General features: G+C 46.3%; 117 protein-coding genes, 1 other RNA gene and 4 pseudogenes (2 of these 122 only partly in view). 62 read left to right on the top strand and 60 right to left on the bottom strand.

Features of this window, described 5'->3' with window-relative positions:
* Together QEO93_RS02465 and QEO93_RS02460 are read left to right on the top strand one after the other, a co-directional pair.
* Positions 1 to 1,640 carry the 3' portion of a TonB-dependent receptor domain-containing protein gene (locus QEO93_RS02465; RefSeq protein ID WP_032137673.1) on the top strand. Its footprint begins 400 nt before the window's first position, so only the last 1,640 of its 2,040 coding nucleotides appear in the window; its start codon lies beyond the left edge, outside the window; the stop codon is at positions 1,638 to 1,640.
* 111 nt (positions 1,641 to 1,751) lie between these two features.
* Complete coding sequence (locus QEO93_RS02460; RefSeq protein ID WP_085815509.1) at positions 1,752 to 2,765, top strand: siderophore ABC transporter substrate-binding protein; 1,014 nt, start codon at positions 1,752 to 1,754, stop codon at positions 2,763 to 2,765.
* Between the two features lie 15 nt (positions 2,766 to 2,780).
* On the opposite strand, the gene QEO93_RS02455 is transcribed toward QEO93_RS02460, so the two are convergent.
* Positions 2,781 to 2,927 (bottom strand): hypothetical protein, encoded by a 147-nt coding sequence (locus tag QEO93_RS02455; RefSeq protein ID WP_157686345.1) that lies wholly within the window; start codon positions 2,925 to 2,927, stop codon positions 2,781 to 2,783.
* A gap of 46 nt (positions 2,928 to 2,973) precedes the next feature.
* Between QEO93_RS02455 and QEO93_RS02450 the strand changes: the two genes are divergently transcribed.
* From QEO93_RS02450 to QEO93_RS02425, 6 genes are all read left to right on the top strand, one after another.
* Positions 2,974 to 3,939 (top strand): ABC transporter permease, encoded by a 966-nt coding sequence (locus QEO93_RS02450; RefSeq protein ID WP_032137675.1) that lies wholly within the window; start codon positions 2,974 to 2,976, stop codon positions 3,937 to 3,939.
* A gap of 4 nt (positions 3,940 to 3,943) precedes the next feature.
* Complete coding sequence (locus QEO93_RS02445; protein WP_032137676.1) at positions 3,944 to 4,300, top strand: hypothetical protein; 357 nt, start codon at positions 3,944 to 3,946, stop codon at positions 4,298 to 4,300.
* A gap of 70 nt (positions 4,301 to 4,370) precedes the next feature.
* On the top strand, positions 4,371 to 6,380 hold the full coding sequence (locus QEO93_RS02440) for a DNA cytosine methyltransferase (protein ID WP_209434864.1): 2,010 nt from the start codon (positions 4,371 to 4,373) through the stop codon (positions 6,378 to 6,380).
* 30 nt (positions 6,381 to 6,410) lie between these two features.
* Positions 6,411 to 7,361, top strand: coding sequence for an iron chelate uptake ABC transporter family permease subunit (locus QEO93_RS02435; RefSeq protein WP_032137682.1), 951 nt, complete (start codon positions 6,411 to 6,413; stop codon positions 7,359 to 7,361).
* Between the two features lie 12 nt (positions 7,362 to 7,373).
* Complete coding sequence (locus QEO93_RS02430; RefSeq protein ID WP_085815522.1) at positions 7,374 to 8,132, top strand: iron ABC transporter ATP-binding protein; 759 nt, start codon at positions 7,374 to 7,376, stop codon at positions 8,130 to 8,132.
* 142 nt (positions 8,133 to 8,274) lie between these two features.
* Positions 8,275 to 9,075, top strand: a complete 801-nt coding sequence (locus tag QEO93_RS02425; protein ID WP_085815508.1) for a substrate-binding periplasmic protein — start codon at positions 8,275 to 8,277, stop codon at positions 9,073 to 9,075.
* A 41-nt stretch (positions 9,076 to 9,116) separates the two neighbouring features.
* Here QEO93_RS02425 and fdx read toward each other — a convergent pair whose 3' ends face one another.
* Entirely contained in the window at positions 9,117 to 9,455 is a 339-nt protein-coding gene (fdx, locus tag QEO93_RS02420; protein WP_032137515.1) for an ISC system 2Fe-2S type ferredoxin, read from the bottom strand.
* Between the two features lie 145 nt (positions 9,456 to 9,600).
* Between fdx and QEO93_RS02415 the strand changes: the two genes are divergently transcribed.
* Positions 9,601 to 10,404, top strand: coding sequence for a substrate-binding periplasmic protein (locus QEO93_RS02415; RefSeq protein WP_085815507.1), 804 nt, complete (start codon positions 9,601 to 9,603; stop codon positions 10,402 to 10,404).
* Positions 10,405 to 10,610: 206 nt separating this feature from the next.
* Complete coding sequence (locus tag QEO93_RS02410) at positions 10,611 to 11,027, top strand: DUF2147 domain-containing protein (RefSeq protein WP_032137366.1); 417 nt, start codon at positions 10,611 to 10,613, stop codon at positions 11,025 to 11,027.
* Positions 11,028 to 11,075: 48 nt separating this feature from the next.
* Here QEO93_RS02410 and QEO93_RS02405 read toward each other — a convergent pair whose 3' ends face one another.
* The 4 genes from QEO93_RS02405 to upp form a co-directional block, all read right to left on the bottom strand.
* Positions 11,076 to 11,870 (bottom strand): thymidylate synthase, encoded by a 795-nt coding sequence (locus QEO93_RS02405; protein ID WP_085815506.1) that lies wholly within the window; start codon positions 11,868 to 11,870, stop codon positions 11,076 to 11,078.
* Positions 11,871 to 11,935: 65 nt separating this feature from the next.
* The gene (gshB, locus tag QEO93_RS02400; protein WP_032137364.1) at positions 11,936 to 12,883 is read right to left on the bottom strand and encodes a glutathione synthase; all 948 of its coding nucleotides are present in this window, start codon (positions 12,881 to 12,883) and stop codon (positions 11,936 to 11,938) included.
* Between the two features lie 36 nt (positions 12,884 to 12,919).
* Positions 12,920 to 13,237: a DUF2322 family protein gene (locus QEO93_RS02395; RefSeq protein WP_032137363.1), complete on the bottom strand. Its 318-nt coding sequence runs from the start codon at positions 13,235 to 13,237 to the stop codon at positions 12,920 to 12,922.
* Between the two features lie 64 nt (positions 13,238 to 13,301).
* Complete coding sequence (gene upp, locus QEO93_RS02390) at positions 13,302 to 13,934, bottom strand: uracil phosphoribosyltransferase (RefSeq protein ID WP_032137362.1); 633 nt, start codon at positions 13,932 to 13,934, stop codon at positions 13,302 to 13,304.
* Between the two features lie 206 nt (positions 13,935 to 14,140).
* Between upp and QEO93_RS02385 the strand changes: the two genes are divergently transcribed.
* Together QEO93_RS02385 and QEO93_RS02380 are read left to right on the top strand one after the other, a co-directional pair.
* The gene (locus QEO93_RS02385; RefSeq protein WP_032137361.1) at positions 14,141 to 14,521 is read left to right on the top strand and encodes a hypothetical protein; all 381 of its coding nucleotides are present in this window, start codon (positions 14,141 to 14,143) and stop codon (positions 14,519 to 14,521) included.
* Positions 14,518 to 15,474, top strand: a complete 957-nt coding sequence (locus QEO93_RS02380) for an asparaginase (protein ID WP_032137360.1) — start codon at positions 14,518 to 14,520, stop codon at positions 15,472 to 15,474. Before QEO93_RS02385 ends, QEO93_RS02380 begins: the two co-directional genes overlap by 4 nt.
* Positions 15,475 to 15,688: 214 nt before the next feature.
* Here QEO93_RS02380 and QEO93_RS02375 read toward each other — a convergent pair whose 3' ends face one another.
* The 5 genes from QEO93_RS02375 to grxD all read right to left on the bottom strand — a co-directional run bounded on the left by QEO93_RS02375 (position 15,689) and on the right by grxD (position 21,471).
* Positions 15,689 to 16,426, bottom strand: coding sequence for a class I SAM-dependent methyltransferase (locus QEO93_RS02375; protein WP_032137359.1), 738 nt, complete (start codon positions 16,424 to 16,426; stop codon positions 15,689 to 15,691).
* Positions 16,427 to 16,489: 63 nt separating this feature from the next.
* On the bottom strand, positions 16,490 to 18,151 hold the full coding sequence (locus QEO93_RS02370) for an electron transfer flavoprotein-ubiquinone oxidoreductase (RefSeq protein WP_032137358.1): 1,662 nt from the start codon (positions 18,149 to 18,151) through the stop codon (positions 16,490 to 16,492).
* A gap of 126 nt (positions 18,152 to 18,277) precedes the next feature.
* Complete coding sequence (locus QEO93_RS02365; protein WP_085815505.1) at positions 18,278 to 19,729, bottom strand: aminoacyl-histidine dipeptidase; 1,452 nt, start codon at positions 19,727 to 19,729, stop codon at positions 18,278 to 18,280.
* Positions 19,730 to 19,972: 243 nt separating this feature from the next.
* Entirely contained in the window at positions 19,973 to 21,106 is a 1,134-nt protein-coding gene (gene nrdB, locus QEO93_RS02360; RefSeq protein ID WP_089152868.1) for a class Ia ribonucleoside-diphosphate reductase subunit beta, read from the bottom strand.
* Between the two features lie 104 nt (positions 21,107 to 21,210).
* Positions 21,211 to 21,471, bottom strand: coding sequence for a Grx4 family monothiol glutaredoxin (gene grxD, locus QEO93_RS02355; RefSeq protein ID WP_245190653.1), 261 nt, complete (start codon positions 21,469 to 21,471; stop codon positions 21,211 to 21,213).
* A gap of 193 nt (positions 21,472 to 21,664) precedes the next feature.
* Between grxD and trpS the strand changes: the two genes are divergently transcribed.
* Positions 21,665 to 22,672, top strand: coding sequence for a tryptophan--tRNA ligase (gene trpS / locus QEO93_RS02350; RefSeq protein ID WP_032137354.1), 1,008 nt, complete (start codon positions 21,665 to 21,667; stop codon positions 22,670 to 22,672).
* Positions 22,673 to 22,725: 53 nt separating this feature from the next.
* Here the strand turns inward: trpS and QEO93_RS02345 are convergent, their stop codons facing one another.
* The 12 genes from QEO93_RS02345 to QEO93_RS02290 all read right to left on the bottom strand — a co-directional run bounded on the left by QEO93_RS02345 (position 22,726) and on the right by QEO93_RS02290 (position 35,083).
* The gene (locus QEO93_RS02345) at positions 22,726 to 23,076 is read right to left on the bottom strand and encodes a hypothetical protein (protein ID WP_032137353.1); all 351 of its coding nucleotides are present in this window, start codon (positions 23,074 to 23,076) and stop codon (positions 22,726 to 22,728) included.
* A 108-nt stretch (positions 23,077 to 23,184) separates the two neighbouring features.
* The gene (locus tag QEO93_RS02340; protein WP_032137352.1) at positions 23,185 to 24,849 is read right to left on the bottom strand and encodes an AMP-binding protein; all 1,665 of its coding nucleotides are present in this window, start codon (positions 24,847 to 24,849) and stop codon (positions 23,185 to 23,187) included.
* Positions 24,850 to 24,951: 102 nt separating this feature from the next.
* Positions 24,952 to 26,046, bottom strand: a complete 1,095-nt coding sequence (mnmA, locus tag QEO93_RS02335) for a tRNA 2-thiouridine(34) synthase MnmA (RefSeq protein WP_032137351.1) — start codon at positions 26,044 to 26,046, stop codon at positions 24,952 to 24,954.
* A 116-nt stretch (positions 26,047 to 26,162) separates the two neighbouring features.
* Entirely contained in the window at positions 26,163 to 26,462 is a 300-nt protein-coding gene (locus tag QEO93_RS02330; protein ID WP_245190652.1) for a putative quinol monooxygenase, read from the bottom strand.
* Entirely contained in the window at positions 26,462 to 26,908 is a 447-nt protein-coding gene (locus tag QEO93_RS02325; protein ID WP_044250232.1) for a DUF6636 domain-containing protein, read from the bottom strand. The genes QEO93_RS02330 and QEO93_RS02325 overlap by 1 nt, the downstream gene beginning before the upstream one ends.
* Positions 26,909 to 26,938: 30 nt before the next feature.
* Positions 26,939 to 27,493, bottom strand: coding sequence for a hypothetical protein (locus QEO93_RS02320; RefSeq protein WP_032137349.1), 555 nt, complete (start codon positions 27,491 to 27,493; stop codon positions 26,939 to 26,941).
* Between the two features lie 15 nt (positions 27,494 to 27,508).
* On the bottom strand, positions 27,509 to 29,431 hold the full coding sequence (locus tag QEO93_RS02315) for an ATP-binding cassette domain-containing protein (RefSeq protein ID WP_032137348.1): 1,923 nt from the start codon (positions 29,429 to 29,431) through the stop codon (positions 27,509 to 27,511).
* A 197-nt stretch (positions 29,432 to 29,628) separates the two neighbouring features.
* Positions 29,629 to 29,778: a hypothetical protein gene (locus tag QEO93_RS02310; protein WP_157686321.1), complete on the bottom strand. Its 150-nt coding sequence runs from the start codon at positions 29,776 to 29,778 to the stop codon at positions 29,629 to 29,631.
* A gap of 29 nt (positions 29,779 to 29,807) precedes the next feature.
* Positions 29,808 to 30,479 carry a beta/alpha barrel domain-containing protein gene (locus QEO93_RS02305; protein WP_032137346.1) on the bottom strand — a complete coding sequence of 224 codons (672 nt, stop codon included), beginning with the start codon at positions 30,477 to 30,479 and terminating at the stop codon, positions 29,808 to 29,810.
* 64 nt (positions 30,480 to 30,543) lie between these two features.
* Positions 30,544 to 32,355 carry a translational GTPase TypA gene (typA, locus tag QEO93_RS02300; RefSeq protein ID WP_032137345.1) on the bottom strand — a complete coding sequence of 604 codons (1,812 nt, stop codon included), beginning with the start codon at positions 32,353 to 32,355 and terminating at the stop codon, positions 30,544 to 30,546.
* A gap of 161 nt (positions 32,356 to 32,516) precedes the next feature.
* Positions 32,517 to 33,542 carry an anthranilate phosphoribosyltransferase gene (gene trpD / locus QEO93_RS02295; RefSeq protein ID WP_085815504.1) on the bottom strand — a complete coding sequence of 342 codons (1,026 nt, stop codon included), beginning with the start codon at positions 33,540 to 33,542 and terminating at the stop codon, positions 32,517 to 32,519.
* A 137-nt stretch (positions 33,543 to 33,679) separates the two neighbouring features.
* Positions 33,680 to 35,083: a DEAD/DEAH box helicase gene (locus tag QEO93_RS02290; protein WP_032137343.1), complete on the bottom strand. Its 1,404-nt coding sequence runs from the start codon at positions 35,081 to 35,083 to the stop codon at positions 33,680 to 33,682.
* A gap of 267 nt (positions 35,084 to 35,350) precedes the next feature.
* Between QEO93_RS02290 and QEO93_RS02285 the strand changes: the two genes are divergently transcribed.
* On the top strand, positions 35,351 to 35,527 hold the full coding sequence (locus tag QEO93_RS02285) for a hypothetical protein (RefSeq protein ID WP_218775918.1): 177 nt from the start codon (positions 35,351 to 35,353) through the stop codon (positions 35,525 to 35,527).
* Between the two features lie 5 nt (positions 35,528 to 35,532).
* On the opposite strand, the gene QEO93_RS02280 is transcribed toward QEO93_RS02285, so the two are convergent.
* Complete coding sequence (locus QEO93_RS02280) at positions 35,533 to 36,525, bottom strand: acetyl-CoA carboxylase carboxyltransferase subunit alpha (protein WP_032137341.1); 993 nt, start codon at positions 36,523 to 36,525, stop codon at positions 35,533 to 35,535.
* A gap of 177 nt (positions 36,526 to 36,702) precedes the next feature.
* Here QEO93_RS02280 and murI point away from each other — a divergent pair, with 177 nt between their 5' ends.
* The 13 genes from murI (at position 36,703) to QEO93_RS02215 (ending at position 52,363) form a co-directional block, all read left to right on the top strand.
* Positions 36,703 to 37,509: a glutamate racemase gene (gene murI / locus QEO93_RS02275; RefSeq protein ID WP_032137340.1), complete on the top strand. Its 807-nt coding sequence runs from the start codon at positions 36,703 to 36,705 to the stop codon at positions 37,507 to 37,509.
* 53 nt (positions 37,510 to 37,562) lie between these two features.
* A complete protein-coding gene (locus tag QEO93_RS02270; RefSeq protein ID WP_052368761.1) occupies positions 37,563 to 38,126 on the top strand; it encodes a hypothetical protein in 564 nt (187 codons plus the stop codon).
* A 9-nt stretch (positions 38,127 to 38,135) separates the two neighbouring features.
* Positions 38,136 to 38,513: a SirB2 family protein gene (locus QEO93_RS02265; protein WP_032137339.1), complete on the top strand. Its 378-nt coding sequence runs from the start codon at positions 38,136 to 38,138 to the stop codon at positions 38,511 to 38,513.
* 188 nt (positions 38,514 to 38,701) lie between these two features.
* A complete protein-coding gene (gene fmt, locus QEO93_RS02260; RefSeq protein ID WP_085815503.1) occupies positions 38,702 to 39,631 on the top strand; it encodes a methionyl-tRNA formyltransferase in 930 nt (309 codons plus the stop codon).
* A 184-nt stretch (positions 39,632 to 39,815) separates the two neighbouring features.
* Complete coding sequence (locus tag QEO93_RS02255) at positions 39,816 to 42,590, top strand: class I SAM-dependent DNA methyltransferase (protein WP_085815502.1); 2,775 nt, start codon at positions 39,816 to 39,818, stop codon at positions 42,588 to 42,590.
* A 204-nt stretch (positions 42,591 to 42,794) separates the two neighbouring features.
* The gene (gene rsmB / locus QEO93_RS02250; RefSeq protein WP_085815501.1) at positions 42,795 to 44,051 is read left to right on the top strand and encodes a 16S rRNA (cytosine(967)-C(5))-methyltransferase RsmB; all 1,257 of its coding nucleotides are present in this window, start codon (positions 42,795 to 42,797) and stop codon (positions 44,049 to 44,051) included.
* On the top strand, positions 44,029 to 44,625 hold the full coding sequence (locus QEO93_RS02245; protein WP_044250230.1) for a DUF4390 domain-containing protein: 597 nt from the start codon (positions 44,029 to 44,031) through the stop codon (positions 44,623 to 44,625). The genes rsmB and QEO93_RS02245 overlap by 23 nt, the downstream gene beginning before the upstream one ends.
* Positions 44,626 to 44,852: 227 nt before the next feature.
* Positions 44,853 to 46,949 (top strand): sensor histidine kinase, encoded by a 2,097-nt coding sequence (locus QEO93_RS02240; RefSeq protein WP_085815500.1) that lies wholly within the window; start codon positions 44,853 to 44,855, stop codon positions 46,947 to 46,949.
* 21 nt (positions 46,950 to 46,970) lie between these two features.
* The gene (locus QEO93_RS02235) at positions 46,971 to 48,263 is read left to right on the top strand and encodes a sigma-54-dependent transcriptional regulator (protein ID WP_032137334.1); all 1,293 of its coding nucleotides are present in this window, start codon (positions 46,971 to 46,973) and stop codon (positions 48,261 to 48,263) included.
* Positions 48,264 to 48,448: 185 nt separating this feature from the next.
* Complete coding sequence (gene gltS / locus QEO93_RS02230; RefSeq protein ID WP_032137374.1) at positions 48,449 to 49,684, top strand: sodium/glutamate symporter; 1,236 nt, start codon at positions 48,449 to 48,451, stop codon at positions 49,682 to 49,684.
* A 105-nt stretch (positions 49,685 to 49,789) separates the two neighbouring features.
* The gene (locus tag QEO93_RS02225) at positions 49,790 to 50,923 is read left to right on the top strand and encodes a lysozyme inhibitor LprI family protein (RefSeq protein WP_032137333.1); all 1,134 of its coding nucleotides are present in this window, start codon (positions 49,790 to 49,792) and stop codon (positions 50,921 to 50,923) included.
* Between the two features lie 54 nt (positions 50,924 to 50,977).
* Positions 50,978 to 51,451, top strand: coding sequence for a hypothetical protein (locus QEO93_RS02220; protein WP_032137332.1), 474 nt, complete (start codon positions 50,978 to 50,980; stop codon positions 51,449 to 51,451).
* A gap of 39 nt (positions 51,452 to 51,490) precedes the next feature.
* Positions 51,491 to 52,363: a lipid A biosynthesis lauroyl acyltransferase gene (locus QEO93_RS02215; RefSeq protein ID WP_032137331.1), complete on the top strand. Its 873-nt coding sequence runs from the start codon at positions 51,491 to 51,493 to the stop codon at positions 52,361 to 52,363.
* A gap of 80 nt (positions 52,364 to 52,443) precedes the next feature.
* Here the strand turns inward: QEO93_RS02215 and bfr (QEO93_RS02210) are convergent, their stop codons facing one another.
* Positions 52,444 to 52,908: a bacterioferritin gene (bfr, locus tag QEO93_RS02210; RefSeq protein WP_032137330.1), complete on the bottom strand. Its 465-nt coding sequence runs from the start codon at positions 52,906 to 52,908 to the stop codon at positions 52,444 to 52,446.
* A gap of 9 nt (positions 52,909 to 52,917) precedes the next feature.
* A complete protein-coding gene (gene bfr, locus QEO93_RS02205; protein WP_032137329.1) occupies positions 52,918 to 53,382 on the bottom strand; it encodes a bacterioferritin in 465 nt (154 codons plus the stop codon).
* Between the two features lie 449 nt (positions 53,383 to 53,831).
* On the opposite strand from bfr (QEO93_RS02205), the gene dapA reads away from it, so the two are divergent.
* The 3 genes from dapA to QEO93_RS02190 all read left to right on the top strand — a co-directional run bounded on the left by dapA (position 53,832) and on the right by QEO93_RS02190 (position 56,976).
* Positions 53,832 to 54,707: a 4-hydroxy-tetrahydrodipicolinate synthase gene (gene dapA / locus QEO93_RS02200; protein WP_032137328.1), complete on the top strand. Its 876-nt coding sequence runs from the start codon at positions 53,832 to 53,834 to the stop codon at positions 54,705 to 54,707.
* Between the two features lie 21 nt (positions 54,708 to 54,728).
* Positions 54,729 to 55,874, top strand: a complete 1,146-nt coding sequence (locus QEO93_RS02195; RefSeq protein WP_032137327.1) for an NlpB/DapX family lipoprotein — start codon at positions 54,729 to 54,731, stop codon at positions 55,872 to 55,874.
* Positions 55,875 to 56,115: 241 nt separating this feature from the next.
* Positions 56,116 to 56,976, top strand: a complete 861-nt coding sequence (locus QEO93_RS02190) for a DMT family transporter (RefSeq protein WP_085815499.1) — start codon at positions 56,116 to 56,118, stop codon at positions 56,974 to 56,976.
* Positions 56,977 to 57,010: 34 nt separating this feature from the next.
* On the opposite strand, the gene yfaE is transcribed toward QEO93_RS02190, so the two are convergent.
* The 3 genes from yfaE to deoC form a co-directional block, all read right to left on the bottom strand.
* Positions 57,011 to 57,262 carry a class I ribonucleotide reductase maintenance protein YfaE gene (gene yfaE, locus QEO93_RS02185; protein WP_044250225.1) on the bottom strand — a complete coding sequence of 84 codons (252 nt, stop codon included), beginning with the start codon at positions 57,260 to 57,262 and terminating at the stop codon, positions 57,011 to 57,013.
* 208 nt (positions 57,263 to 57,470) lie between these two features.
* On the bottom strand, positions 57,471 to 58,913 hold the full coding sequence (gene tldD / locus QEO93_RS02180; protein ID WP_032137325.1) for a metalloprotease TldD: 1,443 nt from the start codon (positions 58,911 to 58,913) through the stop codon (positions 57,471 to 57,473).
* A 125-nt stretch (positions 58,914 to 59,038) separates the two neighbouring features.
* Positions 59,039 to 59,749 (bottom strand): deoxyribose-phosphate aldolase, encoded by a 711-nt coding sequence (gene deoC / locus QEO93_RS02175; RefSeq protein WP_032137324.1) that lies wholly within the window; start codon positions 59,747 to 59,749, stop codon positions 59,039 to 59,041.
* A 123-nt stretch (positions 59,750 to 59,872) separates the two neighbouring features.
* Between deoC and xseA the strand changes: the two genes are divergently transcribed.
* A complete protein-coding gene (gene xseA / locus QEO93_RS02170) occupies positions 59,873 to 61,225 on the top strand; it encodes an exodeoxyribonuclease VII large subunit (protein WP_032137323.1) in 1,353 nt (450 codons plus the stop codon).
* Positions 61,226 to 61,273: 48 nt separating this feature from the next.
* Here the strand turns inward: xseA and rplI are convergent, their stop codons facing one another.
* The 5 genes from rplI to QEO93_RS02145 all read right to left on the bottom strand — a co-directional run bounded on the left by rplI (position 61,274) and on the right by QEO93_RS02145 (position 63,040).
* Positions 61,274 to 61,726, bottom strand: a complete 453-nt coding sequence (gene rplI / locus QEO93_RS02165; protein ID WP_032137322.1) for a 50S ribosomal protein L9 — start codon at positions 61,724 to 61,726, stop codon at positions 61,274 to 61,276.
* A 16-nt stretch (positions 61,727 to 61,742) separates the two neighbouring features.
* Positions 61,743 to 61,973 carry a 30S ribosomal protein S18 gene (gene rpsR, locus QEO93_RS02160; protein WP_002641495.1) on the bottom strand — a complete coding sequence of 77 codons (231 nt, stop codon included), beginning with the start codon at positions 61,971 to 61,973 and terminating at the stop codon, positions 61,743 to 61,745.
* Positions 61,974 to 61,978: 5 nt separating this feature from the next.
* The gene (gene priB, locus QEO93_RS02155) at positions 61,979 to 62,275 is read right to left on the bottom strand and encodes a primosomal replication protein N (protein ID WP_032137321.1); all 297 of its coding nucleotides are present in this window, start codon (positions 62,273 to 62,275) and stop codon (positions 61,979 to 61,981) included.
* The gene (gene rpsF / locus QEO93_RS02150; protein WP_032137320.1) at positions 62,276 to 62,647 is read right to left on the bottom strand and encodes a 30S ribosomal protein S6; all 372 of its coding nucleotides are present in this window, start codon (positions 62,645 to 62,647) and stop codon (positions 62,276 to 62,278) included.
* Between the two features lie 159 nt (positions 62,648 to 62,806).
* Positions 62,807 to 63,040, bottom strand: a complete 234-nt coding sequence (locus tag QEO93_RS02145) for a hypothetical protein (protein ID WP_143445738.1) — start codon at positions 63,038 to 63,040, stop codon at positions 62,807 to 62,809.
* 291 nt (positions 63,041 to 63,331) lie between these two features.
* Here QEO93_RS02145 and QEO93_RS02140 point away from each other — a divergent pair, with 291 nt between their 5' ends.
* Together QEO93_RS02140 and QEO93_RS11600 are read left to right on the top strand one after the other, a co-directional pair.
* Positions 63,332 to 63,595, top strand: a complete 264-nt coding sequence (locus QEO93_RS02140; RefSeq protein ID WP_003792189.1) for a transposase — start codon at positions 63,332 to 63,334, stop codon at positions 63,593 to 63,595.
* 14 nt (positions 63,596 to 63,609) lie between these two features.
* Positions 63,610 to 64,200: pseudogene (locus QEO93_RS11600) on the top strand (transposase); the annotation flags it as partial.
* A gap of 368 nt (positions 64,201 to 64,568) precedes the next feature.
* Here the strand turns inward: QEO93_RS11600 and QEO93_RS02125 are convergent.
* Entirely contained in the window at positions 64,569 to 64,766 is a 198-nt protein-coding gene (locus tag QEO93_RS02125) for a hypothetical protein (RefSeq protein WP_032137318.1), read from the bottom strand.
* Between the two features lie 50 nt (positions 64,767 to 64,816).
* Positions 64,817 to 64,960 (bottom strand): hypothetical protein, encoded by a 144-nt coding sequence (locus tag QEO93_RS02120; protein ID WP_179184653.1) that lies wholly within the window; start codon positions 64,958 to 64,960, stop codon positions 64,817 to 64,819.
* Between the two features lie 212 nt (positions 64,961 to 65,172).
* Between QEO93_RS02120 and QEO93_RS02115 the strand changes: the two genes are divergently transcribed.
* The 8 genes from QEO93_RS02115 to QEO93_RS02080 all read left to right on the top strand — a co-directional run bounded on the left by QEO93_RS02115 (position 65,173) and on the right by QEO93_RS02080 (position 71,012).
* A complete protein-coding gene (locus QEO93_RS02115; protein WP_052368759.1) occupies positions 65,173 to 65,517 on the top strand; it encodes a helix-turn-helix domain-containing protein in 345 nt (114 codons plus the stop codon).
* A gap of 15 nt (positions 65,518 to 65,532) precedes the next feature.
* The gene (locus QEO93_RS02110) at positions 65,533 to 65,766 is read left to right on the top strand and encodes an RNA-binding S4 domain-containing protein (protein WP_032137317.1); all 234 of its coding nucleotides are present in this window, start codon (positions 65,533 to 65,535) and stop codon (positions 65,764 to 65,766) included.
* Between the two features lie 47 nt (positions 65,767 to 65,813).
* Positions 65,814 to 65,910, top strand: an RNA gene (gene ffs, locus QEO93_RS02105) — signal recognition particle sRNA small type.
* Positions 65,911 to 66,071: 161 nt separating this feature from the next.
* On the top strand, positions 66,072 to 67,400 hold the full coding sequence (locus QEO93_RS02100) for a GTPase/DUF3482 domain-containing protein (protein WP_044250235.1): 1,329 nt from the start codon (positions 66,072 to 66,074) through the stop codon (positions 67,398 to 67,400).
* Positions 67,401 to 67,654: 254 nt separating this feature from the next.
* A complete protein-coding gene (locus tag QEO93_RS02095) occupies positions 67,655 to 68,506 on the top strand; it encodes a PHP domain-containing protein (RefSeq protein ID WP_032137315.1) in 852 nt (283 codons plus the stop codon).
* A 10-nt stretch (positions 68,507 to 68,516) separates the two neighbouring features.
* A complete protein-coding gene (locus QEO93_RS02090) occupies positions 68,517 to 69,389 on the top strand; it encodes a glycosyltransferase family 8 protein (protein WP_052368753.1) in 873 nt (290 codons plus the stop codon).
* Between the two features lie 18 nt (positions 69,390 to 69,407).
* A complete protein-coding gene (dapF, locus tag QEO93_RS02085) occupies positions 69,408 to 70,256 on the top strand; it encodes a diaminopimelate epimerase (RefSeq protein WP_085815498.1) in 849 nt (282 codons plus the stop codon).
* Between the two features lie 72 nt (positions 70,257 to 70,328).
* Positions 70,329 to 71,012 (top strand): Bax inhibitor-1 family protein, encoded by a 684-nt coding sequence (locus QEO93_RS02080; RefSeq protein WP_032137313.1) that lies wholly within the window; start codon positions 70,329 to 70,331, stop codon positions 71,010 to 71,012.
* A 143-nt stretch (positions 71,013 to 71,155) separates the two neighbouring features.
* On the opposite strand, the gene QEO93_RS02075 is transcribed toward QEO93_RS02080, so the two are convergent.
* Both QEO93_RS02075 and ilvC read right to left on the bottom strand, forming a co-directional pair.
* Positions 71,156 to 72,010, bottom strand: a complete 855-nt coding sequence (locus tag QEO93_RS02075; protein WP_032137312.1) for an ATP-binding protein — start codon at positions 72,008 to 72,010, stop codon at positions 71,156 to 71,158.
* Positions 72,011 to 72,076: 66 nt separating this feature from the next.
* Positions 72,077 to 73,090 (bottom strand): ketol-acid reductoisomerase, encoded by a 1,014-nt coding sequence (gene ilvC / locus QEO93_RS02070; RefSeq protein WP_032137311.1) that lies wholly within the window; start codon positions 73,088 to 73,090, stop codon positions 72,077 to 72,079.
* Between the two features lie 375 nt (positions 73,091 to 73,465).
* Between ilvC and greB the strand changes: the two genes are divergently transcribed.
* The 6 genes and pseudogenes from greB to QEO93_RS02040 form a co-directional block, all read left to right on the top strand.
* Complete coding sequence (gene greB, locus QEO93_RS02065; protein WP_085815519.1) at positions 73,466 to 73,957, top strand: transcription elongation factor GreB; 492 nt, start codon at positions 73,466 to 73,468, stop codon at positions 73,955 to 73,957.
* A 40-nt stretch (positions 73,958 to 73,997) separates the two neighbouring features.
* Positions 73,998 to 74,903: an AAA family ATPase gene (locus QEO93_RS02060; protein ID WP_032137310.1), complete on the top strand. Its 906-nt coding sequence runs from the start codon at positions 73,998 to 74,000 to the stop codon at positions 74,901 to 74,903.
* A gap of 103 nt (positions 74,904 to 75,006) precedes the next feature.
* Positions 75,007 to 75,975, top strand: coding sequence for a DUF58 domain-containing protein (locus tag QEO93_RS02055; protein WP_032137309.1), 969 nt, complete (start codon positions 75,007 to 75,009; stop codon positions 75,973 to 75,975).
* Positions 75,976 to 76,169: 194 nt separating this feature from the next.
* A complete protein-coding gene (locus tag QEO93_RS02050; protein WP_032137368.1) occupies positions 76,170 to 77,684 on the top strand; it encodes a polyamine aminopropyltransferase in 1,515 nt (504 codons plus the stop codon).
* A 32-nt stretch (positions 77,685 to 77,716) separates the two neighbouring features.
* Entirely contained in the window at positions 77,717 to 78,274 is a 558-nt protein-coding gene (locus QEO93_RS02045) for a restriction endonuclease subunit S (RefSeq protein ID WP_245190651.1), read from the top strand.
* A gap of 79 nt (positions 78,275 to 78,353) precedes the next feature.
* Positions 78,354 to 78,713 (top strand): annotated as a pseudogene (locus QEO93_RS02040) (transposase); the annotation flags it as partial.
* Positions 78,714 to 78,823: 110 nt separating this feature from the next.
* On the opposite strand, the gene QEO93_RS02035 reads toward QEO93_RS02040, so the two are convergent.
* The gene (locus tag QEO93_RS02035) at positions 78,824 to 80,452 is read right to left on the bottom strand and encodes an ABC-F family ATPase (RefSeq protein ID WP_032138187.1); all 1,629 of its coding nucleotides are present in this window, start codon (positions 80,450 to 80,452) and stop codon (positions 78,824 to 78,826) included.
* A gap of 66 nt (positions 80,453 to 80,518) precedes the next feature.
* Here QEO93_RS02035 and QEO93_RS02030 point away from each other — a divergent pair.
* From QEO93_RS02030 to QEO93_RS02020, 3 genes and pseudogenes are all read left to right on the top strand, one after another.
* Positions 80,519 to 80,620: pseudogene (locus QEO93_RS02030) on the top strand (DUF2061 domain-containing protein); the annotation flags it as partial.
* Positions 80,621 to 80,672: 52 nt separating this feature from the next.
* A pseudogene (locus tag QEO93_RS02025) lies at positions 80,673 to 80,967 on the top strand (catalase); the annotation flags it as partial.
* Positions 80,968 to 81,104: 137 nt separating this feature from the next.
* The gene (locus tag QEO93_RS02020; protein ID WP_032138185.1) at positions 81,105 to 82,613 is read left to right on the top strand and encodes an AmpG family muropeptide MFS transporter; all 1,509 of its coding nucleotides are present in this window, start codon (positions 81,105 to 81,107) and stop codon (positions 82,611 to 82,613) included.
* 95 nt (positions 82,614 to 82,708) lie between these two features.
* Here QEO93_RS02020 and QEO93_RS02015 read toward each other — a convergent pair whose 3' ends face one another.
* Positions 82,709 to 82,987: a helix-turn-helix domain-containing protein gene (locus QEO93_RS02015; RefSeq protein ID WP_032138184.1), complete on the bottom strand. Its 279-nt coding sequence runs from the start codon at positions 82,985 to 82,987 to the stop codon at positions 82,709 to 82,711.
* A 20-nt stretch (positions 82,988 to 83,007) separates the two neighbouring features.
* On the bottom strand, positions 83,008 to 83,598 hold the full coding sequence (locus tag QEO93_RS02010) for a hypothetical protein (protein ID WP_032138194.1): 591 nt from the start codon (positions 83,596 to 83,598) through the stop codon (positions 83,008 to 83,010).
* A gap of 188 nt (positions 83,599 to 83,786) precedes the next feature.
* Here QEO93_RS02010 and QEO93_RS02005 point away from each other — a divergent pair, with 188 nt between their 5' ends.
* The gene (locus QEO93_RS02005; RefSeq protein ID WP_032138183.1) at positions 83,787 to 84,983 is read left to right on the top strand and encodes an acetate kinase; all 1,197 of its coding nucleotides are present in this window, start codon (positions 83,787 to 83,789) and stop codon (positions 84,981 to 84,983) included.
* Between the two features lie 101 nt (positions 84,984 to 85,084).
* The gene (dinG, locus tag QEO93_RS02000; RefSeq protein WP_032138193.1) at positions 85,085 to 87,220 is read left to right on the top strand and encodes an ATP-dependent DNA helicase DinG; all 2,136 of its coding nucleotides are present in this window, start codon (positions 85,085 to 85,087) and stop codon (positions 87,218 to 87,220) included.
* A 41-nt stretch (positions 87,221 to 87,261) separates the two neighbouring features.
* Here dinG and QEO93_RS01995 read toward each other — a convergent pair whose 3' ends face one another.
* The gene (locus QEO93_RS01995; RefSeq protein WP_032138182.1) at positions 87,262 to 87,579 is read right to left on the bottom strand and encodes a hypothetical protein; all 318 of its coding nucleotides are present in this window, start codon (positions 87,577 to 87,579) and stop codon (positions 87,262 to 87,264) included.
* 28 nt (positions 87,580 to 87,607) lie between these two features.
* Here QEO93_RS01995 and QEO93_RS01990 point away from each other — a divergent pair, with 28 nt between their 5' ends.
* From QEO93_RS01990 to QEO93_RS01980, 3 genes are read left to right on the top strand one after another with little or no spacing between them, the layout of a single operon-like run.
* Positions 87,608 to 87,751 carry a hypothetical protein gene (locus QEO93_RS01990; RefSeq protein ID WP_157686393.1) on the top strand — a complete coding sequence of 48 codons (144 nt, stop codon included), beginning with the start codon at positions 87,608 to 87,610 and terminating at the stop codon, positions 87,749 to 87,751.
* Between the two features lie 32 nt (positions 87,752 to 87,783).
* Positions 87,784 to 90,675 (top strand): DNA translocase FtsK, encoded by a 2,892-nt coding sequence (locus QEO93_RS01985; protein ID WP_085815497.1) that lies wholly within the window; start codon positions 87,784 to 87,786, stop codon positions 90,673 to 90,675.
* A 21-nt stretch (positions 90,676 to 90,696) separates the two neighbouring features.
* Positions 90,697 to 91,410, top strand: a complete 714-nt coding sequence (locus QEO93_RS01980; RefSeq protein WP_180676237.1) for a glycosyltransferase family 25 protein — start codon at positions 90,697 to 90,699, stop codon at positions 91,408 to 91,410.
* A 49-nt stretch (positions 91,411 to 91,459) separates the two neighbouring features.
* Here the strand turns inward: QEO93_RS01980 and pnp are convergent, their stop codons facing one another.
* Both pnp and QEO93_RS01970 read right to left on the bottom strand, forming a co-directional pair.
* Entirely contained in the window at positions 91,460 to 93,607 is a 2,148-nt protein-coding gene (gene pnp / locus QEO93_RS01975) for a polyribonucleotide nucleotidyltransferase (protein WP_032138179.1), read from the bottom strand.
* A gap of 198 nt (positions 93,608 to 93,805) precedes the next feature.
* Positions 93,806 to 95,074 (bottom strand): LysM peptidoglycan-binding domain-containing protein, encoded by a 1,269-nt coding sequence (locus QEO93_RS01970; RefSeq protein WP_032138178.1) that lies wholly within the window; start codon positions 95,072 to 95,074, stop codon positions 93,806 to 93,808.
* Positions 95,075 to 95,229: 155 nt separating this feature from the next.
* On the opposite strand from QEO93_RS01970, the gene def reads away from it, so the two are divergent.
* Positions 95,230 to 95,733 carry a peptide deformylase gene (gene def, locus QEO93_RS01965; protein ID WP_032138177.1) on the top strand — a complete coding sequence of 168 codons (504 nt, stop codon included), beginning with the start codon at positions 95,230 to 95,232 and terminating at the stop codon, positions 95,731 to 95,733.
* Positions 95,734 to 95,774: 41 nt separating this feature from the next.
* Here the strand turns inward: def and QEO93_RS01960 are convergent, their stop codons facing one another.
* Complete coding sequence (locus QEO93_RS01960) at positions 95,775 to 96,608, bottom strand: transporter substrate-binding domain-containing protein (RefSeq protein WP_032138176.1); 834 nt, start codon at positions 96,606 to 96,608, stop codon at positions 95,775 to 95,777.
* A gap of 255 nt (positions 96,609 to 96,863) precedes the next feature.
* On the opposite strand from QEO93_RS01960, the gene QEO93_RS01955 reads away from it, so the two are divergent.
* The 5 genes from QEO93_RS01955 to ftsH all read left to right on the top strand — a co-directional run bounded on the left by QEO93_RS01955 (position 96,864) and on the right by ftsH (position 101,377).
* The gene (locus QEO93_RS01955; protein WP_032138175.1) at positions 96,864 to 97,265 is read left to right on the top strand and encodes a hypothetical protein; all 402 of its coding nucleotides are present in this window, start codon (positions 96,864 to 96,866) and stop codon (positions 97,263 to 97,265) included.
* A 51-nt stretch (positions 97,266 to 97,316) separates the two neighbouring features.
* Entirely contained in the window at positions 97,317 to 97,694 is a 378-nt protein-coding gene (gene gloA2 / locus QEO93_RS01950; protein ID WP_032138174.1) for an SMU1112c/YaeR family gloxylase I-like metalloprotein, read from the top strand.
* 136 nt (positions 97,695 to 97,830) lie between these two features.
* A complete protein-coding gene (locus QEO93_RS01945) occupies positions 97,831 to 98,610 on the top strand; it encodes a ferredoxin--NADP reductase (RefSeq protein ID WP_032138173.1) in 780 nt (259 codons plus the stop codon).
* A 78-nt stretch (positions 98,611 to 98,688) separates the two neighbouring features.
* The gene (locus QEO93_RS01940; protein WP_032138172.1) at positions 98,689 to 99,309 is read left to right on the top strand and encodes an RlmE family RNA methyltransferase; all 621 of its coding nucleotides are present in this window, start codon (positions 98,689 to 98,691) and stop codon (positions 99,307 to 99,309) included.
* A gap of 118 nt (positions 99,310 to 99,427) precedes the next feature.
* Positions 99,428 to 101,377, top strand: coding sequence for an ATP-dependent zinc metalloprotease FtsH (gene ftsH / locus QEO93_RS01935; RefSeq protein WP_245190692.1), 1,950 nt, complete (start codon positions 99,428 to 99,430; stop codon positions 101,375 to 101,377).
* A 161-nt stretch (positions 101,378 to 101,538) separates the two neighbouring features.
* On the opposite strand, the gene QEO93_RS01930 is transcribed toward ftsH, so the two are convergent.
* From QEO93_RS01930 to QEO93_RS01870, 13 genes are all read right to left on the bottom strand, one after another.
* On the bottom strand, positions 101,539 to 102,702 hold the full coding sequence (locus QEO93_RS01930; RefSeq protein ID WP_032138170.1) for an NAD(P)H-dependent flavin oxidoreductase: 1,164 nt from the start codon (positions 102,700 to 102,702) through the stop codon (positions 101,539 to 101,541).
* Positions 102,703 to 103,028: 326 nt separating this feature from the next.
* Positions 103,029 to 104,234 carry an LD-carboxypeptidase gene (locus QEO93_RS01925; RefSeq protein WP_032138169.1) on the bottom strand — a complete coding sequence of 402 codons (1,206 nt, stop codon included), beginning with the start codon at positions 104,232 to 104,234 and terminating at the stop codon, positions 103,029 to 103,031.
* Between the two features lie 16 nt (positions 104,235 to 104,250).
* Entirely contained in the window at positions 104,251 to 104,652 is a 402-nt protein-coding gene (locus QEO93_RS01920) for an HIT family protein (RefSeq protein ID WP_032138168.1), read from the bottom strand.
* Between the two features lie 11 nt (positions 104,653 to 104,663).
* Positions 104,664 to 105,668, bottom strand: a complete 1,005-nt coding sequence (locus tag QEO93_RS01915) for a 2Fe-2S iron-sulfur cluster-binding protein (protein WP_032138167.1) — start codon at positions 105,666 to 105,668, stop codon at positions 104,664 to 104,666.
* 133 nt (positions 105,669 to 105,801) lie between these two features.
* A complete protein-coding gene (locus QEO93_RS01910) occupies positions 105,802 to 107,040 on the bottom strand; it encodes a sugar transporter (RefSeq protein WP_044250565.1) in 1,239 nt (412 codons plus the stop codon).
* A gap of 214 nt (positions 107,041 to 107,254) precedes the next feature.
* Positions 107,255 to 107,800, bottom strand: coding sequence for a hypothetical protein (locus tag QEO93_RS01905; RefSeq protein ID WP_032138166.1), 546 nt, complete (start codon positions 107,798 to 107,800; stop codon positions 107,255 to 107,257).
* 69 nt (positions 107,801 to 107,869) lie between these two features.
* Complete coding sequence (locus QEO93_RS01900; protein ID WP_143445736.1) at positions 107,870 to 108,193, bottom strand: hypothetical protein; 324 nt, start codon at positions 108,191 to 108,193, stop codon at positions 107,870 to 107,872.
* A gap of 26 nt (positions 108,194 to 108,219) precedes the next feature.
* Positions 108,220 to 108,546 (bottom strand): hypothetical protein, encoded by a 327-nt coding sequence (locus QEO93_RS01895; RefSeq protein WP_052368869.1) that lies wholly within the window; start codon positions 108,544 to 108,546, stop codon positions 108,220 to 108,222.
* A complete protein-coding gene (locus QEO93_RS01890) occupies positions 108,534 to 108,674 on the bottom strand; it encodes a hypothetical protein (protein WP_157686391.1) in 141 nt (46 codons plus the stop codon). The genes QEO93_RS01895 and QEO93_RS01890 overlap by 13 nt, the downstream gene beginning before the upstream one ends.
* Before the next feature lie 126 nt (positions 108,675 to 108,800).
* Entirely contained in the window at positions 108,801 to 109,901 is a 1,101-nt protein-coding gene (gene aroC / locus QEO93_RS01885; protein ID WP_085815496.1) for a chorismate synthase, read from the bottom strand.
* A 91-nt stretch (positions 109,902 to 109,992) separates the two neighbouring features.
* Positions 109,993 to 110,157, bottom strand: a complete 165-nt coding sequence (locus tag QEO93_RS01880; protein WP_157686389.1) for a hypothetical protein — start codon at positions 110,155 to 110,157, stop codon at positions 109,993 to 109,995.
* Between the two features lie 23 nt (positions 110,158 to 110,180).
* Positions 110,181 to 110,939: a hydroxyacylglutathione hydrolase gene (gene gloB, locus QEO93_RS01875; RefSeq protein WP_081907069.1), complete on the bottom strand. Its 759-nt coding sequence runs from the start codon at positions 110,937 to 110,939 to the stop codon at positions 110,181 to 110,183.
* The gene (locus QEO93_RS01870) at positions 110,939 to 111,469 is read right to left on the bottom strand and encodes an NUDIX hydrolase (protein WP_032138164.1); all 531 of its coding nucleotides are present in this window, start codon (positions 111,467 to 111,469) and stop codon (positions 110,939 to 110,941) included. Before QEO93_RS01870 ends, gloB begins: the two co-directional genes overlap by 1 nt.
* A 117-nt stretch (positions 111,470 to 111,586) precedes the next feature.
* Here QEO93_RS01870 and QEO93_RS01865 point away from each other — a divergent pair, with 117 nt between their 5' ends.
* On the top strand, positions 111,587 to 112,444 hold the full coding sequence (locus tag QEO93_RS01865; protein WP_032138163.1) for a DUF808 domain-containing protein: 858 nt from the start codon (positions 111,587 to 111,589) through the stop codon (positions 112,442 to 112,444).
* A 39-nt stretch (positions 112,445 to 112,483) separates the two neighbouring features.
* Here QEO93_RS01865 and QEO93_RS01860 read toward each other — a convergent pair whose 3' ends face one another.
* Both QEO93_RS01860 and rtcR read right to left on the bottom strand, forming a co-directional pair.
* Positions 112,484 to 113,152, bottom strand: coding sequence for a sulfite exporter TauE/SafE family protein (locus QEO93_RS01860; RefSeq protein WP_032138162.1), 669 nt, complete (start codon positions 113,150 to 113,152; stop codon positions 112,484 to 112,486).
* 32 nt (positions 113,153 to 113,184) lie between these two features.
* On the bottom strand, positions 113,185 to 114,791 hold the 3' portion of the coding sequence (gene rtcR, locus QEO93_RS01855; protein WP_032138161.1) for an RNA repair transcriptional activator RtcR. The gene runs 13 nt beyond the window's last position; only the last 1,607 of its 1,620 coding nucleotides appear in the window; the start codon falls outside the window, past its right edge — the gene reads right to left on this strand; the stop codon is at positions 113,185 to 113,187.

The raw sequence follows: 114,791 nt of genomic DNA, 5'->3' as shown, positions 1-114,791 counted from the left end.
GTATTGGTCAAACCAATGGTGCTATTGTAGCGAAAACGTTAGATGCAGCCGATTTATTGAAAAACAGCAGCAATCCAAATTTTGGCGCGAAAATTAACGCAGGTTACAGCAGCAATGATGGTCATAACTACGGCTTGGCAGTGTTTGGTCAAAGCGGTATGTTTGATTATTTGTTGGCTGGCAATATTATGAAAGAAAATGCCTACAAAGGCGGTAAAGGTTATGTAAGTCCGCTTAATGGCTCAAATAAAGTACCATACAGCGCATTGGATAAAGGCAGTTATTTAGCGAAAATTGGCGCAACTGTTGACAATCATCGTTTTGTATTAAGCCACATGCACGAGCAACACAAAGGTACTCGTTTGGTTCGTGAAGAATTTACATTCTTCCCAAGTGGTTTGACTTTGGCTCGTCAGGCTCCTGCTGAACGCAAAATGAGCGTGGATTTAACCAATTTTGAATGGACTGCAAAAGATTTAGGCTTTGCACAATCTGCCACTGCTAATATTTATCGTTTGGAACATGGTCGCTGGTCAGCAAATGACTCTGGTAATAATTATGCTGGCGGTAATCTCAATGTTGGCTCAACCAAAACCAAAGCAGAAACTATTGGTGCAAATGTGAATTTTGACTCGCAAATTACTGACAAAGTATTGTTGAAATATGGTTTGAATTATCGCAATCAAAAAATCAAACCTAATCAAATCTTTAAAGCTGGCGTGGTTAACCAACAAAAACAAGATGTGGGTGTGTATGCCGAAGCAATTACCGATGTAACAGATAAATTGACTTTGACCACTGGTTTGCGTTACGACCATTTTAGCTTTAAAGACATGAGCGGTAAAAAACGCAATGATGGTGCAATCAACCCAAGTATCAGCGCGATTTATCAAGTTACGCCCGAATTGAGTTTCAATGTCTTGCACAATTACGCAACACGCAGCCCACGCATGCACGATGCGTTGTTGTCACACGGTACGCGTGGTACGATAACGATTGCAAATAATACCAAAGCGGAACGCGCTCAAAATACGGAAATTGGTTTTGCGTATCGTGCGCAAAATTATGGTTTTGAAGGCGCATACTTCTGGCAAAACATTAAAGATGCTTTGGGTACAACCACTGCCCGTAATAATCATAGCGATAAAGACCAAGAAATCATCAATGCAGGTAAAGTTAAAAACAAAGGTTATGAATTATCAGGCTATTATCGTTGGAATAATTTAACAGCACGTTTAGGTGTGGCACATAGCAAACCTAAATTTTATGGCGAAAATTTAGCCGGCAAGCCTGAATATGCCTCTGTAATCGGTCGCACTTGGACAGCAGGTTTATCATACCGTTTTGCTAATCCAAATGTAGAAATCGGTATTCAACACCGCCAAGTTGAAAAAGTAAAAGCATCAGACAATTACTTCTTGGTAAACAATACAGTAAAACCGGCAACGACTGGTAAAGCTGGCTACGGTGTAACCGATATTACGGCAAACTGGAAACCATTCAACAATGACAAAATGAATGTGAATTTTGCAGTCAATAATATTGGTAACAAAAATTACAAACCACACTCACAACGCGACATAAGCACATTACCTGGCGCTGGTCGTGAATTCCGTGTCGGTGTAAACTACACATTCTAAAAAAGTTGCAGGCTGCTTTTTGTTGTTATAAAAAGCAGCCTGCACTTTCCAACGTAATGAATACAGCTTATTCATCTATTTTTTGATTTTTTTATAGGATTCAAAATCAACATGACACATAAAACTATTCTTGCATTATTGGTTGCAGCAGCGTTGAGCGCGTGCGGTGGTCAGCAAACTCAAAATACAGCCAGCAGCGCACCTGCGGCATCGGCATCTGCGCCACAACAAGGTGGCAAACCAGCCGACAAACCGCTTGAACCTCACACCGACATCAAAGGCGAAGTGATTACCGTGAAAACCACACGTGGCGATTTCCCTGTGCCGAAAAATCCAACCAATGTCGCGGTTTATGATTACGGTATGTTGGATACTTTGACTGCGTTGGGCGTGAACGTAGGCGCAACAATCGACAAATCAAACATTGAATATTTGAAACCTGTGGTGGAAAAAGCGGCGCACGTTGGCACGTTGTTCGAGCCGAATTATGAAGCATTGAACGCGTTTCAGCCGCAGTTGATTATTACAGGCAGCCGCGCGAATAAGGCGATTCATGAGCTGAATAAAATCGCGCCTACGATTGAAATGACAGCAGATACAAAAAATCTGTTGGCAAGCAGCAAAGAACGTATTGATGCTTTCGCGCAAATTTTCGATAAACAAGCGGAAGCGGATAAATTGAAAGCGGAAATTGACGCAGCATTTGCAGACGCAAAAGCGGCAGCGCAAGGCAAAGGCAAAGGTTTGGTGTTGATTGTAAACGCCGGTAAATTGTCTGCACAAAGTCCGAATTCTCGCTTGGGCGGTTGGTTGCACCAAGATATTGGCATTCCTGCGGTTGACGCGGACATGAAAGAAGGTTCGCATGGTATGCCTGTGTCGTTTGAGTATGTGAAAGAGAAAAATCCTGATTGGTTGTTTGTGTTAGACCGTGGCGCGGCGATTGGCGAAGAAGGTCAAGCGGCGAAAGATGTGTTGAATAATCCGTTAATTGCCGAAACGACTGCTTGGAAAAAAGGTCAAGTGGTGTATTTGGATAGCGGTACCTATTTGGCGGCTGGCGGTGCGCGTCAGTTGCAAATTGCGGCGAAACAGGCGGCTGATGCGTTTAAGGCGGCTAAGTAGTTTTGCGATAAATTTTCAGGCAGCCTGATAGGTTTCAGGCTGCCTGAAAGCATTGCGTAGGGTGTGCCATGCGCACCATTCTTCAAATGGAATCAATATTTCAGGCAGCCTGCAAGTACACGACAAAATGTAGGCTGGGTTAAAACCCAGCAAAATATTCATAAATTGCTGGGTTTGCGACCCAGCCTACTATTTCACGGAATACCCTATGTCCACAAAATCCCTTTACACCCTATCCATTTTGTTCACGATTGTTTTATTTTTCGCTAGTTTATCCATTGGCGTGGCGAATTTTTCTTGGGCAAATGTGTTTTCAGGCAGCCTGAACGATTCCACGCAAGTGATGTTAATCAGCCGTTTACCGCGTACGTTTGCGATTTTGCTGACGGGTGCGTCTATGGGCGTGGCGGGCATGATTATGCAGATTTTGCTGAAAAATCGCTTTGTTGAGCCGTCTATGGTGGGAGCGAGTCAGAGCGCGATTTTGGGGCTGTTGCTGATGTCGTTGCTGCTGCCGAGCGCGGCTTTATTGACGAAAATGTCGGTGGCGGCGGTGGCAGCGTTGTTGGGTATGTTGTTGTTTATGGCGATGATTCGCAAATTACCGCCGACCGCGCAACTGCTTGTGCCGTTGGTGGGAATTATTTTTGGTGGCGTGATTGAATCGGTTTACACGTTTATCGCCTATGAAACGGATATGTTGCAACTGATTAGCGTGTGGCAGAGTGGCGATTTTTCGGGCGTGTTGTTGGGGCGATATGAATTGCTGTGGCTGACGGGGGCGTTGGCGGTGGTGGCGTATTTGATTGCTGACCAACTGACGATTGTGGGTTTGGGCGAGTCGGTGGCGGTGAATTTGGGGATTAACCGCAATGTGATTTTGTGGGCTGGGCTGGTGATTGTGGCGTTGATTACGTCGTTGGTGGTGGTTACGGTAGGAAATATTCCGTTTATTGGGCTGGTTGTGCCGAATATTGTGAGCCGTTTGTTGGGCGATAAGCTGCGTGCAAGTTTGCCTGCGGTGGCGTTGTTGGGGGCGGTGTTGGTGTTGCTGTGTGATATCGTGGGGCGTGTGATTGTGTTTCCGTTTGAAATTCCTGTGGCGACGGTGTTTGGGGTGTTGGGGACGGTGTTGTTTTTGGGGCTGCTTTTCAGGCAGCCTGAAAGGAAATAATGGTATGTTTAAAATCATTATCCGACACGTTGGCATTACTGCTTTTGGTATTGCAATCGGTTTGTTAAATGAATGGTTACGCAATAATCGTACCCCTGTATTGCGTGAATATGCGGCAATTATCTTCATGACTATTTTTTTTAATTTATATTACTTGCCATCGCATTGGACTGCTAAACGCCAATTTACCGTTATCTTTACAATAATGTTGATTTCTGCCTGTGCCGTGTTTTGGTATTTTAACCCAATAGGCTGGGTGTATTGGTTTTTTGCCCCTGTAATGTGTGCGATGACGTTTGCAGCAGTTTTGACAGCACAATTACAACTTCAAGCGGAACAGCAACGCAAAAAACAAAAATAATTGCAAGCTGCCTGAAAATCATTGGCTTCAATGTTATGATCAATCCAATTTATAATGGCTAGAATGTACCGTGAAAAAAATCTTTAACCAATCAAATCAACAACTAAATTTATTTTTAAATGAAGAAAATTTAAATCTACAAAATCCGCCAAATTTGGCTAAACCATTGCGTTTTATTGACCTGTTTGCTGGCATTGGCGGTTTTCATTTGGCATTAAATTCTGTGGGGGCGGAATGTGTTTTTGCGTCTGAAAAAGATGAACACGCTCGCCGAACTTATCAACACAATTTTAATACAGAACATTTTGAATTAAATACAGATATTCGCAAAATTGCTCCCGAACAAATCCCTGACCACGATATTTTATGTGCAGGTTTTCCGTGTCAGCCATTTTCGCAGGCTGGCTTAAAAAAGGGTTTTACCGACGGCGAAGATTCCGAGCGTGGCAATTTGTTTTTCTGTATTTTGGATATTTTGGAAGCCAAAAAACCAAAAGCATTTATTTTGGAAAACGTGCGTGGTTTAGTTAATCACGACAACGGCAGGACTTTTACGATTATTCAAGAATTGCTAAAAAACGCAGGTTATTTAATTTATTATCAAGTTTTAAAAGCGTCTGATTACAATATTCCGCAACATCGCCCACGCATTTTTATTGTTGGGTTTAGAAATGCACCGTCTTTGCCAGCGTTTCATTTTCCACCCAAATTGCCTTTAACTTACACGATGTCGGATATTTGGGGCGGAAATTGTGAAAAAGAAATCGGTTTTACTTTGCGTGTTGGCGGTAAAGGCTCAACGATTGACGATAGACGAAATTGGGAATTTTATCGTGTAGATGGCGAAATCAAACGCATTGGCATTGATGAAAGCAAAAAAATGATGGCATTTCCTGAAAGCTATCATTTCCCCGTTTCCAAAACCCAGGCAATGAAACAACTTGGTAACAGCGTTTGCGTAGAAGTCGTGCGACAAGTGGCTCGTTCGGTCGTGAATTATTTATATCAAAATCAATCACTTTTTAATCAGGAAAACGATATGGCAATTAAACGCAACAAAGGCGAATTAAGTGAAATTTACGCTTTATGCAAAGTGATTTTTAAGCAAAAAATTGCATATGGCGATTTAAATGCACAAATAACCGCTGATAGCATTCAAGTTTTAAAATTACATACCAATCAATCAGATATTGATTTAAATAAAAGTCAAATTGTCATTACATCAAAAGACAAAACAATCACTTACGTTTTATCGGATTTGATTACACAGGCTGAATTAAATCAAATTTTAGACGATATTAAACACAGCAAAAGCACGTTTAGCAGTCAATTATTGGAACAAAAGACGGCATTATTGGGATTAGAAAAAACCAAAGGCACTTCACTAGAAAAAGGCGATTTAACTTTGACTTTTGATGAAAATGGACAAATTTTCGCCCAACAAAATGCAAGTATTAAATCGTTTTTGGGTAATGCTCCGACTTTGATTAACGCATCACAAGCAACCAATTTTATTTATCAAATTCAAGGGGTAAGTATTGATGATATGCAAACAGTAAACCAGATTGACAGCCGAGCGAAAATCAAAGACCGTTTGCAAAAAATTATGGATTTGGGTGGAAAATTGTCGTTTATTCAATGTGAAAATACGGTTTATGAAAGCACGTTGCGGAAAGTGGATAGCCGAATGCCTGAAATTTTGGCGGACGCATTATTGGCATTTTTCCGCAAAGAAATCAGCAATAAATTAGCTGATTTTCCTGAACAAAAAATAGAAAATTACGAACAAAAACAGCAAATTCATTGCCGTTTGCGTGATTTTATTAAAGCCAGTATTTTAGGAATTTTTCCCACACACGAATGGGACGGCAATTTAACCGCTAATTCGGTTTTATTGGTCAATCAAGACGGCGAATTGTTGTTCTATCACACCAATAAAGACGCTATTTTAAAAGAATTTTTCTATAAAAATACGTTTTTTGATACACCGTCATCATCTCGTCATCGCTTTGGCTTAATTTATCAAGAAAATGGGAAATTATATTTTAAATTAAATTTGCAATTACGTTTGGCAAGATAACTTAAAATGCTGCCTGAAATGGATTGGATTATGTCAAAAGATTTAAAACTAATTTGGATTTTATCGGCGGTGTTGCTGCTGTCGTGTGGGCTGTTTTTGACGTGGAACGCGCAGGGGGCGTGGGATTTTATTCTGCCGCTTCGGGCGAAAAAGTTGGGCGCGTTGCTGCTGATTGCGTATGCGGTGGGCGTGTCCACTATGTTGTTTCAGACAATTACGAATAATCCGATTCTCACGCCGTCTGTGTTGGGCTTTGATACGCTGTATATTTTTCTGCAAACGCTGCTGGTGTTTGTGCTCGGCGGTGTAGGTTATACGCAGTTGCCGCTTTTGGGAAAATTTGCGCTGGAATTGGTGGTGATGATGGGCGCGTCTTTGTTGCTGTTTCAGATGTTGTTGCGGCAGGGTGGGCGTGATTTAGCGCGGATGATTTTGATTGGTGTGATTTTTGGGGTGTTGTTTCGTAGTTTGTCTAGCCTGTTGCAGCGTGTGATTGACCCCGAAGAATTTGCGGTGGCGCAGGCGAATACGTTTGCGAGTTTTAATACGGTGAACACGAATATGCTGACGATTGGCGGCGCGATTATGCTGCTCAGCGTGGCGATGATTTGGCGCGAGCGACATCGCTTGGACGTGCATTTGTTGGGGCGCGACCAAGTGACCAATCTCGGTATCAACTATCAGAAAAATACGCTGTGGATTTTGTTATGGATTTCGGTGTTGGTGGCAACCGCAACCGCAACGGTTGGGCCTGTGAGTTTTTTTGGCTTGCTGGTGTGTGCGTTGGCGAATCATTTTTCAGGCAGCCTGAAACATTCGGTGCGCTTGCCGTTGGTGGTGTTGATTGCTGGGATTATGTTGGTGGCAGGTCAGGCGGTGTTTGAGCATTTGTTGGGCATGAAAGCGGTGTTGAGTGTGGTGGTGGAATTTGCTGGGGGGCTGGTGTTTTTGTGGTTGGTGTTGCGGAAACGAGCGGTTTGATTGGAAGAAAATATGATTGAAATTAAGAATGTATCTCACAAAATCGGCAAGCAGCAAATTTTAAATAATGTATCGCTGAACATTCCACAAAACGGTATTACCGCGTTTATTGGCGCAAACGGTGCGGGCAAATCGACGCTAATGTCGTTTATGGCACGATTGCAACCGTTGGTTTCAGGCAGCATTGCGTATAACGGACGCGATTTGGCGACCACGCCAACGGCAGAAGTGGCGAAAATTTTGGCGATTTTGACGCAAGAAAACAGCATTCACAGCCGCATTTCGGTGCGTGATTTGTTGCTGTTTGGGCGTTATCCGTATCATCAGGGGCGACCGACTGATGAAGATAAAGCGATTGTGGAACAAGCGATTACGCAGTTTCAGCTTGAACCACTTGCGCATCGTTATTTGACGGAATTGTCAGGCGGACAACGCCAACGCGCCCTCATCGCTATGGTGTTTTGCCAAAGTACGGAATATGTATTGCTGGACGAGCCGTTGAATAATTTGGATATGTATTACGCGCGAAATTTGATGCAGCTTTTGCGTGAATTGACGCATGAACACAATCGCACCACAGTAGTGGTGTTGCACGACATTAATATGGCGGCGGCGTATGCGGATTATGTGGTAGCGATGCAACAAGGAGAAGTGAAATTTTCAGGCAGCCCTGAAAAGGTGTTTACTGTTGAAAATATCAAAGCGTTATTTGATATGGACGTGGAAGTGCTTGACCATAAAGGGAAAAAACTGATTGTTCACCACATCTAAAAAATGCAGCCTGAAGATATTTTCAGGCTGCATTACGTTCATATTTATTTGTAAACTTTTTATTGGTTTTACAAAATACCGTATAATTCACATAAATTAAAATTTTATTTCGATTTTACCCACTTACAAAGAAGGAAATAACATGACACGTAAATTCTTAGCTTTATTGGTTACATCTGCATTATTAGCAGGCTGCGGCGACAACAGCGCACCAAAAACCGAAACGTCAGCCGCTTCTGCTGCTGCATCACAAACAGCTAACTTAGAAACCTTAACCGTTGGTGGCGAAGTAAGTTACGAACCTTACGCATTCAAAGACGAAAAAGGTCAAGCACAAGGCTTTGAAGTGGACGTGATGAACGCCATCGCTAAAGCGGCAGGCATGAACGCACAATTCATTGACGCGCCACGTGGAGCAGCCGTTGAAACCCTGAATAATGGCACATTTATGGCATTCTCATCAGCCATGTCTCGAGCAGCATACCGCTTAGAAACAATGGATATGGGTCAGCCATACATTGATTTCGACCGTGCGCTGTACGTTTTAGACACGCCCAAAACAGCAAATTTGAAAACATTGGCAGATTTCAAAGGCAAACGCATTGCTTCACACAAAAGCAGTAAAGGTAACGTTAAAAAAATCGAAGAAATGGGCGCAACACCTGTGTTGTCAGATTCATTCTTTTTGATGTTGAACGACGTAGCACAAGGCAAAGCAGATGCTGCAATTGGCGATAAACGTATTTTCCAATACTACCAAGTGAAATACCCAGAAACTAAATCACACATCATTTCAACAGGCGAAGAAAAACGTCAATTCTCATTCGGCGTGAAAAAAGGTAATACAGAATTGTTGAAAAAATTGGACGGCGGCTTGGAAAAAATCAAAGCTGACGGCACTTTAGACAAAATCATTGAAAAATGGTTTGGTAAACAGGACTAAAACAAAAAGCCAACGATTTCGGTCGTTGGCTTTTTTATTGGTTAACCTTCACGCGCATGATTAATCGTATATTTTGGAATTTCCACAATCAAATCCGCCTGAGCCACTTTTGCTTGGCAACTCAAACGCGATTCCGCTTCCAAACCCCATGCTTGGTCGAGCAAATCTTCTTCCAATTCGGTTGGCTCAACCAAACTATCAAAACCTTGGCGCACAATCACATGGCAAGTGGTGCAAGCGCATGATTTTTCGCAAGCATGGTCAATATCAATTCCGTTTTCCAGCAAAACATCGCAAATCGTTTCGCCGACTGTTGCCACTTCAATCGTTTTGCCTTCAGGGCAAAGCGTTTCATGCGGCAAGACTGTAATTTTTGGCATGGTTCTATTCTCTTGATGATTTAAAGGCGCGAATTATAACGCAATTTTCAGGCTGCCTGAAAACCAAATTATTCTAAAGTCTTTACACTAATAAAGTAGTTGCACTATAATTTTGTTTTAGTATATTCACTCTAAGAAAGAACACATGAAAAAATTATTTTTAGCCACCTTATTGGTTACATCTGCATTATTAGCAGGCTGCGGCGACAACAGCGCACCAGAAACCGAAACGCCAGCCGCTTCTGCTGCTGCATCACAAACAGCCAACTTAGAAACCTTAACCGTTGGTGGCGAAGTAAGTTACGAACCTTACGCATTCAAAGACGAAAAAGGTCAAGCACAAGGCTTTGAAGTGGACGTGATGAACGCCATCGCTAAAGCGGCAGGCATGAACGCACAATTCATTGACGCGCCACGTGGAGCAGCCGTTGAAACCCTGAATAATGGCACATTTATGGCATTCTCATCAGCCATGTCTCGAGCAGCATACCGCTTAGAAACAATGGATATGGGTCAGCCATACATTGATTTCGACCGTGCGCTGTACGTTTTAGACACGCCCAAAACAGCAAATTTGAAAACATTGGCAGATTTCAAAGGCAAACGCATTGCTTCACACAAAAGCAGTAAAGGTAACGTTAAAAAAATCGAAGAAATGGGCGCAACACCTGTGTTGTCAGATTCATTCTTTTTGATGTTGAACGACGTAGCACAAGGCAAAGCAGATGCTGCAATTGGCGATAAACGTATTTTCCAATACTACCAAGTGAAATACCCAGAAACTAAATCACACATCATTTCAACAGGCGAAGAAAAACGTCAATTCTCATTCGGCGTGAAAAAAGGTAATACAGAATTGTTGAAAAAATTGGACGGCGGCTTGGAAAAAATCAAAGCTGACGGCACTTTAGACAAAATCATTGAAAAATGGTTTGGTAAACAGGACTAAAACAAAAAGCCAACGATTTCGGTCGTTGGCTTTTTTATTGGTTAACCTTCACGCGCATGATTAATCGTATCTCTTGGTGATTTAAAGGCGCGAGTTATAACGCAATTTTCAGGCTGCCTGAAAACCAAATTATTCTAAAGTCTTTACACTAATAAAGTAATTGCACTATAATTTTGTTTTAGTCTATTCACTCTAAGAAAGAACACATGAAAAAATTATTTTTAGCCACCTTATTTTCTGCTTCAGCCTTCAGCGCATTTGCTTCAGGCATTGAAGGCAAATGGCGCACGATTGACGATGAAACAGGCAAACCCAAAGCCGTTGTAACCATTAGCAAAAGCGGCAGCAGCTATAACGGCACGATTACAGGCTTGGCGCAAGGCGTGAACAACGTCTGCCCAGCGTGTTCAGGCAATCGCCCATTGGTTGGCTTGACTGTAGTAACAGGTTTGAAAGCCGCTTCTGAAACCGAATTCAAAGACGGCAAAATCTACGACCCGAAATCGGGCAAAACGTATCAATCCAAAGCCACCCTATCCGCAGATGGCAACACGTTGAAAGTGCGCGGATTTATCGGCATTTCTGCCTTGGGTCGCACGCAAACTTGGACGCGCGTTCAATAATTTTACACAATCAAAAAGCAGCCTGAAAACTTTTCAGGCTGCTTTTATTTATACCGACACAACGGCTTTAATATGCGGATGTGGGTCGTAATCCACCAATTCAAAATCTTCAAACTTAAACGCGAAAATATCTTTCACATCGGGATTAATTTTCATCGTAGGCAGCTTGCGAGGCTCGCGTGTGAGCTGCAATTCGGCTTGTTCAAAGTGGTTTTTATAGATGTGCGCGTCGCCCAAAGTATGCACAAATTCGCCTGCTTGCAAGCCGCAAACTTGGGCGAGCATGAGCGTTAAAAGCGCGTAGCTGGCAATATTGAACGGCACACCTAGGAAAATATCCGCGCTACGTTGATAGAGCTGACAAGAGAGTTTGCCATCTGCCACATAAAATTGGAACAGCGCGTGGCATGGCGGCAATGCCATGTTGTCCACTTCGGCGGGATTCCATGCGGACACAATCAGGCGACGGCTATCTGGATTGTTTTTGATTTGTAGGACGAGGTTGCTGATTTGGTCAATCGTTTCGCCGTTTGCGCCGCGCCAACTGCGCCATTGTGCGCCATACACGCGCCCTAAATCGCCGTTTTCATCTGCCCATTCGTCCCAAATGCGCACGCCGTTTTCTTTGAGATAACGGATGTTGGTATTGCCTGACAAGAACCATAACAGTTCGTGGATAATGGATTTCAGGTGTAGTTTTTTGGTGGTTAACACGGGGAAGCCGTCTGCTAAATTGAAACGCATTTGGTAGCCAAACACGGAGCGTGTGCCTGTGCCTGTGCGGTCGGCTTTATCCACGCCGTTTTGCATAACGTGGTTCATTAAGTCTAAATATTGTTTCATGGTTCTCTCTATTTTTCGGTTTTCAGGCTGCCTGAAAAAGTCGGATTCAAGAATCCGACCTACGGTTATTTTGCGTTGCGTTCTACGGCGTTGATAAACATCGCGGCAACATCAAAGCCTTTTTGGTTGGTGATTTCTTGGAAACCTGTTGGGCTGGTTACATTCACTTCGGTTAAGCAATCGCCAATCACGTCCAAACCTGCGAGCAAAATGCCACGCGCTTTGAGTTGCGGCGCGAGCGTTTCAGCAATTTCTCTATCGCGTGCAGACAATTCTTGTGCGACACCGCGTCCGCCTGCTGCCAAATTGCCGCGTGTTTCGCCGTTTTGTGGGATTCGCGCGAGCGCATATGGGACAACTTCGCCGTCAATCACAAGAATGCGTTTGTCACCTTTGATGATTTCGGGAATATAGCGTTGCGCCATGATGGTGCGTGTGTCTAGACGCATGAGCGTTTCTAGAATGCTGCCGATATTAGGGTCTGTTTCGGTGAGGCGGAAAATGCCCATGCCGCCCATGCCATCTAGTGGTTTGACGATGATGTCTTTGTGTTCAGCAAGAAATTCGCGAACTTGTGCGGCGCGTGTGGTTACAAGCGTGGGCGATGTGAATTGCGAAAAATTTAAAATGGCGAGTTTTTCGTTGAAATCGCGCATGGCTTGTCCGCTGTTGTAAACGTGTGCGCCTTGTTGCTCGGCAAGTGTGAGCAGTTGCGTTGAATACAAATATTGCATGTCAAACGGTGGGTCGGTGCGCATAATCACGGCTTCAAACTCGGTTAAGGCAGCCTGAAAGGGGTCGGCAGCCTGAAACCATGCGTGGTCGTCTTTTGCGCCAAGAAATTGGAAAGGTACGGCGCGTGTGTGGACTTTACCTGCGACAACATTGAGTTCGCTGGCGAGTGTGTGATAAAGGCTGTATCCGCGTTTGGCAGCTTCGCACATCATGGCGTAGGTGGTGTCTTTGTAGGTTTTGAAGCCTGCCATGGGGTCGGCGATGAATAGGATTTTCATGTTTGTCCTTTCGTTTGTTTTCAGGCTGCCTGAAAGTTATTTTGCCAATGGTTTCAGGCTGTAAACTAGGTTTTCTTGTTGCACTTTAAACAGTAAATCAATGTTTGGGTGTTTGCCTGTGTTGGCTTGTGCGTCGGCAACGTGTTCGGCGAACCAGTCTAAACCTTGTTGTGCGGCTTGGGCGTTGAGTGTGCCGTTGAATTGTTCGGCGAGTGCGTTGTAGAGTTTCAGGCTGCCTAATTTGCCTTCAATGGCGGGAATGTTGTGAATCACTGCGCCTGTTGGGTCGCATACGTCTAAACCTGATAAGTGTGTGATTTCAGGCATTTGGGCTAGGTTTTCTTTAAAAGCCATGATTTTTCCTTATTCGCGTTTCAGGCTGCCTGAAAATGATTTGGCAGCCTGAATTGGGTGTGATTTAGTTATTGCGTGTACCGAAAATTTTGTCGCCTGCATCGCCTAAACCTGGAATGATGTAGCCGTCTTCGTTCAAGTGGCTATCCAGCGCGGCGGTGTAAATAGTTACATCTGGGTGCGCGTCTGATACGACTTTCACGCCTTCTGGTGCAGCTACCAACACCAATGCTTTGATGTTTTTGCAGCCTTTGCTTTTGAGCAAGTCAATCGTGGCAACCATTGAACCGCCTGTTGCCAACATGGGGTCAATAATCAAGGCTGGGCGTTCGTCCATGTTATCAACCAATTTTTCAAAATAAGACACGGGTTGCAGGGTTTCTTCATCGCGTTGCAAGCCAACTACGCTGATTTTTGCGCCTGGAATCAAGTCCAACACGCCGTCTAGCATGCCTAAACCTGCGCGCAAGATTGGCACGACGGTAACGGTTTTGCCTTTGATGCGTTGACCGACCATTTTGCCGCACCAACCGTCAATTTCGTAGTCTTCTACACAAAAATCGCGCGTTGCTTCATAAGTCATCAAACGCGCTAATTCTTTGGTTAATGTACGAAATTTGCCTGTGTTGCAATTTGCTTCGCGCATTAAAGTGAGTTTGTGTTTTACCAATGGGTGGTCAATTACTTGTAAAGTCATTTTGTATTACCTTGCTTTTGGGAGATGAAAACGAGTGTAATTATAGCAAAGATAGAGTGTGCAAGCAGCCTGAAAATGCGGTATATTTAAATTTTGTTTACTTTAGTGAATGAAAATAAAAATGAGACAAGGTGACAACGTCCGCTGTGTGCATAACGCCGTATCATTGCTATTTTCATTCACTAATCAATTTCACGGAAACTACTATGTTTAATAAGCCTGAAGAAATTTTAATGGCGATTCTTGCGGCGATTTGGATTGGTGCAAACTATTATCTTGCCGCGCTCGCTACGTCTGCTATGCCTAAATATACGTTTATGATTACGATTGCTGTTGTGGTGTGGACGTGTTTGACGTTTTGGCTGTGGCACAAAGAAGTTCTGTTTCGTGTTTACCCGATTATGCTAGGCTTGCTGGTCGGCTGCTGGACGTTTTGGCTGGACTGGTTTGCGCAAGGGGTAAATCCTGCGCCTTGGTATGCGACTTGGTGGTTTAAGCTGATTTTGGTTACGTTGCCGATTGTGGGCTTTTATGGCAAGGAGTGGGCGAATCGCCATAAACGCCAATTGAAGAGTGTGTTTCGATGAAACGCATTTTTGTTTTATACACGGGTGGCACGATTGGCATGGTGCAGAGTGAATTGGGTTTGCGTCCTGATACGGGGATTGTGAATTCGGCTCTTGTGCCGTTTTCAGGCTGCCTGAAATGTGATTGGTTTGTTTGTGAGCCATTGATTGATAGTTCGGCGGTGTCGCCAAAGCATTGGGCGGATTGGTTGCGGATTTTGCAAGCGCAGTTGCCGCGCTATGACGGGGCGTTGATTTTGCATGGCACGGATACGTTGGCTTACACGGCAAATGTGTTGGCGTTGGCTTTGGATACGCTGGGAAAACCTGTGGTGCTGACGGGGTCGCAAAAGCCGTTTGACCATGTGAATAGTGATGCGCCTGATAATTTGCAAACGGCGGTTGCTGCCCTGCTTCGTGATGATGTGCGTGAAGTTTTGTTGGCCTTTAATGGGAAATTGTTTCCTGCGGTGGGCTGTAGCAAAGTTAGCACGGAAACGGACGATGGTTTTGCGAATGCGCATTTTGGCGAATGGCAGCCTGAAAGTGGGGTTGCGCCGTTTTCAGGCTGCGTGAAGCGTGTGTTTAATCCTGATGTGCGTGTGGCAAATGTTTATTTAACGCCTGTTGCTGGGGTTCAGGCTGCGGCGTTTATGTTGGATAATTTTGGGGCGGCTGCGGCGATTGTGCAGTCTTTTGGGCATGGGAATGCGCCTAATGATGCGAACTGGTTGGCGGCGGTGCGGCGGTTTACGCAGCAAGGAAAGGTGTTGCTGAATATTAGCCAAGTGCCGCAAGGTTGTGCGGCGGCGGTTTATGCACAAGGGAATGCGTTGCGGCAAGCTGGCGCCATTCAGGGTGGCAAGTGCAATATTGAAACGGCGGTTGCGTTGGCGATGTTGGCAGCGGCTAATGATTGGTCGGCTGATGATGTGGCTGCGGAATTGGCGCGGTTGCGGTTGCGGTTGATTTGATTTTGGATTCACGCTCAGTTTATTGGGCGTGAATTTTTGTTTGCTCTGCCCTATTGGTTGTTGAATTGAAACTGGTGGGGTTTCAGTAATTTTTATTTTTTAATAGGTTTATATATAAGCGTTATGTTAAATAATATTATAAATAAAAATAATCGCAGCCTGAAACAATATTTTCAGGCTGCGATTATTTATGATGTGTTTACATCTACGGCATTTATTTATTTTCAGGTTGTAACGGCAAATAAATATCAAACCGAGTTGATTTTCCTTCATACTGATACGCAGGTTTCACGCCACACAAAAACTCCCCCAAACGCGGACGTTTCACCACAATTCGCTTTTTCGCCACTTCCCTCGCAGCCTGAAATAATTGCGCGTCCGCATCGCTTTCAGGCAGCCCGACTAATTCATGAAAATACGCCATTTCCTTTTTCACGGCTGCCGACTTCTGCCGCTCGGGATACATCGGGTCAAGATACACCACATCGGGCTTGCCGACTGCTGCCGCTTGTTCACGCAAAAGTTGCGCCGCGTTGCCCTGAATCAGCGTGATATTTGCCACCACTTCCGCGATTTCAGGCTGCATTTTTGCCCGTTGCAAGCCGTCCAACAACAATGCAAACACCGCAAAATTTTGCTCAAACGTCTGAACGCACAAACCTAAACTTGCTAGCACAAAACTATCACGCCCCAAGCCGCCAGTCGCGTCCCAAACGGTTGGCTTTGTGGTATGGTTTACTGCCTTGCCAATCAGTTCTCCGCCGCCTTTTGTGCGCCGATATTGCGCCGCGCCGCTCGCAAAATCCACTTGCACCACACCCTTCTCTCCTACTTTCGCGAGCGATAAACCGTGTTCATCGTATCGCAGAAATACGCCGTTTTCAGGCTGCGTTTTCGTGGGCGTATGCGCGGATAAATGCTCAGGTAAAACCAGTTGAGTAACAATATTCATGATTTTTGATTTTCTGTGAGACAAAACTTTCAGGCTGCAATCTAAGTCGCAGCCTGAAAAAACTTACATTTCCGAATAATTCGGTCCACCACTTCCCTCTGGGCAAATCCAGTTGATATTTTGTGTTGGGTCTTTGATGTCGCAGGTTTTGCAGTGAACACAATTCGCTGCATTGATTTGTAAACGCGGTGCACCGTTTTCTTCTACGATTTCGTACACGCCAGCAGGGCAATAACACGTTTCAGGGCTGGCGTATTCTTTGAAATTCACGTCAATCATCGTTTGCGCGTTTTTCAGTTGCAAATGCGATGGCTGGTCTTCTTCATGCGACACATTCGCCAAAAACACGCTGCTCAAACGGTCAAACGTGATTTTGCCATCAGGTTTTGGATAATCAATCGGCTGACAATCCGCCGCTTTTTTTAGGCTGCCTGAATCCGTGCCGTGATGTTTCAACGTCCACGCGCCGCGCCCTTTCAACACATATTGCTCCAACGCAGTGTAAATCATCGCAGGAATCAAACCCCATTTAAAAGACGGACGAATATTTCGAGCCTGATGCAATTCATCATATAACCAGCTATTTTCAAATAGTTTTTGATAATTATCTGCCGACACATTTTTTTCAGGCAACTCGCCATCGTGTTCCACCAAAACAGGGAAAATCGCTTCTGCCGCCAACATCGCCGATTTCATCGCGGTATGACAGCCTTTGATGCGCGGCACATTCAAAAAGCCCGCGCAATCGCCAATCAACACGCCGCCCGCAAATGATAATTTCGGCAAACTCTGCAAACCGCCTTCCACCAAAGCTCGCGCCCCGTAAGCGATTCGGCGACCGCCCTCCAAAAGCGGACGAATCGCAGGGTGCAATTTAAAGCGTTGAAATTCCTCAAATGGCGACAAATACGGATTTTCATAATCCAGCCCCACCACAAAACCAATCGCCACTTTATTATCGTCTAAATGATAAATAAATGAACCGCCGTAAGTGTGCGAATCCAACGGATAACCTGTTGTGTGAATGGCTAAACCTGCTTGCGATTTTTCAGGCTGCACTTCCCAAATTTCCTTAATCCCCAAACCGTAAGTTTGTGGCTGACTGAATCGGTCGAGCGAATATTGGCGAATAATCGTTTTGCTCAACGAGCCACGCGCCCCTTCGGCAAAAATGGTTTGCTGCGCGTGTAATTCCATGCCAGCTTGGAAATTCGCGGTCGGTTCGCCGTCTTTGCCCACGCCCATATTGCCTGTCGCCACGCCTTTCACGCTGCCGTCTTTGTGGTACAAAATTTCCGCGCCTGCAAAACCTGCGTAAATTTCCACGCCGAGATTTTCCGCTTGTTCCGCCAACCATTTACACAACACGCCTAAGCTGATGATGTAATTGCCATGATTTTGAAAACTTGGCGGCGTGAGTGGAATTTTGAATGATTTATTTTCGGTCAAAAATAAAACTTGGTCGTCCGTAACAGGGCGCGTGAGCGGTGCGCCCAATTCGCGCCATTTTGGCAACAATTCGTCTAGCGCAATCGGGTCAAACACCGCGCCCGATAAAATGTGTGCACCCACTTCGCTGCCTTTTTCTAATACGCAAACGCTGATTTCACGGTTTTGCTCGGCGGCGATTTGTTTCAATTTAATCGCAGCAGACAAGCCCGCCACGCCTGCGCCGACAATCACGACATCGTATTGCATGCTGTCGCGTTCAATTTCTTGGTTCATGGTTTTTGTTCCTGCGTATTTTTTGAATGGTGCGATTTTAACATTATTTACTTTCAGGCTGCGTGATTACTCTAAACGCAGCCTGAAAAAAACTGGGCTTCTTTTCAGAAACCCAGTCTTCACAAATTATTTCGCAGGAATTGCCAACAACACTTTTTTCAGCAACTCAAAATTTTTTGCCACGCTATCAATTTGCACGTGTTCGGTTGGCGAATGTGCGTTGAAAATGTTTGGACCAAACGAAACCATATCCATGTGCGGCGCTTTAGATTTCAGATAGCCGCATTCCAAACCTGCGTGAATCACTTGCACAGTTGGTTCTCTGCCAAATTCCGTCGCCATTAAAGGTTTCACCAATTCCAGCAATTTAGATTGTGGGTCTGGCAACCAACCAGGGTAATCATTGTGCGTGTGCATTTCCACACCAGCTAAACGCGATAACGCCGCCAATCTTTGTTTCAACGCTTGTTTTTGCGTTTCGCCCAGCGAGCGCATTAAGGTTTTCAGCGCAAAATCGCCCTGCTCTAGCGTTACCACACCAGCGTTGATAGACGTTTCCACAATGCCCGCAAAATCGTCGCTCATACGCAGCACACCATTTGGGAAGCTGCTGACGAAATCCAAAAAGTGTTGCGTGTCCGCTTGAGACAACACGGTTGCGGTGGTTTCTTGCGCGGTGCATTCCACTTTCAGGCTGCGTTCTACGGCATGCAACTCGGTTTGAATGATTTTGGCTTCGGCTTCAATCGCGGCAATCACGCTTTCGTCGCCCACAATAATGGCTTCTGCGCTGCGTGGAATAGCGTTAATCACTGTGCCGCCGTTGAACGCAATCAGTTGAATGGGCGCGACTTGGTTCGCAGCCTGAAGCACGCGGATTAGCACTAAATTGGCGTTGCCGCGATATTCGTGAATGTTTACACCTGAGTGTCCGCCACGCAAACCTGATACTTTCACGCTCAGTGTTTTGCCTGTGTACGCGTGGTGCGGATATTGGCGCGTGAATGTCGCGTCACAACCGCCTGCGCAACCGACAAAAATTTGTGCGTCGTCTTCGGTGTCCAAATTCAGCAAGTATGGCGCGGACAACCATTCAGGCTGCAAGACGTTCACGCCGCCCATGGACGTTTCTTCCTCTGTGGTGATGATGATGTGTAATTCTGGGTGGGCGATGTCGTCGCTGAACGCTACGGCTAATGCCATGGCTAAACCGATGCCGTTGTCTGCGCCTAATGTGGTGTGATTGGCATACACAAATTGGTCTTGAATGCGCGGCTGAATAGGGTCTTTGATGAAATCGTGGGTGGAATTATCGGCTTTTTGGGCAACCATGTCGCAATGGGCTTGCAGCGCAACGGGGGCGCGGTTTTCCATACCTTTGCTGGCGGGTTTGGTGATGTGCAGGTTGTTTTTGCTGTCGCGCTCTACGGTCATTCCGCGTGATTTGCCTTCGGTTTGCACTTGGTCGATGATGAATTGCACGAGTTCGGCTTCGTGGAAACTGGGGTGTGGAATGGCGCAGATTTTGGCGAACCATTGCCATACGGTTTGTGGGGCGAGTTGAGTGATGTCGTTCATTGTTTTAACCTTTAATGTTTTGTTAGAAAACGGGATGGATTGTACTGCGTTTGATTGCAGCCTGAAAATGATTTACGTCACAATAATCGCAGCCTGAAAACTTTATTCGCCGTAGATCGGTTCTCCGAGCCGACAATTTGTTTTAAGGCTGCAAAATGTCATGTGGGGTTTCATAAAGCAGTCAGCAGTTTTATAAAACGCAGCCTGAAAATTATCTTTTCAGGCTGCGTTCAAATAAGGGGATTACAGCTCAAATCCTTCCAAATCTTCCGTTTTCACTTCCGCGTCAATCTGACCGATTAAGTAAGACGAAATTTCCACTTCTTGCGGTGCAACTTGCACGTTGTCAGACGACAACCACGCGTTAATCCATGGGATTGGGTTTTGCGTTGATTGTGGGAATGCAATCGGCAAGCCTACGGCTGTCATGCGGTGGTTGGTGATGTATTCAACGTATTGCGCCAAAATATCTTTGTTCAAGCCAATCATTGAACCATCTTTGAACAGATAGTTTGCCCATTCTTTTTCTTGCTCGGCGGCTTTTTTGAACAATTCAAACGTTTCTTCGTGCAATTCTGCGGCGATTTCTGCCATTTCTGGGTCGTCAATGCCGCTGCGCATTAAGTTGAGCATGTGTTGGGTGCTGGTTAAATGCAGGGCTTCATCACGCGCAATCAGTTTGATGATTTTGGCGTTGCCTTCCATCAATTCGCGTTCGGCAAACGCAAATGAGCAAGCAAATGAAACGTAGAAACGAATGGCTTCCAACACGTTCACGCACATTAGGCACAAATACAGTTTTTTCTTCAGTTCGCGTAGGGAAACGGTAATGGTTTTGCCCTTTACAGTGTGTTCGCCTACTCCCAGTAAGTTGAAATATTGCGTGTATTCAATCAAATCATCGTAATAACAAGCGATGTCTTCGGCGCGGGCGATGATGTATTCGTTTTGCACGATGTCGTCAAACACGATTGACGGGTCGTTTACGATGTTGCGGATAATGTGCGTGTAGCTGCGTGAGTGAATGGTCTCGAAGAATGACCATGTTTCAATCCATGTTTCCAATTCTGGGATAGACACCAGCGGCAAGAAGCCCACATTTGGGCTGCGTCCTTGAATGGAATCGAGCAGCGTTTGATATTTCAAGTTGCTGATGAAAATGTGTTTTTCATGGTCTGGCAAATTGCCGTAGTCAATACGGTCGCGTGATAAGTCGATTTCTTCTGGTCGCCAGAAAAATGAGATTTGTTTTTCAATCAGTTTTTCAAAAATTTCGTATTTTTGTTGGTCGTAACGCGCTACGTTTACAGGCTTCCCGAAAAACATGGGTTCGAGCAAGGGGTTATTTGGCGTTTGGCTAAAGGTGCTGTATTGCATTTGAACGTGTTCGCAAGACATTTCGTTTTCCTTTGTATTTGAATAACGTGAAAAACGCTGTTTGAAATATCAAACAGCGTGATAAGGTGGCAGCCTGAAAATAATTAGGCGTTTACCGTTTTCAATAATTCTTGCAATTCGCCTGCTTCATACATTTCCATCAAAATGTCTGCGCCGCCAATAAATTCGCCGTTTACATATAATTGTGGAATGGTTGGCCAGTTGCTAAATTCTTTGATGCCTTGGCGCACTTCATCGTTTTCCAACACGTTTACAGTGGCAAATTCTTCGCAGCCAGCCGCTTGCAAGATTTGAACCGCGCGTGAAGAGAAACCGCATTGTGGGAATTGTTTTGTACCTTTCATAAACAATACGATTGGGTGTTCGGTTACGACTTGTTTGATTTGTTCTTGAATGTTCACTTGTGCTTCCTTTAAAAAATAGGGTTAGTTGAAAACGTGCGTATTATATGCGCTTTTAAAGTGGATAGATAGGCTTTTCAGGCTGCGTGTGCTAAGATTTACCATTTTTCAGAATAACCACGAAAGCAGAAAAAACATGACTACTCGCGTTCTCACAGGCGTTACCACAACAGGTATCCCGCACTTAGGCAATTACGTTGGTGCAATCCGCCCAGCTATTCAGGCTGCGGCACAAGATAACACCGAATCTTATCTTTTCTTGGCAAACTATCACGGCTTAATCAAATGTCACGACCCTGAAATGATTGCACAATCCACTCAAGCAGTTGCAGCAACATGGTTGGCTTGCGGTTTGGACACGGAACGCACCACGTTTTATCGCCAATCCGACATTCCCGAAATTCCTGAACTGAACTGGATTTTGACGTGTATCACCGCAAAAGGTTTGATGAACCGCGCACATGCGTACAAAGCTGCCGTAGATAAAAATGTGGTGGAAGACCAAGACCCTGATTTTGAAGTGGAAATGGGCCTATATAGCTACCCTATTTTGATGTCTGCCGATATTTTGATGTTTAATGCGCACAAAGTACCTGTGGGGCGCGACCAAATTCAGCACATTGAAATGGCACGTGATATTGCGCAACGTTTCAACTATCGTTTTGGCAAAGAAATCTTCACGCTGCCTGAAGCCCAAACTGATGACAACGTGGAATTGTTGGTGGGTTTGGACGGTCGCAAAATGTCTAAAAGCTATGGCAACACCATTCCGCTTTTCTTGACACCGAAACAACGCCAAAAAGCGATTAACCAAATCATCACCAATTTGAAAGAACCAGGTGAGCCTAAATTCAAAGGCGAAAGCCCAATTTTTGAGATTTACCAAGCCTTTTCAACCGCAGAAGAATACGCAGAATATGAACGCGCATTGAACGAAGGTTTGGCATGGGGCGAAGCGAAGAAAATTTTAGCGGCGAAAATTGGCGCGGAATTGGACAGCAAAACCGAAGTGTATAACGAATTGATGGCGAACCCTGCGCGTATTGAAGAAGTATTGCAAGCAGGCGCAGAAAAAGCGCGCAAGGAAGCGCGTGAATTGTTGGTGCAAGTGAAAGATGCTGTGGGTATTCGCAAGCTGGGTTAATTCCCACACAAAACAAAAGCAGCCTGAAAACTATTTTTCAGGCTGCTTTTGTTTTAAATTACCCAGCTCGCAATCTTAGTCATACCTGCCGTGCTAAACGCCCATTTGGCAATCCCAAACCAGCCACCAGCACCCGCCAGCGCAACCCCCATGTTCGCACTTATATTGCTCGACAAACGTTCTACCAATTCGAAAACAATCACGGTAAACACAAACAAAATCCCCCAGATTGCCATCAACGTTTTGTCAAAGTGTGGCATACCGCTCCATTCCATCAAGCCTTTGAGAATAATCGCCAGTAATGTAAAACCCAAGGCTTCACCAATAGAGTTCACTTCGCGATTGGCAGACCAAATACACCAAAATCCCAAAATAAATGCAATCAACATAAATGCGCCAGTCATTTTGTTTTCCTTTCAATCAAATGAATACAGAAACAGCCTGAAAATATTTTCAGGCTGTCATTTAGAATAATAAATCAGATTTTACAAATTTTTTACAACATGCGCTACTTATTTTTGTTCACGCAATTCGCGGCGCAAGATTTTGCCCACGTTGGATTTTGGCAATTCATCACGGAATTCAATATCACGCGGCACTTTGTAGCCCGTTAATTGTGTGCGACAGAACGCAATCAATTCATCAGCCGTGAGCGAATTGTCTTTTTTTACCACAAACAATTTCAACGCTTCGCCTGTTTTTTCACTTTGAACGCCAACGCAAGCCACTTCTTGTACTTTCGGGTGATGCGCTACCACGTCTTCAATTTCATTTGGGTACACATTGAAACCAGACACCACAATCAAATCTTTTTTGCGGTCCACAATGCGCAGCCAACCTTGTTCGTTTATCACGGCAATATCGCCTGTTTCCAACCAACCATCTTGGTCAATCACTTTGGCGGTTTCATCAGGGCGATGCCAGTAGCCACGCATCACTTGCGGACCACGAATCCACAATTCGCCTGCTTCGCTAGTCGCCACAAAACCGCCATGTCCGTCGCGCAGTTGCACATCAGTACTTGGCAATGGCAAGCCGATACCGCCTGAATATTCTGTAATATTCAACGGGTTCACGCACACGCCGGGGCTGGCTTCGGTTAAACCATACGCGTCCACAATCAGCTGACCTGTAACCGCTTTCCATTGCTCTGCTGTGGATTGCAAAGTTGCCATGCCACCACCGATACACAATTTCCAGCTAGAAAAATCTACTTGCTTCAGCTCAGGCTTGCTTAATAAGCCGCGATACAAAGTGTTTACGCCGATAAACACGGTTACAGGGAATTTTTGCAATTCTTTGATGAAGCCGTCCATATCCCGTGGGTTAGTAATCAAAATGCTTTTCGCACCAGCTTTAAAAAATACCAGCAAATTCACGGTTAGCGCAAAAATGTGATACATCGGCAGCGCAGCAATCACCACTTCCTGTCCGTCCACCAATTTGCGTTTAATCCACTCTTTGCCCTGCAACATATTGGCGCAGATATTGCCATGTGTCAGCATCGCGCCTTTTGCCACGCCAGTTGTGCCGCCTGTGTATTGCAAGAACGCCAAATCATCGCGCGTTAAATTCACAGGCGTAAACGCTTGCGCTGCACCTTGCGCCAAGGCTTGTTTGAATGTAACTGCATTCGGGATACGGTATTCAGGCACGACTTTTTTCACTTTGCGCAACACAAAGTTCATGATTGTGCCTTTGAATGCGCCAAACATTTCGCCGATGTTCGCCACAATCACGTTTTTCACATCGGTTTTTGGCAAGACCAGTTCCAGCGTGTTGGCAAAGTTTTCCAGCACCACAATCGTTGTTGCGCCACTGTCTTTCAGTTGGTGTTCCAACTCGCGCGGCGTGTAAAGTGGGTTTGTGTTCACAGTCACCAAGCCCGCTTTCAAAATACCAAACACCGCAATCGGATATTGCAACACGTTTGGCATCATCACAGCCACACGCTCGCCACGCGGCAATTTCAGCACATTTTGCAGATAAGACGCGAAATCAGTCGCCAACTTACCTACTTCGCGATAGCTCACGTCTTTGCCCATGTTGTGAAACGCCGTTTGTTCGCCAAACTTGTCCACGCTTTGCTGCATCACGTCAATCACCGAGCTATATCGTGTAATATCAATTTCAGCTTCCACTCCTGCTTCGTAGCTGTTTAACCAAATTTTTTCCATTTGCTTTATCCTAGTGTAAATGCCTTGATAGGCTAATCATTCAATTATAACAAAAACGCTTTCAGGCAGCCTGAAAACATTTTTTCAGGCTGCCTGACGATTTTATTCAACAATAATCACAGGTTTATCCGTTGCCGTGATAATCCCACCGCCCAAACAAATCTCGCCGTCATACAACACCGCCGACTGCCCATGCGTAACCGCCCATTGCGGCTCATCAAATAACAATTCCGCCGTATTTTCATCAAGATAACGCAATTCACACGCCGCGTCTGCCATGCGATAACGCGTCTTGCAAGTGTAACGACCTTCGCGCGGTTTTTCAGGCAGCGTCCAGCTCAAATCTTTCATCTGCAATGATTTTGTGTAAAGCAACGAGTGGTCATGCCCCTGCACCACAACCAATTCATTTTTCGGCAAATTTTTCCCAACCACAAACCAAGGCTCGCCCGCACCGCCAATACCCAAACCCTTGCGTTGCCCAATCGTGTAAAACGTCAAACCAACGTGTTCGCCGACAATTTGCCCTTCAGGTGTAACCATATTACCGTTATGAGTCGGCAAATATTTCTGCAAAAATTCGCGGAACGGACGCTCGCCGATAAAGCAAATGCCCGTACTGTCCTTTTTCGCGGCGGTTGGCAAATTGAACTCGGTTGCCAAACGGCGCACTTCAGGCTTTTCCAAATGCCCCAATGGAAACAAGGCTTTTTCTAATTGATACGGCTGTAAACGGTATAAGAAATAGCTTTGGTCTTTGTTTACATCTAAACCTTTAAGCAAATAATGTACGCCATTTCGCACTTCTTTACGAGCGTAATGACCTGTCGCAATCGCTTCCGCGCCCTGCTCAATCGCGTAATCTAAAAAGCATTTGAATTTGATTTCTGCATTGCATAAAACGTCAGGGTTTGGCGTTCGACCAGCTTGATATTCTTCCAAAAAATAAGCAAATACTTTGTCTTTGTATTGCGCAGCGAAATTGACAATATCAATGTCAATGCCAACGATATCCGCCACCGCCATTGCGTCTAGCGAATCTTGTTTGATGCTGCAATATTCATCATTGTTATCATCTTCCCAGTTTTGCATGAACACGCCGCGCACGTTTGCGCCATCGCGTTTGAGCAACGCCGCCGTAACCGAGCTATCGACACCACCCGACAATCCTACGATAATATTTTGATTTTCATACATTTTTGTTTTTCCAATAGATTAAAGTGGGCGTATTTTATCACAACGTACTTTTCAGGCTGCAAATAGAAATGCAGCCTGAAAAAATAACCCCTGTCATCACAACAGGGGTTTATGTTTTACAGCAATTCAGCCGTTTGAATATCCAAACCATTTTCCGTAAACGACACCAGCGCAGGCGCGTTGTCTGTGAAGAACGCACAAGCCAAATGCGCGTCCAAATCAGCTTTGCTTGCCCATTTTTCCAAGAACACATAACCATTCTCGCAGCCTGAAACCTTGCCGCAATCATAAGAAACGCAGCCTGAATGCGTGCGCGATTCGTTCACAAATTTTTGTACCAGTTGCTCAAATTCCGCCACTTTATCCGCTTTCACTTGGCAAGCCGCATAAACACCAATCATCTCTTTCCTTTCCATTAAAATTCTTGATAACGTGAACGGTTCACAAAAAAACCATGTCCTTCATCATTTTTACACGTCAAGCCCGAAGTTTCGCTTTTGCAAGACCAGCCATCGCCCTTCAAGCTTTCACCATACGCCAGCGTTTTGGTTTCGTTTGTGTTTTCAGGCAGCGATGCAAAACCCGCGCATTGCATTTGCGTTTTGCCTGATTTATTCAATACAAAATCCAAACCATTGCCATACGTTTCACAAGATTTTGGAATAGCTTTATTCTCATAAACAAAGCAGTACAAATCATTTCGATACAACGCACCATCAGGTTTTTTGAACGAATCACCGCCGCACAAAATATTTTTGCTAGGCGTTGTGAACACCTGCGCATAATCATCATTCAAATCAATATCCTCTGCCAAAGCAGAGCCAACCAAAAGCACCGCTGACAACGCAGTCCATTTCAACATAAAAATCCTTTCTTTCAGGCAGCCTGAAAATTACATACGACTCAATTCACGCTGCAACGCCTGAATATTTTGCTGGCGGTCAAGCACTGCACTCTCCAATTGACGCACACGCGCCTGATGATTCTCATCATTGGTGCTGACCGCGCGACCATCAGCCAACGCCTTTTGCGCTTGCGACAACGCGCTGCGCTCATTATTCAATTCCTGTTCCAAAATCGTGCGACGACCGCTGGCACGTGTCGCGCTCATACGTGGTGCAGCAGGAGCCGCCGCCGTTGGCGTTGGCGTTGGCGCAGTTGCTGGGCGAGATGGCGCAACATACGCAGGCGCACGACGCACCGCCGCTGTGCGAACAGGCGCAGCTTTCGGTTCCACTTTGGACGCAGCTTCTGCCGTTACTGTGGGCGAAACTCTTTCAGGCATTACGCTGGTATAACTACCAATTTTGTTGCCTAATTTCGCCTTGCCGCCAGTCGCTTTTTTCGGGCTAGATGTGTAGCACCCATCGCCACAGCTATAAATTTCCGCTGCCGCCATTTGCGAAGCTGCTAACACCAGCACGCTCGCTAAAATTTTCGTTTTCATTGCTTATTCCTATTTTCAGGCTGCCTGAAATTCCGCGTCAATTTCCGCATTCACGCTTTCCAATTCATCTTGCCAAAGCAGCCAATTTTCTTCCAAACGCTGCAATTTTACTTTAACTTCCGCAGCTTGCGCCAACACTTCTTGCAATTTGGCTTTATTTTCGGGCAAATAGGCACTTTCTTGCGACAAAAATTCATCACACTCGGTTTGCACGATTTGAAGTTGCGCCATTTCCTTTTCCGTTTTATCAATTTTTTGCTGGATTGGTTTGCAACGCTTGGCTTTTTCTTGGCGGATTTGCGCTTCCAAGCGTTTCGTGTCTTTGCGGTTTTGCGATTGCGTGGATTGCGCTGGCGCGGCGGTTGCGTTTTCCTGCACCAAACGCCAAGCGCGGTAATCGTTCAAATCGCCGTCAAAGGTTTTCAGGCTGCCTGAATGAATTAACATAAATTGGTCGGTCGTGCTTTCCAACAAACTGCGGTCGTGCGACACTAAAATCATCGCGCCTTCAAAACTTTGCAGCGCAACCGTCAGCGCGTGGCGCATATCCAAATCCAAGTGGTTGGTCGGTTCGTCCAGCAACAGCAAATTCGGTTTCTGCCAAACCAACATCGCCAACGCCAACCGCGCTTTTTCGCCTCCTGAAAACGGCGCAATCGCTTGCATCGCCATATCGCCAACAAAATTAAATCCGCCCAAAAAATTGCGAATGTCTTGCTCTTTCACATCGGGTGACAATTTTTGAATATGCCAAATCGGACTTTGGTCGTCTCGCAACGTGTCCAACTGATGTTGCGCGAAATAACCGATATTCAGTTTTTCAGATTTAATAATTTGACCGCTCAACGGTTGCAGGCTGCCTGAAAGGGCTTTGATGAACGTGGATTTACCCGAACCGTTCACGCCCAGCAGTCCCAAACGCGCCCCATTTTCTAACGACAAACTAATCTTTTTCAAAACCACATTATCGCCATAACCCAAATCCACTTCGTCCAATTTTAATAATGGGTTAGGCAAATGATAGGGTGATTCAAATTCAAAACTAAATTCGCTGTCCAAATGCGCTGGCGCAATCAATTCCAGTTTTGCCAACGCTTTCACGCGGCTTTGCGCTTGAGTGGCTTTGGTGGCTTTGGCTTTGAATCGGTCAATAAACGATTGTAAATGCTTGATGTGCGCTTGCTGCTTGGTGTAGGCGGCTTGCTGATTGGCAAGGCGTTGGGCGCGTTCTTTCAGATAAAAATCGTAATTTCCGCCGTAGCTGTGCAATTTTTGCGCCGACAATTCCAACGTGTGCGTGGTGGTGGCGTTCAAAAAATCGCGGTCGTGGGAAATGATGATTTGCGTACACGGCAGATTTGCCAAATGATTTTCCAGCCACAACACGGTTTCCAAATCCAAGTGATTGGTCGGTTCGTCCAGCAGCAACAAATCGGCGCGACACATCAATGCCTGCGCCAAATTCAAACGCATTCGCCAACCGCCCGAAAACGCTTTCACAGGTTTGGCGTGTTCTTCCTGCGCAAAACCCAGTCCACTCAATAATTTAGCGGCGCGAGCGGGCGCGGTGTAAGCGTCAATTTCGTCTAATTTTGCATGAAATTCGGCAATTTGAATGCCGTTGTTTTCGGTTTCCGCTTGTTTTAAGGCTGCCTGAAAATGTTGCAATTCGCTGTCGCCTTGCAAAACGTAATCCAATGCGGACATTTCCAATGCTGGCGTTTCTTGAGCAACAGCGGCGAGTTTCCATGTTTTGGGAATGTTGATTTCTCCGCTGTCTTGGGCGATTTCGCTTTTAATCAGCGCGAATAGGCTGGATTTGCCTGTGCCGTTTTTGCCGATTAAGCCGACACGTTGGCGTGGGTTGATGGTTGCGGTGGCTTGGTTGAGCAAAACTTTTGTGCCACGTTGGAGAACTAAATTTCTGATTTCTATCATGATTTGACTTTGAGTAAATGAATTTTAGGCGCGTATTTTAGCAAAAAGGCAGCCTGAAAGGGATTTTTCAGGCTGCCTGAAAATTGTTTACGAATGCGCCAAATAATCCGTCAATAATGGCACAGGTTCCGTGTGCGCCAACTCAACGCGAGGGCGTGAATTACGGCTAAAATTTCTTTACGATTTATTATATTTTTTCAGGCAGCCTGAATTTGATTTCGTTTTGGCATATCATCGTCTTCAATATTGGCTAAATCTTCGGGATAATCCATATTCATTAGATAATCATAACTGGATTGCGTGGGAATTACATCGGCAATCACTTTGCCTTGAAATGTAAATTGCACAGGTTTGCCTTGCTGAACAGGCTGCCTGACTATTTCCGCATATAATCGCAAACCGTATCAATCTGTTCCGCCATACTGCCTGAAAATTGATTGTCAAAAAACGCGCTGCCAATGGTAAACGCCCACGGTTGCGCCACTTTGAGTTCGTCCAAACGCTGATAGCTGTTCACGCTGCCAGCGATGCACACGGGAATATTCAGGCTGCGGACTAATTCCGCGTTTAATTTCGCCGCATCGCCCACATAGCGATAGCCTAATAAATCAATGCCATACACGCCTTTGGCTTCGTAGCGTTGTGCTTCGGCGATGATGTCGCTGATTTCGCCCGATAACACCGTCGGTCGCTCTGCCAATTCCCCGACAAACGGCATATATTTCAAGCCGTTCTGTTGGCAAAACGCGTTGATAGAATCGTGGAATTTCGTTCCCATTAAAATATCGCAACCGCATTCCAGCGCGGTTTTTGCGCCTGCCAAGCCTTCCGCTTCGGTGTATTCGACCACTTCCAAAAAGGTGGTTTTGCCTGCGTTTTTCATGCGTTTAAATAGGCGTTTCATCGTATCGATTGGCAAAGGCTTTTCTTTGAAGCCCCAAAATTGCGCTTGGCTGTGTTCGCATTGCGCGTAAATTTCTTCGGCGTTTGGGACGGTGTGGTCGTTATGTGTCAGCATAACCACAAGGTTTAAGTTATTGTTATTCATTCTTTTCCTCCATATGAAAAATGCAGCCTGAAAACATTTTCAGGCTGCATTTTATGCTTTCAAATTAGTCTAATTTTTTGAAATGGCGACGGCGTTCCAATTCGCTCAAGTAGCGTTTACGCAAGCGGATAGAAACTGGCGTGATTTCCACCAGTTCGTCATCATCAATAAACTCAACTGCGCTTTCCAAAGTCAATTTAATTGGCGTGGTCAGGCGCACCGCTTCGTCCGTACCACTCGCGCGAACGTTGGTCAGTTTTTTACCTTTCAATGGGTTTACCACCAAATCGTTATCACGGCTGTGAATACCGATAATCATACCTTCGTAAATTTTATCGTTTGGCGACACAAACATGCGACCACGGTCTTCCAAGTTCCACAACGCATAAGCCACCGCTTCGCCTTGCTCTTGCGACACCATCACACCATTGTGTCGCCCAGGCATATCAGGTTTCACAGGCGCGTAATCGTCAAACACATGGCTCATCAAACCCGTACCGCGAGTCATCGTCATAAATTCGCCTTGGAAACCAATCAAGCCGCGCGCAGGAATGTGGTATTCCAAACGTGTGCGACCGTTACCGTCACTTTCCATATTCGTCAATTCGCCACGGCGGCGACCCAATTCTTCCATGACCGCACCTTGATTCTCATCAGGCACATCGACAGTCAAATTCTCGTAAGGTTCGCATTTTTCGCCGTTGATTTCACGGAACACAACGCGTGGTTTACCCACAGCCAATTCGTAACCTTCACGGCGCATATTTTCCAACAAAATCGTCAAATGCAATTCGCCACGCCCCGACACGCGGAATACGTCCGCATCCGCCGTATCTTCCACGCGCAACGCCACGTTGGTCAGCAATTCCTTGTTCAAACGGTCGCGGATTTGGCGAGACGTTACAAATTTACCTTCTGTGCCTGCCAATGGGCTGGTGTTTACCATAAAGTCCATGGTCAAAGTTGGTTCATCGACACTCAACATTGGCACGCCAACAGGGTTTTCCTTGTCGCAAATCGTTACGCCGATACCGATTTCTTCAATACCTGAAATAATCACGATGTCGCCCGCTTCCGCTTCGTCTTGCGGTACGCGTTCCAAACCTTTGAAGCCTAACAATTGGTTGATGCGACCCGTAGCCACTTGCTCTTCGTGATTCATCACAGCAACTTGCATACCTGGGCGGATTTTACCGTTCAACACGCGACCAATACCCAAACGACCCGTATAGTTATCGTAGTCTAATTGCGAAATTTGCAATTGCAATGGGGCTTCAGCGTCGCCGCTAGGAGCTGGTGTGTGTTTCAAGATTGTGTCAAACAATGGGCGCATATCGGTTTCAGTGCCGTCTTCTTCCAAACGTGCAAAACCGCTCAAGCCTGAAGCGTAAACGATTGGGAAATCCAACTGCTCATCAGTTGCGCCCAAAGCATCAAATAATTCAAATGTTTGGTCGATTACCCAACTTGCACGAGCAGACGGTTTGTCAATTTTGTTAATTACCACAATCGGTTTCAAGCCCAAAGCCAACGCTTTTTTGGTTACGAAACGAGTTTGTGGCATTGGACCTTCTTGCGCGTCCACCAACAGCACCACACAATCTACCATACCCAAAACGCGCTCTACTTCGCCACCGAAATCCGCGTGTCCGGGGGTGTCCACGATGTTGATGTGATAGCCGTTGTACTCAATGGCGGTATTTTTTGCCAAAATCGTGATGCCACGTTCTTTTTCCAAATCGTTGCTATCCATCACGCGCTCATCAACTTGTTGATTTTCGCGGAATGTGCCTGATTGGCGTAATAATTGGTCTACAAGTGTGGTTTTGCCGTGGTCAACGTGGGCGATAATGGCAATGTTACGAATATTTTTCATTTGATTTATGAACTTTATATAAAGATGTATCAGTTTTTCAGGCTGCCTGAAACAGGAGAAATATTGATACGGGTTAAGAATTTGGGAAACTGCGCATTATAGCACGATAAGCGAAAGGCAGCCTGAAAACCTTTCAGGCTGCCTTAAGAAAACACAAAAAATCAAGCGTGGTTCAACGCCAAAAATTCCGCTTGTTTGGCTTTTGCCGCACCGCTTGCCAACGCTTCACGCGCATGCGCCACACCGTCTTTCAGGCTGCATACCACGTTTCCTGCATACAAACACGCCGCCGCATTCAGCAACACAATATCACGCGCCACAGGGTCAGCCGTGTTGTCCAAAACTGCGTTCATAATCGCCAACGATTCCGCCGCATTGTTCACACGAATCGCGTCCAAATCCGCATACACTGGCAAACTAAATTCTTCGGGGTGAATATCGTATTCGCGCACCGTACCGTTTTGCAATTCCGTAACGTGCGTGCTGCCCGTTACCGTGATTTCATCAAGCCCATCGCTGCCATGCACCACCAGCGCATGATGTGAACCCAGTTGCTGCAATACGCGAGACAAAATGCCGCACAAATCAATATGAAACACGCCAATCACTTGGTTTTTCGCGCCAGCAGGGTTTGTCATCGGACCTAAAATATTGAACATTGTGCGAAAACCCAACGCCTTGCGAACAGGTGCAACAAAACGCATTGCCGAATGATGATTTTGCGCGAACATAAAACCCATGCCACACTGCGCGATACTGTCCGCGATTTGCTGTGGCGACTGCGCCAAGTTCGCGCCCATAGTTTCCAACACGTCCGCCGCACCGCTAGACGATGAAACCGAACGCCCACCATGTTTCGCCACTTTTGCCCCAGCCGCTGCCGCGACAAACATAGAAGTGGTTGAAATATTAAACGTTTTCGCGCCATCGCCGCCCGTGCCGACAATATCCACCAAACTATCCACGTCTTGCGCAGGCACTTTAGTGGCAAATTCACGCATTACGCTAGTCGCTGCCGCAATTTCAGACACCGTTTCCACTTTCATGCGCAAACCCACCAAAATCCCAGCGATTTGTTCAGGCGGCACTTCGCCGCTCATGATTTGGCGCATTAAATCTTGCATTTCATCGTAAAAAAGCTCATTGTTGTCAATCAAACGAGCCAGAGCTTGTTGTGGGGTAATCATGGTCGTTATTCCTTATTTAAATGAAAGAGATTTCAGACTGCTTTCTTTACATAATCAAACGCATCTTGAAAATTAATTTACATTTTATAACAAAAAATGCAGCCTGAACAAATATTTTCAGGCTGCATTTTTAATGATTAGTCGCGGAAACGACCACCATTTCCAGATTTAGGTTTACCACGGAAGCCATCTTTCTTAAAGCCACCATCACGTTTCGCACCGTCTTTGCGGAAACCACCGTCGCGTTTTTCACCGTCTTTGCGTTTATCGCCAAACGATTTTTTCTCACCCCAAGGTTTCTTATCACCACTACGGCTAGACCAACGGTCTCCCCCACGACGACCACCGCCAAAGCCACCTTTGCCACGTGGTTTACGGTCAGTATTTTTGTTGCGTTTGCGCGTTGGCTCTAAACCCTCAATCGTAACCTCAGGCAACTTGCGGTTGATGTAACGCTCAATTTTGTGAACCGACATATATTCGTTTACTTCAGCAAACGAAATCGCAATGCCCGAACGCCCCGCGCGACCTGTACGACCAATACGATGCACATAATCTTCCGCCTGTTTCGGCAAATCGTAGTTAATCACGTGTGTAATCGTTGGCACGTCAATACCACGCGCTGCCACATCAGTCGCCACCAAAATTTTGCAACGACCTTTGCGTAAATCCATCAACGTGCGGTTACGCCAACCTTGTGGCATATCGCCGTGCAAGCAGTTTGCCGCGAAACCCTTTTCATACAACTCGTCCGCCAACACTTCCGTCATCGCTTTGGTTGATGTGAAAATAATACATTGGTCGATATTCGCATCGCGCAAAATGTGGTCTAACAAACGATTTTTGTGATTTTTGTCATCACAATACAATAATTGTTCGTCAATTTTGCCTTGTTTGTCTTCACGCGCAATTTCAATCACTTCTGGATTTTTAGTCAATTTACGCGCCAATTTGCCAACAGGGCCGTCCCAAGTTGCCGAGAACAACAGCGTTTGGCGGTCTTCTGGTGTCGCAGCCACAATCGTTTCAATATCGTCAATGAAACCCATGTCCAGCATGCGGTCGGCTTCGTCCAAAATCAGCACTTCCAAGCGGTCAAAGTCAATGCGACCTGAACGCATGTGGTCCATCAAACGCCCCGGAGTTGCCACAATCACGTCAATCGGTTTGCTTAACGCTTTGATTTGCTGACCAAAAGATGAACCGCCCACCAATGTTACGGTGCGAACCCATTTCATGTTCTTCGCGTAGATTTGTGCGTTTTTCTCAACTTGCGCTGCCAATTCGCGTGTTGGCGTTAAAACCAAAACGCGCGGGCCTTTACCTGGTTTTTCGCTGCGGTGTGTGATTTTTTGCAGACTTGGCAACAAGAATGCGGCAGTTTTGCCTGAACCTGTTTGCGCGGAAGCCATGATGTCTTTATCAGCTAATGCGGCTGGAATCGATTGCATTTGAATCGGCGTTGGGCTTTCGTAACCTGCTGATTGCAATGCTGAAAGAATGTTTTTATCTAAATTTAAATCGGCGAATTTAATCGTCATTATTTTTCCTAAATGGCACAACAACATTCTGCGCTGAACGGTTTTCAGGCAGCCTTAGAAGCATGGGAAGCATGGGAAATTAGTTGCGGCGATTTTTCAGGCAGCCTGAAAAACGGCGAAAGAATTTAACTGCATTGTTGTCGCCAGCTTTTGCACTGGGGGTTACATCGACAACAACCTGCAAAATATGAATACACAGTTGAGATTTGGATAACAAATCTGGGTTGGCTGAAGACGATGGCTTCAAAAAGAGAACGGCGGATTATAGTGTTTATCTGCGAAAAGTCAAGTAAAAAGGGACAAAGACTGGCTTTATCCCTTGTGTTTTTCAGGCTGTTTGTAGGGTGCGCCCTGCACACCAAAATCTTCAGGCAGCCTGAAAGATTGATTTCATTTGAAAATGGTGCGTGGGGCGCACCCTACGAAAGAATTACCGTGTATTAAAAGACTTATTTCGCTTTTTTCGCTTTTTTCTCTTTATCGTTTTTATCGATAAATTGACCGTAATCCATGATTCTGTCAAAACGGCGTGTCAACAAATCATTTAGCGGCATGAATTGTGCGGCGCGTAATTGGTCGTCAATCACTTCGCGGACTTTTGCCATTAACGCTTCGTAATCGCGGTGTGCACCGCCTAGCGGTTCTTCAATCACACGGTCAATCAAGCCGAGTTTATATAAACGCTCGGCAGTGATGCCTAATGCGGCGGCAGCTTCTGGGGCTTTTTCGGCGGTTTTCCAGAGGATTGACGCGCAGCCTTCGGGCGAAATCACGGAATAAGTGGAATATTGCAGCATGTTCACATAGTCGCCGACGGCAATGGCTAACGCGCCACCTGAACCGCCTTCGCCAATCACGGTGCAAATCACGGGAACGCGCAATTTCGTCAATTCATACAAGTTTTTGCCGATGGCTTCGGATTGATTGCGCTCTTCTGCGCCGATACCGGGGTATGCACCGGGGGTGTCGATGAAAGTTAGCACGGGTAAATTGAATTTTTCGGCGGTTTTCATCAGGCGCAGGGCTTTACGATAACCTTCGGGGCGTGGCATGCCAAAGTTGCGTTGGATTTTTTCTTTGGTGTCGCGTCCTTTTTGGTGTCCAATCACAACAACGCTGTGTCCGTTGAAACGCGCTAAGCCACCCACAATCGCAGCATCATCGGCAAAATGGCGGTCGCCGTGCAATTCTTGGAAATCGGTGCAAAGTGCATTGATGTAGTCCAACGTATAAGGGCGTTGTGGGTGGCGCGAAATTTGGGAAATTTGTGCGGGCGTGAGTTTAGCAAAAATGGATTTGGTCAGCTCGTGGCTTTTTTTCTGTAAGCGTTTGATTTCGTCTGAAATATCAACGGCTGAATCATCTTGCACAAAGCGTAATTCTTCAATTTTGTTATTGAGTTCGGCGATGGGTTGTTCAAAATCTAGGTAAACGGGTTTCATCGGTTTATCTCGGCCTCTTGTATAGTAAAAATCTTTCAGGCTGCCTATTTTTCAGGCTGCAAATTGTGCGAATGATACGCTATTCATTTGTTTTTTGCACGTTTTCAGGCTGCCTGAAAGTTTTTTTGCGCGTAAAATACGCGGTTTTGATTTTTCAGGCTGCCTGAAAGGGAAATAATGGATTCTAATACTCAACCGATTGGTGTTTTTGATTCGGGCGTGGGCGGTTTAACCGTGGTTCGCGCGTTGATGGAGCGTTTGCCGAATGAAAATATTATGTATTTTGGCGACACGGCGCGTGTGCCTTATGGTGTGAAATCGCGTTCTACAATTGAAACATTCACGGGGCAAATTGTGGATTTTTTGCTGCAAAATCAAGTGAAAGCGTTGGTGATTGCGTGTAACACGATTGCGGCGGTGGCTGGGCAAAAAGTGCAAAAAATGGCGGGCAATATGCCTGTGTTAAACGTGATTGAAGCGGGTGCGCAAGCGGCGTTGGCGACGACTAAAAATAATCACATCGGCGTGATTGCCACCAATACGACGGTAAACAGCAATGCCTATGCGCGCGCGGTTCATGCGCATAATCCTGACGCGCGTGTGGTTTCGCAAGCCACGCCGCTGCTTGTGCCGTTGGTGGAGGAGGGCTGGATTGACCACGAAGTAACGCGTTTAACGGTGCGTGAATATTTGAAACCGCTTTTGGTGGAGGATATTGATACGCTGGTGTTGGGCTGTACGCATTTTCCGCATTTGAAACCGTTGATTAAGGCGGAAGCGCCGCAAATTGAGCTGGTAGATTCGTCCACAACCACGGCGGAAGCCACCGCGCAGGCGTTGGCAGCGGCTGGCTTGTTGAACACCAGTAATCTAGTGCCTGATTATCGCTTTTATGTGTCGGATATTCCGTTGCGTTTCCAAACGATTGGCGAGCGGTTTTTGGGGCGCAGTTTGGGACAGATTGAGATGATGAGTTTGGGTTAGGATTTTTCAGGCTGCAATCATGTAGCCTGTTTATTTTTTCAAAGGAACACAATTTGGGCATTCCTGCCACGATGACGTTTAAACGCGCTGGCGATAGCTACACAATCGTGGCAAACATCAACATGCCGAAGTACAAAATGAGCTTTCAAGCAGGTGGTAAAATTGTAGGTAACGAGTTGCAGCCTGAATATTATCGCGACATCCGCAACGGCAAAACGTATGCCACAGCCACGTTTGCGCATAGCCAAGTGAAATACAGCAAACCTGATTATCAAGAAGTGAAAACCGTAAACGGCGCAGTGTCAGATTTATTTTCTTTGGCATGGCAACTGGGCGCAAACAAAGGCAAATTGTCTAGCAATATGAGCGTAACCAACGGTAAAACCTTGCATAAAGTTGGCAGCCTGAAAGCCTTGAGCGACACAAAATTAACGATTAACGGCACGTCTATGCCCGTTTCACAATTCAGTTTGAAGCGCGGCGATAGCAATGTAAAATATGGCTTTGCGCCCGATTTAGTCCACATTCTCGCCATTATCAGCTATTCCGATGGCAGAAAATCATACAATTTAACGCTCAAATCCGCCGTGATTGACGGCGTGAGCGTTCAACCTTAAGGAGACTTTATGGAATCGATGTATTTACCGATTCGGCACGTACACATCACCTTTGTGTGCATCACCATTTTGCTATTCAATTTTCGCTTTTGGTTGCGAACTTGGCAGCCTGAAAAACCCTTGCACAAAGCATTAAAAATCATTCCGCACATCAACGATTCCATGCTGCTGTTTACAGGCATGCTGATGATGCAAATCGCCCACTGGCAAATCGGCGGCGCATATTACTGGCTAGGGACAAAACTGATGTGCGTATTGGGCTACATCATCATCGGCGTTATCTGTTTACGCAGCCAACCACGCAGCCTGAAATCATGGATTGCTTATCTCATTTGCTGCGCGTTGATTGGCGCCATCGTTTATCTCGCGTACTACAAACCATTCTAAACGCAGCCTGAAAGTGCGCCCGATAATATAGTTGATTAAAATAAAAATGAGACAAGGCGACAACGTCCGCCGTGTGCATATAGCACATAAGGACGTTGGCAACGCTGTATCATTGCAATTTTAATCAACTATAAATACATCGGGCGCACCTATTTGCGTTCTAACCCCATTTTATTAGAAGGACAAACATGAAAGTTATTTTTGCAGGCACACCCGATTTCTCCGCCACTGCACTCAAAGCCATTGCCGCCGCAGGCTTTGAAATCCCACTCGTCTTAACCCAACCAGACCGCCCAAAAGGTCGCGGCATGCAGTTGCAAGCCAGCGCAGTCAAACAAACCGCATTAGAACTCGGCTTGCGCGTAGAGCAGCCTGAAAAATTGCGCAACAACGCCGAAGCCTTGCAAATGCTGCGCGACGTAGATGCCGACATCATGGTTGTCGCCGCGTATGGCTTGATTTTGCCGCAAGACGTACTGGACACGCCCAAACACGGCTGCCTGAACATTCACGCATCAATCTTACCCCGTTGGCGCGGCGCAGCCCCTATTCAACGCGCCATTGAAGCAGGCGACGCAGAAACAGGCGTGTGCATTATGCAAATGGACATCGGTTTGGATACAGGCAATGTGGTGAGCGAACACCGTTACGCCATCAAACCCACCGACACCGCCAATGAAGTTCACGACGCGCTCATGGCATTAGGCGCAACCGCCATCGTGCAAGACTTGCAAACTTTGCAACAAACAGGCAGCCTAAAAAGCACCGTGCAGCCTGAAGACGGCGTAACCTACGCGCAAAAGCTGACCAAAGAAGAAGCCAAAATCAACTGGCAAGAACCAGCCGAAGTGGTCGCACGAAAAATTCGCGCCTTCAATCCCGTGCCAACCGCATGGACAGAATGGCAAGGCAAACCGATGAAAATTTGGGCAGCGGCACCCGTTGCACAAAACGGCGCGACTGGCACAGTGTTAGCAGCCAATGCAAATGGCATTATCATTGCCTGCGGCGACGGCGCGGTTTGTATTACAGAATTGCAACCGTCTGGCAGCAAACGCATGACAGCGAGCGCGTTTTTGGCGGGGCGTGAGTTGGCGAATGGCAAAGCGTTTGAATAACGAAATGCAGCCTGAAAATTTATTTTTCAGGCTGCATTGCTATAACAAAAGTAACGCACTATAAATTCGTTATTCAAATCAGGATAACACGGAGCGGCGGCTCGCCGACAAAACCCTCAAACCTTCACAAAACCTATCCGCAAACCACCGACACCCCATTCAAAAAAACAAGGAACCCCAAAAAATGCCCATCACCCCATCTCAAATCCTAATCAACGCCCAAACCTTCGCCGCACGCTGGCAAAACGAATCAGACGAAAAATCCGAATCCCAAACCTTTTGGAACGAATTTTTCGCCATTTTCGGGCTAGACCGCAAAGCCATTGCCATTTTGGAAAAACGGCTCAAATCCGCAAAATCCACCAAATTCGCCGATGTGTTCGTGCCGAAAAAATTACTCTGCGAACAAAAAACCAAAGGCAAAAACCTAGACGGTGCCGCCGCCCAAGCGCGTGAATATTTAGAACAAATCCGCGCCCAAGAACCCGAAAATTTACCGCCGTATTTCATCGTGTGCGATTTCGCAACCATGCGATTTTACGAAACCATTGGCACGGCTTGCGTAGAATTTCCGCTTGAAAAGCTTCCTGAAAACATCGGTTTATTCAATTTTTTGCTGGATTTGGAAACGGAAATTCATCACGCGCAAAGCCTTGTTAATTTGCAAGCGTCCGCGATGATGCGCGAACTCTACAACGGCATTAAAGCCGATTACGATACCGACACCGTGCGTAAATTCCTAATCCGCATTTTGTTTTGCCTATTCGCCGAAGACACAGGCATTTTCCGCCCCGACCAATTCAACCGCCTGATTGACAAACACACCAAAGCAGACGGCAGCGACACAGGCGCAATGCTCACGGAATTATTCCAAACGCTCAACACCGCCAAACGCTCACCCAAGCTGCCTGAATATTTACAAGAATTTGACTACATCAACGGCGGCTTATTCGCCGAAACGCTGCCCACCATTTATTTTGACAGCGAAATGCGCCAAAAGCTGATTCACATCGGCAGGGAAATCAACTGGGGCTTTATTTCGCCCGAAATTTTCGGCTCGCTGTTTCAGGAAGCGTTGGACGTGAACGAACGCCGCGAATTGGGTGCGCATTACACCGAAAAAGACAATATTGAAAAAGTCATCAACTCGTTGTTTTTAGACGATTTAAAAGCGGAATTGGCGCAAATTAGCAGCCTGAAACGCGACAAGAAAAAACGCTTGATTGAATTTCAACAAAAAATCGCGAAACTCAAATTTTTAGACCCAGCTTGCGGCACAGGCAATTTTCTTGTGGCGGCGTATCGCGCCTTGCGTGAATTGGAGATTCAAGTCATTCACGAATATCAGAAATTGGATAAAACGCATTTGCAATCTGCCGTCAGCATTGAGCAATTTTTCGGCATTGAAATTGACGGATTGGCGGCGGAAATTGCGGTGTTGTCCATGTGGTTGATTGACCATTTATGCAATTTGCACGAAGGCGCGGCATTGGGCAAAGGCTACGGCAGCCTGAATATTCCACTACGCAAATCGGCACACATCACGCACGGCAATTCGCTGCGTTTGGATTGGGAAAACGTGGATTTTATTTTTGGCAATCCGCCGTTTATCGGTTCAACGTATCAAACCAAAGAACAAAAAGCGGACACGCAAGCCGTTTCAGGCAGCCTGAAAAATGCTGGGATTTTGGATTATGTGGCAAATTGGTATGTGAAAGCGGCGCAAATCATGCGCGACAATCCGCAAGTGCAGGCTGCTTTTGTTTCTACCAATTCCATTTGTCAAGGGCAGCAAGTGGAAGCACTTTGGGGCGCGTTGTTGGATTGGGGCGTGGAAATTCATTTCGCGCACCGCACGTTTCAATGGACGAGCCAAGCGCACGGCAAAGCGGCGGTGCATTGCGTGATTGTCGGTTTCAGGCAGCCTGAAAAGCATTCGGGTGCGAAATATTTATTTGATTATCCAGACATCAAAGGGCAGCCTGAAAAACGCGAAGTGGCGAACATCAATCCGTATTTGATTGATGCGCCGAATGTGATTATTGAAAAATGCAGTAAACCGATTTCGGGCGAACCTGAAATGATTTACGGCAGCAAACCAACTGACGGCGGTAATTTAATTTTATCAACCGAAGAAAAAAACGAATTGATTGCAGCCGAACCATTGGCGGAACAATACATTCGCCGATTTTTGGGCGCGGAAGAATTTTTGAATAATAAAGAACGCTGGTGTTTGTGGTTTCATGGAATGAGTGAAATGCGATTGTTTACCGATTTACAAAAAATGCCTTTGGTTGCCAAACGCATTGAATTGGTTAAACAAATGCGTTTAGAAAGTTCAGATAAGCAAACCAATAAAGCCGCAGCCACGCCGCATTTATTTCAAGCAATCAGGCAGCCTGAAAGCGGAAATTATTTGTTAATTCCAAGCGCTTCATCGGAAACACGCGAATTTATCCCGATTGGTTATTTGGATAGTAATACGATTAACGGCAATGCAAATTTTAGTTTGCCAAACGCGACTTTGTACCACTTCGGGCTATTAAGCAGCACCATGCACAATGCGTTTATGCGAACCGTGGCAGGGCGATTGAAAAGCGATTACCGCTATTCCAATACGATTGTTTATAACAATTTTCCGTTTCCGTTTGCCGCATTCAGGCAGCCTGAAACCGAAATCAGCCCAGCCGAACAAAAACACCGCACCGCGATTGCCACAGCCGCCCAAGCCGTGTTGGACGCACGAGCGCATTACATCGCCCAAGCGCAACAGGAAAACTTGCCCGAGCCGAGCTTGGCGGATTTGTATCGCAGGGGCGCACCGTTTACGCGCTTGCACACCGCCCACGTCGCGCTAGATAAAGCTGTGGATAATGCATACGGCTACACTGGCGGTAACGATGATGCGGATAGAGTGGAGTTTTTGTTTGGGGTGTATGAGAAAATGAAAGGGGTGTAAAAATTGTCGGATACAAGTATCCGACCTACGCACCGCAACTTTCAGGCTGCCTGAAAATAATGAAGTGTCGGTAGCTCACCAACAAATTCACGTATAAACAACATATTTCACACAAATCCCCCCTATTCCCCAATTTTTCAGGCTGCCTACAATAGTTTTCCACTATAATTAAGCAGCCTGAAATTTATAGAAAGAAAGTCAAAAATGTCCCTATCCCAAGTCCAAACCCTAGCCACAAAAACCTTACTCGCCGTAGAAAGCGGCAAAAACTTATCAGATGAACTCGCCTACATCATCGCGCAAAACCCCGATTTAACCGCGCAAGACAAAGGCATGCTGCAAGACATCGCTTACGGCTGCCAACGCTTTTCAGGCAGCCTGAAATATATGCTCGGCAAAATGCTAAACAAACCAATTGAAAACAAAGCATTGGAACATTATCTGCTGGTTGCTTTGTATCAACTCAACCACACGCGCAACGCCCCACACGCCGTAGTAAATGAAGCGGTGGACAACATCGCCAAAATCGGGCGCGGTCAATATCGTTCATTTGCCAATGCGATTTTGCGCCGCTTTTTGCGCGAAAAAGACGGCTTGAATAAAGCGTGTAAATTTGACGATGTGGCAAAACACAATCTGCCAATTTGGTTGCAAAAAACATTGCAAAATCAATACCCAAAACATTGGCACAACATGGTTACAGCGTTTCAATCGCACCCACCGCTCACGTTGCGCGTCAATTGCCGCCACATGAACGCGGAGCAATATTTGCAACTGCTGCAAGAGCTTGAAATTCCAGCGAAACAGTTGGACGATTACGCCATTCGCATTGCCACGCCCGTGCCTGTTAGCCAGTTACCGAAATTTGCCGAAGGTGTGGTGTCGGTGCAAGATTTTGGCGCACAGCAAGCGGCGTATTTGCTCAATCCGCAAAACGGCGAGCGCGTGTTGGACGCTTGCGCTGCCCCTGGCGGCAAAACGGGGCATATTTTGGAAATGGCGGATTGCGCGGTTACGGCTTTGGATATTGATAACAAGCGTTTGGCGCGTGTGCAGGAGAATTTAGACCGCTTGCATTTTCAGGCTGCCTTGCATTGTGCGCCTGCGGAAAATGTGGTGGATTGGTGGGACGGTGTGCCGTTTGACGCGATTTTGGCGGACGTGCCGTGTACCGCGTCTGGCACGATTAAGCGCAATCCCGATATTAAATGGTTGCGCCGCCCAACCGATGCGCTGAAAACGGCGCGACAACAAGAAGCGATGTTGGACGAATTGTGGAAAACGCTGAAATCAGGTGGACGTATGCTGTTGGCGACGTGTTCGATTTTTGAGGAAGAAAACCAGTTGCAGCGTGAGAAATTTTTGCGCCGTCATGAAGACGCGGTTTTAAAGGAGGAAAAAACTTTATTGCCAAGCGAAAAACAAGACGGGTTTTATTATGCACTTATTGAAAAAAAATAATCGGTTTTCAGGCTGCCTGAAAACTTTGCTGCTGAGCGTTTGCCTGTTTGCGCTGCCATTGGCGCACGCGGAGGGCATTCGCCACAGCCGCTATGAAGCACACATTTTGCAAAATGGGCAACTAGGTATCAGCAGCCGTTTTATCACGGAATTGCCTGAGCAGTTGCAAGGCGCGTTGAAACAGGGCGTGCCGTTGGATTTTGCTTTGACGTATCGTTTGAGAAAGCCCACAATTGCCGCTTATCGTTTCAAAATTAGCCAGTTAGCGAATGAAGACAGCGTGGTTAATTATCGGTTATCGTTTCATCCGCTCACTAACCGCTATCGTGTTTCCGTTGGCACATTCTCATCGGAATACAATAGCCTAAGCACCGCGCTCAAAGCTGTGGGCGCAATTGCTAACTGGCAAGTGTTAAACCAAGGCGCATTAGACGACACTCACCCCAGCGAAGTAAAAGTACAAATTCGCCTGAGCTTAACCACCACACGATTACCCAAACCGTTCCAAATCAACGCACTCACTTCCAGTAACTGGGATTTAGATTCAGGTTGGCGATATTTAGATGTGCGGTAGTTTTCGTCCACTCTTGGAGCGTCGGCGGCTCGCCGATGCTCCAGCGTAATATTTACCCCAATACTCGTTTTATAGTTGGTGTAATTATTTTTTGATACAAGGCAACAACGCTCGCCGTGTACGAATAGTATATAAGAGCGTTGGCAACACCGTAGCAAAAGATAGCTGCAAATCATTAAAATGCAGCCTGAAAAACCATTCCTCAGTCCCCAAAACGCAGCCTGAAAATGCAAAAATTCCTGATTACCTGCGGCATACTCGCCACACTCACACTCTACACCATCACCCTATCCACCGACAGCAACAGCCGCCTTGCACCCTATTTCTGGCACATGACCACCGCCGCCGCTCTGTTCGCCAGCGCGATGTTCATCGTCATCGCTCGATACATCTGGCGCATTATTCGCGACAAACGCAACCACGTTTTCGGCTCAAGCATCGCCCGACGATTGTCCATTATGTTCACACTCGTCGCCGTGTTGCCCGCCCTATTCCTGTTTCTCGTATCCGCTCAATTCATCTCACAAAGCATTCATTCATGGTTCGGCAACGACACCGCTCAAGCCCTAGAACGCAGCCTGAAACTCAGCCAAACCGCATTGGAAGGCGCAGCCAAACACAGCGTCAAACAAGCCGAGCGCGTTCGTGCCGATGTGATGACCGCACTCACACAACAAAACCCAGCCGAAACTGCCCTGCAAACCGAATACGCCAAAAAATTCGACCACCTAATCATTTGGCAACAAGGCAAAGCCATTGCAGAACGCAATCCCAAAACCTTACGGCAGCCTGAAATCGACCAAACCACCATAGACACATTACGCAAAAACAAAACCATTAGCACCACCGAAAACCTAAACGGCACGTTATACACCAGCGGCTGGATACTGCTACCCAAAATCAACGGCAAACAACACGCCCTATTTTTCAGGCAGCCCGTGCCAACAGAAATCGCGTCAGACGCAGAGTTAATTGAAAACGCCCGCGCCAAATACGCCGAATTGCTGTACGCCCAAAAAGGCTTGCAAACCTTTTTCCTGATTACCTTGCTGATTGCCACCGTGTTAGCCATATCGCTATCACTTGCTGCCGCGCTTTATTTTGCCAGACGATTTGTTGAACCCATTTTAGCTTTGGCAGACGGCGCACGCTCAGTCGCACAAAGCGATTTCAGCCGCCGCATTCCCGAAAACAGCAAAGATGAACTCGGCAAACTCGCAGGCTTGTTCAACCACATGACCGAACAACTCGCCATCGCCAAACAAGCCGACCAGCAACACCGTGCCGAGCAAGAAGCCGCACGCCATTATTTAGAGCGCGTGTTAGCCAGCCTAAGCGCAGGCGTGATTACTTTAGATGCTTCAGGCAGCCTGAAAACTTATAACACCAGCGCAGAAAACATTTTGGATATTCAACTCGGTAAACACATCGGCTTAAAGCTGCTAGATTTCGGGCAACTTTCGCCGCAACATCACGCCGCCGCAGATGCTTTTTCTGCCCTATTGGCAACCGAGCAAACAGGCGCAGCCGCCGAAATCCCCTACATGGCGCGTGATGACAGTCGCATTCTGCTCGGCAAAGCCGTACGCCTGCCCGATGAAAACGGCAATGGCGTGGTGCTGGTGTTTGACAACATCACAGAACTTGTCCGCGCACAAAAAGAAGCCGCATGGGGAGAAGTGGCAAAACGCTTGGCGCATGAAATTCGCAATCCGCTCACACCCATTCAGCTTTCCGCCGAAAGATTGGCATACAAATTGCATAACAAACTTTCCGACTCTGATGCGCAAATATTGTCAAAATCCACCAATACCATTGTGAAACAAGTGGCAGCACTCAAAGAAATGGTGGAAGCGTTCCGAAATTATGCACGCGCCCCTGGGTTGAAATTAGCAGAAACCGATTTAAATCATATTACAGAAGAAGTACTTACGCTGTACGAAAGTAGCCCGTGTACTTTTAGGGCTGATTTGGGTAAGATACCGATGTTGCTAAAAGCAGACACTACCGCCCTGCGCCAAGTGTTGCATAATTTGTTCAAAAACGCGGCGGAAGCAGCTGAAGAAGATGACAATCCTCGCGTTCACATTCAACTGACGCAGGAAAATGGCAAAATTTGTTTAAGTGTTGCCAATAATGGTAAAAGTTTCAGCCAGCAAATGTTACAAAACGCGTTTGAACCGTATGCCACCGATAAAGCAACAGGCACAGGCTTAGGCTTGCCAGTTGTGAAAAAAATTGTAGAAGAACATAACGGACAAATCTCGATTGCCAACCAAAAACCAACAGGCGCAATCGTTACCGTTTCTTTTCCCTCTATTTGAAACTGATAAAAACTTAAGATTATGCGAAGTACCGATATTTTAATTGTTGATGACGAACTCGGCATCCGCGAAGTATTGCAAGAAACATTGGAAGATGAGGGTTACACCGTTGCCTTGGCGTGTAACGCAGAAGAAGCACGCGCCTTGCGAAACAAAAACCGCCCAGCCATGGTGCTGCTGGACATTTGGATGCCTGACAGCGATGGAATTACGTTGCTGAAAGAATGGGCAAAGAATGGTCAATTAACCATGCCTGTGGTGATGATGAGCGGACACGGCAGCATTGATACTGCTGTGGAAGCCACCAAAATCGGTGCGTTGGATTTTTTGGAAAAACCGATTCCGTTGCAAAAACTCTTGGCTGCGGTTGAAAACGCGCTGAAACACGGCGAAATGCAGGTTGAAGCTGCGTTATCCGTAGAAAGTTTGAACAATAGTACAGGCAGCCTGAAAGAATTAAACAAGCAAATTGAACATGCTTTGTTACAAAGTTGTTCGGTTTTGCTGTTGGGCGAAACGGGTTCTTCGTTTGAAATGATTGCCCACGCGTTTCACAAAGAGAACACGCCTTGGGTACAGCCGTCTCGCGCGCAACATATTGTAGATATTCCGTTGGAATTGTTGAACAAGGCAACTAACGGCGTGTTGTATCTTGGCGATATTTCGCAATACAGCAAAAATATCCGCCAAAGCATTAACTTTTTGTTGAGCAAAGCAGGGCGTCATCACACACGCATTATTTGCGCCAGCAGCCGCCCGATGCACGAATTGCTGGGCAATGCCGACCAAGATGCGAATTTGATGCCGATTTTGTCTAGCACCGTGATTAACATTCCGCCTTTGCGTCATCACCCTGAAGACATTCCTGCGTTGATTGAAAGAATCTTGCAAGAATTGGCGGAAACAAAATTATCCACGCCTGTGAAATTTACCAATGCGGCGATTACTAAACTGCGTCAATACGATTGGCCAGGCAATATGGAGCAACTCAGAAACGTGGTAAACAGCTTGGCGTTGAACGCGGAAGAATTTGAAGTGAATGACGGCGATGTGGCACGTTTACTCAATCAGTTCCAGCAAGATGATTTAATGAACGATATTCGTGGTGGCTTCAATTTTAATTTACCGTTGCGTGAATTGCGTGAGGAATTGGAACGCCGTTACTTTGAATTTCATATTCGTCAGGAAAACCACAATATGAGTCGCGTGGCGCAGAAAGTGGGACTCGAACGCACGCATTTGTATCGCAAGTTAAAACAACTGGGGATTCAGTTTTCGCGTCGTCCTGCTGGGGATAAGGATTCTGAGGAATAATAGCTTTCAGGCTGCAATTGTTATACAGTTGCAGCCTGAAATTTTTACAATAATAAATCTTGCCTTTTTTTGACATATTTTAACAAATAGACTATATTATGACTTCAAGCAGCCTGAAACCTGCGTTAAATCGTTTTTCAGGCTGCTTTCATTATTTCATTTATATTTTCAAGAGGTACGATTTCATGGAACATACTATTGAATTTAACGGCTATTACACGTTAATCGCCGCAACACTGGTTTTGTTGGTTGGTAGGCTGGTTGTGAAAAAAGTAAAATTTTTCCGCGATTTCAATATCCCTGAACCTGTTGCAGGCGGTTTGATTGCCGCGTTTATCATCACATCGCTGTATTACTTTGCCCATGTTACCTTCAAATTTGAAAGCTCGCTGCAAAGCACATTCATGCTGATTTTCTTCTCGTCTATTGGTTTGTCTGCCGATTTTTCTCGCTTGAAACAAGGCGGTTTTCCATTGGTTGCGTTTTTGCTGATTGTGAGCATTTTTATCATCGTGCAAAACTTTGTGGGCATTGGCTTAGCCACTTTAATGGGACAAAATCCATTGATGGGCTTGATTGCTGGTTCGATTACCTTAACTGGCGGTCATGGTACAGGCGCGGCTTATGGTGGCGTATTAGCCAATAAGTTTCACGTGCAAGGCGCAGTGGAATTAGCCATGGTTGCTGCTACTTACGGCTTGGTTTCAGGCGGTTTGATTGGTGGTCCAGTTGCACGCCGTTTAGTGAACAAAATAGGCATTCAACCTATCAATGAAGATGATTCAAATACTGACTCAAGTGCAGAGCATTACGATGATAAAACTTTTGAACGAGCACACCGTCGCCGTTTGATTACCGCAGAATCTGCGATTGAAACCATGGCATTGTTTGCCGCTTGCTTGGCATTTTCATCATTTATGTATGGCTATATGACTGAGCATTTCCCAGATTTCAAATTGCCACAATTCGTTTGGGCATTGGGTTTCGGCGTGGTATTGCGTAACGTACTCACATCAGTGTTCCGCTTCAATATGTTCGACCGCGCGATTGACGTATTTGGTAACGCATCATTGAGCCTATTCTTAGCCATGGCATTGATGAGCATGAAATTATGGCAACTGGCAGGCATGGCAGGTCCATTGATGGTTATCTTGTTGGTGCAAACCTTTGCGATGATTTTTTATGCCTACTTTGTTACTTACCGCTTTATGGGCAAAGACTACGATGCTGCTATTTTGGCAGCAGGACACTGCGGCTTCGGCTTAGGTGCAACACCAACCGCCGTAGCCAATATGCAATCCGTAACAGGCACATTTGGCCCATCGCACAAAGCGTTCCTGATTGTTCCACTTGTTGGCGCATTCTTCATCGACTTAATCAACGCCGCCATTCTTGACCGCATGATGGCATTCTTTGGTTAATTACATTTTCAGGCTGCCTGATAGATTTCAGGCAGCCTGAAAGCATTTTGGCACATTTCTTGTTTTTTGATATGATACGCAACTTAATCTTAAAAGAGAGACACAATGAAAAAACACATTCTTTCAACTGCCATTTTTGCAGCTTTAGCTCTAAGTGCCTGTTCTGACAAAAAAGAAGCACAACCTGCCGCATCTGCCGCAGCCGCTTCAACACCAGCAGCCACAATCATGAGCTGCGACAATTCCACATTCACCAACAAAATCCGCGACACCATTCAACAAAGCATTACCAGCGAAGCACAACGCTACGCCAGTCAAGACACCAACCAATTTATTGATTCAGATAAACTGATTGCAGCAGCCGCACAGCTAGACATCAGCGTAAACAACGCCCAAGCAGGCAGCATCCCCAGCACTTGCCAAGCACAAGTTGCAATTAACATTCCACAAAACGTCCTAGCTCAAGCGCGAACCAACGCCCCATTATTGCAACTGCCCAACCCAGCAGAAATCATCAGCAAACAACTGATTGGCAGCAACGCCACATTCAACGGCGAAACACTCACATTCCCATTGAATTTCTCCATTCAAGGCAACACATTTGCCCCAACCGATAACAATTTAAGCGGCATAACAAACCTGCTTGCCCAATCCCTATTGGCATACGGCGTAAAAGACACCTTAAATATCAACGGACAACCCGTAGCACGAGAAACCCTGTTACGCAGCTTACAAACAGCCAGCCGTCCAGAACCCAAAGAAACGCAGCCTGAAACAGCGTCCACGCCAAGAGCCAAAGCCGCGCCAACCATTGCCGACAGCATTCCCAATCCACCAGCTGATTTGAAGAAAGTGGAAGTAGCCCCAATCAGCGCATCTGCCGCACCTAAACCCGTGCCAACAGAACCACAAATCACAGAAGAAGTGAAACCCGAAGTGCTGACCCCGCCTACCCCAGCCAAACCTAACAAAATTAGCGACAGCGAATTGGAAAGCGCACAGTCTGCCAATCGCAAAGCCGACCAATCCATCAAATCCGCATGGCGCAAAATCGACCCAGAAATCCAACGCGATTTAGTGAACGACCAACGCGCATGGGAACGCAAAAAACAACAAGCCTGCCGAAGCGCAGCCGCCACAGGCAGCGACGAATCCGACAGCCGTTACAAACAACTGCAATGCGACACCCGTTTAGTGAACGAGCGCATTCAATACCTCAATGGTTATAGTATCGACTAAACCACTTTCAGGCTGCCTGAAATATTCAGGCAGCTTTTTCCCATATTGAATACCATGTTTAAAAAACTACTTTTACTGACTCTACTCGCCGCCTGTTCCCCAAGCGAAACCACGCAACAAACCGCCGCTTCCGCCCCAAAAACAGCCAGCGAAAGCACCGCCATCGCCAACGACATCATCGCCAGCGCATCACAAGAAGACATCTTGTCCGCACGCAAAGAAGCCAAAAATGCCGTAACCGCTTCCGATGTTACTGCAGCTGCGCAAACCCAATTCCCAATTGACACCGCCAGCGCACCCTTTCCAGCCGCCAGCGAAGCCAATCTCCCTCCACTCAATCCCATCTGCGAACAATACTATCACCGCGCCGATGCCTGTTTCGCCAAACAAGGCGAAGATGCTGACACCTTACGCGCACAAAACCAAGAAGCACGATTAGAAGTCATGCGCGAAAGCCCAGACGAAGCCGCTTGCCAAGCACTCAACCGCAGCTTTGATGCCGTTGCTTACCAATTACGCTGCGAATAGTGATTTGATTTTCAGGCTGCCTGAAAGAATGAAACCGATATGAAATTTGCCTTTATATTTCTCAAACTACTCTCCCACCTACCCCACATTATCCTGCGCGGACTCGCCCATATTTTCAGCTGGCTGTGTTATTGGCTAGTCGTGCCACGCCGCAAAGTGGGCTTAAAAAACCTAGAGCTGTGTTTCCCCGAAAAAACCGAAGCCGAGCGCAAACACATTCTGCACCAACACTTCTATCACATGGCATTACTCGTTTTAGAATACGGACGCTATTGGTATGCAGACGCAAGCAGCCTGAAAAATGCCGTACGCTATCAAGACAAAGCCATTTTGGACGAAGCCTTGCAGCGCGGCGAAAAAGTGATTTTGCTGTATCCGCACTTCACCGCCTTTGAAGCTGCCGTTTACGCACTCAACCAAGAAGTGCCACTAATTAGCGTGTATTCCCACCAAAAAAATGCCGAGTTGGACGAGCAAATCTTGCGTGGCAGACACCGTTACAACAACGTTTTTTTGATTGGACGAACCGAGGGATTACGCAGCATTATCAAGCAAATCCGCAGCAACAACGCCCCATTTTTGTATCTACCCGACCAAGATTTTGGTGAAAAAGATTCCATTTTCGTGGATTTCTTCAATATCCCCACCGCCACGATTACGGGTTTATCGCGCATCGCTAAGATGACTGATGCGAAAGTGATTCCAGCCATTCCTACACGCCAAAAAGATGGTACTGTGATTTTGCGGTTTTATCCTACTTGGGATAATTTTCCAACGGAAGACGCGGTTGCGGATACGCGCCGAATGAATGCGTTTATTGAAGAGCGGATTCGTGAAATGCCTGAGCAATATTATTGGTTACACAAGCGGTTTAAAACGCGCCCTGATGGAGAAAAATCGTTTTATTCGTGAAACTTGGTTTTCAGGCTGCAATATCAGAATGCAGCCTGAAAAATAAAAAACACCTGTTTTTCAACAGGTGTTTTTTTTGTTTATGCCGCTTGTTGCAGATAGTTCTGAATACCCATATCTGCAATCATTTCTTGCTGAGTTTCCAACCAATCAATACGCTCTTCGTTTTCATCTTTTTGTTTTTCCAACAATTCACGAGAAACGTAATCTTGTTTTTCTTCACAAACAGCAATCGCTGCAATCAAAGCCGCGTGTTTTTCATATTCTTTTTTCAAATCACACGCAATGATTTCTTCAGGTGTTTCACCAATCAACAATTTACCCAATTCTTGCAAATTTGGTAAACCTTCCAAAAAGAAAACACGTTCAGTTAGCACATCAGCAGATTTCATCTCTCTGATAGACTGTTTGTAAAAATTGTTGCCCAACTCTTCCAAGCCCCAGTGTTTCAACATACGAGCATGCAAGAAATATTGGTTAATCGTTACCAACAATAAGCCTAAGTTTTTGTTAAGTTCTTGAATAACTTGACGGTTGCCTTGCATGATTACTCCTTACAGTTGGCTTTGCAAGTAGTTTTGTTCGCCCATCATGCTGATTAAGCGCAATTGTTGTTCCAACCAGTGAGCGTGATCTTCTTCAGTGTCTTTCAATTGTTCAACCAACATTTGGCGAGTTACATAGTCTTGTTTTTCTTCGCACAATTTGATGCCTTTTTTCAAATTGTCGCGTACTTCGTACTCAGTTTCCAAATCCAATTGCAACATTTCAGCAACTGTTTTACCCACGCGAATCGCTGAAGGCACAACCACTGGCGTACCACCCAACATCAAAATGCGTTGGATAAAATTGTTTGCGTGAATGGTTTCATCTTCCATTTCGTGACCAATGCGGTCGAACAATTTGGTGTAGCCCCACTCTGCGTACATGCGTGAGTGAATGAAATATTGGTCGCGTGCAGCCAATTCGCCTGCCAACATTTGGTTCATGTAATCTAAAACTTCTTTATCGCCTTGCATAATAATTTCCTTTTCAAAAAAATATCAGGTCGCTACCTGAAACGCTGTGCATTGTAACAGGATTTTCAGATTTGACAATTTTCAGTTTAAAATACAAATAATTATCAAACAAATACAGCCTGAAAACTGGGATAGCAACCATTATCATCTGTGCTTTTTTATTGATATATCAAATAACTAATCTGATAACGATTACCAATAGTTATTAAGCGTAGCCTGAAAAGTTTATTTTATTTACCTTAATTTACAAATATATTCATTTTCAGGCAGCCTGAAAACCGTTTTTGCTTTGGCACAATCCACAAAGTGAGCTACAATCCTGTTTCCTTGTGCGTTCAGTTAATGCACTTATCTTTTGCTACGGTGGGCGTTATCGCCTTGTATCAAAAAATAATTGCATCAACTAATATCCCGCATTTCTCAAACTTCCATACATTAAGGTGAATCCCATGCTTACAGGCAGCATTGTCGCAATTATCACTCCTATGCACGCTGATGGTAGCGTGAACTTTGAACAACTCCAATCATTGACTGAATGGCACATTGCTAACGGTACTGACGCGATTGTGGCAGTTGGTACAACTGGCGAATCTGCAACTTTATCAGTTAAAGAGCATTTGGCAGTGGTTGAATGCGTTGTGAAAACCGCTAACAAGCGTATTCCTGTGATTGCAGGTGCAGGCGCAAACAATACTTTAGAAGCCATTGAATTGGCTAAAGAAGTGAAGCGTTTGGGCGCGGATTACACCTTATCTGTTGTGCCTTATTACAACAAACCTTCTCAAGAAGGCATTTATCAACACTTCAAAACGATTGCAGAAGCCGTTGATATTCCAATGATTATTTACAACGTACCAGGTCGCACTATGGTAGACATGAGCAATGAAACTATTTTGCGTTTGGCTCAAATCCCGAATATTGTGGGTGTGAAGGAAGCAAGCGGCAATGTTGCTCGTGATTTAAACTTGTTCCGTGAAGCACCTGAAGGCTTTGCTATTTATTCTGGTGATGACCCAACTGGTTTGCCATTCTTATTGTGCGGCGGTCATGGCGTGATTTCTGTTGTGGCAAACGTTGCACCAAAAGAATTTGCACAAATGTGTCATCACGCATTAAATGGCGAAATCGCCGAAGCACGTGCGCTGAACGACCAACTGATTCCTTTATATAACGTGATGTTTGTTGAACCAAGCCCAGCTTCTCCAAAATGGGTGGCATCACAATTAGGTGTCTGTGCAGAACATGTTCGCTTGCCTATCTTGGCATTGAGCGAAGCAGCGCAACCTAAAGTTTTGGCTGCCATGAAGGCTTCTAAAATCATTTAATTTTTGTAACGAAAGGTGTACATGAAACCCACCAAAACCCTTGCTTTGGCTCTTCTGATGACCAGTCTTGCTGCTTGTTCAGGCAGCAAAAAAGATAAACCAAAATTGGATTATCAATCTGAAAACAACAAAATTGTTAATTTGGAAGTGCCGCCTGATTTGAATGACCCACGCAATGGCGATTTGTATAGCTTGCCAAAAGGCACAATAGCTAGCCCAAATGCCATGAAGCAAACGGCAGGAAAAGCCAACAAAGCTGTTTTAGCCACTGTAAAAGATGCTTACATCGAACGCAGTGGCACACAACGCTGGTTGGTTGTGAAAAACAAATCTGCAGCAGAAATGTGGCCATTGCTACGCGCATTCTGGCAAGAAGCTGGTTTCACGATTTATTCAGAAGAACCACAAGCAGGCTTAATGGAAACCGAATGGGCTGAAAATCGCGCAAAATTACCAAGCCAAGGCTTGCGTCGATTATTTGATGCCGTAGGTATGGGTGGCGTATACACCACCAGCGAACGAGATAAATTCTTGATTCGCATGGAACGCAGCCAATCAGGCGACGGCGTTGATGTTTTCTTTACACACAAAGGCTTGGAAGAAGTTTTTGACAGCAAAAAAGAAGAAAGCACCGTTTGGCAACCACGCGCTAACGACCCTAATTTAGAAGCTGCTTTCTTAGCACGCTTCATGCAATACTTAGGCGTTGATGAAGCTGCAATTGACCGCCAAATGCAAACGCAAATCGACCAAAGCAAAGGCACAGCATTTGCCAAAATCGATGGCGATAGCGTGATTGTGTACGGCGCACCAGAACGCAACGTAAACCGTGTCGCTTCTGCGCTAGACCGCGTGGGTTTGACTGTTCAACAATTTGTTAGCGAACGCGGCATGTTTGTGGTTCGCCCTGCGCCAAGCGTAAGTGAAACCGTTACCCAAGCAGAAGCAGATAACAAAAAACCTAGCCGTTTAGCGCGTTTGTTTGGTAAAAAAGACACTAGCGAAACAGAAACTTCAACTGCTTCTACACAAGCCGCTCAAATGTATGTTGGCTTAGAGGCATTGGAAAACGGTCAGCGCGTTGTATTGCTTGACCAATTCGGCAAACCGATGACCGGCACAAACGCCACCAAATGGTTAGAAGCCCTATACCGCGAATTGAAATAATCGCAGCCTGAAAAATCCCTTTCGGTTTTCAAACTTGAAAGGGATTCTTTCTCATCTATTCATTTGATATAATTTCTCTCCATTATAGTAAATTAAATTCAAACCAGTACAGCGTTGCCAACGCCCTTATGTACCACGCGTACACGGCGGGCGTTGTCGCCTTGTCCTGATTTGAATTTAATTCACTATAAAACAAAACGCAGCCTGAAATTTTCAGGCTGCATTCATATAGGAGAAATCAATGGTATTTTTAATTATCAGCATCTTAGCCAGCGTATCCGTATCCATCTTATTGAAGACCATGCGCCGCAACCAAATTCAATTAGCGCAATCCGTCGCCATCAATTACATCATCGCCGCCACCCTATCCGCCCTATTCCTCTTCCCCAATCTCAGCAACTGGCAACAAACCCTTTTGCCAAAATCATGGCTTTTTGTATTGCTTGGCATATTATTCCCCAGCGTCTTCATCATCATGGGACGCGCTGTAGAAAGCACAGGCATCGTTAAATCAGATGCCGCCCAACGCCTTTCCCTTTTCCTACCTGTTTTCGCCGCATTCACCTTTTTTGGCGAAACCCTCACCACCCACCGTGTTATCGGTTTGTTACTCGCCATCGCCGCACTAGTCTGCATACTAAACAAACCCAGCCAACACACATCAAGCAGCCTGAAAACCCAAATCCAACTCCTATTAGGCGTGTGGCTTGGTTATGGCACGATTGATATTCTGCTCAAACAACTGTCCAAAGAAGCAGGCATTGGCAGCAACTTACTGGTTACGTTCGTGTTGGCAGGTATTTTGATGTTCAGCTACTTGCTCATCAAAAAAGCACGTTGGACACGCTACGACTTAATCGGTGGCATCGCATTAGGCAGCCTGAATTTCATCAATATCTTGTTTTATCTCAAAGCCCACAAAGCCTTTAGCAGCAATCCCACACTCGTCTTTGCAGGCATGAACATGGGCGTGATTGCACTCGGCACACTGATCGGCGCAATCCTGTTCCGTGAAAAAATCAGCAAGCTCAACGCTGTTGGCATCGCGCTTGCCTTTGCTGCGATAACTTGCTTATTTTATGGCGCAAATCTGTTCACATAACACAAAAGCAGCCTGAAACTTTCAGGCTGCTTTTTTATTTTGGGGTATCCAGTTGCAAATCACTTTCCACTCTGCAACAGCATGGCAAAATTTCATCAGGCATGACAAACGCCATCGGCAATTCATCATAATTCACGCAGCCTGAAAGGATTTTTGTGCGACATGTGCCGCAGTAGCCGCTTCGGCATTGGTATTCTACCGCGTGTCCCGTGCGTTCCAAGGCTTCTAAAAGCGTCTCGTTTTCTTGCAGCGTGAACGTGGTTTTGTTGGTTTGTATTGTAAACATATACGGTGTTTGTATCACATTATCGCAGCCTGAAATAATTTTTCAGGCTGCGATTATTTGAATGGCTAGATAAGCAAACGTAGGTCGGATTCTTGAATCCGACAATTTTCCAGTTTCATAATTAAATAAGATTGTGTGTGAAATTTCGGAAGTCGGATTCAAGAATCCGACCTACGTTTGATGAAATCATATTCAGGCAGCCTGAAAATTACGCTTCGCTACCGCCCACCGTCAAACCTGCATCAATCCGCAAAGTCGGCTGTCCCACGCCTACAGGCACACTTTGACCGTCTTTGCCACACACGCCCACGCCTGTGTCCAACGCGCTGTCATTGCCAATCATCGAAACGTGTTTCAACACTTCCGAGCCACTGCCGATAATCGTTGCGCCCTTGACTGGATATTGCAATTTACCATTTTCCACCCACCAAGCCTCGCTTGCACTAAACACAAATTTACCGCTCGTAATGTCCACCTGACCGCCACCAAAATTCACCGCATAAATCCCTTTATCCATGCTTTCAATGATTTCCTGTGGGTCGTGCGTACCGCTTTCCATAAACGTATTCGTCATGCGCGGCATCACCACAGACGAATAACTCTCGCGACGACCATTGCCCGTAACGTCCACGCCCATTAAACGCGCATTGGTTTCGTCCTGCATATAGCCCATTAAAATGCCGTCCTCAATCAACACCGTACGGCGCGTTTCGTTGCCCTCATCATCAATATTCAGGCTGCCGCGTCTGTTGGGAATATCGCCTTGGTCAATCACGGTAACGCCTTTCGCCGCCACGCGCTCGCCAATTTTGCCTGTGAATACGCTGGTTTGCTTGCGATTGAAATCGCCTTCCAAACCATGCCCCACCGCTTCATGCAACAACACACCGGGCCAACCATTCCCCAACACCACCATCATCGCCCCAGCAGGCGCAGGACGCGATTCCAAATTGATTAAGGCTTGCTGAACCGCCTTATTTACATATTCCTTGATTTTCGCATCATCAAAATACGTCAAATCAAAACGACCGCCGCCGCCTGCACTGCCCTGTTCGCGGCGTTCGCCCTGTTTCGCAATCACAGTAACGCTCAAACGCACCAACGGACGAATATCCGCCGCGTGTTTGCCGTCCAAACGCGCGATGTAAATCATATCGTGTTCACAAGTCAAACCAGCCATCACCTGCACAATGCGTGGGTCAGCCGCTTTCGCCAGTTGCTCAACCTTTTGAAGTAACGTCACTTTTTCAGGCGATTGCAGCGTGATAATTGGATTGGCACAAGCGTGAACCGCCTTGCCGTAAACAGGCGTTGGCACACGCACAGGCGCAACATTGCCAGCCGCGCCAATCACTTTTACGGTTTGCGCCGCGCGTTGGATTGCGTCCGCCGTCAAACTATCAGCATAGGCAAACGCCGTTTTTTCGCCCGACACGGCACGCACGCCCACGCCTTGGTCAATCTGAAAACTGCCCGATTTAACCATGCCTTCGTCTAAATGCCAGCTTTCAAATGCGGTGCGTTGGCAATAAATATCTGCATAATCAACGTGATGATTGCCGATAATGGCGAGTGATTTGGCGAGTTCTTCCGCGCCCAGTTGGTTGGCGTGAAGTAAGTCTTGTGAAACGGTTTGGAAAATTCTTTGCATAGATTTAGTGTTTTCAGGCAGCCTGAAAAAGATAGTTATTGATAACACAAATTATACGATACTTTGTAGCACTCATAAAAAAGCAGTCTGAAAAACATTTTTCAGGCTGCTTTTAGTTTAAATGATTATTTCAACAACGCTTCCAACAAACCAGACGCGCCAATACGGAAGTTTTCAGCTTTCAACCAATCCGCACCCATCACATCAACCGCTTGTTGTACATAACCTTGAGCTGCTGCCAATTCACGCACACCGCCAGACAATTTAATGCCAACAGGTTTGCCGCTGGCTTTGATTTCTGCTAACAAGATTGCAGCCGCTTCAGGTGTTGCGCCCACTTTGATTTTGCCCGTTGAAGTTTTCAAGAAATCCGCGCCTGCTGCAATCGCGATTTTCGCTGCAGCGTGTGTTTCTTCTGCTGACAACGCGCCAGTTTCCAAAATCACTTTCATTTTCGCGCCAGCTTCGTGGCAGATGTTGCCTACTTTTTCAGTCAATTCATGCGCGTATTGTGTATCGCCTTTTTGGAAACGACCGTATGGGAACACCAAGTCAATTTCGTTTGCGCCGTCTTTTAATGCTTGACGCGTTTCCGCGAAAATCGCTTCATCCTCTTCCGCGCCGCTTGGGAAGTTCACCACAGTAGCCAAGCCGATAGTGGCAGGGATAGTTTCTTTTGCCACGCTCACGAATTGTGGGTACACGCACACAGCCGCCACGTTGCCCAATGGGGTAACGGCGCGTTTGCAAAATTCTCGTACGCTTTCAGTTGTATCGGTGTCGTTCAATGTAGTGAAATCCACGAAACCTACGATTTGTTGTTTTATTGCAGACATGACTTTTTTCTCCTTAGTCGGTTAGTTAAATAATTATTTTCAGGCTGCGATTTCAGTCCAAAAACAATGCGTATATTGTAACAAATTGTTAAAATACGCGCCTATTTTTTCAGGCTGCGATTTATGCTATCCGACTTATTTACCCCTGCCGCACTATCCGTTTCCGAGCTGAACGCAATTGCTGCCGAATTGCTGGAAAACCAGCTTTCAGGCTTATGGATTGGCGGCGAAATTTCCAATCTCACACGCGCCACGAGTGGGCATTTTTACTTTTCGCTCAAAGACTCAACCGCACAAGTGCGTTGTGTGTTGTTCAAACAGGCGGCGGCACGTTTGGCAAAACCCTTGCGCGAAGGCGACCATGTGGAAGTTCGCGGCAAAATCAGCTTGTATCAGGCACGTGGCGAATTTCAGATTACGGTAAACGAAGTGCGCCAAGTGGGTTTGGGGCAGCTTTTTGAACGCTATGAACGCTTGAAAATGCAGTTGCAAAATGAAGGTTTGTTTGCGGCGGAACGCAAAAAATCGCTGCCTGAAAACCCAAAACGTATTGGTGTAGTAACCAGTTTGACGGCGGCTGCTTTGCGCGATGTGCTGACGACGTTGCGCCGTCGTGCGCCGCATATTCCTGTGATTGTCTATCCCACGCCTGTGCAAGGGGCTGGCAGCGAACATCAGATTGCGCAAGCGATTCAGGCTGCGAACGAACGCGCAGAAGTGGATGTGCAGATTGTGTGTCGTGGCGGTGGCAGCATTGAAGATTTGTGGGCGTTTAACGAAGAAGTAGTGGTTCGTGCGATTGCGGCGTGTGATTTGCCGATTGTGAGTGGCGTGGGGCATGAAACGGATTTCACGCTCAGCGATTTTGTGGCAGATGTGCGCGCGCCCACGCCAACGGGGGCGGCAGAATTGGTTAGCCCGAACCGTGAAGAAATGTTGGCGCAGTTGGCGCGGACGCGTTCGCGCTTGCATGAATATTTGTTGCAGCGTTATCAAAAATCAGCGCAAACGCTAGACTTTTTGGCGCAGCGTTTGCAGCATCCGCGCGATAAATGTAAGCAGCAGCAAGCGCAGTTGGCACAGCTTCACGCGCAACTGGGTTTTGCGATGAAACAGCAGTTGGCACAGAAAAAACACGCGGTGGTGCAATCAGCGGCGATGTTGCCAAATGTTCGCCCGAATGTGGCGCAGCTTTCGCAACGGGTGTTGGGTTTTCAGGCTGCGTTATCGGTGTCGCAGCGCAATGCGTTGGCGGAAAAACATCAACGTGTTTTGAAACAGGCGGAATTGCTGGAAGCGATGTCGCCGAATGCGGTTTTGCAGCGTGGGTTTGCGATTGTGCGAAATACGCGTGGGCAGGTTGTGCATGACGCGGGCGATGTGAAACAGGGGCAGAAGTTGAATGTGATGTTTGCGCAGGGGGCGGTTGATGTGCAGGTATTGAGTAATACGCGCCAGAAAGATTTATTTGAATAAGAAAAGCAGCCTGAAAAATAATTTTCAGGCTGCTTTTTAATTTACATATTATTCAGCAGCAGGAACAACAACCAATTTGATTGTTGCTACAGCATCTGCATGCAATGCCACTTCAACTTCGTATTCACCAACAGCTTTGAAAGGACCTTCTGGCAAACGTACGTTTGCTTTAGCTGCTTCAATGCCAGTTGCTTTAATTGCATCAGCGATGTCTGCATTAGTAACAGAACCGAACAAGCGACCATCAACACCAGCTTTTTGAGCAACAATGATTGTTTGACCGTCCAATTTAGCCTGACGCGCTTGAGCATCTGCCAAAATCGCTGCTTGTTTTGCTTCCAATTCAGCACGGCGAGCTTCAAACTCTTTCAAGTTTGCTTCAGTAGCGCGCTTAGCTTTTGCAGTAGGAATCAAGAAATTGCGAGCGTAACCATTTTTTACACTTACTACATCGCCCAAGTTGCCCAAACCAGCAACGCGTTCCAACAAGATAATTTGCATAGTTATGTACTCCTAATTATTTGTGTTGGTCAGTGTAAGGCAACAACGCCAAGAAACGTGCACGTTTCACAGCAACTGCCAATTGACGTTGGTAGTGAGCTTTAGTACCAGTGATACGAGCTGGGATGATTTTGCCGTTTTCAGTGATGAAATCTTTTAGCAAATCTACTTGTTTGTAATCCACTTCTTGGATTTTTTCTGCTGTAAAACGGCAGAATTTACGACGTTTAAATGTTTGACGAGCCATGTCGTTTAACCTTTATATTCTGTGATATGTTGAATTCGCAACACAGGGCGTAAAATTCGTTGGCTTCGTTGGGCTAAAAAACCTGTTACTGAAACCATTTTGCCTTGTTTGTGTTGCCATGCTTGAGCATCTTGACCGATGATTTTTGCTGGAAGTTCAAATTTAACTTGGCAGCACGAACCATTTTCTTCTTGCCAGCTTTCATGCTGTAAAACCACATCTAAAACAGGAACACCTGCTGGTGTGTAGCGCAAAGTATCTACTTTGTACAAAGTAGCGGTCAATTCAAATTGATTGTTCAATTATGCTTCAGCAGTTTCTTCGCTTGCTGCTTCGTTAATCAAACTTTTTGATTTTTCTTCGCGCATCATTGGAGATGCTTCAGTAACAGCAGCTTTAGTTTGAATTGTCAAATGACGCAATACTGCATCATTGAAACGGAAAGCAGTCTCCAACTCTTCAACTGTTGCAGGTGTTGCTTCAATGTTCATCAAAACGTAGTGTGCTTTGTGAACTTTGTTGATTGGGTAAGCCAATTGGCGGCGACCCCAGTCTTCCAAACGATGGATTTTACCGTTTGCTTCTGCAATCATGGCTTTATAGCGTTCTACCATAGCAGTTACTTGTTCGCTTTGGTCAGGATGAACGATAAACACGATTTCGTAATGGCGCATGTTATCTCCTTACGGTTGGTTAAAAACAGTCTCTTGCCATGCGATTGCGAGAGACAAGGTTGCAAAACGCAGCATTATAATTCACTATTTATTGGTTTACAAGCCTATTTAAGTACCAATTTTTTATTGATATGAAAACGCAGCCTGAAAAATGGGTTTTCAGGCTGCGTTTTCATAATTAGCGTAATTAGGTGCGCGTCCAATGAAATTATCATTCAAAACCATGCCAGTTCTCAGATTAACACGAACTTCATGCAAATTTCTTGGATAATGTACATTATCTTTTTCACTTAGTTTACGCGTTCTCAATACTGCAACCAAATCATCTGACACTCTTGTAATATTCTCAATATCCCCAATATTCACATTTCCTAATACGCTTGGATTAACCAAAGTATAACGCCTATTATTTTTTACAAACTTGGCAATATGGTAGTATGTACCATTACCACTACAATAATGTTTTCCGTCATCTATTTCCGCTTCCCAAACTCCTTCTGACCAATATAAAGAACGAAATATTGATTGCCAACATTAACAATATCACTAACCCCTCCAGCACAGGTATGCAATTCTGTTTTAGCAGGTCTTTCTAGCGACCGAAGAAACATTTGCTTATCATCTGCAAGCGCAAGAGTAGATAAAAATAAGAACCTGTATTCACAAAAATGATAAAATATCTTTATGACTAGAAAATCCTACCCAACAGACTTAACCGATGCCCAATGGCAAGCGATTGAGCCATATTTTAACCAGCTACGCCACTACAAATGGGATAAACGTCAATTAGTGAATGCCGTTTTGTACATCACCAAAACAGGTTGCCAATGGCGTATGCTGCCCAATGATTTTCCACCTTATTCAACCGTATGGAGTTTCTATCGCAGAGCCAATCAATCAGGCTTATGGGATAGAATTCTTTTGGCATTGGTTCAAAAAAACGTTTAATCCATCAAAAACAAGCAATGCCAACTTATGCCATTCTTGATTCACAAAGTGTCAAAACAGCTTCTAGCGCACATGATAAAGGTTTTGATGGAGGTAAAAAAATCAAAGGTCGTAAGCGACATATAGCTGTTGATACGTTGGGTAATCTATAGTGGATTAAATTTAGATTAGGACAAGGCGACAACGACCGCCGTGTACACCTAGTACATAAGGGAGTTGGCAACGCTGTACTAATCTAAATTTAATTCACTATATTGTCTGTTGTGGTTCATGCAGCCAATATTCATGACACAAAAGCAGGTATTTTTGTAGCAAAAAAAGCGTTTGAGACCTATCCGAGTTTAAAAGGTTTCTGTGCGGACGCAGGTTATCGGAATACATTTGAGCGTGAAGTATCAGAGCAATTGGGTTTAACTGTTGAGATTTCAAAGAGAATTCAAGATATTTCTTGGCATATTCTGCCCAAACGTTGGATTGTAGAACGAACGTTTGCATGGTTAGGTTGGTCTCGACGTTTAGCAAAAGATTTTGAGCAGACGAATTTATCTGCTGAAAATTTTGTTAAACTAGGGTATATTTCACAAATATTAAAATTTATCAAATAGTTGTTTGTGAATACGGGTTCTAACACAGCAAATACAGTTAAAACCATTTTTTTTCATTAAAATAACCTTTCAATTTATCAAAACTTCTCTCAAGCAGTCCAAAAATTAACATCAGCACTCGACATCACATTCATATTCTTCCTGATTTTGATTGGTTAGATTTTGTTTTTCTTCGCGAGACAAAACTTCACGATTCAAATAGCCGTCAAACATATAACCATTTATACTACCAATTTAAACCTTAACCCAGCAGCTATCAACGTTCCCAATCACTTCACATTTATTCGTTCTAGAAACCACTTGAACTTCATCACCATCTCGCACACGTCCAACTTCCAATCCCTTAGCAGAAGCTGAACCACGTAACGTCAATTCACCATAACCTGATTGCGTAACCACGGTTGCAGGATAACGAACCACTTTTCTGTAATTTTAGGACTAGCCACCTTTGCCTTAGCAGCCTGTTTCGCTTGCTGAGCTTTCGCTTGAGAAGCCTGTTCAGCCTGCAACGCTTGCATTTCATTCTTTGCATCTTCATTTAGCCTGTTCGTATAACTCTTGCTCACGTTGCGCCTGTTATTCCTTCATTTTGGCTTCACGCTCTTTATTTTTCACTTCATCTGCCAAACGTTGTTGTTCCGCTAATTGCGCTTGAACTTACGCTAATTTCTTTTTTCATTTCATCATCGCCTTTTTGGCAGCCTGAAAGCAAGACTAAAACCGTAATTGTTGCAACGCCAGTAGAAAACCATAATTTCATTCAGATTATCCTTTTGTGATTAAGAAAATTTCGGTAAGATTAAGGAAATGTGTTTGAATACATTTCAGGCAGCAAATATTTTAATTTTATTTAACCTGAACTTACCACATACAAAAAGTGGTATTTTTCTACCCGAAAAGTGAGATTCCCTCATGAAATCCTATGAAAAAATCCGCCAACTGCGTTAAGAAAGAAAATGGCCGCAAGAATATTTGGCAAACTTACTAGGTTTATCGCCCAATGGTTATGCCAAAATTGAACGTGGCGAAACACGCTTGAATCTGCTGCGATTGGAGCAGTTTGCAGAGATTTTTGAAATGGATATTTTCGATTTAATACAAGGGGATTTACAGGGGGTAGATAATCGCGGCGGTAATATCAATTATAGTAATAAAGATTGTACGATTTACGGCACAGTAGAAAGCCAAGATTTCATTCACGAAATCGAAAAACTCAAACTCATCATCAAGTACCAAGAAGAACTCTTAGCACAGCAAGCACGAGAATTAGCCTTAGCGCAAAAAATGTTAGCCGTGTATGAACAAAACGCCAAATAAAGGAAACCCTAGAAAATGCAAGCAACCGTTTATTTAGAAGACCAAGAATATATTGCCCTTTGCGATTTACTCAAACTCGCAGGCTTAGTGGAAAGCGGCGGACAAGCCAAAATGTTTATCGCCGAAGGACAAGTATTACGCAACGGCGAAGTAGAAACCCGCAAAACCGCCAAAATTCGCGGCGGCGAAGTGATTGAATTTTCAGGCTGCGTTTTAGAAGTGCAAAACGGCAGCGACCCCGAAGAATAAAAAGTACTTGCTATTTTTCTACCAATCGCTATAATGCACGGTTTCACGGCGGGTCTCCTCGCATGATGATTTTGAGCAACGGGTCAGGAGCGGAAGCTAGCAGCCCACTTGGAAAAGTCAGTGCCGAGGGTTAGGCTCGCCACCCTTATTTTGTAATTGCATGATTGGTGCAGTTGCATGAAAAGTTCCTTTCTTTATGGTTGAGGCAAAAACCCTGTTTCAGAAATGAAACAGGGTTTTTGCCATTTTCAGGCAGCCTGAAAGCCGTTATAATTCAAACCCCTTACACCCCCATTCAAACACACATGAATCCACTGCTTTTAGCCGTAGTCGGACACACCAACACAGGCAAAACCTCACTCATGCGCACCCTGCTGCGCGACAGCACATTCGGCGAAGTGAAAAACGCCGCCGCCACCACGCGCCATGTAGAAGAAGCCCAAATCAACGACACCGTTCGCCTATACGACACCCCAGGTTTAGAAGACGCAGGCGGCGTGTTAGACTGGCTAGAAGACCACACCAGCAATCAACAAGACGGTATCGACCGCGTTCAACACTTTCTCTCTAGCGAAGCCGCACAAAATGAATTTTCACAAGAAGCCAAAGTCCTGCGCCAACTCATTGCCAGCGACACCGCTCTATATGTAATAGACGCACGAGAACCCGTGTTGCCCAAATACAAAGACGAACTCACCGTATTATCATGGTGCGCCAAACCCGTCATGCCCATTTTCAACTTCACGCACAACCGCGATTTAAGCGAATGGCAAACCATGCTATCACGCCGAAACCTGCACGTTTACAGCAGCTTTGACACCGTAGCATTTGATTTTCAAGGCGAAATCCGCTTATGGAACAACCTCGCCACCATGCTGCCCGAAAACCAAGCCCAAAGCAGCCTGAAAACCCTCATCGCCACACGCCAAAACGACTGGCACAACCTAGACATCCAAGCCAAGCGACACATCGCCCGTTTCCTCATAGAAGCCGCCGCCTACGCCCAAGTTTGTACCGACCCTAGCCAACGCGAAGCCCTACAAACCACCATACAAACCCAAGTTCGCAAACACGAACACAACCTACACCGCCAACTGCTCTCCCTATACCACTTCTACCAAAACGAAGCCCAAAGCAGCGACTGGGCATTACAAGCCTTCAGTCGCGACCCATTCGACAGCGACCTACTCAAAGAATACGGCATACGCACCAGCACAGGCGCAGCAGCAGGTGCACTCATCGGATTAGGATTAGATGCACTCACACTCGGCACATCACTCGGATTAGGCGCAACCATCGGCGGCATCATCGGCGGCTTCGCCAGCAACTGGCAAACCCTGTCCGACAAAATCAACGGCGTAGAAACCCTACACATAGACGAACAAACCCTCGCCGTATTAGCCGCACGCAGCCTGAATTTACTCGCCATACTGCAAACACGCGGACACGCCGCCAATAGCGAAATCATATTAAACAGCGTACAAAACCCATGGCAAACGCAGCCTGAAAGCCTAAGAAAAGCACGAAATTACCCCAAATGGTCACCACTCAACAGCAGTGAAAACAACCGATTGCAGCCTGAAAAAGAAAAAGAGATAGAGATTTTGGCGAACAGTTTTCAGGCAGCAAAATAAATAATTATCGCAGCCTGAAAAAACATTTCGTTAAGATGAAAGAGCGTGGCGTTGCGCCGCCACACCCGCGCTTCAGATTCGTGAGACCCCACAGTTGTAGGGGGTGCCCCGCGCACCAAAACTTTTAGTACACTCCACACAGAAACATCAGGCAGCCATAGGTTAGCTTTCCAATCCAATAATCCAACATTCACGCAGCCTGAAAACCACCAAAAACTTTCAGGCTGCCAACACCCCGAACAAAGACCCTCCCAATGATAGATTTACACTGCCATTCCACCACATCAGACGGCGCACTCACCCCCACCCAAGTGGTGCAACTCGCCGCCCAAAACGGCTGCACACTACTCGCCCTAACCGACCACGACCACACAGGCGGACTAGCCGAAGCACGCGCCGAAGCCGCACACCAAAATATCCGATTTATCAACGGCGTAGAAATCTCCGTCACATGGCGCGGACGCACCATACACATCGTCGGCTTGGATTTTGACGACACCGACCCTACGTTACAAAACCTCCTCGCCCAAGTCCGCACAGGGCGCATCGAACGCCTGCAACAAATCGCCGATAAACTCGCCAAAAAAGGCATCAACGGCGCATTTGACGGCGCACTCACACTCGCCGCCAATCCAGAAATGGTCTCACGCACCCACATCGCCGACTGGCTCGTGCAGCAAGGACACGCACGCAATAAACAAAATGCGTTCACCAAATATCTCGGCGACGGCAAATGCGCGTCCGTCCGCCACCAATGGGCAGAGCTAGACGCAGCCGTATCCGCGATTACAGGCGCAAATGGTATCGCCATTGTCGCCCACCCCATGCGCTACGACTTATCCGCCACCGCACGGCGCAACCTGTTTGACGAATTTGTCGCGTTGGGCGGACAAGGCATAGAAGTTCACAGTGGCAGTTGCAGCTTGAACGACAGATTAAATTACGCACTCGCCGCCGAACGCCACGGCTTACTCGCCAGCGCAGGCAGCGATTTTCATCGGCTCGGCGACTATAGCGGCGGCGTATTGGGCGCGTGTCCCGAATTACCACCCATTTGCAAACCCGTTTGGGCGCATTTCAGGCTGTCTTCTCAACCTAATCAATAAAAACGTAAAAATGTCCCAACCAACCAATCAAATTATGCACATTGCATTAACGGCTGATGCTCGCTACATTGAACCATTAGAAACAGTTTTAAAATCAGTTATGTGCTGCCATCGCCATGTGCATTTTCATTTAATTCATCACAATCAATATAATGAACAATGGTTTGCACAAATCAATCGCAGCCTGAAACTGCTTAATAGTCATATTCATAGCGTCTTAATCAAGAATGAACTATTTGCTCAGTTGCGTTCAGGCGTAGGTCTGCCTGAAAGTAGCTTTTATCGCATGGCTATTCCGCAGTTGATTGAAGCAGATAGAGTTTTGTATTTAGATTCTGATGTGGTTGTGCGACTGCCGCTCAATACTTTTTATTGGCAAGATTTTTCAGGCTGCCTTACGGTTGCTGTGCCTGATATGTTTTTAATGCACCCTGATATTGAACGCGCTATTTTGCCGCATTTATCCAATTACTTTAATTCAGGTGTTTTGCTGATGAATGTCGCTCTTTGGCGGGAGACACAGTTTACCCAACACCTCACGCAAGTTATGGCAGCACACCCACATTGCAAAAATGGCGACCAAGACATTCTCAATATAGCACTTGACGGCAAATGGCAGCCTGAAAAAATAGGTTACAACTATCAAACCCACGTTTTAGCGCGGTTTGTAGAGCAACACGCCTACCATTATCTTGGCGAATCCACTTATTGCCCAAACGAGCAATTAGCTATTGTGCATTTTTCAGGGCAACCCAAACCATGGAATGACCCAACCGCATTTTATGCACCGCTTTATCAGCAATACCACCAAATGACATGGGAAACCGTCATTTCAACCAATGCTCAATTTTTTCAGGCTGCCTCGAATATGCCTGAAAACTAACTTATGAAGGAAACTCACATGACAACCCTAAAATTCACCAAAATGCACGGACTCGGCAACGACTTCATGGTCATTGACGGCATCAACCAAACCTTCACGCCTGATGAAAAACAAATCGTCGCATGGTCAAACCGCTTCACAGGCATTGGCTTTGACCAACTGCTGCTGGTAGAACGCGCCCAAAACGAAGGCGTTGATTTCCGCTATCGCATTTTCAATGCAGACGGCGGCGAAGTGGAACAATGCGGCAACGGCGCACGTTGTTTCGTGAAATTCGTGTCCGAAAAAGGCTTAACGCAAAAACAAGAAATCGTAGTGGAAACCAAACGCGGCATTATCAAACCACGCTTGAACGACAACGGTTTGGTTACCGTGAACATGGGACAACCCCGTTTCGCGCCAGAAGAAGTGCCGTTTATGTTACGTGCCAACGAGACCGCAGGCAAAAAAACCTACATCGTGGTAAACGGCATTGACAGCGCAGAAATGAGCATGGTTAGCATGGGCAACCCACATGCCGTGATGTTGGTGGACAACGTGGCAACCGCGCCCGTGGAACAATGGGGTAGCGCGCTGCAAAACCACGAGCGTTTCCCAGCGCGTGTGAACGTGGGCTTCATGCAAATCGTGGACGTACACAACATCAAATTGCGCGTATTTGAGCGTGGTTCTGGCGAAACTCAAGCGTGTGGGACAAGCGCGTGTGCGGCAGTGGTGGCTGGCATGCGTTTGGGATTGCTGGCATCTGGCGAAAATGTGCGCGTGTCGCTGCCTGGTGGCGACTTACACATCAGTTGGCAAGACGGCGGTGATGTGATGATGACAGGTCCTGCGGTAAGCGTGTTTGACGGGCAAATCGATTTGTAAACAAATTTTTGCCCAAAAAATGTAGTTTGCTGTTACAATCTAAATTTTTCACACACCACTTAAGGAGATTTTATGGATATTCAAGACTTTACCAAAGTTGGCTCGGAAGTTTCTTCGCAAGAAGTGATGTTGCGCAAAACCTACAACTTGCTGGCTTGGTCATTTGTGCCTTGTGTTTTGGGTGCGTTTGCAGGCATGGTTTTCAACCCATTATTGTTGTTGGATAACTACTGGCTGATTTTGGGCGTAACCTTTGCGTTTTTCTACGGCATGATTTTTTTGATTGAGAAAAACCGTTATTCACAAAAAGGGGCAGTGTTGCTGATGGTGTTCACGTTTGGCATGGGCATTATGTTGTCGCCAGTGTTGCAATATAGCGGCATGTTCCCAAATGGCAGCAAATTGGTGGCTTTGGCGGCAGCGATGACGGCAGCTGTGTTCTTCACAATGTCTGCATTGGCGCGCAAAGCTCAGTTTAATAACAACGAGTTGGGCAAATTCTTATCGGTTGGCGCGATTGTGGTGATGGTTGGCGTGGTGGCAAACATTTTCTTGCAACTGCCTTTGTTGTCTTTGACTTTGAGTGGCGTGTTTGTGGTTTTCAGCTCACTGATGATTACTTGGCAAATCCGCAACATCATTGACGGCGGCGAAGATAGCCACATTAGCGCGGCTTTGAGCATTTTCATTTCAATCTACAACTTGTTTAGCAGCATTTTGCGCTTGTTGTTGGCGTTTAGTGGCAACGATGACTAATTGCACGATAAAAAGCAGCCTGAAAACTTTTCAGGCTGCTTTTTTTATAGTTAATTAAAATGAAAATGAGACAAGGCGACAACGTCCGCCGTGTGCGAGTAGCACATAAGGACGTTGGCAACGCGGTATCATTGATATTTTAATCAACTATGCTGTCCCACCCAATCACAAACAAACTGATAAGCCGTGCGCCCCGAGCGACTGCCACGCATTTGCGCCCACTGCAACGCTGCCACTCGTGCCGCGTCATCTAACGGCAAATCAAATTCCGCCAACCAATTTTCAACCGCCGCCAAATATTCATTTTGGTCAAACGGATAAAAACTTAACCACAAACCAAATCGGTCAGACAACGACACTTTCTCTTCCACCGCTTCTTTTGCATGGATTTCGCCACCGTTGCCCACGTTATCATTCATAAATTCAGGCATCAAATGGCGGCGATTGGAAGTGGCGTACACCAGCACATTTTCTGCGCGGCGCGACAAACTGCCGTCTAGCGCGGTTTTCAGAGCTTTGTAACCATCTTCGCCGTTTTCAAAAGACAAGTCATCACAAAACACAATAAATTTTTCAGAGCGCGATTCCAACACGCACAACAAGGCTGGCAAAGTTGCCAAGTCGTTTTTATCGACTTCAATCAAGCGCAAACCTTGCTCCGCATATTCGTGCAGCAAGGCTTTCACCAGCGATGATTTGCCCGTGCCACGCGCCCCCGTCAGCAAAACATTGTTGGCAGGCTTGCCGTGCAAAAACTGTTCCGTGTTGCGAACCAAGCGCGTGAGTTGCGTGTTTACCGCCGCCAAACGCGACAAAGGAAACGTGTGCGGACGCGGCAATCCGTGCAACACGCCTGAATTGCCTGCACGTTGCCAGCGATACGCAACGGTGTTTTGCCAATCAGGTTCAACGGATTCGGGCGGCAAAATTGCGTCTAAACGGTTGAGTACAGACAGGGTTTTATTGATAAGCTGTTTAAGAGATTTGAGTTTTTTCATATTTTCAGGCTGCCATTATGTAAAAAGCAGCCTGAAAAGGTTTCAGGCTGCCGTTATCAAACCAAATTAGTTTTTATCCAAATCAACCAATTTGTTTTTAGAAATCCAAGGCATCATGCCACGCAATTGCGCACCCACTTGTTCAACAGGGTGAGCCGCATTTTGGCGACGACGTGCCGTCATGCTCGCGTAGTTGGTTGCGCCTTCGGTGATAAACATTTTGGCATATTCGCCAGATTGAATGCGTTTCAACGCGTTGCGCATCGCTTCACGAGATTGGTCGTTAATCACTTCCACGCCAGTCACGTATTCGCCGTATTCCGCATTGTTAGAAATTGAGTAGTTCATGTTGGCAATGCCGCCTTCATAAATCAAGTCCACAATCAATTTCATTTCGTGCAAGCATTCAAAGTATGCCATTTCAGGCGCGTAACCCGCTTCAGTCAAAGTTTCAAAGCCTGTTTTAATCAATTCAACCAAGCCGCCGCACAATACTGCTTGTTCGCCGAACAAGTCAGTTTCAGTTTCTTGACGGAAGTCAGTTTCAATCACGCCGCCTTTTGTGCCGCCATTTGCTGCCGCGTAAGACAACGCTAATTCACGTGCTTTACCTGTCGCGTCTTGATGAACAGCAATCAAAGAAGGCACGCCGCCACCTTTCAAAAATTCGCTGCGAACGGTATGACCTGGACCTTTTGGCGCAATCATAATCACGTCTACATTTTTTGGCGCAACGATTTGATTGTAGTGAACGTTAAAGCCGTGAGCAAAAGCCAAAGCTGCGCCGTCTTTCAAGTTTGGCGCGATTTCGTTTTTGTAAACAACAGGTTGATTTTCATCAGGCAACAAAATCATCACCACATCAGCCGCTTTGGTTGCTTCAGCCACAGTGCGTGTGTCAAAACCAGCCGCAACTGCTTTGTTCCAAGAGCCGCCTTGACGCAAGCCCACAATCACGTTCACGCCAGAATCTTTCAAGTTTGCCGCGTGTGCGTGACCTTGTGAACCATAACCAATCACGGCAACGGTTTTGCCTTTAATCAAAGATAAGTCTGCGTCTTTATCGTAAAAAACTTTCATGGGGTTTCCTTTAATTGTTTTAACAAATTACTAGACAAAAAGTCTAAGTGAAAAATAAGAGAATTTATCTATTTGAAATTAAACTATTTCTTATATAAATGCTGTATTCAAACAGGATAACAATTGTGCTGTTATCGGCGATAAATTGAATAAACAGGTTGCATACTACACCATTTTTGACTTTTAGACAGCCCTATTTGTAAAAAAATTTCGTTTTTTTGTAAACTTCTTCATTTTTTACATTTTTTAATAGACTTTTTGTCTATTTTCCAGCGTTTCAGGCTGCATTTATCGTTCTGCATTAAAAGAATATCGCAGCCTGAAAATCCCAATTCAGTTAAAATGCGCGTATTTTTACTACAGCCAAACAATACCATGGCAGACGCACTTCCCAATTACATCACGCCTGTAGGACACCAAGCCTTGCAGGAAGAACTGTATCAACTGGTAAACAAAGAACGCCCCGAAATCGTGCAGATTGTGAACTGGGCAGCCAGCAACGGCGATCGCAGTGAAAACGGCGACTATTTATACGGCAAACGCCGCATGCGCGAAATCGATCGCCGCATTCGTTTTCTGACCAAACGCTTGGAAAACGCTGTTGTCGTCAATCCCGAAACGCGCGAGGCAACCGACCAAATTTTCTTTGCCGCAACGGTAACGATTGAGCGCGGCAACGGCGCAGAACAAACCGTGAAGATTGTCGGCGAAGATGAAATTGACACGGCGCAACACAAAATCTCGTGGAAATCGCCGCTTGCCCGTGCACTGATTAAAGCACGTGAAGGCGATACCGTTTGGCTCAACACACCAGATGGACGCGAACAGATTGAAATTTTGGTTGTGGAATATATTAAGATTGACTAATTTTCAGGCAGCCTGAAAAACACATCACAAGGAACACTAAATGAACAAAACTTTTGAACCCGTTTTCAAGCAACTCAACGAAATCATCTTAGGCAAAGAACCCGTTTTAAAACAACTGATTGCCTGTATCCTAGCAGGTGGACACGTTTTGCTAGAAGACGTACCAGGGGTCGGTAAAACCACATTAGCCACATCACTCGCCGCCGTGCTGGGTTTGAAATACCAACGCGTACAGTTCACCAACGACATGCTGCCCGCCGATTTATTGGGTGTGAACATATTTTCACCTAACAACGGCACATTCAAATTCCACGAAGGCCCAGTCTTCAGCCAATTCATGCTGGCAGACGAAATCAACCGCGCGTCGCCCAAAGTGCAATCCGCACTATTAGAAGCCATGGAAGAAGGGCAAGTTTCCGTGGACGGCAAAACCTACGCGCTACCTACGCCGTTTCTGGTGGTCGCCACGCAAAACCCAAGCGAGCAATTAGGCACATTTCCGCTGCCTGAAAGCCAGCTAGACCGCTTTATGATGCGCTTGAGCATGGGCTACCCCGTGGAAGAAGCCGAAAAAATGCTGTATCACATGGGCGACCGCCGCCAGTTGGTACACAAAGTGCAAGCGATTGCGTCGCCAGAAACGCTGCACGAATGGCAAACGAAAGTGAAACAAGTAACGGTTTCCGAAGCCGTTGCCGCGTATATTTATCGCTTGGTTGCGGCAACGCGTCGCCCAGGGTTGTTTGCTTTGGGACTGAGTCCGCGTGCAGGTTTGGCGGTGACCAATGCCGCAAAAGCGTGGGCGTTTTTGGACGGACGCGATTTTGTGCTGCCTGAAGACGTGAAAGCAGTTTGGATTTCTGTTGGCAATCACCGTTTGCAATCGTTGCAGCAGCAATCGAGCAGCAAACCGCTGGCAGAAATTTTGGAAAACGTGGCGGTGTGAGTTTTCAGGCTGCATTCCGTAGGTTGGATACTTGTATCCGACAATTTTTCCCAAAGAATCAAAATGTCGGATACAAGTATCCGACCTACAGCTAAAGAATTTTATGTTTCGCAAAAAAGAAACCTTAATCATCGAGCAAACAGGCGCAATCGCAGGCAGACACGTTTCCTTGCGTCCAACCAAGTTATGCCTCAGCATTTTCGCCTTGAGCGTCGCCATTTGGATTGGCGCAGCAAACTATCAAGTGAACGTGGCTTATGCCATTTGTTTTTGGCTAGTCGGCTTTTTAGCGGTTGCCGCGCTGCTCACCCAACGCCAATTATTGGGCTTGAACGTGCAAATTGAATACGCAGACGAAGTGTTTGTAGGACAAACCGCTGAAGCCAAATTCCACATTATGCCGTCAGGCAAACGCACGCGATTGTTTTGGTTGCACAGCGAAATCCGCCATCATCTCAACGAAACAGACGCGGTTTCCCTGCAAGACGAAGAATGGCAACGCTGCGAAGTTTCAGGCAGCCTGAAAACGGACAACGCGATTAAATGGCACATTCCGATTACACAACGTGGCTACTTCCCACGCCCGTTATGCTTGCGTTTGGCAACTTCCGCACCGTTTGGTTTGTTCCACGCCGAAAGCCATTTGGAATGGCACACCGAAGCCGTCGCCTATGCCGCGCCGTTGGCACACAACGATTTTGGCACAGCCGCCACGCCCGATTCCGAAGAGACTTCACAGCGCACAGGCGTTCACGGCGAAGACATCGCGTTCCTGAAAAATCATCAAGACGGCATGCCGTTGCAACACATTTCTTGGAAGACGTTTGCCAAACGTGGCGAATTGTTGGACAAAGTTTTTGACGAACCGCCGCCAACCATGCACAGCGAAATCATTTCCTATCAAGACTATCCAGCAGGAATACCCGTGGATAAGCTCGCCAGTTTGCTGACACATCGCGTGCTGCAAGCGGATAAACTGGGCGCACCGTACACCTTGGAATTGCCCAATCTCACGCTCACGCCACAAAATGGGTTACGTGAGAAATGTTTGAATGCGCTCGCGCTGATGTAAACAAAAGCAGCCTGAAAATATTTTCAGGCTGCTTTTTTATGTGGGCTTGCTGGAGCGTCAGCGGCTCGCCGACAATTGTAGTGAATTTTGGGGAAATCAGTTTGGCGACAAAATATGTCGCCGAGCCACCGACGCTCCATCGCCCTACATTTTTGTTAAAATCCCATTTTTCCTTTTCACGCAGCCTGAAACCCATGAAATCCCATCGCACGCTCATTATTTCCGTCTTCATCGTCGCCAGTTGCGGCTTAGCATACGAGCTAATTACCGCCGCACTTGCCAGTTATCTGCTCGGCGATAGCATTTTCCAATATTCACTCATCATCGGCTTATACCTATTTTCCATGGGCATTGGCGCACATCTCACACGCTACATCAAAGATGAAGACGTGCTGACGCGCTTTGTAGAAATTGAGCTACTGGTCGGCTTGATTGGCGGTTTATCCGCACTGTTTTTGTTTACCGCGTTTGGCGTGGCGGCTGCACCGTTTCGCACGCTGCTTTATGGGTTAGTGTTCATCATCGGCACAGTCGTTGGCATGGAAATACCGTTGGTAATGCGCGTGTTAAACGAGCAACAGCTTGAATTTAAAGACACCGTTTCGCGTGTACTGACGTTTGATTACATGGGCGCATTAGCCGTTTCGCTGCTGTTTCCGCTGATTCTTGCACCAAAATTGGGCATGGCGCGTTCTGCGTTGCTGTTTGGTTTACTGAATGCGGCGGTGGCGGTTTTAACGGCGCGTGTTTTCAGGCTGCATTTGCCCAATTATCGCAGCCTGAAATGGCGTGGCTACGCGGTTTTGGCAGGCTTGGCGATTGCGTTTGTGTTTGCCAATCGTTGGGTTTTCCAAGCGGAACAGCGTTATTTTGGCGACCCTGTAGTGTTTGAGAGCCATTCGCCGTATCAGCGTTTAGTTGTAACACAATGGAAAGACGATACGCGATTGTATATTAATGGCAATTTGCAATTTTCATCGCGTGATGAAGCGCGTTATCACGAAGCGTTAGTGATGCCAGCCATGCAGATGTCAGCACAACAAGGGCGCGTGTTGATTTTGGGCGGCGGCGATGGTTTGGCGGCGCGTGAAGTGTTGAAATATCCGCAAGTTCAACAAGTTACGCTAGTGGATTTAGACCCTGATATGACGAAAACATTTCGCACATCTGCCAAGTTGGTCGCGCTGAATCACAATTCCTTGAATAACACGAAAATGCGCGTGATTAACGATGACGCGGCAAAGTGGTTGGAGCGCTCGGCAGAGAAGTTTGATGTGATTATTGTGGATTTGCCTGACCCGTCTAATTTTTCGCTCGGGAAACTGTATTCCGTGCCGATGTATCGCTTGGTGGCGCGGCATTTAAATGGCGGTGGCAAGATGGTGGTGCAATCCACGTCGCCTTATTTTGCGCCGAATGCGTTTTGGTCAGTGGTGGCAACTTTGGAAGCAGCGGGGCTAAAAACTGCGCCGTATCATGTGTATGTGCCGAGTTTTGGCGAGTGGGGTTATGTGTTGGCAAGCGCGGCAGATGATTTCAGGCTGCCTGAAAAAATTGATGTGCCGACGCGGTTTTTGAATGCGACGGAATTGGCGCAGATGTTTCGTTTTCCTGCGGATATGGCACGGCGGAAAATGGAGCCGAATTATTTGAATAATCAGAAATTGGTGGCGTATTTTGAGGCGGATTGGGCGAATGTGATGCGTTAAGGCAGCCTGAAAATACAAATAAGGACAAAATTATGCAAATGAATAAATTTTTGGCTAAATTGCTACAAGGCGAGAAGGTGGAATGGAAGCCATTGAGCGAGATATTGAGACGCACCAAAGGGACAAAAATCACGGCGGGACAAATGAAGGAACTGCACAAAGAGAACGCACCCGTTAAAATTTTTGCGGGCGGCAAAACGGTTGCTTTTGTGGACTACGCGGATATACCCAGCAAAGACATTCAAAATCAGCCGTCTATCATTGTGAAATCGCGTGGTTTTATTGAATTTGAGTATTACGACCAACCTTTTTCACACAAAAGCGAAATGTGGGCGTATCACTCAACAAACGAACAAATTGACACTAAATTTATCTATTATTTTTTGAAGCAACATGAACCGCACTTTCAGAAATTGAGTTCCAAAATGCAAATGCCGCAAATTGCCACACCTGACACGGATAAATTTTTAGTCCCCATTCCACCGCTTCACGTTCAGCAAAAAAATTGCCAGCATGTTGGACACGTTTACAGAGCTAACGTTGCGGAAGAAACAATACACGTATTACAGAGATTTACTGCTGGATTATGAACACCCTAAAAATCCGTTTTCAGGCTGCAATGTGCAGTGGAAAACGTTAGCAAAAGTGGCAATAATAGGGACTGACAGTAGAAAATACCAACGCTTATCATGAGTTGCAGCGCAAATTGGGCAAAATTTAATTGCGCCAATGATTTATCAAAATACAATGACCAGCGATTTTTTTGAAGCATGGTTTGAAACTATGCTATTGCCCAATTTACCCGAAAAGTCATTGATTATTTTGGATAATGCCAGATTCCACAGAATGGGTATTCTGCAAGAAATGGTGCACCATTTGGGGCATAAAATGCTACCGCTTGCACCTTATTCGCCTGAATGAAATCCAATAGAAAAAACATGGGCAAATATTAAGAAATATATGCGTTCAATTTTGCCTAGTTATAATAATTTCACAGATGCGTTACTGTCCTATTTTTGTTTTAATTAACTATATATTCGTACACGGCACCCGTTGTCGCCTTGTATTAAAAAATGTGCATGAACTATAAGAAAAGCAGCCTGAAATTTTCAGGCTGCTTTTTTATATAAATTTAACGATTACTCCACGCCTTTTTTCGCCAAATAGCTTTCGTAATCGCCCAAGTAATATTCATAACCACCTTTGCCGTCCAATTCAATAATTTGCGTGGCAAGAGACGACACAAATTGACGGTCATGCGACACAAAAATCAACGTGCCTTTGTATTTTTCCAACGCCATGTTCAGCGATTCAATGCTTTCCATGTCCATGTGGTTAGTCGGCTCGTCCATGATTAACACATTGGTTTTCAACAACAAAAGTTTGCCATACAACATACGACCTTTTTCGCCACCCGACAACACTTTCACTTTTTTCACCACGTCATTGCTGCCGAACAACAAACGCCCCAACGTGCCGCGAATCACTTGTTCATCATCGCCTTCCTGACCCCATTGGCGCATCCACTCACTCAAATCCATATCGCAATCAAAATCTTTTTCGTGGTCTTGCGGATAGTAGCCGACTGTCGCTTTTTCCGCCCATTTAATCGTGCCAGCATCAGGCGTAACACCATCTGCATATTCGGGATTGAACGCGCCTGCCAACAATTTCAACAACGTGGATTTACCCGAACCATTCGGGCCGATAATCGCCAAACGCTGACCTGCTTCCATAATGTAAGACAGCTTTTCAAACAATGTCTTATCAAACGATTTCGCCAAATTTTCCACTTCAACGGCTTGACGGTGCAATTTATTTTTCTCGTCCATTTCAAAGCGAATAAACGGATTTTGACGGGTAGAAGGTTTGACTTCCACCATTTCCGCTTTGATTTTGTCGGCTTGTTTCAGGCGGCTGGTTGCTTGACGCGCTTTGGATTTGTTTGCAGAGAAACGCGCCACAAATTCTTGTAATTCTTGCAATTTTTCTTTGGCTTTGGCATTATCTTTCATCGCACGTTCACGCGATTGAGCCGATGCCAACATATAATCATCGTAATTACCAGGGTAAATCGTAATCGTGTTGTAATCCAAATCCGCCATGTGGGTGCAAACTTCGTTCAAAAAGTGGCGGTCATGGGAAATGATAATCATGGTGCTATCATATTGATTCAACATGTTTTCCAGCCAACGAATCGTGTTAATGTCCAAGTTATTCGTAGGCTCGTCCAACAGCAAAACATCTGGTTTGGAAAACAAGGCTTGTGCCAACAATACACGCAATTTAAACCCCGGAGCCACTTCTGCCATGGTCGCGTTGTGCAAAGATTCTTCAATGCCCACACCCAGCAGCAATTCGCCTGCACGCGCTTCGGCGGTGTAGCCATCGTATTCGGCGAATTTGGCTTCTAAATCTGCGGCTTTCATGTAGTCTTCGTCAGTGGCTTCCAAATTGGCGTAAATCGCATCACGTTCGGTCATCGCCGCCCACATTTCAACGTGTCCCATCATCACGACATCTAACACGCGCATGTCTTCGTAAGCAAATTGGTCTTGCTTCAATTTACCCAAACGCACGCCGTTCTCAATCGCGACTTCGCCCGAAGTTTGCTCCAAATCGCCGCCCAAAATTTTCATGAATGTGGATTTGCCCGAACCGTTCGCACCGATTAAGCCGTAGCGATTGCCTTCGCCGAATTTCACGGATACGTTTTCAAACAAGGGCTTTACGCCGAATTGCATTGTGATGTTATTAGTAGAAATCATATTGTTTTGTTTATCTTTTGTTGGTCAAAAATTGGGCGCGATTGTAACACAGATTAGATTTTCAGGCTGCCTGAAATTTTCGCTATTTTGCATTTCAGCACCGCTTTTAGCGTGGCTTATGTTCTCACTGGCAGCATTGGCGTATCATTCATAATAGCTTTTATAAAACAATTTTCTATTTTTGATTTAATTTATCTATTTTTAACACAAGGAACAAATCATGAAACAATGTCCTGTAACGCATTTGACGATGAACAACGGCGCACCTGTTGCCGATAACCAAAACTCACTGACTGCTAGCTCAAGATTTGTAGCTGAATGAAAAATTGGCGACTTTCGTGCGCGAAGTGATTCCAGAACGCCGTATGCACGCGAAAGGTTCGGGCGCGTTTGGTAAATTTACCGTTACCCACGACATCACAAAATACACCAAAGCAGCGATTTTTAGCGAAGTGGGCAAAGAAACCGAATTGTTTGCGCGTTTCACCACGGTGGCGGGCGAGCGCGGTGCGGCTTACGAAACCGACCCAGCATTGGGACAACTGAGCTTGTTAGCACCTGTTCCATACAAAACGACTTTTCAGGCTGCGTTTTCTATTTCAGGCAGCCTGAAATGCTATAATCACGCTTTCCGAATTGATTAAATCATCTCATGCATCATTCTTCAAACTATGTCAAAAGCTATCTAGACCGCCGCGCCATTGCCCTGCTGCTACTGGGTTTTTCCGCAGGTGTGCCGATTTTGCTGATTTTTTCCACTTTATCTTTATGGCTGACCGAAGCTGGTGTATCGCGCGACATGGTTACGACCTTTAGCTGGGCGGCGTTGGGTTACTCATTTAAATTCGTGTGGTCGCCATTGATTGACATGCTGCCTTTGCCGATGTTGTCGCGCAAGCTGGGGCAACGACGCGGCTGGTTGCTGTTCGCGCAAACGCTGATTATTGTGGCGATTGTGTGCATGGCGATGGTGAATCCTGCGGATTCAGGCAGCCTGAACGCGATGGCGTTTGCAGCGGTGTTGCTCGGCTTTTCTGCGGCGACACAAGATGTAGTGATTGACGCGTATCGCATTGAAATTGCGCCGAATAATCCGTCTATGCAAACCGTCATGTCGTCCACATACACGGCTGGTTATCGCTTGGGCATGATTACGGCTGGCGCAGGTTCGCTGATTTTGGCGGCATGGCTGGGGTCAAGCAAGGAGCATTATGTTTACGAAGCGTGGCGCAACACTTATTGGGCAATGGCGGCGATTATGGGCGTGGGTGTAGCGACAACGTTGTCGGTGCGCGAACCCGAAAATCATCGCGAAAACACTAGCGCATTATCCGCAACTGACAATCTGCGTTTGCTGCTGATGTTTGTGTTGTGCGTGGTGGCATTTGTGGTGGCGTTCCGTTTTTCAGGCAGCGTGTTGCCTAAAAAATCATCTTCGCCTGTGGTGTCGCTGTTTTGGGAAACGGTGCGTTTGAGCATTTCTTTGGTGGCAGTGGTGGTGGTGGGATTTGGCGTGGTGCGTAGCGGTTTGGTAGCGAAAAAGTTAGCTTGGCAAACTTGGGTTGCGCCGCTTGCGGACTTCTTTCATCGCTATGGGAAACGGGCGATTTTGTTGCTCGCGCTGATTGGTTTGTACCGCATTTCGGATATTGTGGCGGGCGTGATTTCTAATGTGTTTTATGCGGACTTGGGTTTCACGAAAACGGAAATCGCTACGGCTGTGAAGACGTTTGGTGTGATTATGTCCATCGGTGGCGGTTTTGCTGGTGGCATTTTGGCGCAGCGTTTTCGCATTATGAATATGATGATGATTGGCGCGATTGTGGCGGCGGCAACGAATTTGCTGTTTGCGCTATTGGCAACGCGTGGGCACGATGTGGCGTTGATGTATTTTGCGGTGGGCGTGGATAATTTCGCGTCTGGCTTAGCGAGTACGGTGTTTGTGGTGTTCTTGTCCACGCTGACGAATATTCGCTTTACGGCTGTGCAATATGCGCTGTTGTCTTCGCTGATGTCGCTGTCGCCGAAGATTTTGGGCGGCTACTCGGGCGCGATTGTGAACAATATTGGTTATACGCAGTTTTTCTTGTTTACCGCTGCGCTGGGCTTGCCGATTTTGGTGTTGGTTTGGTTGGCAGATAAATATTTGTTTCGGGAGTAATGCAGCCTGAAACAAATAAGATAAAAACACCGTAGATGTAAACACATCATATAAAACGCAGCCTGAATATTATTTTTCAGGCTGCGTTATTTTGTTTACGCGCCAATCATTGCCAATCGCGTAGTCGGCGACAAAAGCAACTGATACGGCTCAACTTCCAGCGCAATCGCAATTTTCTCAATATTGGATAGCGCGATGTTCCAGCGTTTGCGTTCCACGGACGACACATACGTTCTGTCCAAGCCGCATTGTCGCGCCAACTCTTCTTGCGACCAGCCTTTGTTCACGCGAAACAGGCGAATGTTATACGCCAAAATATCGCGCAAATCGTTGTTGTCTGGCAGGGTTTCGGGGGCTTGTAGTTTTGCTGACATTTGTTTTCCTTGTGTTTGAATTATTCAACCAATCCCACAGCTTGAAAAAAGGCGCGATACGCGTCTGCTTTTTTCTGCAACGATAAGGGATAGGCGCGTGATGTGGACGGTAATCGTGTTAATTGCAAGGTACGGTCGCCGCAGGTGTAATCGATCGTTTGATTGGTTTTGGGCAGCTTGATTTTTTCAGGCTGCAATCCGAGCAAAATTTCGGTGGCTTTGCCGCCTGTGGTGGCGATTTTGGTGCAGTTGGGCATTTGTGCCAACACGGCTGGCAAGTCCACGCTTTCAACCACTTGCAGAAAATCGTCAGACGCGTTACCGTGCAGGCGAATGGCTTTGTGAACGGTTGGGCAAGACGCAATACCGCGTTCCCACAAAAAGGCTTTGATTTTGTCTGCGTCAAACGCTTTGCCTGACGCAGCCTGAAAATGGGTGGGGTCGTTGAAAAAAATCATGCCGTAAATGCGCCACATATCGTTTTGAAAATTGGGATAGTGAAATACCATGGCGCGTTTGTCAGGCGTAGGCGGAAATGTTCCCATGAGCATAACGGTGGCGTGTGGTGGCAGAAATGGGGGAAAGGGTATGGTTTCGACTTCTTGGGTCATGGTGGTTCTCTGAAATGGGTTTTCAGACTGCATTTTAGCTGAAACGCAGCCTGAAAAGTACCAAACGATAATTTTCAGGCTGCGTAAAAGTTTCAGCCTTTATTTATAACGGCGTTTTCGTTAAAATAATTGGTTACGCGGGAATCCTCCCGAGTAACATTCATTTTGAATATTAAGGATAAAGTCTCATGACACAAAAATTGATTTTGGTATTGAACTGTGGCTCTTCTTCTTTGAAAGGCGCAGTATTGAACAACGATAGCGGCGAAGTTTTGATGAGCTGCTTGGGCGAAAAATTGGGCTTACCAGACGCATACATCACATTCAAAGTAAACGGCGAAAAAGAAAAAGTTGAATTGAAAGAAGAACCTAACCACACTGGTGCGGTAGGTGCTTTGTTGAATGAATTGAAAAAATTGGGTTTGGAAAGCCAAATTGCTGCCATCGGTCACCGCGTGGTTTCTGGCGGCGAAAAATACAGCGAATCAGTTTTGGTAACTGACGAAGTGGTTAAAGCCATTGAAGATTGCATTCCATTGGCTCCATTGCACAACCCTGCAAACTTGTTGGGTATCCGCGCAGCGCAAGACATTTTCAAAGGCTTGCCAAACGTGGTGGTATTTGACACAGCGTTCCACCAAACTATGCCAGAACACGCTTACACTTACGCGATTCCACGCAAATTCTACCGTGAATTGGGCTTGCGCCGTTACGGTTTCCACGGCACTAGCTACCGTTTCGTAGCAGGCGAAGCGGCTCGCGTATTAGGTAAAGACGAAAACAACTTGAAATTGGTGATTGCTCACTTGGGTAACGGTGCGTCTATCGCAGCTGTGAAAAACGGCAAATCTGTAGACACCAGCATGGGCTTGACTCCATTGGAGGGTTTGGTAATGGGTACTCGCTCTGGCGACATCGACCCTAGCGTTTACTCTTTCTTGGCTGATAACTTGAAATTGAGCATTCAAGAAGTTACTGACATCTTGAACAAACAAAGTGGTTTGTTGGGCATTTCTGAATTGTCTAACGACTGCCGCGCAATTGAAGAAGGCGCAGAACAAGGTCACGAAGGTGCAACCTTGGCATTGGAAATCTTCTCTTACCGTTTGGCTAAATACGTGGCTTCTATGGCAGTGGCAGCAGGTGGCATCGATGCATTGGTGTTCACTGGCGGTATCGGCGAAAACTCTGGCGCAATCCGCGAAAAAGTGTTGAACTACTGCGAATTCTTGGGCTTGAAAGTGGACGGCGAACGCAACTTGGCCGCTCGCTTCGGTAATTCAGGCGTGATTACTGCTGATGATAGCAAAGTAACTGCCGTTGTTATCCCAACAAACGAAGAATTGATGATTGCTCACGATACAGCTCGCTTGTCTGGTCTGTAATCTAGTAACTTAACAAAAAGCAGCCTGAAAAATTTTCAGGCTGCTTTTTTTCTATGAACTATAATACGCCCTTCCCTTTTTCAGGCAGCCTGAAAGCCATTATGCTTACCGATTTAGAAAAAAACGCCATTCGCGACCACTATCGCGCCATTTCCGATAATCTTCCCAATTTCCGCCCACGCGCCGCACAGCGTGAAATGATTGCGGCGATTGCCAACGTATTTTCACGCACACTCACGCGCGAAGAAGGCAGCGACACGCCGCCCGAACGCAACGGCGAAAGCATTGCCGTCATCGAAGGCCCCACTGGTGTGGGCAAAAGTTTGGCGTATTTGCTCGCTGGCGGCATTATGGCGCAGACACGTCAGAAAAAGTTGATTGTGTCAAGCGCGACTGTTGCGCTGCAAGAGCAGTTGGTTGGGCGCGATTTGCCGTTTGTGGTGGAAAAGAGCGGCTTGGAATTGTCGTTTGCGATTGCGAAAGGGCGCGGACGATATTTGTGTCCGTATAAATTGTACCAACTGACGCAGGGCAACGCGCAGCAAACGCTGTTGGGCATTGAAGAAGCCCCCGTTTTTCTGTGGGACAATAAGCCAAAAAAAGACGAACTGGACACGCTTGTGAATATGGCAAAGCAATTCAGCAACCGCCAATTCAACGGCGACCGCGATACTTGGGTGGAGAAAATTGACGATGCGTTGTGGTTTAAAGTAACGAATGATAGACACGGCTGCCTGAAAGCGGCTTGTCCGAATCGCGCCGAATGTCCATTTTTCCTAGCGCGTGAGACGTTGGAAACGGTTGATGTGGTTGTTTGCAATCATGATTTGCTGCTGTCGGATATTGGCATGGGCGGCGGCGTGATTTTGCCTGCGCCTGAAAATAGCTTTTATTGCATTGACGAGGCGCACCATTTGCCGAAAAAGGCGTTGAGTCAATTTGCGGCGGAACATTCATGGCTTCAGGCGGTGTGGGCGATGGAGAAATTGCCCGACATCACGCAGAAGATTGCGCATGTATGCGATAAATTGGAATTGGCGAATTTGGTTGATGAAGCGGCTGGCGCGTTGCTAGAGAGCTTGAACGAATGGCAATTTCATTTGCAGGACACGCCTGAATTGAATGAAAGTGAACACGAAGCGGTTTGGCTGTGGGAAGATGGCAAGATTCCCGATGATTTGAATACGTTGGTGCAGAATACATTTATCACGGCGCAAAGTGTGTTGAAAAATGTGGCGAGTTTGAACGATGCGTTGTCGGCGGCGCGGCGTGATAAGGAGCAGGACGGCGCACAAATTGACCGTTTGTCGTCTGAATTTGGCGTTTTTATGGCGCGTGTGGAGCAGATTGAAGCGGTTTGGGCGCAAATGGCAACCGTGATGAAAGATGAAAAAGACCCACCGTTGGCAAAATGGATTAGCCGTCAATTTGATGATAAGTTGGATTACACTTTCCATGCCAGTCCGATTAGCAGCGCGGCGATGTTGGCGAATGGTTTGTGGCGGCGAGCGGCAGGCGCGGTGCTGACCTCGGCGACGTTACAGAGTTTGGGTAATTTTAATTTGTTGTTGCAGCAAACAGGTTTGGCGTGGTTACCTGAAACAACAACTTTGGCATTGCAAAGTCCATTTAATTTTGCGGAACAGGGTGAATTGTATTTGCCGCCGCTTGCTGCGAGTCCGAAAGACCCTGCGGCGCATACCGATGAAGTCGTGAAATGGTTGCCGAAATTGATTGATGATAAGGCGGCGATTGGGACGCTGGTGTTGTTTACATCGCGCAAGCAGATGAATGATGTGGCTTTCAGGCTGCCTGAAAATTTATTGCCGTTTGTGTTGATTCAGGGCGAGCAGTCGAAAGCGAAATTGTTGGAACAGCATGATTTGGCGTTGAAAGAGGGTAAGCCGAGCATTATTTTTGGGCTGGACAGTTTTGCAGAGGGGTTGGATTTGCCGCTTGAGGCGTGTGTTCATGTGATTATTGTGAAGCTGCCGTTTTCGATGCCTGATAATCCGATTGAGAAAACGCAGAGCCGTTGGATTGAAAAACGCGGTGGAAAGCCGTTTATGGAGATTACCGTGCCTGAAGCGAGTATTAAATTGGTTCAGGCGGTGGGGCGGCTGATTCGAACGGAGCGCGATTATGGGCGTGTTACGATTTTGGATAATCGTGTGAAAACGCAGCGTTATGGACAGCAGATGTTGGCGTGTTTGCCGCCGTTTAAGCGTATCAGTTGAAAAAAGCAGCCTGAAAATTAGTTTTCAGGCTGCTTTTTGTTTTACATTTGCCAAACGTGTGCGCCAATAAATCCCAAAATAAACGTGGTATTCAATGCCCATGCAACCGTGAGATATTGTGCAATTACGCCCACTTCAGGATTTTCTGCGTGTTGCCCTGCCACAAAAATTTTGCGGCAAATCCAAGCGGTGTAAATCATCAAGAAAATCATGTAAGGAAAAATCATCAGCTTGTTTACAGGCTCCATGCCCCAACGCAAGTAAGCGAAGCCTGCCCATAAAATTTGGCTAATCAACACGCCTTGTAGCCAAAATGTTTGCCATAAACGGTTTTTGATATTAAATTTTAAGAAAGACATTTTTGTTCCTTTATGTATGTTTGAAAAAATGTTACTTTTTGTAAACACATTGTCTGCCCAAAACACAATTTACACAATAGTCATAATGACTGATACGTTTTCAGGCAGCCTGAAACAGGGTAAAATCAACCCTTATTTCTCTTCACAAAATTTCACGTTTCAGGCAGCCTGAAATGCACATTAAACTTTCGGAGCGCGTCTTTTATGATGTACTTATTACTCATTTTAGTGCTTGCCATTTTAGGCGGCTTGGTTTGGTTGCAACGCAAGCAAGAACAAGAATGGCTACAAGAAATAGCGCGAGCCTCTAAACCATTAGACTACAAACAGCCCGTTGCGCAAGCCCCTGAAGAATCATCAGATGAATTACTTGATGATAGCGATGACTTGCATATTGATGACATTAAAGAAATCACAGAAATCGCCCCTTCTAAGTGGCTGGACACCCTGCCCACAAATGAAGAGGAAATTGCTGCATCCTCCGCTGATACAGATATCAATCACGACATCACAGAAGACATTTTCTCTGCCCCTTCTGCGCCAGTGGTTGTTGATTCAGGCAGCCATTTTGTTGAAACCAAATTCGACATGGATTCAAGCGAACCAGTAGAAACCCCAAACGAAAGCGCATTCACCTTCACGCTGATTGATGAAGAACCCTCGCAGCCTGAAAAGAAGTATGAATTAGACAATTCTTTTTTTGAGCAACAAAATCAATCGCTGCTAAAAGAATTGTCTCAATCGCACGTCGTGCCTGCCAAAGCAGAAGTCATCACGTTAGAAGATGCCACCCGTAACATTCTCACCGCTCACAAAACCTTAGAAGCCGAACAGCCTAAAGTGGTGGTTACTGCGCCCGATGTTGCCCTGTCGCAATTAATTAAACCCGTTTCAGTAACAGAATCAGAAAACACATCAGCAAATTTTGCGCATGAAGAAGCTGAAACCACGCAGCCTGAAATCCTCGTTTCCAAGCAAAAAATGGAAGTGATTACAGAAGATGACCCATTTATTCATCGCACACGCAATAAAACACTCGCCGAGTTAGCCGATTTTCAGCAGCCTGAAAACCCAGCTACTCAAGACGAGACGCGCCCAGAAAAAGCAGAAGTTGAGTTGCAAACCATAGGCATTGAGGACATTCAGCACAGCCTAACACGCCGACACAGCGCTCGACAATTACAACAAGTAGAGCAAAATTCTGAACCATTCAAAGAATTAGAAGTTATCCCAGATAACGAAGTATGGGCGAACCTAGCGCACCAATACACACCAGCGCACCGTAGAAGCAAAGTTGGTTTTAGCACACAGGCCAACCGAGCAACTGCCCATTCTGCTGCCGCGCCCATTTCAGGCGTAGCAATTGCCGCCGCGCCCATGTTCCCAGAATTGGCTGCCACCGTGCCCAATATTCCCGAACCTGCAAGTTTCAACAAAACTTCACACGCTGAAGAATTTGCGATGGATTTTTTCAATTCCACCAAACACAAAGCTCAAGCACCTGTTCAGGCTGCAAAACAAGACATTGCACCAGAAAAAGAAGAAGACATCTTTTCAGAAGAAGATTTTGAAAACTACTACGCGGAAGAAAAGCAAGTCGCTCATTCTGAAGATAATTTTGATGACGAGCCAAACACCATTCCGCCACTAGATATTCTGGCACCAGCAGAATATGACGAAACCGCTATTCAAACGCAAGAAGAACTAGAAGCCAATAGTCGCACCATTGAAGAGAAATTGGCAGAATTTCGCGTGAAAGTGAATGTGGTAGATGCTTACTCAGGCCCCGTGATTACACGTTATGAAATTGAACCAGATGTGGGCGTGCGCGGCAGTTCCGTATTGAATTTAGAAAAAGACTTGGCGCGTTCATTGGGCGTGGCTTCTATCCGTGTGGTGGAAACCATCCCTGGCAAAACATGCATGGGCTTGGAATTACCTAACCCTAATCGCCAAATGATTCGCCTGAGTGAAATTTTCAACTCACCTGAATTTTCAGGCAGCCAATCCAAATTAACCATCGCGCTGGGGCAAGACATCACAGGCGAACCCGTTGTAACCGATTTAGCCAAAGCACCGCATTTATTGGTAGCAGGCACAACAGGTTCAGGCAAATCCGTGGGCGTGAATGCCATGATTTTGTCCATGTTGTATAAAGCCACGCCAGACGAAGTTCGCATGATTATGATTGACCCGAAAATGCTGGAATTGAGCATTTACGAAGGCATTCCACACTTGCTCGCCCCAGTGGTTACTGATATGAAACTAGCAGCCAACGCCCTAAATTGGTGCGTGAACGAAATGGAAAAACGCTATCGTTTCATGAGTCACGTGGGGGTGCGCAACTTAGCCAGCTACAACGAAAAAATTCAGGCTGCTGCAGCCAAAGGGCAAAAAATTCCTAATCCGTTCAGCTTCACGCCTGACGACCCTGAGCCATTGGAAAAATTGCCTTATATCGTGGTTGTGGTAGACGAATTTGCCGATTTAATGATGGTGGCAGGCAAACAAATTGAGCAACTGATTGCGCGCTTGGCACAAAAAGCCCGCGCCGCAGGTATTCACTTGATTTTGGCAACGCAACGTCCAAGCGTGGACGTGATTACAGGCTTGATTAAAGCCAATATTCCAACACGCATTGCGTTCCAAGTATCCAGCAAAATTGACAGCCGTACCATTATCGACCAAATGGGCGCAGAGAATTTGCTCGGTCAAGGCGATATGTTGTTCTTGCCGCCAGGCACCAGCTATCCGCAACGCGTTCACGGCGCATTTGTGGCAGATAACGAAGTGCATGAAGTGGTTGAATATCTGAAACAATTGGGCGAACCAGATTACATTGATGATATTTTAACGCCCGAAACCAATGAATATGACTTTGCTTCATCGCCGACTGGTGACCGTGATGCACTGTTAGACCAAGCGGTGGAAGTGATTTTGCGTACCAAAAAAACCAGCATTTCTTCTTTGCAACGCCAACTTAGAATTGGCTACAACAAAGCCGCCACGATTATGGAACAACTTGAAGCTGAAGGCGTGGTTTCCGCCGCCGACCATTCAGGTAAACGCACCATTTTAGCAAGACGTACTGATTGAGTTTTCAGGCTGCAATAGAGATTGCAGCCTGAAATTTATGGAGAATCAATAATGAATTTAGCAGGTTATGTTATTAACTTAGACCGAATGCCAGAGCGCATGGCAAGATTTAATCAGCACCCTGATGCGTGTTTCTTCACACGAGTGAGCGCGCATGACCGTTTAGATTTAGAAAAAATTCCGAAAGATGACTTATTTAATGAACAATACATTCTGAACCGTTACCCCAAAAAACCTGAAATTTTATATGGAGAAATTGCATGCACCTTATCGCATATCGCTTGTTGGAAACAGGTTGCAGCTAATCCATCTTTAAACGGCGATGACTATGCAATAATCGCCGAAGATGATTTAATTTTAGCTACTGATTTCATGAAATTATTAGAAAATTTTTGTCAGTTGCCAGATGTTATTGCACGGCAAAAAAATATTATCTTGCTACACAAATTAGGAATCCGTCATATTCAATGGTCAAACATTGTGGCGCAGCCTGATAGCCAACTGCAAATTGGTTGGTTTGATTTCCACGAGGATTTTGATTCAGATGGCTCATCGCTCTACATGATAAAGAAATCTTTTGCTCAAATAATGGTGAACCGCTTGAAATCCGAAAAACCCTATTGGTTAGCAGATATTTTTTCAGCCTTTTGCAATAGCGAAGCCATGGCAATTTGCTATCCACCATTAGGCTATATTCCAAAAGACAATCAATCAGATATTGGTGAACGGAACTAAAAAAGCAGCCTGAAAATAATTTTCAGGCTGCTTTTCATTTACTTATCGATTATTCAGCAACTTGTTCCGCTTGAGCTTGGACTTGGACTTGAGGCTCACGTTCAGGCTGTGGCAGCAACGCTTTAATCGACAAGCGAACACGACCACGTTCATCTACTTCCAACGCTTTCACATTCACTTTTTGACCCACTTGCAAGTAGTCGCTCACGTTTTTCACGCGCTCGTGGGCGATTTGGCTGATGTGTACCAAGCCATCTTTCCCTGGCATAAGGGTAACAATCGCACCAACATTGTTGTCCAACAATTTCACCACTTCGCCTTCATAGACTTTGCCCACTTCCACTTCCGCAGTAATCATTTCAATACGCGCGAGAGCCGCTTCACCAGCTTCGGCGGTTGTGGCAGCAATCGTTACCACGCCCTCATCGCTGATGTTGATTTCTGTGCCCGTTTCAGCTGTGATTGAGCGGATGGTTTCACCGCCTTTACCAATCACTTCGCGGATTTTGTCTGGGTTGATTTTCATCATGTATAAGCGTGGCGCGTGTTGCGACAACTCTTGTGGACCAGCAACCGCTTCTTTCATTTGACCCAAGATGTGCAAGCGCGCTTCTTTGGCTTGTGCCAACGCGATTTGCATGATTTCTTTGGTAATGCCTTGAATTTTAATGTCCATTTGCAACGCGGTAACACCTTCTGTCGTACCGGCCACTTTAAAGTCCATATCGCCCAAGTGGTCTTCATCGCCCAAAATATCAGTCAAAACCGCAAATTTATTGTCCTCCAAAATCAAGCCCATTGCGATACCTGCAACGTGCGCTTTCAAAGGCACACCAGCAGACAACAAGCTCAAACAGCCGCCGCAAACTGATGCCATTGAAGAAGAACCGTTAGATTCCGTGATTTCAGAAACCACGCGCATGGCGTAGTTAAAATCTTCAGGTTCAGGCAGCACAGCGATTAACGCGCGTTTTGCCAAACGACCATGACCAATTTCACGGCGTTTTGGTGCGCCTACGCGACCTACTTCGCCAGTTGAGTATGGCGGGAAGTTGTAGTGTAACATGAAGCGGTCAGTGTATTCGCCGCTCAATGCATCAATAATTTGCTCGTCGCGTGAAGTGCCTAAAGTAGCTACTGCCAAAGCTTGCGTTTCGCCGCGTGTAAACAAAGCTGAGCCGTGTGTGCGTGGCAATACGTTGGTTTGAATGTTCAATGGGCGAACAGTGCGCGTGTCGCGACCATCAATGCGTGGCTGACCTGCCAAGATTTGACCGCGTACAACGGCTGCTTCCAAATGTTTGAAGATGCCTTTGATTTCGTTTTTCGCCAAAGTGTCGGTTTCTTCGGTAATCAAAGCGGCTTCAACAGCAGCCCAGGCTTCGTCCAATTTCGCAGAACGCGCTTGTTTTTGGTGGATTTTGAACGCTTCGGCAATCGTTTCGCCAGCGATTTCGCGCACTTTTGCCACCAATTCAGCGTTGGTTTCAGGTAATTTCCAGTCCCAAACTTCTGGGTTGACTTCGTCTGCAAATTCGTTAATCGCGTTAATCACGGCTTGCATTTGCTCATGACCGAACACCACCGCGCCCAACATCACGTCTTCTGGCAAGATGTCAGCTTCTGATTCCACCATCAAAACGGCTTGGTTTGTACCTGCCACAACTAAATCTAGTTGTGAAGTTTCCAATTCTGTTTTGCTTGGGTTCAACAAGTATTGCCCGTTAGCATAACCTACACGAGCCGCGCCGATTGGGCCTGCAAATGGCACACCGCTCAACACCAGCGCAGCAGACGCGCCAATCATTGCAGGAATATCACTGTCGATTTCAGGGTCGCAAGAAATTACCATCGCTACGATTTGAATGTCATGATAGAAGCCTTCTGGGAACAGTGGGCGGATTGGACGGTCAATCAAGCGACTAGTCAAAATTTCTTTTTCGCTTTGTTTGCCTTCGCGTTTGAAGAAGCCACCAGGGATTTTGCCTGCGGCGTAAGTGCGTTCAAAGTAGTCCACAGTCAATGGGAAGAAGTCTTGACCTTCTTTTACATCTTTGTTGGTTGTAACCGCTACCAAAACGACTGTGTCGCCCATAGACACTTTTACTGCGCCTGCAGCTTGGCGTGCGATTTCTCCTGTTTCTAATGTAACCGTGTGGTTACCGTATTGGAATGATTTAACGTGTTTGTTAAACATATCTATCCTTATGTTGAGATGCCCACTGTCTAAAATACTATTGATGCACACTTTTTTCCCAATGTGCATGGGTAGGATTTCAGGCTGCGGACGAGTTGAAAATACTGAATTTTAGCATGATTTTGTTTTTTCAGGCAGCCTGAAAAACAGAATAAAAATGCAGCCTGAAAAGTTTTCAGGCTGCATTTCAAAAATAAATTATTTAGCGTCTTTAGGGTCTTTCCATGCTGCGCTTGGACGTTCCCCAAATGTGTCTAAATCTTGACCTGGGTTAGAAATCAAATCTTCACGGTTTACGTTGGTTACGCTTTCCAAAATAATCGCTGAAGAAACGTGTTCACCCGTACGGTAAACCATTGCTAAACCGATTTCTTGGTTAGGTGTGGTTACGTAACGTGTTTCTTTAGAATTACCTTTATAATCAGAATTAATCAACTGACCACGGCGATAAATACTCAAAACTGTACCGTCATCTAAACCGTCTGCTTTACCTTTGTTTAAGATAATGGTTTGCATCGTGCCGCTTTCACTCACACCATCCATAATATCCACGATGCTGGCATCAACACGGCCAGCTGGCTCGTGTGGCACGTAGTTGAATTCGTCAAAATTCTCTGGGCGTTTGAACAAATAATCGCCTTTGCGAATTTCAGACAATGCGCCGTTAATCATCATCGGCTGCGCTGTGCGTGTTACGACAGGTTTACCATTTGTTGGGCTTTTAACGTAGTATTCATCATCTGCCAAAGTTTGGTCTTTTTTACCAAAAATGCCTTTATTAGCTTCTTGTGCAAATGCTTGTTGTGCCTCTGAAGTGCGGTGTGATAATGCACTGTTTGGTGTAGCCAATGTTGAAGCTTCACCTGCGTATTCAACCAATTGACCTAAATTTGCTTTTGTGTGCGGGTCTTTCAGGCTGCGTGATAAACGGAACACCATGTAAGTGCCTGGCTCAGTTACGCCATCTGCATACACACGGTCGCCATCAGAGTAATACAGGCGGTTATCGCTACCGCTCACCAAACGAGCGGCTTTAGATAAATCTTCGTTTGTCATGAAAAATGGTGTTTTCATGAACATGCGATAGAAGTCGGCATTGATAGCAGGAATGGCGTAACCAGAACCCATATCACGCACACGAGGGCGCAATTTAATTGTAGGGATACCACCTGTGCGGCTGCGGTCTGTACGCAACACTGGGCGACCATTCACGTAAGACAATGCCAATACATCACCTGGATAAATACGGTTCGGATTCGCAATTTCGCGGCGGTTCATGTTCCACAATACCGGCCATTTCCATGGGCGATATAAGTATTTACCAGAAATGCTCCATAAAGTATCACCTTCTTTAACTGTGTAGCGTGCAGGTGCATTTTGTTTAATACGTAATGTTTCTGCAATCGCAGTATTAGAAGAAATTATCATGCTTGTCGCGCAAAGCAAGGTTATAATCGGTTTTTTCATCACAAGCCTCATTGTTGAATTACATTATTTAACGGATAACCGTAATAATAGTGCATTTTGCTGTATCTAGGCTAGTACTCTGCCTAAAAACGTAAAGAAAAACGCAAGTATGCCACAAATTTGACAACAAAATACATCACTTACAAGGAAATTATATGGCGTTACTCCCTATTCTCACTCACCCAAACGAACGTTTACACATTGTTGCCAAGCCCGTAGAAAAAATTGACGAGCGCATTCGCCAATTGGTGTCAGACATGGCAGAAACCATGTATGAATCGCGCGGTATCGGTTTAGCAGCGACACAAGTAGACGTTCACGAACGCGTAGTCGTGATTGATTTATCGGAAGAGAAAAATCAATTATTGGTTTTGATTAACCCAGTCATCACCAAAAAAGACGGTGAAACCACCTATGAAGAAGGCTGTTTATCCGTTCCAGGCATTTATGACACCGTTACCCGTGCTGAAACCATTACCGTTGAATATTTCGACGTGGACGGTGAAAAACACACCTTAGACGCAGATGGTTTATTAGCAATTTGCATTCAACACGAATTAGACCATTTGTTAGGTAAATTATTCGTTGAATACCTCTCACCATTGAAACAAAATCGTATCAAAACCAAAATGAAAAAACGCCAACGCGAAACCATGTAATAAAAATGCAGCCTGAAACATTTTCAGGCTGCATTTACTTATTAATGTTGGCTCACATCTTCACCAAAGAACTGCTCACCCAATTTTTTCAAAGTACCGTCTGCCTTCAATTCATTCATCGCCTGATTGATTTGCGCCAACGCTTCAGGTTCATTCTTATTGATGACCAAACCCGCACCCAGTTTTTCATCTTTCGGCGTACGCCAAACCTCTTTCAAACCAGAATCAGGATTTTTCTTCAAATAATCCAGCAAAGACAATTCATCGTTCAGCGTAATTTCTGCACGCGACTGTTGCACCAACGTCAGACCTTGCGCCATCGTATCCGTATGCACCAAATCCGCACCCATTTTTTTCGCCGTTTCATCATAATTAGATGCCAACATCACAGCCGTTTTAATGCCTTTGATGTCTTCTAATTTCGCGATTGGCGCATGGTCTTTACGCGCCAAAATCATTTTACCGCTCCAACTATACGGCTCAGCCTTGTCAAACATCGCTTGACGTTCAGGCGAAGTCAGCGCAACTTGGTTTGCCACCACATCAAAACGCCCTGCTTTCAACCCAGCCATCATCGCGTCCCAAGGCGTTTCTTTAAACTCCACTTGCACGCCCAATTTAGCCGCCACTGCACGAGTAACCTCCACATCATAGCCCGTCAATTTACCGTCTTTTTCATGATAAGTGAACGGCGCGTAAGTTCCCATTGTGCCGACTAAAATCGTTTGTTTTTGCTTCAACTTCTCGCCCAAGCTACCCGATTTTGCCGCAGTAGCAGGCGCAGAACCTTGAGCTGCTTGCTGATTATTATTTTGATTGCCACAAGCCGCCAAAGCCAAAGCAACCGTAAAACCTACCAGAGTGCGTGTAAACATGATAACAATCCTTTTCGTCGAAAAAAATAAATTGTAACCAACTTTTAAAATAGCGTTAAGATTTTTTAGCAATAAGGTTTATGCTTTCAGACAGCCTGAAATATAGTGAATTAAATTCAAACCAGTACCGCGTTGCTAACGCCCTTATGTACTACGCGTACACGGCAGACGCTAGCGCATTGTCCTGATTTGAATTTAATCCACTATATGTATGCTACAATTTCCTTTTTTCACACTCCACATAAGGAAACCACCATGAACGAACAAGACATCAAAGCCGCCGTAGAAAGTAAAATCAACGAAGCCAAAGACCTGTTTAGCCAACTAAGCAACGAAGCCAAACAACTGGGCGACAAAGCACAAGCTGAAGCCAAATTAGCTCAATTTAAAGCCGAAGCAGAAGCCAAATTGAACGAAGCCAAAAACTTCATCAGCCAACAAAGCGACGTAGCAGACGACAAATTCACAGAATGGCAAAAAGACGCAGAAACCCAGTTGCAACAAGCTCAACAATACATCAGCACCCAAAGCCAAGAATGGGAAACCAAATTTGAAGGCTGGTTGAAAGACGCAGAAGAAAACTTAGAAGAAGTGGGCGATTATTTAGAAGAAAAAGCCAATGAAGTAAAAAACGCCTTAAACAACCTATTTAAATAACACAAACGCAGCCTGAAAAAACTTTCAGGCTGCATTTTTCAGATTACCATTATGAAACATCATCACACCGCCCTAATCTGTTCCGACTACACCACCGCCAAGCATTTTTACACCGAAATCCTAGGCTTCACTATCCTAGCCGAACACTACCGCCCAGAACGCCAGTCTTACAAACTAGATTTAGGCATTGGGCAAGAATACGTTTTAGAACTCTTCACATTCCCCAATCCTCCCAAACGTATCACGCAGCCTGAAGCCTGCGGATTACGCCACATCTCATTCACCATCCCAGACCCCGAAAGCTATCGCGCCGAATTGCAAGCCAAAGGCGTAAGCTGCGAACCTATCCGCATAGATGAATATACAGGCAAAAGTTTTTTCTTTATTTTTGACCCAGACGGATTGCCCATCGAATTTTATCAAGAATAAATACTCAAATTCACCCTTAAAACTTGAATTCAAGCCATAAATTGCATAAAATCGCAGGCTATTTTTCAGGCTGCCTGACAAACATTCTCATTTAGAACGCAGCCTGAAACCCCATTCAACCCACAGAAAGACAACAATGGCAGCATTCAACACCCAAGAAGTTCTCTCCGTACACCACTGGACAGACGCCTATTTTTCATTCACCTGCACACGCGACGAAAGTTTACGTTTTGAAAACGGACAGTTCGTCATGATTGGTTTAATGGTAGATGGTAAACCCCTCATGCGTGCATACAGCGTTGCCAGCGCAAACTGGGAAGAACATCTAGAATTTTTCAGCATCAAAGTACAAGACGGCCCACTTACCAGCCGCTTGCAACACCTAAAAGTCGGCGACGAAATCCTCATCAGCAAAAAACCAACAGGCACACTCATTGCCAGTGATTTGAATGAAGGTGGCAAACACTTATATCTGCTTTCAACAGGCACAGGTTTAGCCCCATTCTTGAGCGTAACCCGCGACCCAGAAATTTACGAACAATACGAAAAAGTGATTTTGGTACACGGCGTGCGCCACAAACAAGATTTAGCATATTACGACCATTTCACCCAAGACTTGCCAAATCACGAATTTTTAGGCGAATTGGTGCGTGAAAAATTGGTTTACTATCCAGTCGTTTCGCGCGAACCATTTGAACACCAAGGCCGCTTAACTGATTTGATGAAGTCAGGCAAAATGTTTGAAGACTTAGGTTTGCCGCCCATCAATCCAAAAGACGACCGCGCCATGTTGTGCGGCAGCATGCCAATGAATGCAGACACCGCTGCCATTTTGGACAGCTTCGGTTTAGTAGCTTCTCCAAAAACAGGCGTTCGCGGCGATTATTTAATTGAACGCGCGTTTGTAGAACAGTAATTTGTTATTTAAAAGAAAAGGCAGCCTGAAAATATCTTTCAGGCTGCCTGAAACGCTATTTAACGACACAGAGAAAACATGGTACAACGCTCAAAATCTTCCCCCGCATGGATGCACGAACATGTGAACGACCCGTATGTGAAACGGGCGCAAAAAGACGGTTATCGTGCGCGCGCCGCATACAAATTATTGGAAATCAACGAAAAAGACAAACTGATTAAACAAGGTACGGTGTTAGCCGACTTGGGCAGCGCGCCCGGTAGTTGGTCGCAAATTGCCGCCAAATTGGTAGGCAAATCAGGCAAAGTGTTCGCGCTGGATATTCTGCCAATGGAGCATTTAGAAGGCGTGGATTTCATTCAAGGCGATTTTCGTGAAGACGACGTGTTGGCACAATTTGAAAATTTGCTCGGCAATCGTCCGCTAGACCTTGTAATTTGCGATATGGCACCCAATATGTCGGGGAACGATACGATTGACCAAGCGCGCAGTTTTTATTTGTGCGAACTGGCGTTAGATTTTGCGCGTGAGCATTTGAAAACAGGCGGTAATTTTTTGGTTAAAGTATTCCAAGGCACAGGTTATCAAGAATATTTGGCAGCCATGCGCGAAGTGTTTGCCACCGTGCAAACGCGCAAACCTGAGGCGTCGCGCAATCGTTCTAGTGAGATTTATTTATTAGGCAAAAATAAACGCTGACAAGGCTTTCAGACTACCTTAAAATTTACACACATTTTTATTATTTTTATTGAAGGAGTTTGTTTCTGTGAGAGACAACCTAAAAAATCTGCTCGTTTGGGGTGGTTTATTTGTTGCGATTGCTTTTGGTATTCAGACGATGCGTGGGGATAGCAAAAGCACCAATAGCCAGCTGATTGAATATTCTCAATTTATTCAGCAGGTTAAAGCAGGCAGCGTGAACAATGTGAATATTGAAGGCTCGCCTGCGGGCTATGAAATCAAGGGCGAGCGCAACGATAAATCAACGTTCCGCACCAATGCGCCGTTGGACGATAAATTGGTGGAAACGCTGATTAACAATAATGTTCGCATGAAAGTAACACCTGAAGAAAAACCGAGTATGCTCAGCAGCTTATTCATGAGTTTATTGCCTGTTGCGTTGCTGATTGGCGCGTGGTTTTGGTTTATGCGTATGCAATCGGGCGGCGGCAAGGGCGGTGCATTTTCGTTTGGTAAATCGCGTGCCAAATTGTTGGACAAAGATACCAACACCGTGAAATTTGCCGATGTGGCAGGCTGCGATGAAGCGAAAGAAGAAGTCCAAGAAATCGTAGATTATTTGAAAGCACCAAACCGCTATCAATCTTTGGGCGGTCGTGTGCCACGCGGTATTTTGTTGGCAGGTAGCCCAGGTACGGGTAAAACCTTGTTGGCAAAAGCGATTGCAGGCGAAGCGGGCGTACCATTTTTCAGCATTTCGGGTTCGGATTTCGTGGAAATGTTTGTCGGCGTGGGTGCAAGCCGTGTGCGCGATATGTTTGAGCAAGCGAAGAAAAACGCGCCTTGCATTATTTTTATTGATGAAATTGACGCGGTTGGTCGCCAACGCGGTGCAGGTTTGGGCGGCGGCAACGATGAACGCGAACAAACTTTGAACCAACTGTTAGTAGAAATGGACGGTTTTGAAAGCAATCAAACCGTGATTGTGATTGCTGCAACCAACCGCCCAGACGTGTTAGACCCAGCGTTGCAACGCCCAGGTCGTTTTGACCGTCAAGTGGTTGTGCCGTTACCAGATATTCGCGGTCGTGAAGCGATTTTGAATGTTCACGCGAAAAAAGTGCCGTTGGACGAAAGCGTGGATTTGACTTCATTGGCGCGTGGTACACCAGGCTTCTCTGGTGCTGATTTGGCAAACTTGGTAAACGAAGCCGCATTATTTGCAGGTCGTCGCAATAAAGTGAAAGTGGACCAAAGCGATTTTGAAGATGCAAAAGACAAAATCTACATGGGTCCTGAACGCCGCAGCATGGTGATGCACGAAGATGAAAAACGCGCAACAGCTTACCACGAAGCAGGCCATGCGATTGTGGCGGAAAGTTTGCCGTTTACCGACCCTGTTCACAAGGTTACGATTATGCCACGTGGACGTGCGTTGGGTTTGACCTGGCAGCTGCCTGAACGCGACCGCATTTCGATGTATAAAGACCAAATGTTGAGCCAGCTGGCGATTTTGTTTGGTGGCCGCATTGCCGAAGATATTTATGTGGGTCGCATTTCCACTGGCGCGTCAAATGACTTTGAACGTGCGACACAAATTGCGCGTGATATGGTGACTCGCTATGGTATGAGCGACAAAATGGGCGTGATGGTGTATGCAGAAAATGAAGGCGAAGTGTTCTTGGGTCGCAGCGTAACACGTTCACAAAATATTTCTGAAAAAACGCAGCAAGAAGTGGACGAGGAAGTGCGCCGTATCTTGGACGAGCAATATGCTGTTGCCTACAAAATTTTGAGCGAAAATCGCGACAAAATGGAAACGATGTGCAAAGCGTTGGTTGAGTGGGAAACGATTGACCGCGACCAAGTTTTGGAAATCATGGAAGGCAAACAGCCTAGTCCGCCAAAAGATTACAGCCACAATGTTCGCAATGAGGCGGAATTTGATGTGTTACCTGAAACGGAAGAAGCGAAAGCTGAAGTGGAAGAGCCTGTTGCAGAAAATACGCCAGCAGCAGAAACGGAAATGAATACGCAGCCTGAAAATTCTGTTGCACAACAGGAAGAACCAAAAGATAAAGCGTAATCTGCGATAAAAAAAGCAGCCTGAAAATTTCAGGCTGCTTTTTATTTTTCAAGCTGAAACCTTTGCAAATAACCAGATTTGAGTATTTTTCAAAGCCATAGCAGCGCAAAAAGCGACTACGTACATCAACAGCGCATGGCGATGGGGATTTTACAAAGGTTTCAGGCTGCGTGAATATTCCCCGTTAATAAATACTCCACCGTTTCACGCACCGACTTAATTGATTGCCCAAACGGCAACGGGTCTTTCCCACGGAAAAACAGTCCCTTATCCACCTCCCCACGAAATGCCTCCGCCAATTTCAAATCAATACAAAACTGCCCTGCATTCGGCAAACCATCACGCAGACCGCAGCTCGTCAAACAATTCAGCCCCTGCGTACAACGACGTTGGTCAGCTTTCGCATTCGCCTGCAACTTCTCCTCACGCTTCATATAGCTCGACAGAAAACGCGTTGCCACCCCACGCGCAGGCAGCCCAGCCACCGACATAAATTCCACCACCTGCTCACGCGACACCCCAGCCAGCGTATTTTTAAAATTAATATGCGCATCCCCCTCTTTCGTAACCGCAAACGCCGTGCCGACTTGAACCGCATTCGCACCCCATTCACGCAACGCCAACGACACCTTTTGGAAATTCGCCATACCGCCAGCCAAAATCAACGGAATCTTCTCACGCTCCAAATCTAACTGCTTAAACAGCTTAAACGTTTCCTCCAAAACCCGTTTAAAATCAAACTTCTCATCATTCACACCCGCCACCGAAGACGCACCCAAATGCCCAGCCGCGTGAGCAGGATGTTCAATCACAATCGCATCAGGCAGCACGCCCTTTTTCAGCCAGCGTTTCAACACAATCCCCACGCCGCGCGATTCCGACAAAATCGGCAACAACGCCACATCTTTCCGATAATCCCCCACCAAATCAGGTAAATCCAACGGCAACCCAGCCCCCATCACAATCGCGTCCACGCCCGATTCACACGCCTGACGCACCAATGCCGCGTGGTCTTTCACCGCCTTCATCACATTCACCGCAATCATGCCGCGCCCTTCACTTTGCGCTTTGGCAGCCTGAATTTCACGGTCAAGCGCAATGCGATTTAAGCGCGTGTATTTTTCTTCACTCGGATTGACTTTGCTGTCTGCCAACAAGTCTTCATGCAAATGGCGCAAATCCACGCTGGCGATTGTGCCGATGCCATTTTCACGCGCAACCGCGCTGGACAAGCTGGAAGCCGAAATTCCTACGCCCATACCGCCTTGCACGATCGGGATTAAGTTTTTACCACGAATAGTTAATGGATTGAATAAGTTTTGCATAGAAAAGCCCTCTTGTTGAATGTGGATTTTCAGGCAGCTTTTCAATACACAACAATTCTTTTATGGGCTGTGTGAACTTGTTCACGCACAAATCCACTCGCGTGCGTACCGCACACACCCTACACATTCATTTTTCCGTGTACTGTAAGGCAGCCTGAAAACATTTATAGGCATTCTACTCTAAAATTATCCATTTTTAAAATGATTACTCTAAAAAAGCAGCCTGAAAATATTTTCAGGCTGCTTTTTTTCTTTAACTTTCTACAAAATCCATAGGCTGGGTGAATTTACTGGGTCGCGCCCCAGCCTACAAGCTGCATTTTTCTTTAAAACTCGCTATCCGCGCCAACTTCCCCACTCTCAGCAGAGAAATCAAACACAGGCGGCGGCAGCAACGCGCTCAAATTCAGCGCATTCGGGTTCAGCGTTGGATAACCGCTAAACGTGATTTGATAACCACCTACGCTATCGGGCTGAATACGCGCATGCGCCCCCAACGGGAACGTGGTTTTATTCGTAATATGTCCAAACGGAAAACCCGACAGCACAGGCACATTCGCCACACGCGACATCGTTTGCGCCACCGTGTTCAAATCATAGCTGCTGTCATACGAATCGCGAATATTGCCCATGCGGAAATCGCCCAACACAATCGCTTGTTGACTGCGCAAAATGCCTGCCAAATGCAGCGTTTGCAGCATGCGTTCAATGCGATACGGCTGCTCTGCCACGTCTTCCAAGAACAAAATACCGCCCTGCACTTTCGGCATATACGGCGTACCAACCAGCGAAGCCAACACACTCAAATTGCCGCCCCACAGCATGCCTTCCATGGCGCGTGGACGCTGCGCTTGATACGTTGGCACAGCAACCGTCAATTCACTTGCCGTAGTCGTGCGGATAAAGCTATCCATGGTGTAGGTGTCGGGCGTGGGTTTGGCAAACTCGCTATACAGCATCGGTCCTGCAAAACTTGGCATGCCACTTTGAGACAGCAATGCCAACTGAATAGCGGTTACATCGCTGAAACCAAACAGCAAAGTTTGTTGTTCACGCATACGCGCACCCAATCTGCCCCAATCAATATGCGGCAACAGGCGAACTGCGCCATAACCGCCACGCGCACCCATCAACACTTTCGGCGTACTGACGCGCCCTAACGCTACGTCTTGCAAATCGTTAATGCGTTCAGCATCGCTGCCTGCAAAGCGTTGGAAACGGCGATAGGCGGCGGTGTGGTTGGTGATTTGGAAACCTGAGCCCGCCAAGCGGTCTAAACCTGCTTGAATACGCGCTGGATCTTCGCAAAATCCTGATGAGGCGAAAATGCGCATGGTGTTGTCGCCTGCGCTGCGTGGGGTGTTTACGGCTGTGGGTTGTGTGTTCATGGTTGGGCGTTTGGGTTGATTTTGGGGTTTAACGGGTGTGGCTTGTTGCGGCGGTGTGCTGCTGCCACACGCACTCAATAAGCTGCTGCCTGCGGCGACTAATGTGCCTTGCAACAGGCGGCGACGTGAGAGTGTGGGTGCCATGGTTCTATCCTTTTGATTATGAATTTAATAAGGCTTGAACTTGCGCTGTCCAATCTTCAGGCAGCCTGAAAGTGGCTTCGCGCACGGGTTGCGCCCAGATAGACGCTGGAAAACACGCGTCTTCTTTGAAACGAGCGATGACGTGCCAATGAACGTGCGGCACGATGTTGCCCAAACTAGCCAAATTGATTTTTTCAGGCTGCAAAACTTGGCGCATGGCGGCTTCTACGCGATACACGGTGTGCATGATTTCATCGCGTTGTTCAGGCTGCAAATCAGTCATTTCGGCGATGTGGTCATGCCAAATCACGCGGCAAAATGCGGGGGCATTGGCTTCGTTGTGGACGGCTATCACGCGCAAGCGGTCGTTTTGCCAGAGAATTTCTTCGTTTTGGGCGGTGCAGATGGGGCAAGTCATTTGGAGTTTCCTTAAATGTGAGCGGTGAACACGTCGCTGAAATAGGCGGCTTCGGGCAACTGGGCTTGGCTGACAAACGCATGGCGGCTGTCGTGTACCATTTTGGGCAAGCCACAGGCGTAAACTTCGTGTCGGCTTAAGTCGGGATAGTCGCGCAAAACGTGGGCGGTTACATAGCCTGTCGCGCCTGTCCAGCCGTTTTCAGGCTGCGATAACACGGGGGTGTAACGGGCGTTTGGCAACTGGGCGAGTAATTCGCGCAAGGCGGTTTCATCGTATAAACCTGTTTGCTGACGAACGCCGTGATAAACGTGCAATGTTCTTTCAGGCTGCGTTTGGGCGATGTGGGCGAGTATGGATTTGATGGGGGCAAATCCTGTGCCTGTTGCGAGTAAAATCAGGGGTTTGTGATGATTGTCGCTGAGATAGAACGAGCCGAGTGGTCCGCGCAATCGGATAATCGCGCCTTCTTTCAGGCTGCCTGAAAACAGTTGTGTGGAAAATAAGCCGTTTTCGCGGCGGCGAATGTGAAATTCTAGCGATTCGGTTTGTTGGGTGCTGCTGGCGATGGAATAGCTGCGACTGCCGTCTTTGAGCAGAATTTCCATGTATTGCCCTGCGTGGAAGATGAATGGGGGAGCTTTGGGCAGCGTTACGCGAATCACGGCTACGTCGCTGCGCAATTCGATTTTGCCCATACGTGAGGGCAAGGTGCGGACGGTCTTGGCTTTTGCGCCTGCGTAGGACGGCATGTCTAGCACGATGTCTTCATCGGTTTGTGAACAGCACAATAGAATTTTGCCTGCGGCGCGTTCTTCGGCGGAGAGAACGTAGTCGTCGTATTCTTGGTTTTCGCGCACGCTGCCTGAAATAAGTTTGGCGGCGCATGAACCGCACACACCGCTTTGGCAGGAATGGGGTAAGTTGTAGCCTTGGCGAATGGCGGCAGTTAATAGGGTTTCATCGGGGTTGGCTGTGAATTCGGTTTGGCTGGGAGATACGGTGATTTTGGACATTGTGATTGTGTTGTGTTTGAAAAAAGTTGAATGGCTATTTTACCATTTTTTCGCAGCCTGAAAAAAAGGGACGGCTTTTAAAGTCGTCCCAATTTAAGATTTATTGTAGGTCGGGTTCTTGAATCCAACTTTTTCACCGTTTGCGTTTGTCGGATACAAGTATCCGACCTACACATACCAAATTTTCAGGCTGCGTTTGTGCATTATAGCGGTAGTACACCCACAAATAAATCCCCAAACCGCAAGCCGCCAACACCGCGCCCACCAAACCAATCGCGCTCAAGCCCAAAGCCTGCTGACGCATCACAATACCGCCCACTAGCGCACCGCCGCCAATCCCAATATTGTAAATCCCCGAATACATCGCCGAAGCCACATCAGTCGCGTCTGAAGCATAATTCAGCACACGCGCCACCATGCTCAAGCTCATGCACGAAATCATAATCCCCCACACAAAAATCAGCCCAAACATCGCCGCTTCACTCGCGCCCAACGCCCAAACTGCCAGCAAAGAAACCACCAAGCCCCCAGCCGTCAGTTGCAAAAATTTATCGGGATTGCGCGGATAGAATTTCCCAAACAGCCAGCTCGCCACCGCGCCCGACAAACCAAACACCAGCAACACGCTCGTTGCCACCTGCTCGCTCATGTGCGTGATGTGCAGCACATACGGCTCAATATAACTATACGCCGTGAAATGCGCCGTAATCCCAATCGCCGTCATCGCATACACGCCCAGCAAAAGCGGACGTTTCAGCACAATCGGCACACTTTTCAGGCTGCCTGAATTTTTGCTTTCCAGTTTGGGTAACAATTTAAACAACAAAATCATCACGCCCAACGCCAGCACGCCAATCAATCCCAAAGTCGTGCGCCAATTCAGCGCCTGCCCAATCACGCGCCCCAACGGTAAGCCCAAAATCGTTGCCAACGCCGTGCCGAGCGATAGCCAACCCAACGCTTGCTGCTTTTTGCCACGTGGCGCAACACGCATCACCAGCGCAGACGTAATCGACCAAAACACCGCATGGGTCAGCGCAATCATCACACGCGACACCAACAAAATCTGAAAATTCCACGCGATTGCCGACACGCCGTGTCCCACAATAAACACCGCAAACAACAGCAACAGCAATTTGCGGCGTTCCATGTTTGCCGTCAGCAGCATAAACGGCAGCGACATCAGCGACACCACCCACGCATACACCGTCATCATAATACCCACGTCTTCCACAGGCATATTGAAACCCTTGCCGATGTCCGTCAGCAGCGCGATTGGGATAAATTCTGTTGTGTTAAAAATAAACGCTGCCACCGCCAAAGCCAGCACGCGCAAATAAGCCACTTTTGTGGCATCTTTTTTGTGTAACATGATTCGCTTTCAAAATAGGGCGGGTTGATATTTCATTCGCGAGTTGGATTTTTTTAGCGCAAATACGCGAATACAAGGCGAAAATGCAAGCAAGGTTGAACACCTTGCGCGTATTTTCAACGCAGTAGTCGCGTATTTGAGCAAAAAAGACACCGCGATATGAAATATCAACCCGCCCTAAGCAGCCTGAAAATTTTTCAGGCTGCGAATAGATTTAAGATTGTTTCGTACAAACCAACGGCAATTTACGATTAGGTGAATGCAATTTCATTTCCGTTTCTGAAATCGAATCCACGCCAAATTTCGCCAATTCCGTTTTCTCTTCCGTAACCGTCATACCATGAATAAACGGTTCGTTAAATTCCTTCAGCCAATCAGGAAACAACTTGCCGTGCCGAGTGGCTCGGTCTGCGCTGATTTTACGCTGAGTGGTATGCTGAATAAACTCGTTTTCGCTCAAATCCCAAGTTCCTTTGGATTTGAAGGTATAGTGCAACTTCTTGCCATTGTCGCCACCAATCCCCAGCACGCCCGAGCTTTTCACTGCCACTTTTTCGCTGAACGCAATGTCAATCGTGCCGTCCAAACGCATAGACTTATCCGCCGAATATTCCGCCGTGTATTGCGTGAGCGTAGAAAAATTGTCCGTTTTCTCTTCCGCTACGCATTGCCACGTTCCTGCCATATTTTCAGGCTGCGTTTGTGCTTGTGCCAACACAGCAGTCGCACACAATAAAACCGCTAAAATTTTCCGAATCATCACATTTTCCTTTTTTCAGGCTGCAAAAAAATAAAATCAACCATAAATTATGGTTGATTTTATGAAAAATTAGAATGTGTATTGTAACTTAAAGCCCACTTCACGCGTGCGGTTTTTTGGCTCATTGATTTGCAACTGTTTGCCTGTTTCCTCATCAAGAATAGACGCATCATCTGAATCAAACACTTTCCGACCGCGATAGAACGAAGCAAAACTCAATTTGCTGCCATTCTCAAACGTTTTGCTTACTGGCAAATCCAGCTCAAAACCTTTAGCGTGTGGTTGTTTCATTTCAATTTTGCCATCTGAGTAAGAATATTGGCGACCGCGTAACCCATGGTTATAAGCCACTTTTGGCGTGAACTCAAATTGGCTTGGCAACTGAATGTTCAAGCCTGCGCCAATATGCGCGTACGTAGTTACATTTTTACGGCCGTACGCATCTTCACTTTACGGCTGCTCAAATCACGCAACACGCGATGCTCTAAGCCCGCTTCTGCAATCGCCGTCATGCCCTCACGAATTGGATAGTTGTATTCATAAATCGCACGAATATCATAAGATTTACGTGGAATATTTTTGGTAACAATCGAGCCGCATGGCAAACCTTCAGGCTCGTCTTCACTTGGCGCGGCACCATCTGTATATTCTGCTTTACCACGCGCATATCGCCCTTCCAAACGCGCTGCGTGTCTATCATTGAAATGATATTTCACCGCGCCTGTAATCGCATTCAAATTACCCACTTATTGCATGAAACGCGTTTCGCCGTGTGATAACGCTCTGCCCCAATCGTTACTTCAACAGGTTTTGCCCAAACCGCATAACTGCTGCACATCAAGCCGCACAGCATAGCCAATCTTTTAAGTTGCATAACATTTCTCTGTTTTGCCTTGGTTTGTAAACTAAAGCGGTATTGTATGCCAATCGCAAACTAAATGTTATTTTATAACAACGTTATTTAATTTGAGTCAATACTCAGTTCAGGCAGCCTGAAAAATTATTTCATTAAATGCGCAATGTCAGGCGTATTCACACGCACGTCCGCATTTTGAGCGCGGTGTCGCAACGCATGGTCCATCAACACCAGTGCGAGCATCGCTTCCGCAATCGGTGCTGCGCGTAAACCGACACAAGGGTCGTGTCGTCCGTGCGTGGCAATTTCCACCGCATTGCCTTCAATATCAATACTTTGCCGCGGCGTAGTGATTGAACTCGTTGGCTTAATTGCAAAATTTGCCGTAATCGTTTGACCTGTTGAAATGCCACCCAAAATGCCGCCAGAATGATTCGATTTAAAACCTGTTGGTGTCAATTCATCGCCGTGAACGCTGCCACGTTGCGCCACCACATCAAAACCGTCGCCAATTTCCACACCTTTCACCGCGTTAATCGACATCAATGCGTAAGCAATTTCCGCGTCCAAACGGTCAAACACAGGCTCGCCCAAACCCACAGGCACGTTTCGCGCTTCAATATGCAATTTCGCACCCACGCTGTCCAATGATTTGCGAACGCTGTCCATATACGCGTCCAAATCAGCAATTTGCGACTGATTGGCGGCGAAAAATGGATTGTGCGAAATAAATTCTTCGCTTTCAAACGCGATTTCTTTCTCGCCAACTTGCGTAACCCAACAAATAATTTCCGTGCCGAATTGCTCTTTCAACCATTTTTTCGCCACCGCGCCAGCCGCCACACGCGCCGCCGTTTCACGCGCCGAACTGCGACCACCGCCACGATAATCGCGCGTGCCGAATTTGTGCCAATAAGTATAGTCTGCGTGTCCAGGACGGAATTGTTGCGCGATGTTGCCGTAGTCTTTGCTGCGTTGGTCGGTGTTGCGGATTAACAGCGCAATCGGCGTGCCTGTGGTTTTGCCTTCAAACACGCCTGACAAAATTTCCACTTCATCGGCTTCGCGGCGTTGGGTAACATGGCGGCTGGTGCCTGGTTTGCGGCGGTCTAGGTCGTGTTGAATGTCTTCTGCGCTTAGGGCTAAGTTGGGTGGGCAGCCGTCAATAATGCAGCCCAAACCTGCACCGTGGCTTTCGCCGAATGTGGTGACTGTGAAAACTTGTCCGATTGTGTTTCCTGCCATTTTGCGTATCCTGTATGTGTCAAAATAAGGGAAATTTTAACATATAGTTAATGCACTGACCTTTTAATACTGCGTTGCCAACGCCCTTGTCTTAAAAGGTAATTGCATCAACTATATCATTACGTTTCAGGCTGCGATTAGTGATAATCGCAGCCTGAAAAACTTGCTTTGTGAAAATGCAGCCTGAAACTGTTTCGCTTCTGCAATCTAAAGCGTGGGTGTGGCGGCGCAACACCACGCTCTTTAACATTAACAAACTGTGTTTGCAGCCTGAAAATATTAAAACTGATTTTTCAATTCGCGCAACGTGGCAAAAACCGCTTCGTCGTCTACCAACGCTTGCCCTGCTAACTGCTGCACACGCACCCGAACTTCAGGCAAATGCACACGCAAAAACGGGTTCACGCGCTGTTCATGCGCCAGCGAAACGGGCAAACTGGGCGCAACGGTTTCGCGCAACGCAGCCTGAACATCGGCATTGTCCGCTTCAATATGCGCTGCAAAACGCAAATTCGCCGCCGTGTATTCGTGCGCTGGATAAAGCAACGTGTTTTCAGGCTGCGTGTTGATTCGCTGCAAACTGTGGTGCAGCCAATCCACGCGCCCGTCTGGAAACACGCGCCCACAGCCTGCAGAAAACAGCGTGTCGCCACAAAAAATATGCGCCTGTTCACCGTCCTGCAACACATACGAAAGATGATGGGCAGTGTGTCCTGCCGTGTGCCAAACCTGCGCGGTTAAGCCTTGCCATTCAATCACATCGCCCTCTCCTACTCGCTGGTTCGCAGCCTGAATGTCCGCCGCGCCAAACACTTGGCAATCGGGGAAATGTTGCTGCAATTCGGCAATGCCTAGCGTGTGGTCGCCATGTGGGTGCGTAACCCAAATTTGCGCCAGCGTGAGATTGTGTTCACGCAGATAATTCAGCACAGGTTCTGCCTGCCCTGTATCCACGCAAACGGCTTGATTGCCGCGCTGCAGCAGCCAAATGTAGTTGTCGTTAAACGCTGGCAGCGCGATGATTTTCAGGCTGCTCATTATTCTGCCAACCAAAATTGCAAGGCAATCAATGTTTTCGCGTCTAAAATTTTGCCTGTGGCAATCGCGGCGCGCGCTTCGTCTTTGCTCAAAAATTCGGTTTCCACAAATTCATCTTGGTCTGGCGACAGGGTGCTGGTTGGCGTGATGTTTACGGCGCGGTATAGGTGTAAGACTTCGTTGCAGAAGCCTGGGGCGCTGTAAAAATGGGCGATTTTTTCGACACGCTCGGCGGTGTATGGCGTTTCTTCGCCCAGTTCACGCAAGGCGCAAACGGCTGGGTCTTCACCCTCGTCCAATTTGCCTGCTGGGATTTCTAATGTGTCGTGTCCAACTGCGTATCGCCATTGACGCACCAGCACAACTTTGTTTTCTGGCGTTACGGCTAACACGCACGATGCGCCTGGATGTCGCACGACTACGCGTGTTTGTTCGTTGCCGTTTGGTAGCCGAATGTGGTCGCAGTCGATGTGCAAAAAGTTGCTGTGGTCGATGGGGGTTGAGCTGATTTGGGTTTCGGTTAAGTCCATGATTAGTTCCTTGTTTTAGTTACATGATTTCAGGCAGCATTATAGTAAAAATTAACTTTTCAGGCTGCCTGAAACGGCTATAATGCGCTTTTTTATGTTGAACAACAAGGAATTTTGATGGCAATAGCTTCTTTATTTACGCTATTAGACGACATTGCTTCGGTGCTGGACGATGTGGCATTGATGACGAAAATGGCAGCAAAAAAAACGGCTGGTGTGGTGGGCGATGATTTGGCTCTGAATGCGAACCAAGTAACTGGCGTTCGGACAGACAGGGAATTGCCGATTGTGTGGGCGGTGGCGAAAGGCTCGCTGATAAACAAGGTTATTTTGATTCCGATTGCGCTGATTTTGGCGGTGTATGCGCCAAGTTTGATTACGCCTTTACTGATGATTGGCGGCGCGTATTTGTGTTTTGAAGGCGTGGAAAAATTGCTAGAGAAGTTTTTTCATCATGAAGAAGAAACGCGCACGGAAGTAGTGAGCGACACGCTGGATTCTGAAAAAGATAAGATTAAGGGCGCGATTCGCACGGATTTTATTTTATCGGCTGAGATTATTATTTTGGCGTTGGGCGAAGTTCAAAACGCGACGTTGCTTGTTAAACTGATTGCACTTGCGACTGTGGGTATTGGGATTACGTTTGGCGTTTATGGTTTAGTCGGTGTGATTGTGAAAATTGATGATTTTGGAATGTTTTTAATGCGCAAACCGAGTCGTCTGAAACAAATGATTGGTCAAGGGCTGATTGCGTTCATGCCGTGGTTTATGCGTAGTTTGAGCGTGGTTGGCACGATTGCGATGTTCTTAGTGGGCGGTGGGATTTTCACACATTATGTGAGTTGGTTGCACCATTTTCATTGGGATAGCAGCTTGATGAATATGGGATTTACTTTTGTGGTTGGGATAATTGTTGGCGCGATTGTTTGTGCGATTGTGCTGCCGTTGGGGAAACCACTAAAGAAATCTCACTAAAGATAAAAGCAGCCTGAAAACACTTTCAGGCTGCTTTTTCTATATCAATATCCCAACCAACTGCCAAACCGCCCAACCACACACGACCAGCCCAGCCACCAACCGCACCGCTCTTTTCTGCAAAATCTCACGCAACTGCGCCGCAAATAACCCAGCCGCCAACAAATTCGGCAACGTCCCCAACCCAAACGCCAGCAAATACAGCCCACCTTTCCAAGCCGAGCCACTACCCAGCGCATAAAGCGACGCATTGTAAACCAAGCCACACGGCAACCATCCCCACAACAACCCCACCCCAAAACACGCAGGCACAGAACGAATCGGCAGCAAACGGTTTAAACACGGCTGCACACTGCGCCAAATCGGTTTTCCCAGCCCCTCAATTTTTGCCGCCCACGCCAAAATCCCAGCCAAATAAAGCCCCATCATCAGCAGCAACACATTCGCACACACAAACAAACCCACTTGCAGCGCATGCGTATGCACCAAAAAACTCCCTATTTGCGACAACGCCCCCATTAGCATTCCCACTAAAACATAGCTGCAAATTCTGCCCAAATTCATCAAAATAATCAGCCAAATGCGCCGAATATGCGGCGGCAACTGCAATGCAAAAACCGTACTCAAACCACCGCACATTCCCACGCAATGTGTCCCCCCAAAAAAGCCCAGCAAAAATAAAGTCAAAAGCGACATCGGCTCAATCATCGTGCAACCCGTTTACATAAAAAAAGCGCATTTTACACGCTTTCAGGCTGCGTTATATCTTCCCAACTCAACCCAAATTTCCCCAAATACTTCCGCAGCCTATCACTATCATTCGGCTTTACACGCACCAACCGCGACACGTCAAACAACGCACGACCTGCTGCCGCCAGCGTTTTATGCTGCCGACAAACCGCAATCACATTTTCCAACTGCATACGGTCAAAATAATCCAATTCATCTAAATTCACTTTTTCAGGCAGCCTGAAAACATCTTTCTTTGAAAAATCATCATCTTGCCATTGCCATTTCAACCGCTCAATCTCCGCGCGAACCAACTCCACCGAAATCCGCCCGTCAGGCGCAAGTGTCGCCAAACGCACCACACTCGCCGCCAAATCCCGAAAATTCCCACGCCAAACTGCCTGTGCCGACAATGCAAAATCCAAATAAACCCGCTTCGCCTCCGTATTAAAGCGTGTTGTCCGCCCTAACTCTTGCGATACCAACGCCAACTGATGCACCAAATTCGGCTCAATATCCTCACGCCGTTCCGCCAAATCAGGCAGCGTGTACTGCCAAATATTAATCCGCGCAAATAAATCTTCTCGAAACCGCCCAGCGCGAACTTCGGCGCGTAAATCGCGGTTTGTGCCAGCAATCAACTGAAAATCGCTCGCCACTTCACTATCGCTGCCGACTGGATAAAATCGTTTTTCTTCAATCGCTTTGAGCAACATCGCCTGTTCGTCCAAACCCAATTCGCCGATTTCGTCTAAAAATAACACGCCTTTGTCTGCCGTTTTCAGCCAGCCGTCGCGCTTGTCTGCCGCACCTGTGAACGCGCCTTTTTTATGTCCGAACAACGCTGAAGCCGCACCGTCACCACGTAAAACTGCACAATTCACATCAACAAATTGTCCTGAAATCAAATGCCTGGATTTTTTCAATTCAAAAATACGTTTTGCCAACATGGATTTGCCAGCCCCAGTTGCACCGTTGAGCAGAATAGGGGACGGCGAATTGAGCGCGATTTGTTCAATCTCGGCAATCATTTGGTTAAACTTTTGATTTTTAGTGGGAATGCCGCTTTTCAAATACAACACCGCATCATCACGCACCGCCGCCAAACGCTGTGCCAGCACATCATACCGCGCCAAATCCAAATCAATGATTTCATACGACCCCACATCGCCTTTCTCCATGTTTTTATACTGATTTTTCGGCGGCGACGTTTGTAACAGCATAGACGGAATTTGCCGACTTTCCACGAGCAAAAACAAACAAATCTGCGCGACGTGCGTACCTGTTGTAATGTGCGTTAAATAATTTTCTTGTTCTGTATCAAAAGGATAATGAATCGCCCAATCGTGTAGTTTGGTATAAACTTCGCTGAAATCCCAAGGATTGTTCATTTCAATTGGCACAAAATTCACTTCCGTTTCAGGCGAAACCTGCTGAATATCCGCTTTAACCTGATTGGCTAAATCTAAAAATTTCTCTTGAATAAACAATTCAATACGGTCAATTTTCAAATCATCACGCTGATTCATCGCCACATTCGGTCGCCATTTTCGCCAACGCCCTTGACCCATGCCCGAATCCAGCACCGTGCCAAGAAAACTAACCACGACATTCTTTT

Origin of the sequence: Kingella negevensis (assembly GCF_030177895.1) — a bacterium.
GTDB lineage: Bacteria > Pseudomonadota > Gammaproteobacteria > Burkholderiales > Neisseriaceae > Kingella_C > Kingella_C negevensis.
The sequence above is the reverse complement of the archived record's forward strand: the minus strand, read 5'-3'. Positions and strand labels throughout refer to the sequence as shown.

Bases quoted from the DNA above. Each gene is read 5' to 3' on its own strand.
- QEO93_RS02005 (WP_032138183.1), top strand. From the start codon at position 83,787: ATGACACAAAAATTGATTTTGGTATTGAACTGTGGCTCTTCTTCTTTG.
- QEO93_RS01865 (WP_032138163.1), top strand. From the start codon at position 111,587: ATGGCAATAGCTTCTTTATTTACGCTATTAGACGACATTGCTTCGGTG.
- murI (WP_032137340.1), top strand. From the start codon at position 36,703: ATGGATTCTAATACTCAACCGATTGGTGTTTTTGATTCGGGCGTGGGC.
- QEO93_RS02100 (WP_044250235.1), top strand. From the start codon at position 66,072: ATGAATCCACTGCTTTTAGCCGTAGTCGGACACACCAACACAGGCAAA.
- QEO93_RS02245 (WP_044250230.1), top strand. From the start codon at position 44,029: ATGCACTTATTGAAAAAAAATAATCGGTTTTCAGGCTGCCTGAAAACT.
- fmt (WP_085815503.1), top strand. From the start codon at position 38,702: ATGAAAGTTATTTTTGCAGGCACACCCGATTTCTCCGCCACTGCACTC.
- QEO93_RS02045 (WP_245190651.1), top strand. From the start codon at position 77,717: ATGCAAATGAATAAATTTTTGGCTAAATTGCTACAAGGCGAGAAGGTG.
- rplI (WP_032137322.1), bottom strand. From the start codon at position 61,726: ATGCAAATTATCTTGTTGGAACGCGTTGCTGGTTTGGGCAACTTGGGC.
- QEO93_RS02385 (WP_032137361.1), top strand. From the start codon at position 14,141: ATGTTTAATAAGCCTGAAGAAATTTTAATGGCGATTCTTGCGGCGATT.
- QEO93_RS02035 (WP_032138187.1), bottom strand. From the start codon at position 80,452: ATGATTTCTACTAATAACATCACAATGCAATTCGGCGTAAAGCCCTTG.
- dapF (WP_085815498.1), top strand. From the start codon at position 69,408: ATGACAACCCTAAAATTCACCAAAATGCACGGACTCGGCAACGACTTC.
- grxD (WP_245190653.1), bottom strand. From the start codon at position 21,471: ATGAAAGGTACAAAACAATTCCCACAATGCGGTTTCTCTTCACGCGCG.
- QEO93_RS02055 (WP_032137309.1), top strand. From the start codon at position 75,007: ATGTTTCGCAAAAAAGAAACCTTAATCATCGAGCAAACAGGCGCAATC.
- QEO93_RS02450 (WP_032137675.1), top strand. From the start codon at position 2,974: ATGTCCACAAAATCCCTTTACACCCTATCCATTTTGTTCACGATTGTT.
- QEO93_RS02395 (WP_032137363.1), bottom strand. From the start codon at position 13,237: ATGGCTTTTAAAGAAAACCTAGCCCAAATGCCTGAAATCACACACTTA.
- rpsR (WP_002641495.1), bottom strand. From the start codon at position 61,973: ATGGCTCGTCAAACATTTAAACGTCGTAAATTCTGCCGTTTTACAGCA.
- gloB (WP_081907069.1), bottom strand. From the start codon at position 110,939: ATGAGCAGCCTGAAAATCATCGCGCTGCCAGCGTTTAACGACAACTAC.
- QEO93_RS02430 (WP_085815522.1), top strand. From the start codon at position 7,374: ATGATTGAAATTAAGAATGTATCTCACAAAATCGGCAAGCAGCAAATT.
- QEO93_RS02060 (WP_032137310.1), top strand. From the start codon at position 73,998: ATGAACAAAACTTTTGAACCCGTTTTCAAGCAACTCAACGAAATCATC.
- QEO93_RS01940 (WP_032138172.1), top strand. From the start codon at position 98,689: ATGGTACAACGCTCAAAATCTTCCCCCGCATGGATGCACGAACATGTG.
- QEO93_RS02320 (WP_032137349.1), bottom strand. From the start codon at position 27,493: ATGAAAACGAAAATTTTAGCGAGCGTGCTGGTGTTAGCAGCTTCGCAA.
- QEO93_RS02220 (WP_032137332.1), top strand. From the start codon at position 50,978: ATGTTTAAAAAACTACTTTTACTGACTCTACTCGCCGCCTGTTCCCCA.
- def (WP_032138177.1), top strand. From the start codon at position 95,230: ATGGCGTTACTCCCTATTCTCACTCACCCAAACGAACGTTTACACATT.
- QEO93_RS02255 (WP_085815502.1), top strand. From the start codon at position 39,816: ATGCCCATCACCCCATCTCAAATCCTAATCAACGCCCAAACCTTCGCC.
- QEO93_RS02240 (WP_085815500.1), top strand. From the start codon at position 44,853: ATGCAAAAATTCCTGATTACCTGCGGCATACTCGCCACACTCACACTC.
- QEO93_RS02015 (WP_032138184.1), bottom strand. From the start codon at position 82,987: ATGTCAGCAAAACTACAAGCCCCCGAAACCCTGCCAGACAACAACGAT.
- bfr (WP_032137329.1), bottom strand. From the start codon at position 53,382: ATGCAAGGCGATAAAGAAGTTTTAGATTACATGAACCAAATGTTGGCA.
- QEO93_RS02340 (WP_032137352.1), bottom strand. From the start codon at position 24,849: ATGGAAAAAATTTGGTTAAACAGCTACGAAGCAGGAGTGGAAGCTGAA.
- QEO93_RS02315 (WP_032137348.1), bottom strand. From the start codon at position 29,431: ATGATAGAAATCAGAAATTTAGTTCTCCAACGTGGCACAAAAGTTTTG.
- upp (WP_032137362.1), bottom strand. From the start codon at position 13,934: ATGACTTTACAAGTAATTGACCACCCATTGGTAAAACACAAACTCACT.
- QEO93_RS02330 (WP_245190652.1), bottom strand. From the start codon at position 26,462: ATGGAAAGGAAAGAGATGATTGGTGTTTATGCGGCTTGCCAAGTGAAA.
- QEO93_RS02050 (WP_032137368.1), top strand. From the start codon at position 76,170: ATGAAATCCCATCGCACGCTCATTATTTCCGTCTTCATCGTCGCCAGT.
- QEO93_RS02090 (WP_052368753.1), top strand. From the start codon at position 68,517: ATGTCCCAACCAACCAATCAAATTATGCACATTGCATTAACGGCTGAT.
- dinG (WP_032138193.1), top strand. From the start codon at position 85,085: ATGCTTACCGATTTAGAAAAAAACGCCATTCGCGACCACTATCGCGCC.
- QEO93_RS01985 (WP_085815497.1), top strand. From the start codon at position 87,784: ATGATGTACTTATTACTCATTTTAGTGCTTGCCATTTTAGGCGGCTTG.
- QEO93_RS02305 (WP_032137346.1), bottom strand. From the start codon at position 30,479: ATGAATAACAATAACTTAAACCTTGTGGTTATGCTGACACATAACGAC.
- QEO93_RS02380 (WP_032137360.1), top strand. From the start codon at position 14,518: ATGAAACGCATTTTTGTTTTATACACGGGTGGCACGATTGGCATGGTG.
- QEO93_RS01925 (WP_032138169.1), bottom strand. From the start codon at position 104,234: ATGGCACCCACACTCTCACGTCGCCGCCTGTTGCAAGGCACATTAGTC.
- QEO93_RS01920 (WP_032138168.1), bottom strand. From the start codon at position 104,652: ATGACTTGCCCCATCTGCACCGCCCAAAACGAAGAAATTCTCTGGCAA.
- QEO93_RS02345 (WP_032137353.1), bottom strand. From the start codon at position 23,076: ATGACTGGCGCATTTATGTTGATTGCATTTATTTTGGGATTTTGGTGT.
- pnp (WP_032138179.1), bottom strand. From the start codon at position 93,607: ATGTTTAACAAACACGTTAAATCATTCCAATACGGTAACCACACGGTT.
- QEO93_RS02445 (WP_032137676.1), top strand. From the start codon at position 3,944: ATGTTTAAAATCATTATCCGACACGTTGGCATTACTGCTTTTGGTATT.
- yfaE (WP_044250225.1), bottom strand. From the start codon at position 57,262: ATGTTTACAATACAAACCAACAAAACCACGTTCACGCTGCAAGAAAAC.
- gshB (WP_032137364.1), bottom strand. From the start codon at position 12,883: ATGAAAATCCTATTCATCGCCGACCCCATGGCAGGCTTCAAAACCTAC.
- QEO93_RS02120 (WP_179184653.1), bottom strand. From the start codon at position 64,960: ATGAAATTATGGTTTTCTACTGGCGTTGCAACAATTACGGTTTTAGTC.
- QEO93_RS01990 (WP_157686393.1), top strand. From the start codon at position 87,608: ATGTTACTTTTTGTAAACACATTGTCTGCCCAAAACACAATTTACACA.
- ilvC (WP_032137311.1), bottom strand. From the start codon at position 73,090: ATGAAAGTTTTTTACGATAAAGACGCAGACTTATCTTTGATTAAAGGC.
- QEO93_RS02095 (WP_032137315.1), top strand. From the start codon at position 67,655: ATGATAGATTTACACTGCCATTCCACCACATCAGACGGCGCACTCACC.
- bfr (WP_032137330.1), bottom strand. From the start codon at position 52,908: ATGCAAGGCAACCGTCAAGTTATTCAAGAACTTAACAAAAACTTAGGC.
- QEO93_RS02010 (WP_032138194.1), bottom strand. From the start codon at position 83,598: ATGACCCAAGAAGTCGAAACCATACCCTTTCCCCCATTTCTGCCACCA.
- nrdB (WP_089152868.1), bottom strand. From the start codon at position 21,106: ATGCAATACAGCACCTTTAGCCAAACGCCAAATAACCCCTTGCTCGAA.
- aroC (WP_085815496.1), bottom strand. From the start codon at position 109,901: ATGGCAGGAAACACAATCGGACAAGTTTTCACAGTCACCACATTCGGC.
- QEO93_RS02455 (WP_157686345.1), bottom strand. From the start codon at position 2,927: ATGAATATTTTGCTGGGTTTTAACCCAGCCTACATTTTGTCGTGTACT.
- QEO93_RS02290 (WP_032137343.1), bottom strand. From the start codon at position 35,083: ATGACGATTAAATTCGCCGATTTAAATTTAGATAAAAACATTCTTTCA.
- QEO93_RS02110 (WP_032137317.1), top strand. From the start codon at position 65,533: ATGCAAGCAACCGTTTATTTAGAAGACCAAGAATATATTGCCCTTTGC.
- QEO93_RS02225 (WP_032137333.1), top strand. From the start codon at position 49,790: ATGAAAAAACACATTCTTTCAACTGCCATTTTTGCAGCTTTAGCTCTA.
- trpD (WP_085815504.1), bottom strand. From the start codon at position 33,542: ATGATTACCCCACAACAAGCTCTGGCTCGTTTGATTGACAACAATGAG.
- QEO93_RS01905 (WP_032138166.1), bottom strand. From the start codon at position 107,800: ATGATTCGGAAAATTTTAGCGGTTTTATTGTGTGCGACTGCTGTGTTG.
- QEO93_RS01915 (WP_032138167.1), bottom strand. From the start codon at position 105,668: ATGTCCAAAATCACCGTATCTCCCAGCCAAACCGAATTCACAGCCAAC.
- QEO93_RS02415 (WP_085815507.1), top strand. From the start codon at position 9,601: ATGAAAAAATTATTTTTAGCCACCTTATTGGTTACATCTGCATTATTA.
- QEO93_RS01910 (WP_044250565.1), bottom strand. From the start codon at position 107,040: ATGTTACACAAAAAAGATGCCACAAAAGTGGCTTATTTGCGCGTGCTG.
- tldD (WP_032137325.1), bottom strand. From the start codon at position 58,913: ATGCAAAGAATTTTCCAAACCGTTTCACAAGACTTACTTCACGCCAAC.
- greB (WP_085815519.1), top strand. From the start codon at position 73,466: ATGGCAGACGCACTTCCCAATTACATCACGCCTGTAGGACACCAAGCC.
- QEO93_RS02080 (WP_032137313.1), top strand. From the start codon at position 70,329: ATGGATATTCAAGACTTTACCAAAGTTGGCTCGGAAGTTTCTTCGCAA.
- QEO93_RS02020 (WP_032138185.1), top strand. From the start codon at position 81,105: ATGCATCATTCTTCAAACTATGTCAAAAGCTATCTAGACCGCCGCGCC.
- QEO93_RS02365 (WP_085815505.1), bottom strand. From the start codon at position 19,729: ATGAACGACATCACTCAACTCGCCCCACAAACCGTATGGCAATGGTTC.
- QEO93_RS02375 (WP_032137359.1), bottom strand. From the start codon at position 16,426: ATGAATATTGTTACTCAACTGGTTTTACCTGAGCATTTATCCGCGCAT.
- QEO93_RS01995 (WP_032138182.1), bottom strand. From the start codon at position 87,579: ATGTCTTTCTTAAAATTTAATATCAAAAACCGTTTATGGCAAACATTT.
- QEO93_RS01870 (WP_032138164.1), bottom strand. From the start codon at position 111,469: ATGGACTTAACCGAAACCCAAATCAGCTCAACCCCCATCGACCACAGC.
- QEO93_RS02265 (WP_032137339.1), top strand. From the start codon at position 38,136: ATGGAATCGATGTATTTACCGATTCGGCACGTACACATCACCTTTGTG.
- QEO93_RS01930 (WP_032138170.1), bottom strand. From the start codon at position 102,702: ATGCAAAACTTATTCAATCCATTAACTATTCGTGGTAAAAACTTAATC.
- QEO93_RS02280 (WP_032137341.1), bottom strand. From the start codon at position 36,525: ATGAAACCCGTTTACCTAGATTTTGAACAACCCATCGCCGAACTCAAT.
- QEO93_RS02235 (WP_032137334.1), top strand. From the start codon at position 46,971: ATGCGAAGTACCGATATTTTAATTGTTGATGACGAACTCGGCATCCGC.
- QEO93_RS02410 (WP_032137366.1), top strand. From the start codon at position 10,611: ATGAAAAAATTATTTTTAGCCACCTTATTTTCTGCTTCAGCCTTCAGC.
- gltS (WP_032137374.1), top strand. From the start codon at position 48,449: ATGGAACATACTATTGAATTTAACGGCTATTACACGTTAATCGCCGCA.
- fdx (WP_032137515.1), bottom strand. From the start codon at position 9,455: ATGCCAAAAATTACAGTCTTGCCGCATGAAACGCTTTGCCCTGAAGGC.
- QEO93_RS01960 (WP_032138176.1), bottom strand. From the start codon at position 96,608: ATGTTTACACGCACTCTGGTAGGTTTTACGGTTGCTTTGGCTTTGGCG.
- QEO93_RS01890 (WP_157686391.1), bottom strand. From the start codon at position 108,674: ATGCAACTTAAAAGATTGGCTATGCTGTGCGGCTTGATGTGCAGCAGT.
- rpsF (WP_032137320.1), bottom strand. From the start codon at position 62,647: ATGCGCCATTACGAAATCGTGTTTATCGTTCATCCTGACCAAAGCGAA.
- typA (WP_032137345.1), bottom strand. From the start codon at position 32,355: ATGAAAAATATTCGTAACATTGCCATTATCGCCCACGTTGACCACGGC.
- QEO93_RS01970 (WP_032138178.1), bottom strand. From the start codon at position 95,074: ATGAAAAAACCGATTATAACCTTGCTTTGCGCGACAAGCATGATAATT.
- dapA (WP_032137328.1), top strand. From the start codon at position 53,832: ATGCTTACAGGCAGCATTGTCGCAATTATCACTCCTATGCACGCTGAT.
- QEO93_RS02195 (WP_032137327.1), top strand. From the start codon at position 54,729: ATGAAACCCACCAAAACCCTTGCTTTGGCTCTTCTGATGACCAGTCTT.
- QEO93_RS02215 (WP_032137331.1), top strand. From the start codon at position 51,491: ATGAAATTTGCCTTTATATTTCTCAAACTACTCTCCCACCTACCCCAC.
- trpS (WP_032137354.1), top strand. From the start codon at position 21,665: ATGACTACTCGCGTTCTCACAGGCGTTACCACAACAGGTATCCCGCAC.
- QEO93_RS02140 (WP_003792189.1), top strand. From the start codon at position 63,332: ATGACTAGAAAATCCTACCCAACAGACTTAACCGATGCCCAATGGCAA.
- QEO93_RS02325 (WP_044250232.1), bottom strand. From the start codon at position 26,908: ATGTTGAAATGGACTGCGTTGTCAGCGGTGCTTTTGGTTGGCTCTGCT.
- rsmB (WP_085815501.1), top strand. From the start codon at position 42,795: ATGTCCCTATCCCAAGTCCAAACCCTAGCCACAAAAACCTTACTCGCC.
- deoC (WP_032137324.1), bottom strand. From the start codon at position 59,749: ATGTCTGCAATAAAACAACAAATCGTAGGTTTCGTGGATTTCACTACA.
- QEO93_RS01945 (WP_032138173.1), top strand. From the start codon at position 97,831: ATGGCAGCATTCAACACCCAAGAAGTTCTCTCCGTACACCACTGGACA.
- mnmA (WP_032137351.1), bottom strand. From the start codon at position 26,046: ATGTATGAAAATCAAAATATTATCGTAGGATTGTCGGGTGGTGTCGAT.
- QEO93_RS02405 (WP_085815506.1), bottom strand. From the start codon at position 11,870: ATGAAACAATATTTAGACTTAATGAACCACGTTATGCAAAACGGCGTG.
- QEO93_RS01955 (WP_032138175.1), top strand. From the start codon at position 96,864: ATGAACGAACAAGACATCAAAGCCGCCGTAGAAAGTAAAATCAACGAA.
- QEO93_RS02425 (WP_085815508.1), top strand. From the start codon at position 8,275: ATGACACGTAAATTCTTAGCTTTATTGGTTACATCTGCATTATTAGCA.
- xseA (WP_032137323.1), top strand. From the start codon at position 59,873: ATGCTATCCGACTTATTTACCCCTGCCGCACTATCCGTTTCCGAGCTG.
- gloA2 (WP_032138174.1), top strand. From the start codon at position 97,317: ATGAAACATCATCACACCGCCCTAATCTGTTCCGACTACACCACCGCC.
- QEO93_RS01860 (WP_032138162.1), bottom strand. From the start codon at position 113,152: ATGATTGAGCCGATGTCGCTTTTGACTTTATTTTTGCTGGGCTTTTTT.
- QEO93_RS02075 (WP_032137312.1), bottom strand. From the start codon at position 72,010: ATGAAAAAACTCAAATCTCTTAAACAGCTTATCAATAAAACCCTGTCT.
- QEO93_RS02190 (WP_085815499.1), top strand. From the start codon at position 56,116: ATGGTATTTTTAATTATCAGCATCTTAGCCAGCGTATCCGTATCCATC.
- QEO93_RS02435 (WP_032137682.1), top strand. From the start codon at position 6,411: ATGTCAAAAGATTTAAAACTAATTTGGATTTTATCGGCGGTGTTGCTG.
- QEO93_RS02370 (WP_032137358.1), bottom strand. From the start codon at position 18,151: ATGAACCAAGAAATTGAACGCGACAGCATGCAATACGATGTCGTGATT.
- QEO93_RS02460 (WP_085815509.1), top strand. From the start codon at position 1,752: ATGACACATAAAACTATTCTTGCATTATTGGTTGCAGCAGCGTTGAGC.